The following is a 111,788-nucleotide window of genomic DNA, read 5'->3' on the forward strand; positions in this document are numbered from 1 at the left end:
TTCAGGTATCCACACGACTGCCCGACGGGGCGAGGCGTCGGGAGATAAACGCCGCAATCGCCGGACCCGCCAGCAACACGACGGCAAAGCGGGCCATCTGCATGGTCATGACAAAGGGCATGTCGACCTGGCTGGAGGCGGCGATGATCGCGACGGAATCGGCGCCGCCGGGGCTGGTGGCCAGGTAGGCGGTGAGAGGATCGATACCGGCGGCAAAGACAAACACCGCAGCCAGGGCGGCACAGGCGGCGATCAATGCCAGGGTGCTGGCGAGAATCGCCGGAAAGGCCTTCAGGGCATATTTCACCAGGGGCCGGGTGAAGGGCATGCCGATCCGCCAGCCTATCACGGCGTAACCGAGTGCCAGCAGCCAGTGCGGCATCTCGAGGGTGATCAAACCGAAGTGGGTGAGGGCAATTGCGCCCAGCAGCGGCACCAGCAGCGAGGCGACCGGGATCTTGCTCAGGCGCGCCACCAGCGGGCCGGCGGCTACCAGTCCCAGAGTCTGGGCCAGCGCCAGCCAGTCGATGGCCGGGAACCAGATGAGGGTGTGCACCGCATGCACCACGCCGGCACCGGTGAAATGGGTAATCAGCGTGGCGATCACCGCGACCAGGATCACCCGTGTGTACTGCATGCAGGCGACCAGTTGCGCGTCGGCGCCGGCATTCTCGGCCATCAGGATCATCACCGTGGCGGCCCCCGGGCTCAGGCCCCAGACGGCGGTGGTCCCCGGCAGCACCCGCAGTCGGGTCAGCAGCCAGCCCAGCGCGGCGCTGATGGCGATCACCGCCAGTACACCGACGATAAACAACGGCCAGTTGCCGATGGCCGCGCCGGACAGCGACTGCACCAGGGTTTTCCCGATCATGCAACCCAGGATGCCTTGGGCGAAGGCCGAGGCTGACCGGGCAATCCGTACCCGGTTCTCGACAAAGGTGATCGCCACGATGATTGCGCCAAGCATCGGTCCCAGCAGCAGCGCCGCCGGAATACCGCTCCAGGTCAGGAACATGGCCAGCAACGCCGACAATCCGAGCAATACCGCCCACTGCCAGACCGAGACGTACTTGCCGGCTCCGGCACTGGCGGCATGATTATCCGCGTTGGACATGAAAGGCCCCTTGAGTGAGCCGGCGTGGTTGCCGGGCGTTGCTTCGGGTTGGGGGAGTGCTAATATGAGAGGATATCCTCTATTAAGATAGTGAAGGGCATCCTCTCATATGTCAACAAAACCACCCGCCAGGGGGCAGGAGCCACAGCGTGCCCGGGGGCACTTGCGCGTGGCGGCGATCCTCGAGGCCGGCGTCGAACTGTTCACGCAGAAGGGTTTCGACGCGACGACCATGACCGAGATCGCTGCCCGCTCGGGAACGGCGATTGCCTCGCTGTACCGGTTCTTTCCGACCAAGCAAGCCGTTGCCGAAGCGCTGTTGCTGAACTATGTCGAGCACGCCCTGACGTCCCTTGAAGCGCTGGCCATGCAGGCGCGCGCAATGACCCCGGACGAACTGGCGACGGCGTTTATCGATTTCAGCCTCGGCTTGCAGTCCCAGCGTCGCTTCGCCATCAACCTGGCCGATATCGGCGGGGCCAGTGACAGCGAGCGCCAGCGTTTTCGCAAGGCCATGCTGGAAGGGATCGAGGCGGTGGTACGCGAGGTGATCCCGGCCCTGTCCGCCGCCAGGTTGAAGGCCGTGGCCGGGACGCTGCTGATCCAGTTCAAGGGGGTGGGTCTGATCAGTCAGGAAGCGCCGGCCCGGCAGCGGGTGTTATTGGCGGAAGCCAGGGAGATGCTGCGGCTCTATCTGCTGTCGCTGGTTGGATAAGGGCCTGCGCTATATCGGTTTGTCGTCGGCGTCGACCTGGTTGATGCGGTTGTACAGGTTTTGCAGATAGGCAAAGTCGGCGGAAAATAGCTCTTCGATCACCCTGGTATTGATCATCTCGAGACTGCCCAGCCGCACGATCACCCGCGACAGCACGATGATCGGCAGGTAGGCCGGGTTGGCCTGGACCCGGTGGTCTTTCAGCGGCAGGATTTCATCGCCTGCCGTGGCCAGGCGCATGACACCGTTCTTGTGCAGATTGCCGTCCCCGTCGCGGTAGCCAATGGGCAGGGTGAATTCCACTTCGGTGGTGATGATGCTCATGCGGGAAGCTCCTGTCGGGATATGCGGGTCATGTATAGCCAAGGTTGTTCAGGGCGTCGAGTGCGGCGATTGATTCAGTGCGTTGGCTGGAGTCGAATCGATACGCGCCAGAAGTTACTGACCTTACCCGTTTGCGCCCTGATCCGTTGGAATGCAGATGGACTACCCGGCAGTGACAGTCATGCCGCCGTCAACCATGACCACTGAGCCGACCATGAAGCTGGCGCGATCCGATGCGATAAAGGCGACCACCTCGGCGATTTCCCCGGGTTGTGCCGCGCGGCCGATTGGCGCGGCTTCGCCGTGTTTGGCAAGGAAGGCCGGGCCGTCATCGACGACATCGTTGAGGATGTTGGTCACCACGTCACCGACGCCGATGGCGTTGACCCGAATGCCATGTTCGATGACTTCCAGGGCCAGGGTTCGGGTCAATTGGGCGAGTGCGCCCTTGGAGGCCGTATAGGCCGCGATGGTCGGGAAGGCGAAATAGGACGCATAAGACGCGATGTTGACGATCGCCCCGGATTGGTTGGGCATCATCGCCTTGATCGCTTCGCGGCTGTGCAGGAACGCCGCCGTGACATTGACCGCCTGAATGCGCTCCCAGTCTTCACGGGTCATGTCGATGACGAGTTTGTTGAGGATGATGCCGGCGTTGTTGACCAGAATGTCCAGCCGGCCGAACTGCTCGACGGCCAGGGCGACGGTACGCTCGGCGGCGCCGTCCCGGGTGATGTCGGCAACCAGTGGCACCAGGCCCGGGAGGGCGAGTTCCTCGACCGCGGGGTTCAGGTCCTCGGCAATCACTTTCGCGCCGCGGGCGTGCAGCAACAGTGCGATGGCCCTGCCAATCCCGCTGGCGGCACCGGTCACCAGGGCGACTTTGCCTTCCACTTCCCGAGGCATGTTGTGCTTGATATCGATCATGCTGTTCTCCAGCGTTGTGATCCGGCGAGATATTCACCCGATCGGCACCTGCAAGGTGCTGTCGTCAGCGACAGGCCTACTGTCTCGCAACGCTGGAGAGGGGGCTTTCGCCGACTTGCCGAGACTGTCGGGGTTTTGCGCCGGATGTCGTTGGGGGGACGCTTGTCCCTCGCTTGTCGATTGGCGAAAGCCCCATACTGTTCGTCCAATCACATGGATCGGCATGTGCAACGAGGGCAGGCTCTGATGGTGCAAGCCAGGCGACAAGGCACGACACAGACTGCGACTCCCTGTGCGGATCAACGCATTACCGGGGAGTCGATGCGCGACTATCTGCCGGGAGAATCCAGGGATCAGCCGTCGCGACCACAGATCCAGGACGTAGTGATACAGCTGTTCAGCCATCACAGCATCGTCGAGCCCATTCTGGTGCCCGCCGTGGTTGAGCCGTTGCTGGTGCTTGTTCTTGCCGGGGCGGCGAGGGTGGAGGAGCGCGCCCTCGGCGGGGACTGGGACGTGGCTGAAGTCAGTGCCGGCGACTTTTTCCTCACCAGTTCGGCTGAGCCTTATGAGATGCGCTGGCAGACCCTGGGCGGCGATACATTCGAAGTCATGCACCTGTACCTGGGATTGCCGCTGATCGACCATGCCGCGCGCGAGTTGTTGGGAGAACGGGCTGCTCCCGTGGCCTTTCGCGATCTATCGGGTGCACGAGACGCTCGCGTGGCGTTTGTCATGGAACAGCTGCGTACCGAACTGGTAGATGAGCGCTCGCCGAGCCCACTGTTCGCCCAGAGCCTGGCACAGGCATTGGCTGTCCATCTGGTGCGTACTTATCTCGCTGCGCGCCGTCCGGGGCGGCGGGTGAACGCGTTGCAGGCTTACAAGTTGCGCCGGGTCATCGACGCGATGAACGCGCAGTTGGCTGACGACTTCAACCTGGCCCGACTGGCCGGGCTTGCCGAACTCAGCGCGTACCACTTCAGTCGAATGTTCAAACGTGCGACGGGGCTGTCGCCTTCGCAGTACTTCATCCGCTTGCGCATGGCCCGTGCAAGGCATCTGTTGCTCGAGACCCACCGCAGCGTCATCGATGTAGGGCTGGAGGTCGGCTATTCCAGCCCCAGTCATTTTTCGCAGGTGTTTCGCCGCGAAGCAGGCGTCACGCCCAGCGAGTTTCGCCAGGCTTGAAGCCGATTGGCCGAGAGCTGTCGTGATTCTGCCATCGCTGTCGCGGGGGCAGAGCTCAATGGTCGTCCGCATCCGGCTTGTAGCCGTTCACGACGATCTCCGCGATTTCTGGCTGTGCCAGGTATCCCGTATGGGCTACCAGTGGGTTCTCCAGAAGCCCAAACCAGGTCCGGGCATTGGCCCGCTCTCCGCCACACAGGCAGCATTCTTGCGTGAGCTGCCTGTACGGCAGTGAACTTCGGGTAACACTCCTGCATATAGAGCTTGCTTTACTAAGCTGCCTATACGGCAGTGCACGTCCTTGTGAAGCTCGATCAGGTTCCGCTCCATTTCTGAACTGCCTGCACGGCAGTGAACTCGTTTCTGGCCTTTTTCTGCGCGCTATCAGCTTTCTGAGCTGCCTACACGGCAGTGAACGGGCAACGCGGTTGCGGGTGCGACGGTGAACTTTTCTGAGCTGCCTACACGACAGTGAACGGTGGATTCTCCGGGCATTGCACAGTCAAGTGTTTCTGAGCTGCCTACACGGCAGTGAACGTATCAACGCCTTCTATGACCGCGATGTCACCTTTCTGAGCTGCCTACACGGCAGTGAACGCTGAATACGCCAGAGGTCTGCAGTTTGCTCTTTTCTGAGCTGCCTACACGGCAGTGAACTAGGTGCTTTTCCTGGCAAGGCCTTGTCCGTAAAGGCAAATACACTACCTTCGCCAGCTTAACCCTCTTTTTTCACCTGCTTATAAGTTATTGATTTTACAAGGCACAAACTTTCCCCAAAAAAAGAGGGTCAAGGCAGGGAGATCGATGAGGCCACCCTGGACATGGTGCGGGTGTCGCTGAAATGAAGGAAGCATCCTCACTCCACAAGTCTCGGAGGCATGCTCTACCTTTTGGCGGCCAGCTATCTCCGGGACAGTGGCCACTCGTACAGGTACGCTTGCCAGAAATGACGCCGTGTTGCTTCTTGCCAGGGCGTCCGCCCGTGCACTGCCGTATAGGCAGCTCAGAAAAGTTGGGCATTCAGAGAACCGGGCATAAGTGAGCTCGCTGCCGTGTAGGCAGCTCAGAAAATAGAGAGCACCACAGCCTCATGCGGATCGAGGTTCACTGCCGTATAGGCAGTTCAGAAACTTTGGTCAACATCTCGCCTGGTGCCAAAGGGCACACATTCGGTAGTCGCCTGCCTGCTGCACGATGACTCAACCTGAGTTCTCCGGCATCGCCTCAAGAAATCTTTGTTTGTTGCATCATGGCATTTGGCTATTGATCTACGCTCTCGGAAGGCATCGACCAGGAGGAGGTGTTCCTGCCTTGCCTCATACCGGTTTGTCGTGCTGATGAGCAGGCTGGGTTCATTCGAACATCTGTCAGTCAGTGGCGCTGGCGCTAATGAAGCAGGTCAAATCTCAAGGAGCGATTCGATGCCTCAAAGAATATCCATCGATAAAAATGTCATGGCTCTGATAATGGATGGCGTTGATTTTGACACGGTGTCCATTTTTTATATTGTCGGGCATGGGACAAAAATTGATAAAAGATTCATTGCCGATATGAGTGTGTATTTTCCGTGGGGAATAGACAACTATGGATGGTATGAGTCGGATACTGGTTTTCCACTACTCGAGATTTACAACTGCTACCGCCGACGCGGCCAAATGGGGCGTACGCCTAGCACTAGCTACGATATCCAGAAAGTGGCGACTCCATCCAAAGGAGCTTCAAATGAAACGCCATTGCTCTCCACGCGAAAGAGTGTAATCCCTGATATCAGCCTGACGCCAAAGGACCTCAACGTGGCGTTCTGCGAAAGAATGCTGGCCAAGTATTACCTCGATGGCGGCGGTTTGGACGATGTGGGGATTGTGTGCCTGACTGGAGATAAAAAATTAAGCGAGGTATTGAGTAGCCTGAACAAGGCTCCACATGGGGGGCAGTATTCTGATTTATTGGTGATTTGCCTGTGTTGCAGTGTCGCGCGTGGAGACGAGCACAACGCCGACAATCGAGCGCAAGGGTATTCCCAATTGCTGTGAGGTGTAAGTGTCTGGTTGCGTCGTGAATGTAGACAGCCCTCCCAGGCTTGTTCTGGCCTCTCCATCAGAAATGGGAGCGGGCAGAACCGGGAACAGTGCGCTTGAAGGGTCAGCGCACTGAGGGGAAACCTCTATCCAGGCAGGCAAAGAGGTTACTCGGCAAAGCTGAACTCAATCTGCTGGAGGGTTATTGCCGAGCTTCTGCTCCGTGGTTGAGGGCGACGCTGTGGCATTGCTGGTTCCTCGTTGAACGGGATCTGCAGTTTCTTGAGTACGCCCGACTCTGCCAACTCGGCGGCTTCCCGTTCCATGCGACTGGCCAACATCTTGATGGACTGTCCGGTCTCTGCCCCCAGTGTGATAGCGACCAATGTCAGCGGGCTCACGTTGAGGGGGACACTCAGGGCGCTGATCATCTCCATCGTCGGACAGCACTGGCCACGTTCCAACTTCGAGATGTAGGTCCGACTGCTGACCTCGGCGAGACTCTTCTGTGAAAGACCTCGAGCGGCGCGCATGGCTTTGAGCACGGTGGCAAAGGCTGTTTTGAGCGACATAAAACGTTCCTGACAGTGGTGCACTTCTGTACCCATCGGGCGACTTGTCCAGATGTAAATCGACGTTCCAGAGCCGTGAGGCTACCACAGCACCGGGCGTCGTTGCCTGATGGTTTCAGGACATCATGATTTTCCTCCAGGGTGCGAGGGACATGCCTGAGACTGATCGCTACCTGCCAACTGGCAGAGGTCATGAAGGTGATGGCTATGCTGGAGCAGATCAAGCAGTGATGGGGCAGGGGGCGCTACGGGCGGCCAGTTGCCCGCTGAACCCCGAGTGGGGCATGTTTTGGGAGATGATGAGCCGCCGCACAGTCCCTTCTGCCTTGACCCTCTTTTTTTGGTGAAAGTTTGTGCCTTGTAAAATCAAGTACTTACGAATAGGTGAAAAAAGAGGGTTAAGCTAGCAAACGCAGGGCATTTGTCTTTACGGACAAGGCCTTACCAGGAAAAGCGTCTAGTGCACTGCCGTATAGGCAGCTCAGAAAAGTTCACGGTTGCGCCGGCAACGGCGTTACCCGTGCACTGCCGTATAGGCAGCTCAGAAAAGCAGTCGCGGCGGCTTTCACCGTCACACTACGTGCACTGCCGTATAGGCAGCTCAGAAATACCGGATCGTTGTCAGTCGCATCGAGTACCAGTGCACTGCCGTATAGGCAGCTCAGAAAACGGCAGGATCTGCAACTGCTCAATTGACTTTGTGCACTGCCGTATAGGCAGCTCAGAAAAGCTGCTGCCGGATGTACTGGTGTTACCACTGGTGCACTGCCGTATAGGCAGCTCAGAAAACAGAGAAATCTTCACGGTGTGGCCGATCTCAGTGCACTGCCGTATAGGCAGCTCAGAAATGGCGCCCGACTCTTTTTCGCGATAAATGCCGGTGCACTGCCGTATAGGCAGCTCAGAAAGGCAGACAGAGGCCCATAAGCGGGCTCGGGGGGTGCACTGCCGTATAGGCAGCTCAGAAACCGACGTGTCAGACCGTTGAATGGCTCTACCTGTGCACTGCCGTATAGGCAGCTCAGAAAATCGATTTCCTGGTACGACAGGTAGTCTCCGGGTGCACTGCCGTATAGGCAGCTCAGAAAGCGATCGACAACGAAATCGAGCGTCTGGCCGAGTGCACTGCCGTATAGGCAGCTCAGAAAATGCAAGGCGCCCAATCGCTGCAAGAGCTGAAGTGCACTGCCGTATAGGCAGCTCAGAAAGTTAGGGTTCACCAGACCGACCACCTTCGACGGTGCACTGCCGTATAGGCAGCTCAGAAAGAGCCAGGACTTGTGGGTAAATGCCAGGGTCATGTGCACTGCCGTATAGGCAGCTCAGAAAACGATGCAACGCAGAGAGACACACAACGTTGTGTGCACTGCCGTATAGGCAGCTCAGAAAGAACGGGTGAGGATGCCGGCGCAGCGCACCCTGTGCACTGCCGTATAGGCAGCTCAGAAAAGGTTCACGGTGGTCGTTGCAGATCCAGCAGTGTGCACTGCCGTGTAGGCAGCTCAGAAATATAGAGAATTCTCTATAGCCCGCTCTCCGCTACACAGGCAGCATTCTTGCGTGGCTTGGCTCAAAGCTCTCTATCCATCGCACAGCAAAACGAACAATTGCCTGGAGAGCCAAGCTTGGAGGCATAGGTTGTGCCTGAGGTGTTGGCACATTGCCATCTTTTCCGTTATAACCTTTGCTCGATGATTGAATGGACATGATCGGTCGCAGGTTTATGGAAGAAATCCGCTCCTCGGATCTCAAGACGATCCTTCACTCCAAACGCGCCAATATCTATTACCTGCAGCACTGCCGGGTCTTGGTCAATGGCGGTCGGGTCGAATATGTGACCGACGCCGGCAAGCAGTCGCTGTACTGGAACATCCCCATTGCCAACACCACCACCGTATTGCTGGGCACCGGCACTTCGGTCACTCAGGCGGCGATGCGGGAGTTGGCCCGGGCCGGGGTTCTGGTCGGCTTTTGCGGAGGCGGGGGAACGCCGTTATTCAGCGCCAACGAGATCGATATCGAGATGGCCTGGTTCTCGCCGCAGAGTGAATACCGCCCCACCGAATACCTGCAACGCTGGGTCTCGTTCTGGTTCGATGAGGTGCGGCGACTTGAGGCGGCAAAAGCTTTTCAGCGGCTGCGCCTGGAGTTCATCCAACAGCATTGGTGTAATCACCCTTCGTTCGGCAAGGCCGGTTTTCAGGTCGATCCTGAAGCGCTTTCCAGTGCCCTGGCGCAGTCCCTGGCGACCTTGAACGCAGCCCCTGACCACGCCTTTCTGCTCACCGAAGAAGCCCGCCTGACCAAACGCCTGTTCAAGCTGGCGGCCACCGCCACCCGCTATGGTGATTTCACCCGGGCCAAGCGCGGCAGTGGCGGGGATCCTGCCAACAGTTTTCTTGATCATGGCAACTACCTCGCCTATGGCCTGGGTGCGACGGCGACCTGGGTGTTGGGGCTGCCCCATGGATTGGCGGTGCTGCACGGCAAGACCCGGCGCGGCGGTCTGGTGTTCGATGTGGCAGACCTGGTGAAAGACGCACTGATTCTGCCACAGGCCTTCATCAGTGCCATGCAAGGGGAGGATGAGCAAACCTTCCGCCAGGCCTGCATCGAAAACCTGACCCGCAGTGAAGCCCTGGATTTCATGATCGACAGCCTCAAGGGTATTGCCGAACAGCTGGGGACGCCGCTGGTTTGAATATCCTGTTGATTTGCCAGTGTGACAAACGAGCCCTGGTCGAAAGCCGACGTATCCTGGATCAGTTCGCCGAGCGCCGCGGCGAGCGCACCTGGCAAACCCCCATTACCCAAGCCGGTCTGGATACCCTGCGCCAGTTGTTGAAGAAGACGGCCCGGCGCAACACCGCCGTGGCCTGCCATTTGATTCGGGGGCTCGATCACAGCGAGCTGCTGTGGATCGTCGGCGACGCCAGCCGCTTCAACGAGCAGGGCGCCGTTCCCACCAATACCACCCAACGCAACGTGCTGCGCAAGGACGATGAAAACGATTGGCACACCGCCGAAGACATCCGTCTGCTCGCCCAGATGGCTGCCTTGCTGCATGACCTGGGCAAGGCCAGCGTGGCGTTCCAGACGCGCCTGACAAAGCCTGTTCGGGAGAAGAACCTCTACCGCCATGAGTGGGTATCCCTACGCCTGTTTCTCGCTTTTGTCGGCCAGGATCCTGACGCAGTATGGCTACAGCGCCTGATTCAGCCCAGCGAGCAGGACGATGCGACCTGGCTGGCCGCTGATCGTTATCGACGTGACGGGCTCGATGAAGAGGCGTTACCCCCCTTTCGCGATTTACCGCCCCTGGCCGCCGCCATTGCCTGGCTGGTGGTCACGCACCATCGCTTGCCGGTGTTGCCGGTGTACCACCCCGTCGAGGGGCATCAGTTGTCGCTGGGTAGTCGCTCCAGAAGCTTCAGCCCACAGAGGCTCGATAACCTGCTGGAGGGCGTGACCCACGATTGGAACGAAATAAAACGCCCGGCCACGGAGGCCGAGATAGGGCCTTATTGGCAGATCAAAGGCACCTTGCCCGTCGTGCTGCCCAAGTGGCGCGCCCAGGCCGCCAAGGTCGCGACACACCTGTTGGCGTTGTGCGGCAAGGCGGGCAAGGGCGACTGGTTGGCCAACCCCTATGTCATGCACCTGGCACGCATGAGCCTGATGTTGGCCGACCACCATTATTCGGCGCTGCCTGCCCACTCTGCGCAACGCGTGCAAGGTGACCGCGGCTATCCGGTATTTGCCAACACCGACAAGGACGGCAGCCTCAAGCAGGCACTGGACGAACACCTGCTCGGCGTCGCTCGCTTCACGGCGACGGTCGTCCACGGCCTACCGGGTTTCGAGCGTTACCTGCCACGCCTTGCCAATCATCGCGGCCTGCGCAAGCGCAGCAAGGTCGAGCGTTTCCGTTGGCAGGACAAGGCCGCTGACGCCGCTGCCGGATTGCGCACGCAGGCCCGCGAGCAGGGGGCCTTTATCGTCAACATGGCCTCGACCGGCTGCGGCAAGACCCTGGCCAATGCGCGCATCATGTACGCCCTGGCCGATCCGCAGCAGGGGATGCGCTGCACCTTTGCCCTGGGCTTGCGTACCCTGACTCAGCAGACCGGTGCCAGCTATCGCCAGGACCTGCACCTCAAGGACGATGAACTGGCCATACGCGTCGGTGGAGCCGCGAGCCGCAAGCTCTTCGAGTTCTATCAGTCCCAGGCGGAAACCACAGGCTCGGCGTCCACACAAGCGCTGATCGATGAAGACAGTCATGTGCTCTACGAGGGGCAGATCGCTGATCATGGCCTGCTTGCCAAGGCCATGGACAACGCCGATATCCGCTCATTGTTGAGCGCGCCGATGCTGGTCTGCACCATCGATCACCTGATGCCCGCCACGGAAGCCCAGCGCGCCGGCCGACAGATCGCACCCATGTTGCGCCTGCTCAGCAGCGACCTGGTGCTGGATGAGCTGGACGATTTCGATCTGGATGATCTGCCCGCACTGACGCGACTGGTGCATTGGGCGGGGCTGCTCGGTACACGGGTTCTGTTGTCATCGGCGACCTTGCCGCCGGCGCTGCTGGAGGGCATGTTTCAAGCCTACAGGGCGGGGCGCGCCCACTATCAACGCAATCGCGGCGTCCCTGGCGTGCAGGAAGCCATGCCGGATATCTCTTGCCTGTGGGTCGATGAGTTCACGACTCAGGTGGGGACCTGTCAGGGGGTGCAAGAATTTACCGGGCAGCACGGCCAGTTCGTCGAGGCGCGGGTAGCGGCCCTGGCCAAGGAGCCGGCTCGCCGCTGGGGAGAACTGTTGCCCCTGGACATCACGGTCAAGGGCAGCGAGGCCATTCGCCGGGAGTTTGCGGTTCAGGTACGAACGGCGATGCTGACCGCTCACTCACGCCACGCTGAAACCTGCCCCAGGAGCGGCAAGCGCGTCAGTTTCGGCCTGGTGCGCATGGCCAATATCGAGCCGCTGTTCGAGGTGGCTCAGGCGCTGTTTCAGATGGGTGCTGACAGTGATCATCGCATCCACCTGTGCGTGTATCACTCGCGTTTCCCGCTGCTGATCCGTTCGGCCATCGAGGCTCAACTGGACGGCGCTTTGAATCGCCGTGACCGTGATGCCGTGTACGACCGGCCGCAGATTCGCCGAGCCATCGACGAGTATCCGGAGGCCAATCATCTGTTCGTCGTGCTTGGCTCTCCCGTGACTGAGGTAGGCCGTGACCACGATTATGATTGGGCCATTGTCGAACCCTCATCCATGCGCTCGCTGATCCAGTTGGCCGGGCGGGTGCAGCGTCACCGCCAGTCGGTCTGTCAGTCGCCGAACATCTTCATCTTCGACACCAATCTGCGGCACCTGGAAAAACCATTGGACAGTCAGGGTCAGAAGGCCGCGGCCTTTATCAAGCCCGGCTTTGAAAATGCCGCTGGCAAGCCGGGCGACCCTTTCCGACTGAGCGACTATCGTCTCGGCGCATTGCTCAACCAGGACGAGTACCAGCCCCTGACGGCCCGCCCACGCATCCAGCCTCGACCCCAACAGCAATGGCAGCCGAAGCAGAGCCTGGTGGACCTGGAACACGCTCGACTCGCCGTGCAGATGTTGCCTAAGGATCGCGTCAACCGACAGCCAGCAGCCCGTGGAGTCAAGCCCACGGAACAGCGACTGGACGCGGCCTGCGCCTGGCAGTTTCCGCAGGCAGCGCTGACCTGGGCTCTACCCCAGCAGCAACCGTTCCGCGATAACAGCGCCGATGAGGTCGAACTGGTCTTTCTACCTGATGACGATGAGGAAGGGCTGGTGCTGCACCGTATTCATGAAGAAGCCAGGAAGGGCGTGCCGGCGATCTACACCACTGCGCAGGGTTCGCTCACCGAGATCGATCTGGACAGTCAGCTTGGTCCACGGATCCAACCCTGGGGGCGGCACGACTTGATGACGCTGCTCAACGAACAGGTCGACGCACAGCACCTTTCGCTGAGGACCTGCGCCGAGAAGTTCACCGTGGTCAGCGTGTACGAGAGCACTTTTGGGTGGCGGTATCACCCGGTGCTGGGATTTGACCGTTACAAAGGACCCTGAAAGAGGAGGGCTGTCGGATCAGAGGATGAAGTGCAGTTCAAGGACCTGGCATTCGCCACGCCGATTCAATTATGGGTATGCACATGGATGAAACATCAGATCAGATACCACGCATCACACGTTTTCGTAGTGCTATCGCTGCCTTTATCGACGAGCGCAAAGAGGCCAAGCTCAAGGACGCCGAGGGTGATGCGGCGCAAGCCGCCAAATATGACTACAGCACCTGGCTGGCCGATGCAGCGCGGCGGGTGACGCAGATTCAGGCCGTTACCCACGTGCTCAAGGCGACTCACCCCGATGCCCGTGGCAGCAGCCTGCACATTCCCCCCGAGTCATTGCCGCCGCACGCGGAGATTGGCACCCATGTGCTGGGTGATCAGTATGCCGACGACATCGTGGGCAATGCCGCCGCGCTGGACGTCTACAAGTTCCTCAAGCGAGAGGTCGACGGCAAACGGCTGCTCGACTGGTTCCTGCTGAACGATGCGGATCTGCTCGCCGCGCTGGACAACGACGAGGCCACGGCCTTGGAGTGGGCCACGGCGTTCAAGAGCCTGATCCGTCCGGCAGCCAGCCTGGCCTCCCATGGCTTGGCCAAACAGGTGTACTGGTGCCTGAAGGGGGATCCCACTGACGATACCGACTTTCAGCTGCTGCAACCGCTGTTCGCCAGCAGCCTGGCGCATGCTGTGCACCAGGAAATTCAGTCGGCGCGTTTTGGCGAAATCAACAAACTCGCCCGTCAGGCCAGGCGCAAGCAGGAGCCTCACGACGGGGTCTATCGGGACTATCGCAACCTGGTCATGCGCAAGCTGGGCGGCACCAAGCCGCAAAACATCAGTCAGCTCAACAGTGACCGAGGCGGAACGAATTATCTGCTGGCGTCACTCCCGCCGATCTGGGATCAGGACCGACCGCGCAACTTCCTGAAGATCGAATCTGTCCTGGAGCGATTCCGTCACTATCCTGGTGTGAGAGAACAGCTTCATGCTCTTTGCTCATTACTTGAAAGCGACTCTACGTCGATCAAGGAAATCCGCGGTCAGCGCAAGCAAATTGAGCAGGAGATCATTCAATCTCTGGCGGCCTTCGGCCTCGCCAGCCGTGAGCTGTTCAAACCCGGCTGGAGTCGTGACCCAGACTGCAAGCTGCCGTTATGCGAACAACTGTGGCTGGATCCGGACCGCATCTCGCTGCCCCCGCGCGAAGAGCACCTCGAAGAGGATCAGGCCTTTGTCGCAGCCTTCCATTGGAAAGACTGGCCTGATCAAGTTGCCCAACGCTTCGGCAGCTGGCTCAACGCTATTTTGCGGGAGCGGAAATTGCCAGTTGGAGACGCGGAACAAAAGAACTGGGCCAAGCAGGCGATTATCGAAGCGGAGTCCCCCATGCCCTTCAAACCTTCCGTGATCCCGGCGGACAGCGAGCAGGAGGTCACCCATGGCTGATGCATGTCCGCACTTTGACTACCTGCTAGTGATTCCCCATCTCCAGGTGCAAAACGCCAACGCACTGTCCAGTCCATTGACCCATGGCTTTCCCTCGATCACGGCCTTTCTGGGTGTGATGTGGGCGCTGGAGCGCAAGGTGCGCGACGCTGGCCTGGCCCTGCAGTTCAATGCCACGGCTGTGATCGCCCACCGCCATGAGGAGCAGATCACTTCGGGTGGCTTCGTCCACACCCTGCGGCTGACCCGCAACCCGGTCAACCGCGATGGCAGTACGGCGGCGATCGTGGAGGAGGGGCGTATTCATCTGCAAATCAGCCTGGTCTTTGGCGTGCAGAGCGCTGCCTTGGGCGACGCCAGCCAGGACGAGTCGGAAAAAATCGCCCACCAGGTCCGCGATATCCTTTCGCAGATGCGCATTGCCGGCGGCAGCGTGATTCCTTCTCCCGCTCCACCGCGCAAGCAGCGTCCCTACATCGTGTCCATGGTCGATGAAGATCAGCGCGAAGGGCTGTTTAACCAGATCAAGCTTCGCCTGCTACCCGGTTTCGCCCTGGTGGACCGTACTGACCTGCTGGAGAAGCGGTATCAGGAGCAGCAGGCACTCGATCCTCAGTCTTCGAAATTGGAAGCCTGGCTGTCGTTGTCGCGGATCAACTGGACCTGCACCCCGGGTGAGTCGCAAGACAAAGCCCAGTGGGCGAACGACCGCAAGAGCCTGGGCTGGATCGTGCCCATTCCTGTCGGCTACGGCGCATTGGGTGAAGAGCAGGCCCCTGGCTCCGTGACTCACGCTCGCGACGGACAAACCCCGTTCCGCTTCGTTGAAAGCCTCTACAGCGTCGGTGAGTGGGTCAGCCCGCATCGCTTGCACAGCGCTGAACAACTGCTGTGGTACGCCGACTCAGCAGCCGATGAGGGGCGCTACCGCTGCCGCAATGACTACCGCGCGACCCCAATCGAAGACTTCAGCTAACGCTCAGCCCATTGTCCTAAAAGGTATTTGATCATGGCCAAAGAAACTAAAGACGCTCTCAAGACCGCTTCGGTTCTCGCTTTCGAACGCAAGCTGGATCCTTCTGATGCCCTGTTCCACGCAGGCGACTGGCAGTCACGCGAGCGTTGGGAGCCCGTGGCGGTTCGTGAGAAATCCGTCCGTGGCACCATCTCCAACCGCATGAAGACCAAGGACCTGGATCCGGCGAAGCTGGATGCGCAGATGCAGAACCCCAACCTGCAGACCGTGGACGTGGCGACCTTGCCGCACGATGCCGACACCCTGCGTGTGAGCTTCACCCTGCGCGTACTGGCCGGTACCGGGCAGCCTTCGGCCTGCAACGACAGCGACTATCGCCAGAAGCTGCTCGACACCGTGAAAGGCTACGTCGACAGCCATGGCTTCACCGAGCTGGCGCGGCGTTACGCCCACAACCTGGCCAACGGCCGTTTCCTTTGGCGCAACCGTATCGGCGCCGAACAGGTGCAAGTGGAAGTCGCGCATCTGGTCGATGGCAAGGCCGCGACCCAGTGGAGTTTCGACGGACTGGCCCTGTCCCTGCGCAACTTCGACACCAACGCTGAAAACGCTGGCGCCCTGGGTGAGTTGACGCAACTGATCGCCAGCGGCCTGACAGGCAGCCAGCATGTGCTGCTGCGCGTGACGGCTTATGTGCGCATGGGCGCCGGGCAGGAAGTCTTTCCGTCCCAGGAACTGATCCTGGAGCGGGGCGACAAGAGCAAGACGCTCTACCACGTCAACGATGTGGCGGGCCTGCACTCGCAGAAAATCGGCAATGCCATTCGTAGCATCGATACCTGGTACCAGGAAGCCGATGTCAATGGCCCGATTGCCGTTGAACCCTACGGCTCAGTCACCACCCAGGGCAAAGCCTACCGTCAGCCACGCGGTACCAAGGACGATTTCTACACCTTGCTCGATGGCTGGGTGCTCAAGGACAACGCGCCCGCGCTGGAGCAACAGCACTTCGTGATTGCGACACTGATCCGCGGCGGTGTCTTCGGTGAGGCGGGCTAAGTCATGGACCACTACATCGACCTGAAGCTGCTACCCGATCCGGAGTTCGCGGCCACGCAGTTGATGAGCGCGCTGGTGTCCAAACTGCACCGGGGTCTGCATGACCTGAGGCGCGATGACGTGGGGATCAGCTTTCCCGACGTCGAGACTGCACGGCATCACCTGGGCAGCCGCTTGCGCTTGCACGGTAATCGGGAGGCGTTGAGCCAGTTACTGGCGCTGAACTGGCTGACGGGTATGCGGGACCATGTGCAACTGAGCGAACTGGCTGCTGTACCGGCGCAGGTGCGTTACCGGCAGGTCAGTCGCGTGCAGGTGGACAGCAACCCGGAACGCTTGCGCCGGCGCCTGATCAAGCGCCATGGCATCAGCGAGCAAGAGGCCCGCGAGCGCATTCCGGACAGCGCGGCCAAGCGCTGCAACTTGCCCTTCGTCAACCTGCGCAGCAACGGCACCGGACAGGCATTTGCGCTGTTCATTCGCCACGGCGCCATTGTGGAAACCGCCAAGGCGGGCACCTTCAACGGCTACGGCCTGAGCAGTACCGCCACCATCCCCTGGTTCTGACCCTCTGGACCCTCTTTTTTGAGCAAGGCAGGCCCCTTCGTAAAATCAAGGACTTACGAAGGGGTCAAAAAAGAGGGGTAAGGACCCATTTCTCGGGTATTTGTCTTTGCAGACAGGACCTTACCGGGAAAAGCGTCTAGTTCACTGCCGTGTAGGCAGCTTAGAAAATTCCTTACGAGAGAGCGTCAGTTTGTTGGTCGTTCACTGCCGTGTAGGCAGCTTAGAAAAGGCGCTGCGCGCGAAGGACCCGGACGGTTACGTTCACTGCCGTGTAGGCAGCTTAGAAATGGCCGAAGTCGCAAAGGCCGGGGTGCGGCTGGTTCACTGCCGTGTAGGCAGCTTAGAAATGTCGAGGTAAGCAATGGCCACTTGGCGCGAGGTTCACTGCCGTGTAGGCAGCTTAGAAAATAATCACTTCGAACCCCCCTGGGCATGAAAAGTTCACTGCCGTGTAGGCAGCTTAGAAACCGAGCACCTTGCCAAGCGCACCCAGGCCCGCGTTCACTGCCGTGTAGGCAGCTTAGAAAAAGTCGGCAGCCAATCGGGAAAGTTGATCCTGGTTCACTGCCGTGTAGGCAGCTTAGAAAGATCAAAAACACCACCTGCGCACCGCGGCTATGTTCACTGCCGTGTAGGCAGCTTAGAAAATGACGTAGATCAGCAAGTCCCAAGCCTCGTTGTTCACTGCCGTGTAGGCAGCTTAGAAATCGTTGTCGATGTCACCGGCACGGGCGTAGGTGTTCACTGCCGTGTAGGCAGCTTAGAAAAGAACAGCAAGTGCGCGGAGTGTGGCGGGAACGTTCACTGCCGTGTAGGCAGCTTAGAAAAGTCGCTGATGCGGCAGATCAACCCGCCGGCGGTTCACTGCCGTGTAGGCAGCTTAGAAATCAAGGGGCGAAAGCTGAGAGCGATGCCGATTGTTCACTGCCGTGTAGGCAGCTTAGAAATGCGGGTCATTCTGACCGTCGTCGCGGGCGGGGTTCACTGCCGTGTAGGCAGCTTAGAAATTCCGCACCGAACAGCAGGCACGCGCCGTAGCGTTCACTGCCGTGTAGGCAGCTTAGAAAATGAATCCCTGTTCGAGCCCTGAATCTGTGATGTTCACTGCCGTGTAGGCAGCTTAGAAAGTGCTGCAGCGTTGCGACCTTCTCGAAGCCGGGTTCACTGCCGTGTAGGCAGCTCAGAAAATGCGCCGCAAGGTGTAAGGGAGCGCTTTGCCGTTCACTGCCGCGTAGGCAGCTCAGAAAATTACGGCCACATTCCAACATTTGCTACCCGAGTTCACTGCCGTATAGGCAGCTCAGAAAACTCAGCAAGCCCACCAATGTGGCGGGCATGCGTTCACTGCCGTGTAGGTAGCTCAGAAATTGGCACCCATCCCGGCGCGCTTCTTGAGTCGGTTCACTGCCGTATAGGCAGCTAAGAAAACGAATCCCACCGCCTGTACAGGGATCCCTTGGTTTACTGCCGCACAGGCAGCTCAGAAAAACATGCCCGACAAACCCGATATTCCCGACTCTACGTTACCGGCTGTGTGAGCAGTCGGAACTGACCTTCAATGCTATCGAACGCATTGATCAACTCTCTGGCATAAATGCTTCTAGCTGGTCACTGCCAATCTCGATGAGGCGGCCTTGCTCCAGGCTCATCAGTCCTGCGGAGATGGCACGGTGCAAAGCTTCGACCTTGGCTAACTCTTCGCCCGGGCTGAGCAAGGTGTCCAGCAGATTGAGGCCCGACTCACCGCCGCCAGGCGCATCAGTTATTGCGAGCAGCAGCCCGGTGCCGGTGTTGGCGGCCGTGATGTTCCAGTGGTTGTCGATGACGATCGCTGGCGCCGGGTTGTGTGCCAGCAGGATATGACCGATTGCGTCGTGCACCATGTCCAGCGCTGGCGCATCGAGCGCGGAGGCCTCGTAGCGGGGCGCATATCCGGCGGCGAGAAAGACTTCGTTGCCCAGGTCCGCCCAGATCCTATGATTAATACGTTTTTTATGAGTAATTCAAGATCAGTCATCCGAGGCCGGCTTGATGCCTATGTGTTGTTAGTCCACAAACACTCGAACCTTGACCTAAGCCTGTATCTGAAGCACGGGCTCAATATCCGCCAGTACCCATGATCGTTCGAAATAAGGTTCGAGTGGGCCGAAGAGGCGAAAGTAGGTGTACCAGGACTTGGCCGGTGTCGTCGGAATCCAGTTTCTTTCATAGCCGGCCGGCGCAGTAGGGCCAAGGATGATGTCTATGGACCCATCGGGGTTCTTGAGCAGGTCCTGGCGTGAAGAACGATCGGCGATCTCCCGGGTGTTTCCAATCAGGCCGCGCGTCCGAGTGTCGTACAGCGTGACGGACCAGAACAGTTTTGCCGGGACGTGCGCCGGTACCCGCAGGCGATAGGTTCTGCCGCCGTCGAACGCTGCTCCTGATTTGTCCTGATAAGCGGCGAGGTACGCGGAGCCCACCCCTGGCGTTTGGGTGAGGACTGCGGCCGATGTCCCGGTGACTTCGTAAAAGAATGCCGTCCGTTCCTCCAGCAGCGCTCCTGTGGGCCCGTCTTGCTCATTGTCGTAATGGGGGGCGATGAGGTACTCCCAGCGAGTGTCCTCTCGATAGTGGATACCGGCCAGGCGCTTGCTGAAAGCTGTCACCTTGGCCATGGCCTCGCCCATCGATGCGGCTTTTTCCAGGATAAGCCGCTGGCGTTCGTCCGGCGCAAAGACGCGGTTCATTTCGATACCCAGAGGTCTGAGCATGGCCGCGAAGAAGCGGTCGCGTTCCTCCACGGGCTCGTCCCGCAGCGCGTTCGTCAGTCTGGACCAGTAAGCAATGCCGCCAGGATGGGCCATGCTGGTGAGTTCGCCTTCAGGCTTGAAACGCAGCAGGCGTGCGGACTGCGGCACCTGGCCGCTGTTGCAGAAGGCCACTTTCGTGGTTGAGAACACCGTCGCCACCTTGTCGGGGTCGGTATCCAGACCACGGCAGAACATCATTACCTTGCAGGTGCGTGAGTGCAGGATATGTGCGTCGGCAGGAACGGCAGCGGGAGCAACATGGCCCGGCCCGACCAGGACATACACCGCGCCGTTGCCAGCATCCGGGCCGGTCATGCCGACATCGGTCAGTGGGCGATCCCACCAGTCAATCAGCGAGCCCGCCGTGGCGCCGGGCGGGTAATGAAGCATCATCGGCCCGTGGGACAGATCGAAGTAGGCGAAGACATAGGGGGTTGTGACGTTCGAGCCCAGCATCACGCTGACCTCACGATAACCATGGACGAGCACAAGATCACCGCTCTGGGCGTCTGCATTGTCGACGAGCATTTGACGCGCGCTCTCCATGCCGACGATGGGCACGCTCCACAGGTAGCACTGGGTGGCCCGTTGGAAATCCATCTCGTCGTACAGGTGCTCAACGGCATCGGGTGTCGGCATGTCGAGGTTGAATGTCATAAACTCATCTCGAGTCTTCAGATGGTCTTCGATGTGGGTTGCATGCTCGGCGCCCATCGTGGTTCTGATGGCGCTCAGGACAGCCAAGCCAGCCGTCATTTTTAACGCGTCTCTTCTGTTGATCGACATTACCCAATCTCTATTTTTCAAACTGGATAAAATCCTAGCATTGGCCTGTTGCCACCCTTGTGGCAACAGTGTCGATAACCCGTGTCATCGCGGGTTCATGTTCAGCGCAGTCATCGCGTATAAGGAGTGTCATGCGTCGAGCAGATCGTTTATTTCAGGTCATCCAGATATTGCGCAGGCGAGGAACGGTAACGGCTGCGGGCATCGCCGAAGAGCTTGAGGTGTCGCGCCGAACCGTCTATCGGGATATCCAGGACATGATGGCCAATGGTGTGCCTATCGTGGGCGAAGCCGGCATCGGTTTCGCGTTGCGCGCTGGGTATGATTTGCCGCCGTTGATGTTCAACGAGCAGGAGCTGGAAGCGTTGGTGCTGGGCGCTCGAATTCTCCAATCCTGTGCGGACCCGCAATTGGGAAGGGCTGCGGACGACGTGATCGCCAAGATACGCGCAGTATTGCCACAGAAGTTGCGGCCGCATATCGACGCGCTGTCGTTGTGGGCGCCTGGCGATCCTCAACAGGAATCGATTTCCATCGACCGTGCGGCGCTGAGAGCGGCCATTCGATACCAGCGCAAGATCAACTTCGCTTACATCGATCTGCAAGACGTCGCTTCTGTTCGCACCGTTCGCCCGCTCATCATGGCCTTCTATGGTCCCGTTTGGCTGTTGGCGGCCTGGTGTGAAATGAGGGACGCATTCAGGGTGTTCCGCCTGGATCGCATGACCGAGATGTCAGTGCTCGATGAGCCATTCCGACAAGAGCGCGGAAAAACGGCGGCCGACTTCCTCAAGCAAGACGCCGGGTACAAGCATCAGTGAGGCCACAGGGAGGCACCGTCATGTCCAGTTCTCGCCAATATCTGAATTTTGTCCTGGAACAACTGGAGCCTCTGGGCTCGGTGGCCAGCAAGCGCATGTTTGGATGCATGGGCATTTACCTGAACGGCCTGATGTTCGCACTCATTGATGGCGACGACGGTGTGTATGTCAAATCCGACGCCGACAGCGTAGGCTTTTTCGAGGCCGCGCAGTGTTATCCCTTTACCTATCGGTCACGCGGTCGCGAGGTGGCTTTGTCGTATTGGTCCATTCCCCATAGTGCGCTGGATGACCGCGATGAGCTGCTGCTGTGGGCGCGGCGTGGCGTGGAGGCTGCGGTCCGTGCCTCACAGAAAGGTCGCCTTTCAGGCAACTGATACGCCTGCCGTCAACTACGCTCCACTCGACAGGACGCCCCGGGGCGTCACCATGGACGTTGTTGGGGAGGGAGTTCAATGTGCAGTTGGGGGCTTAACGAAGTCAGGGTCGCGGTGCTGGACGTCATTGATACCTACGCCAATGACCTTTGCACGTGTGCTCCGGCGCAGGGTGGCACTCTCCTGTACCCGGGCTCGGGCGCTGACATCGCCAACGCATTGTTGTCCTCAGCCAGCCGGATCGACACTTTTGTCTTTGTGGACAATTGGCAAGGTGGCGGTGGTGTCGAGGTCGCGTTTGAGAAAATTGCTGAAGCCTTGCGCAAAGCCATCCCTGATGATGCTACTCCCGAACCGCTTGCCGCTGAGGATGTGCGGGCGTTCGCAACCCAGATCAATATCGCCTCTGCCTGTCCGATGCTGGCCTTCCAGTTCATGTTCAAGGGCAGGGCCAGGCGGCTGCTGTTCTTGCGCACCTCGTTGGAACGCTTCTTTACCGACAATGGCGGCTTTCGATGCCATGTGGTTTTCGTCAAGGACCTGGGCGGAACCACCTCCACGGTCTCCTGCGAGATGGCGCTACCGTGCCTGCATCTGCACGGACTGTTCGTGACCAACGAAACCATTCTGCACATTCAACTGTATGGTCTCAGACGACTGGTCAGTCTGGTCGGGGTCGGGTATGGGGATACGGTCGTGGCGCATAAAGTGCGCGATTTGGATGTGGGTATTCTTCAGGGCGTGAGTGAATTCGCTGATCAACTCAAGCGCGCCGCCGATGCGTTTTTTGCGGAGTATGAGGACACCTATGACTTTCTTTCCCTGAATTATGGGGCGGTTCAGCCTCATGAGGTCAAGATCCTTGCCGACGGTATGGCACGAATAAGACCCCTGCTGACACCCTACGGGTTGACACCTGACGAGCAGTTCGAGATCTGCAAGAGCGTGCTCCAGGCCGGCACCTGGGTGCCTCAATGGGATCATGACATTCCCGCCTACCTGGCTGCGTGGCAGTTACAGCATATGCAGGCGCACACGGCCATGCTCCTGAACCGACCACGCCCACCTGGACGCCCTCGTACGATCAAGCCGAGTTTTCACTAGGTCGTCTCCCATTGTAGAACGCGGTGAGACAGTTTCCTTGCTCACGGATAGACCGGGGGAGGGGCGCGATTACCGGCTGCTCGGCGCCAGGGCGCGCCCAGCGTTGGGCGATAAGCAAAACGGGAAGCCAGGCCTCCCGTTCGTGTGCAGTATTTTGTCAGCCGTTGGCGCTGACGCTCAACTCATTGAGCATCGCATCCATTCTCAGCTGTGCCAGCTCAATCAGGTGCACCACACCCATCGCCACCTTGCGATTTGGACCGGTCTGGTTGTCGGTGTTTTCATAGGCCGTGGCCGCTGCCGATTGCAGAATCGAGTAGACGTCGAGCAGGGTGGTTTCTCGGTTCCTGGGCAGAGGCAAATCCTCAAGCAGCACGGTGACAGGGGCGGGGTTCGAACCTGTCCGGGGGCCGAGGACGTAGTGAGACAAGATGGGCCGTATAGTGGCACGATGTTGTAGCGGGCGATGGGCTCATTGTCCTAGCTGCTGATGACGTCCTGTTCAAGCTGACGCAGGTAACTATGCACTGGCACAACGTAAGCCGTCGCACATCCTTACCGCCTTTGTCTGTCTCAGGCCCCTTCAATCCAATTCGTTTGATGTATTGCTGATGCTGCTAGGGTTTGGTGAGCAGGTAATAGGAGTGGAACTCGTCGTTGGGGTTTGATCATCTGAGAGTAGGCGTTTGGAAAGCTTGACTGCTGTAAGCTGCCAAAATATGAATAGTACGCATAGGCCGAAGCATATAAGTCCTGCCAACCCCATCAGCGCTCCAATTTTCTTCTGTGAGTCTATGGCTTCGGTTAAGTACTCATCAGCGAATCCTAAAACCAAGCCACATATTACGTCTTTGTCCCAGCTATTTTCAATTGGTGTAGAATCTTGGAGATACCGACAGTCGCCCTGCTGGATTTTCCAGGGATTCCCTCGCAGCAGAGCCGGGAAATCGTATCGCGGGCTAAAAGCCTCATTCTTGCCGACCCAGAATTCTGTCCCGGTTGCGGTGACGGTCAGCAAGGCGTAACCAGGCTTTTGAATAAATACACTCATCGAAATAAGATATAATCCAATCAATATGAAGCAGCTTCGAGAAAGCCAGAGTTGTGCTCTGCCTGGAAGGTCGAATTTCAGTTGATTGGCTTTGAAGTACCAGCCTGCGTGACGTAGCTCTGCAAACTCAAAATCGTTGTCGTGTAGCCACTCATGTAATCTTGATTTGGCTTTCACTGAGTTCAGTCGAAAACCCGTTTTTAGGTTAAATTTGTTGAGGTTTAGATAATCATCTGCGACTTTCTGATCTTTCGGGTTTGTATATTTTCCTTCCAGCCCGAGCCATTTCAGTATCTGATGAAAAATGAAAAAAATGATCTCGTTCGATAGTAAACGATAGATACGACCACTAGGCCGCAGACTATGGGCCATAGCTTATAAAGCACATCGAGCAAATGCATGGCAGCGGTGAAAGTTTGGTCGGTCAAGGTGGAGTAGCTCTGAGAGGAAGAAGGCTAGCATCCTACAGTCCCTGATTAACTACGTCATTTAGAGCAATAACCTTGTTCTCTGCCTTGTATGTCCCGCGAGTTCAGGTCATCGCCAAACGCTACGAGCGTGGCAGCGTGGTGTTGACCAGCAACTTGCCGTTCAGCCAGCGGACAACGACGTTTGCCGATGACTCGACCCTGACCGCAGCGCGGCTGGATCGGTTTCTGCACCAGGGGGTGCGAACAAAAAACGGAGACTGCCGATTGATGTTGCACCTAGAGGGCTTGAGCCAAGCCGAATGCTCTCGTAGGGTTGGGTCGAGATGCTTCCAGCCAATGAAAACCCCGCGTGTGGGCGGGGTAGGGTGAGCAACGATCGAGATGTCTAGTTGACGGCCAGCGGGACGTTGAGCAGGTCAGTTGTATGGGCCGGTTGCAGCATGTCACCGCTGGCTGGCGGGTTGAACGCCGCCATGCTGTTGACCAATAGCTGCGTTTGCTGCTCCAGAGCCGGGTCGACCGTACTGGTAGTCGGCTTTTCAGAAACCGCCGAAGCTGGTTTGCTGTAGCGGAAATAGACATCCGCGATCTCCTGGGTTTCACCTGATTCCAAGGTGTATTCGGAGATCCACTTGATGGTGTTGCCGCTCTTGTCAGGTCGATAGACGCTCTCAACCTTATCGAGTGAGATTGACTTGATACCTGCCTCCTGCAAGCTCATCAATTCGTCTGCGTCGGACACGGTGTTCTGGTTCTTGTCTTGCCAGACCAGCAATTTGTCATATAACGCATCGGCTGAATCGATGCGTCCGTCACCGTTGGAGTCGAGTCGGCGCAGCGCAGTGAAACCATCTTCCATCGGCCCGCCGAACAGCTCACTTCCATCGTCAATGATACCGTTGCCATTGCGGTCAAGGGCCAGGAACCCGCTATTGCGGTCCAGCCAACCATGGTAAGCGCCTTTTTCTCCCGGGATAAACTCGAAGCCTTTGATGCCATCGAATATCGAGCGGGTTTCGATGCCTTTGCCACTGAGGTCAAACGCCAGCGGCGTCAATTCGGCAAAAGCCTCGTCAGCAGTCTGCGCCGCTTCCACGGCCTTGTTGGAGATCGCGGAGGCTTGACCGCCCAGCGCCTCGTTGGCCCGGCCGAAATTGCTGTTGATGAAAGCCTCCATGCTGTTGGCCGAGTCGATCAGGCGGGTCATTTTTTCATTAAAAGCGCTTTGCCAACTGGCGCCCGAAAGATCAAGGCCACCGCTGTTAAAGGCATAGTCCTGAAGTGCGCCGTAGCCTCCGTCCCAGCCGAGCATGCCGTTGCCGTCGCGATAGAGGAAACCATTGCCGGGCTTGACCAGGCTGGACAACGAGAAGTTGAATTCGTTGATTTCCTTTTGCATTTGCTCGAGGAAGCCGCGCTCCAGGCCTCGCTCATAGTTGTTGAGGAACTGCTGCGTGTCAGCCTCGAGCGGATAGCCGTCATACACACCGTTAACGTAAGTAGGGTCAAGTACCAGTGCGTCTGGATATTGGCCGGCGACGAAGGTTTCTGGCAACTCAATCACGCCAGAAGGGAGCTGAGAGGACAACGTTTGTGCCGCGTCCTTGGCCCAACCATAAGCGCCTTCAAGCAACGTACCGCCGACATAGGCCGCTCCCAAGAAAGCAGCCCCCAGCGCCAGTGTCCCCATGATAGGGAAGGCGGAGGCCAGTGCACCGACTGCCAGAGCACGAGTCACACTGCCGATAATGAAGCTGTCCAGCGCGGCGATACCACCAGCACCGCCTAGCATGCCCGCGGCAACTTCAGCGGCGCTGTCGAGCATTTTCAGGAAGTCATCTGAAGTGGCTTCAAGCTTCGCCATATCGGATAACACAGAGCTGATGTCACCCGAATGAGAGAGTGCTTCACCCAGTAGTTTCGCTTTCGCGTTCGGGCTGTTTTCCAGGGCTTTCCCCAGCGCGCCCATGAGGTCCGAGATTGACTTGGCTTGTTCGATTTGGTCGGGTGTGAAGCTCACGGTGTACTCCTTGTACTCATCCATGCGCAGGATGGTGCGCGCTCGTGATACGAAATTCGTCACGACGTCTCAGATGCCAAGCCAGATCCTCTGCAGATGCAGTCAGCGTCGGAAGGAACAGCGGCGAAAAGCGTGCATATATGCCAAGATGATGGCATATTGTCAATAATGATTATCGTTACGGAGGCGCGAGAGGGTTTTGTTGGCGTGGTCTAATACGGCGCAATTACTGTGGGCCAGGAGCTACGCTGGTGATTGAAAATTACAGCACAAGGGATTCAGGGATGGCAGTGAAAGCATTGGTGTACGGTTGGGGCACCTACCTGGTTGTGTCGTGGTTGACCAGCCTTGGCATTTTTTACAGTGATATTGCACTCAGCAGCGATCTACATCGCTGGCTGCCTGTGATCGCGCGGGCCGAAGACTATTTCATCGCGCAGGGTCAACTCGATTTCCTGAAGAAAACCGCCTGGATTTATGAAAAGGATCTCGTGCTGCTGGCACTTATGCTGATCTGGGGAGGGCTGTTTTGTCGGTTCTCGCTACGCATGAGCTTTCTTGGTTTCTTCAGGGTGGACAACTACAAGAAAAGCTACCTTGGGCTGCTCATGGTACTGGGGGCTGCCTATGTGATCAGCGCCGCTATCCTGGGGCCGGATATCGAGCAATCCACTCGAGGTGTTTTCAGCAACAAGCTGTACCGCTTCAGTGTCCTGTTTGGGGCGTTCCACCACACGCTGCTGCTGCCCACGCTGTTGCCATTGGTGGCTGTGAGCATCTCCGGCTTCCTTGAGCCCCTCAAGGCACCTACGGCTGCGTTGCGTCACTGAAGCATTCTGCGCACCCACCAAACAGCTCCAGGGCGCACCCGAAACAGCCCAGTCATAACGCCGGGCTGCGAGTGAGGATTTGTAGAGCGTTCAGCAAAACGGGAAGCGAGGCTTCCCGTTTGTGCTTCTGGCGCATCAACCTCTGACGCGGGCTTCCTGCATATCCAGCACTGAATCTATCTTCTGCTGCGCCAACTCGATCAGGTGCACCACACCCATCGCGACCTTGCGATTCGTGCCGGTCTGGTTGTCGGCGTTTTCATAGGCCGTGGCTGCCGCGGACTGCAGAATCGAGTAGACGTCGAGCAGGATGGTTTCCCGATCCCTGGGCAGAGGCAAGTCCTCCAGCAGCACGGTGACAGGGAGGGACTTCGAACCTGCCTTGGGTCCAAGGTCATAGTTGGACAACGCCAGCTCTCTGCTGAAGAATCCGTCTCTTATCGAGAAAAGTCCTATGGATGCTTTTACTGGCCGCCTGCAAAGCTGAATCGTGCGTCGGCTGACTGGGCCGTGCCGAGCGCGAAAACTCAACTGCGAGGTCATAAGCATGGTTGCTGAAGCAAGGAAGAAAGGACTCATCTACCGTTTGGGCTATGGGGTTGGTTGGCTTTCTCGTCGTTATTTCAGGTACGAGAAAGCGCTTCTGGGATGGATGACGAGGAAAGGCATGCCCGCTGTTTTTGCGGGCATGCTGGGGTGGTGTGTGAGGCTGGGATTGATAGGTGGTTTTTTGTATCTGGTGTTCTGGGTGGCGGTTATTGCGATGGGGCTGTTTTTTTTGACGATTCTTCCATCAGGCAATTCAGACTCTGAAGAAGAGATGGCTTTTCCTGATAGCAGGAAACTGAATCCTGATCCTTATTCGCCGGAGAATATGAATAATCCAGCTTTCTATCATGATCTCTGAGGGGGGGCATTTACTTTTTGAGCTGGCCCTTCAGCTTACTAGTTACTAAGTTTGCCCCTTTGCCTCCATGTTGCTGAGCGCTGTTGGTTCCTTCAGTTAGTCCTTGGATAATTGCTGCAGTGCGAATCCCAGCCCAGGTCAATGCTGTCATCCAAAACGTTGGCAGAATGATGAACAGCGCCCCCATCACAAAATTCAACAACATATCAGCCTGTGTGTTGTTCATCCCGAGCAACAGGTTCAGGTTCGAGTGCGGCGAGTCCCATCCATAAAGCGCATCGAGAATGGTGGTGTCGAGCCAGCGGGCAAGCTGAAACCAGAAGTCCACAAAGATGATCGCGAACTGCACCACTGAAACGGTGATGGTTGCCTTCAAGTCGTAGGTGCTGAACATCAGCACCAGGGGAATGCAGATCACCAGCGCCATCTTCAGCGCCGCTGTCACCATCGGCAACGCCTGGCGCATGACATCCATGGCTGGAAAGTAGGCCGCTGTACCCACGGTGAGGCCGACAGCCCCCGTCACGCGGCTCACGTCGTTGAACATCGAGCCGCCGACCTGTCCGCCATAATCGCTGTAGGCCCGGCCCTGTGTCATGGTCTGGCTGCTCGGCGAGACGATCTGCCGAACGATCGCGTCGTTCACTTCCTCCTGGCTGACAAAGTTTGCCCATCGCGCGAAGCGCTCGATCAGGCTGCTTTCCACCTCGGCCAGCAAGCGCGAGCGCAGCCCTTTGTCCCCATCGTTCCACCACTGATTGCAGGTCGGGTACCCACCACCGTTTGCCACCTGGGCCAGGCCCATGTCCCGATCAGGATCGTAGGGCCATTCGCTCCGCGGCGACCTGGAGTGATAGGTGTCGTAGTACCCGGACTGCTCCCTGAAGTACCTGGAGCCGATCCAGTTGATGTCGTGGGTTTGCTCCAGGCTCAGGGTCGGGCGATTCATGAACAGTTTCGCCCGCGAGTAGCCGTAGCAATCGTTGGTGAAATCCGCGACTTCCTGACCCAGCAAGGGATCGTGCAGGCGGGTGTTGTACACCTGCATGCGCATCTGCCGTAGATCGGTCCCACAGGGGATGGCGGCCACGGCGGCGCCGGTCACGGCCTTGGACATCGAGTGCACGAAGAACCACCAGACCGGCACCAGCGCCGTTTGACCATTCAGTGTGGTGAAGGATCGTCCCCAGCCAGTGTCCTGGGGAATAGGCTGAAGAACCTGGCATTGTTCCGAGCGACTTTGATCGAACTGCAGGGTGCCGAGATCCAGGTGGATGAAGGGAATCCCGGCGAACATGATCACCGCCGTCGCCAGCCATAGACGGGTTTCGATGCTGGCGCTGGCCGCCAGCACACTGTTGCCATCGGGTCCTTTCTCACGTCCCTTGAACCACTCCTGAAGCACGATGACCATAAACGGCAGTGCGAACAGGCCGGAGTCCGTGAGCACCTCCCAGATTCCGTTGCCGACCAGCCAACCCACCAGCGTCAGGTAATACTCCAGGTAATCATTGGCGTAGAGCGTCATGTCAGGCTCCCCAGCGCGCATACGCCCGCAGCAGTTCCATGAGCAGCAACAGCAGGGCCAGGCCCTTGGCGGATCGTACAACCCCCTGGGTAAGTGCCGGTCGGTCGACCGGCAGCCGTTTTCTGAAGCGCAGGCAGCCCCAGATCAGCAGGCTGTACAACAGGGCTCTCCAGGTCACGAAATACCAGTAGGTGTCCTCTCTCCAGGCCTGCCAGGCGGGTAGTCCCTGCATGATGTGGATACCGCCGATGTTGAACGCAGCAGCAATGAAGATGACCAGCGAGGTGACCGCAATCGGCCCCGTAGGCAGTCGTTTGGAGCCTCGTGGGGCGGTGCTTTCATCGGGATAATGATTGAGGCGGGGGGGATCATGGCGAGAGAAGTGCATGGTGAGGCTCCTGAGAGAGAAGCCTCGAATCCTCCTCAAGACGTCGCGGGATCACAGCCGGAAAACTGATATGCAAAGGGAGCTTTTGCTTATGGTGATTGCGCAATAGTTGGTTCAGCTTCTGCGCTGACCCAGCCTGCCGGCCGAGCGCCGATCCGCCCGGCCTCTGGAGAAAACCCTGAGGGCGCCGATAGCCTCTCGTCCAGATCGACCGAGCCACTGATTCATGAACCTCACCGACGCTGTCCTCATCCTGCTACTGGCCGCTCGTATCCACGGTACGGACGAAGCCGTGCGGGCCTCCGCCAAGAGCTGCGTGAAGAAACTGCCCCGGGCCAAGCGCGATCTGATCTATAACGTGATCAACAGTCGCAGTCCCATGGAGCTGGTAGCCTTTCTGGCTGAAAATCTCAGTGACTGAACTGTTCTACGGTACAGAGGAAAGTCCAACCAACGGAATAAAAAGAGAGGGACCATGACCATTTTTAACGTGAACTTCGCTGTCGACGACATGGAAGGCCGGACTGTATTGGTCTTCCTCAAGCCGCAACAACCGCAGCGCGACTACCAGATTCATGCTTGGCAGGTACTGGAGGGCGCGCCGGGCGCTACCGAATCGTTCAACTACGAGGCGATCATCGAAACCGATGTGACTACATTCGGCGGAAGGGATGACAAGAGGATTGTCTCGGAGCGCCGGGTTATGACTCCTGGCGCGCTGTTGCAAGCGATCAGTCCGAACGGACTGTCGCCGCTTTTGCAACCGGCCCCGACCTCGCTGGCGATGGAGAAATTGACCCCCCAGCAGTGCGGGGTAATCAACAAGACCAACCCCTACTTCCAGTTTGACTGCAACTGGTACGTCAACGGAAGCCCGGTGGTGACCATGCCCAAGGTGGATGTGATGATGACAGTGAGCTTCGAATACTTGCCGAACTTCTACTTCATGGTGGCGACACCACCGAGGGTTGGGCAGACCTATATCATGCAGAACTTCTCTGATACGACCCAGTACGTCCTACCCATCACCGCCACGGAGGTGGATGTCATCCTGACCCGGGAGAATGGCCTGTGGCGTTTTGACTTCCTGGCCAAATGATCCTGGCGCACGGCGGCGCTTGGTTGCTGCCGTGCGTTTCTTCGAGGGCACGGGAAAAAGAGGCTGCGTCAGCATTTTCTGCGAGATGCCGGGCAGGTCCCGCTTCCACTGCAAGGTGCGCAGGGAGGGATCGGCATAGAGCCTGGTCGTGCAGGGCGGCCTTGCGTACCCCCTGCGGTAATAGCCTCAACCGGCAGTCGTGTGGGGACGATGCAGGCGCTGGTCCTTTCGGTCGAGCGACACCAGCCAGGCCAATGGCAACTGGGCAATGATCACTGTCACGACGCCCGCCCAAGGGGTATGGGCGATTTGCCCGTGATCGACCAGGGCACTACCGCTGGTTTCTCCCAGGGCAATGCCCAGGTTGAAGGCCGAAATGTTCAGTGCCGAGGCGAAGGCCACCGCCTGCGGGGTGTAGCGTTCGGCGGTCGCCAGCATGCCGGCCTGGGCCGCAGGGGAGAGGCCGAACGCCAACGCCCCCCAAAAAAAGAGCATGACCACCGTTGGCAACTGATAGGGCAGGAGCAGCGCAAGCGCGGCCAGCACCAGTGTCAGCAGCATGAAGATCGTTCGCAGCGCCGCTTGCCAACCCATCGAACTGGCGAGTCGCCCCCCGGCGAGATTGCCCGCCAGGGTCGCCAGGCCGAAGACGATCAACAGGAGGCTGGCGCTCGCGCTGGAGAAGCCACTGATGCCTGTGAGGAGGGGCGTAATGAAGGTGAAGGCGGCAAAGCTTGAGCCGAAACCCAGTACTGTCACGGCCATCATTGCCAGAATCGCCGGATGCCTGAGTGCCGCCCATTGAGCGCTCGCTTTGCCCGACGATGGCGTCGGTGCAGGGGGGAGCCACCGGGCGGTCGCCATCCAGGCCAATGCGGCCAACAGCGCCACCGCATAAAACGGCAACCGCCAGCCCAGCGCATTGCCCAGGAAGCTGCCAATCGGTACACCGATGACCATCGCCAGTGTCAGGCCGGCGAACATCACCGCGATGGCTTTGCTGGCCTGCCCCTTCGGTGCCAGGCTGGCGGCAACGGTGGCGCCGATGGCGAAAAAACTGCCATGGGCGAGCGCGGTGATGAGGCGTCCAGCCAGTAACGAGGGGTAATCGGTGGAGAGCGCAGCCATCAGGTTCCCGCCCAGAAACACGGCCACCAGGGTCAGCAGTACCGGCTTGCGCGGCAGGCGGGCCAGAGCCAGGACGGTGAGGGGTGTACCGAGCGCCAGCGCCAAGGCATACAGCCCCACCAGGCTTCCAGCGCGCGCCAGGGGAATGTCCAGGTCAGAGGCGATCGCCGGGAGAATGCCGACGACAATGAACTCGGCCATGCCAATGGCGAAGGCCGTCACCGCCAGCGCCAGCACGCCTGGATGAATACGTGGCGTGGTTCGGTTCATGGACGACCTGCCGCCTGCAGGGCGATCCACTGATCGGCCTCAACGGTGGCTCCCGCAACGCCCACGGCACCGATGACCTTGCCGTGCTCATCGCACAGCACCACGCCGCCACCGAAGCTGATCAGCCCGCCATTCGTGGCCTCCAGCGAGTAAATGGCGCCACCGGGTTGTGCTTCGGCACCGAGTTGGGCGCTGTCGGTACGAAACAATGCCGCGGTGCGCGCTTTCTTGAGCGAGACATCGATGGCGCCGGGCAACGCCTCATCCATGCGGATAAAGTGACGTAGAAGCCCGGCATCGTCCACGACGCTGATGCAGACGGCGAAACCTTGATCGCTCGCCAATGATTTTGCACGATTGATGACTTGCTGGGACAGTTGCTCAAACATTCGCAAATTCCTTTGAATCAAACGACAGAATCCAGATGATCCCGGCGATTGCTTTTCAAGGGAACACGGCCACACCCACTGGCGGCTAAAGTTTGAGCATGTCGAACATTTTCCTCATGGCGAGGGTCGCCAGCTTGCGCAGCTCTGCTTCGGGCAAGCGTGGCGCAGGGGCGGCGACACCCAGTGCCGCGACTACGCGACCTTGCAAGCGCAAGGGCAGCGCCACGCAGTTCAAGCCTGGCTCGGCCTCTTCGAGATCGAGCGCGTAACCCTCGCGGACGATGCCGCCCAACTCGGTCTCCAGTTCCGCGGGCAGCAGATCCGATCGGCGCAGGCTGCGGCGCAGGTCCTCGTCGAACGCCAGGAATACCTTGCCGATGGCCGAAGTGGTGAGTCCCGCGCGACGCCCTCGTGGACTGGCGACGCGCAAGGTACCGCTGCCCTCCAGGGCATCCATATACAGGTACTCGCGCGTACCGCAGGGCACCGCCAGAAAACACGTTTCGCCACTGAGTTCGGCCAGCGCACGCAATGCGGGGGCAAAGGTTTCACGCAGCATCGCATCCGTGTCGTTCAACGGCTGGGCGATCTCACGCAAGCGCAACCCCAGGGCGTAGTGGGTGCCGCGGCGGGAAATGTAGCCCATGGCGGCCAGGGTATTGAGCAAACCGTGCAAGGTGCTCTTGTGCAAACCGGATTGCATCGCAAGGTCCACCAACCGGATTTCGCCCCCTGCCGCCGCGAGGGTTTCAAGGATCATCATCGCGCGCTCGACGGACTGTATGCCTTTGTTCTCGTTAATCATGTGAGGAAGGTTCGTTGAAATAAGGCCGTAGCGAAGGCCAGCAAACCGCCGAAGCGTTTGGTGGCTTTGGTTTTTTACGGGTGAAATGATTGCATCGTTTAGTTTTGTTAATCGATCGTCAGCGATTTTATATCAATTGATTGATGTGTGGGGTCGCTGAATAATCGGAGGGGCAATGCAGTCAGTACGTTGAAACGTTGTGCCAGTGAAGTTGATAAAACATTCTATTGAACAATGTCAATTGTTCAAGGGGGTTATTTGTCTTCAAGTCAAGAGAGTACTTTATGAGCAGGTACTTGAATGTATGGCGGACGCGACAAACAGACTTACTGCGTGATTAGAATAATGATAAGGGTAAGTTGGATGATAGCCACTCAATCAGGTTTCATGAACGCGCTGAATACGACTCGCTTGGAAAGCCTGCTATCTGCCTTTGGCGGTTGGCTCAGGGCGATTGTTTTTGTCGTTGTGCTTGCGATTTTCTCAGTGTCTGTATCTGCTACGGAAAGGGTCGTGCGGGTGTACGGGTGGGCGGAATACATCGGTCTGAAGACCCTGAAGGATTTTGAAGCGCAAACCGGGATCCGGGTCCAGTACGACGTCTTCGACAGTGCCGATATTCTAGAGGCAAAGCTGCTGGCCGGACGCAGTGGCTATGATGTCGTGGTTCCCGGCATCGCCATGCTGGACCGCTTGTTGAAAGCAAACGCACTTCAGCCCAGCGGCCTGCAACAGATGGATCGATTGAGTGAACTTGATCCTGTGCTGCTGTCACAACTGGCGGCGCTGGACAAAGGCAATGTCTACGCGGTCCCCTATACCTGGGGCACCACAGGCCTGGCGATCAACCGCAAGGAAATCGAGAAGCGTATTGCCGATGCCCCCCTGGACAGTTTTGATCTGCTGTTCAAGCCACAGTTCGCGAGCAAACTGAAGGACTGCGGCATTTCGATCCTCGACGCTCCCCAGGAAGTGATCAGTATCGCCTTGAACTATCTGGGAAAACCGCCACATAGCCAGGCCCCGGCAGACCTGAAGGCTGTCCAGCTACTACTGGATCAGCTACGACCATCGGTCCGCTACATTGGCTCGGGTACCCAACCCAGTGATCTGGCCAACGGCGATCTGTGTGTGGCGCTTACCTACAGCGGTGATGCCGTCCTGGCCGAGGCCATGGCTGAAGGCGCAAAGTCATCCGCCAGGGTGGAGTACGTCTCTCCCAAAGAAGGTACGCTCACCTGGATTGATACATTGGCCATCCCGGTCGATGCACCGCATCCCGAAGAGGCCAAACTCTTTATCGAGTTCATTACGCGCGCGCAATCACTTGCAGAACTCACGAACAACTTCTTCTTTGCCAACGCCAACACTGCCGCGACCCGGTATGTCGACAAGAACATCGCTGAAAACCTGGCCATCTATCCCTTGGCCGCCGTGCGCGACAAGCTCTTTGCGGAGGAGCCGATGACGTTACGACTCATGCGTGAGCGCACTCGGATCTGGTCCTCGTTCCGGACCCAGCGTTGACGGGAAAGAGAAAAGGCGCTGTTGATCGACATCAGAGTGTGCCGTCTGGACCCAGGGTCAACCGGCCGGGGGCTGGGTCCGACTGGCTGTCCGTGCTTTCAGCGGTTGGGATTTGCCGCGTACAGGCACACCATCTCCATCGCGATCGCCGCCCCGGCCAGCGCGGTGATCTCGGCGTGATCGTAGGGAGGCGCTACCTCGACGATATCCATGCCGATCAGGTTGATGCCTTGCAACCCACGCAGAATTTCGAAGGCCTGGTGCGTGGAAAGACCGCCACAGACCGGAGTACCTGTTCCCGGTGCAAACGCCGGGTCCAGGCAATCGATATCGAAGGTCAGGTAGACGGGGTGATTTCCAACGCGCGCGCAGATGGCGGTGGCAATCTCAGAGGGCGACAGCGTGTGTACCTGGCGCGCATTGATGACTTGGAACCCCATCGGTTCATCGTTGCTGACACGAAGTCCGATCTGCGTGGAACGGGAGGGATCAACCAGCCCTTCGCGCACCGCGTGGTAGAACATCGAGCCGTGATCGATACGCTTGTTGACGCCGTCTGACTCGGTGTCGTGATGCGCATCAAAATGGATCAGGGACAACGGCCCGTGCCTGGCCGCATGGGCTTGCAAAAGCGGGTAGGTGATGAAGTGGTCTCCACCCAACGTCAGCATGCCCGCACCCGCGGCGAGGATATGCTCCGCGTGGGCCCTGATGTCTTCCGGTGTGTCTTGCGGGGTGCCGTAGTCAAAATCGCAATCGCCATAGTCGATACAGGCCAGGACATCGAAAGGATCGACTTTCCAGGGCCAATGGCGCGCCCATGCAGACTGGACCGAGGCCTGGCGAATTGCACGGGGGCCAAACCGACTGCCTGGCCGATTACTCGTGGCGGTATCGAAGGGAACGCCGGAGACGACGAGGTCGACGCCGGACAAGTCTTTGCTGTAACGGCGCCGCATGAAGCTGGTGATACCGCCGAATGTACTTTCCGCGTGGGTTCCATAGAGGTCTGCGCGGGTGATGGCCTGATCAATGACGGGGTGTTCCATGGACGTACCTTCCTGAGGGGTGGGGTCATTCAGGACTACGATTGTTGAACGCCGCATGATTGATAGTAAATTGATATAAAGTGTTGGAAAAATCGATAAAAAAACTAAACGGTAAGCTCATGAACCTTCCTCCACTCAAGGCGCTGCGCGTATTTGAATGTGTGGCCAGACTGGGTCATGTCGGCGCCGCCGCCGCTGAACTGCATGTCACCCCCGGCGCTGTCAGCCAGCAGTTACGCGCACTGACCGATGCGCTGGGAACAAAGCTGCTGGTCAAGCAAGGTCGGTCATTGGTACTGACTCCAAGGGGGTTGGCACTTCAGCAGGCGGTGGCCCGCGGACTGACCGAGTTCGCCGAGGGTGTTCGCCTGGCCAGTGACCCTGCGCATTCCCTGCCTGCGCCTGCCGTCTTGACGGTATCGACCGAGCCGATCTTCGGTGCTTCCTGGCTGATGTCCAAACTGTTTGCCTTCAGGGCGGAACACCCGCAGATCCGCCTGAGGCTTCTCGCCGCCGATGGCCTGACAAACGTGGATTGGAAGAGGGCAGACGTCGCCATTCTTTACGGCACGCCCCCTTGGGAAGGGTTCTGGTGGAGGCCCCTGATCAACCTCCACATGTTCCCGGTCTGCTGCCCACAACTGCTGCATGGACGCAATGGGCTGAAGCATCCCGCAGACCTCATGCACCACCGTCTCTTGCACGAGGACGATGGTTCCCAGTGGCGCCGCTGGCTGGTTGAGGCGCGTATACCGTACCCGGGTGATGCGGATGTGCACCTGGAGGACTTCGGCATGGCGTTGCAGGCGGCCAGGGACGGTTTCGGCGTTGCCCTGAGCGATGAAATCTGCTCGTCGCGGGATCTGCGCGACGGCACGCTCGTGCAGCCTTTTGCGCTCAAGGTGCCGACCGCAATGGACTACTTTTGCGTCTGCAACGAAGAGCGCAGCGCTGAGCCCGAAGTCATGCTGTTCATCGACTGGATCGTCAATCAGGCTCGAAACGTTTGAGTGTTTCATAGCGCTGCTCCACCGCGCATGGCTGCTTCCTTTTCCCTGACAGGCCTACCAGCCAGGCCGCGACCGCACCGCTGGCCGTCGAGATGATGTCGCGCGGCATCCGTGCGGATTTGCGCAAGTCAGCTTTCGTCTTTGGTAATTGTTGCTGCGCAGCCGACTCCCTATCTTGAATCGATGTAAATGCCCGGCATGCATCGGGTATTGCTCAAGAGCTCCGTCCTACAAGAAGCGTTTTCGCTACCTGCCAATAAAAAACGAGCCTGGGATGAATCATGAAACTCTACGAACTTTTCGGTTATGACCGCCACGGTGTTGTCAGCGAACTCGACACCGCGCTCAGTAAAGGAAAACTCAATACCAAGGACGTCAGCTTTTCTGCTTTGGGCTTCAACGCGCCGGCCTGGGTGGCCGCATCCTCGATGTCGATCCTCTATTCGATCTCCGGCCATCAAGCGCCCCTGGCGATCCTGATCGCCTTCTTCTTCCCCATGCTGGTACTGGCCGTGTGCATGGTGTCGCTGACACGCCAGGCACCGTCGGCGGGGGGCATCTTCACCTTCTGCTCGCGCTTTTTGCACCCGGACGTCGGCTGTATCCTGGGCTGGACCTACGCTGTCGCCTGCATTGCCGTCACGCCGATGTGCGCGCTGATCGGCTCCGAATACATCCAGGCGCTGATTCCCTCCCTGGCCGGCGAGCTCAACGCGAAGATCATCGGTACGTTGCTGATCGCGACCTTCTTCGCGGTGTCGGTGCGCGGGGTCGGAGTGACCGCGAAGCTCGCCAGTACCTTTCTGGTTTTCGAGATAGCCGTGGTCGCCGGCCTCGGCTTCATGGGGTTGATCCATCCCCAGGTCGAGAACCTGTCCTTTGCCTCGATGTATTCGCTGCAAGGCGCCGGCGGCCTGGCGGCGATCGGCCCGGGCGTGCTGTTTGGCGTGTGGATGCTGGCGAACTTCGATTCGGCCATCAACTACATCGAAGAGGCGCGTGTGCCGGTGCGTACCGTGCAGCGCTCACTGCTGATCGTCCTGACCTCGGCGTTCGTGATCTACAGCCTGGCGGCCATCGGCTGGCAGTACGCGGTTCCGGTGGAGCAATTGGCCGCGATTGTTGAAAACGGCAACGGCGGGCCCATCGCCGCGGTCGCCAATGTCTACCTGCCACCGGCCATGGCCTGGCTGGCGCTGTTCGTGGTGATTACCTCGGCCTGTGCCGGCCTGCAGATTTCGTCCAATTCATCGGCGCGCACGCTGTATCGGATGAGTGAAGAGGGTCATCTTCCCGGTACGTTTCGCGCGGTCAACCGTTTCAAGGCGCCGTGGTTCACCCTGGGCCTGGTGTCGCTTGCCGGTATCGCCCTGGTCTGGTGGAAGCCGCTGGACAAGATCGTCTGGTATTACGACGTAGTCACCATCACCCTCGTGATGTCCTACATCTCGGCGCTGGCGGCCTTCATGGTCATGACCTGGAAACAGCACAAGGCGCCCACCGCAATCCTGCTTTCGATCCCCGCGTTGCTGGCGCTGTTTGTGCTCGCCTATATCGGCTACACCGCCGGGGCCAATCCCGTGTCCCCGGAAGATCTCCATACCGCCTGGTACCTGGGTGCGCTGTCACTGGTGACCGGCGTGCTGATCGTGGTCTCGGGCAAGCGCCGCCGCAAAGTGGCCGGAGCGATACCGGCGAAGGCGTGAAGCCGTTCCCTGAGCTTTCCCTTTCTTATCGCCCATTCATCTGCTGACAACCAGGAGCAATATTGATGGCCAATGATTTTCCGCAACCTCTGGACGCTGCCGTCATCCCCCGTTTTGCCGGTATGCCGAGCTTTATGCGCTTGCCGATATTCACCGACCCGGCCGACGTGCAGATCGCCTTGCTGGGCATCCCCTGGGATGGCGGCACCACCAACCGCGCAGGCGCCCGGCATGGTCCGCGGGAGGTGCGCAACCAGTCGAGCATGATGCGCAAGGTGCACCACGTCAGTCATATTGCCCCCTATGACCTGGTGCGGGTTGGCGACCTGGGGGATGCGCCGGTCAATCCCATTGATCTGCTCGACTCGCTCAAGCGTATCGAAGCGTTCTATCGGCAGGTCCATGAGGTCGGCACCGTGCCGCTGTCCGTCGGTGGCGATCATCTGGTGACGTTGCCGATCTTCCGCGCCATCGCCCGGGACCGGCCGATCGGCATGGTCCATTTTGACGCTCACTCCGACACCAATGACCGTTATTTCGGCGACAACCTCTACACTCACGGCACGCCGTTTCGCCGTGCGATCGAGGAAGGGCTGCTGGACCCCAAGCGCACGGTGCAGATTGGTATCCGCGGTTCGATCTATTCCGCAGAAGACGAAGATTTCGCCAGGGACTGCGGCATCCGGGTGATCCACATGGAGGAGTTCGCCGACATCGGCGTTGCCGCAACCATTGCCGAGGCGCGGCGCATCGTGGGTGACGAGCCCACCTATGTCACCTTCGATGTCGATGTGCTGGACCCGGCCTTTGCCCCGGGGACGGGCACCCCCGAGATCGGTGGCGTCACCACCTTGCAGGCGCAGCAACTGATTCGAGGCCTGCAAGGCCTGAACCTGGTCGGTGCCGATGTCGTGGAAGTGTCGCCGCCCTTTGACGTGGGCGGGGCCACGGCGCTGGTGGGGGCAACCATGATGTTCGAGTTGCTGTGCATTCTCGCCGACTCGATCAAGCGTCGCTCGTAGAAGGAATCGCATCGATGATCGCCTGGCCTGAGAACAAACGCTTCGCCGTGACCTTGAGTTTCGACCTGGATGCAGAAAGCGCCTGGGAACCATCCAGCCTGTCCGGGCGCCGGCTCTCCCTGCTGTCGATGGGGGCCTATGGCCGCCGTGTCGGAGTGCCGCGCCTATTGGAGCTGCTTGCCCGCTACGGTATCCGCGCGCAGTTTTATATTCCCGCCCGAGTGGCCGAGATCGACCCCGAGGGGGTGCGCAGCATTGCCGCTGCCGGGCACGGGATTGGCTGCCATGGCTACTTCCATGAGCGTGTCGACGAGCAGACGCCCGAGCAGAACCTGCAGATTCTCAAAGACTCCAAGGCCCTCCTGGAAGCCACCATCGACCGTCCGGTCACCCATTACCGCGCCCCCTTGTGGGAGCTGACTCCGGACGTCGTCGATTCACTTCTCGCCCTGGGTTTCCACAGTGACAGCAGCCTGATGGGCGATGACCGGCCGTATCGTGTCGGCAGTCCTGAAAAGAGCCTGCTGGAGCTGCCCGTCAGTTGGCTGCTGGACGATTGGGAGCAGTTCGCCTACTCGGCGGAGCCGGCGGTGGGCAGTGTGATCGAAGACCCGGACAAGGTCTTGCGACTCTGGTCGGCGGAGCTGGAAGGCATGCGTCACTACGCCAGCCATTTCATTCTGACCATGCACCCGCAACTGATCGGTCGCGCCTCGCGCATCGCGATGCTGGAGCGTCTGATCCAGCAGATTCAGCGTTATGACGATGCCTGGATCTGTACGCCTGATGATGTCTACGCTCGCTGGCAGGCGGGCGACTTGGTGCTGCCGCTGTACCCTTACTGAGGACGGATCATGAACATACTGGTAACCGGGGCCAACGGGTTTCTTGGTCAGGAAGTGGTGCGTCAGTTACTGGCCCGGGGAGACGAGGTGGTGGGCTACGACCGCAGCCTGGTGTGCGCCATCGAGCACGCGGCGTATCGCTACGTGCAAGGTGACCTGGCCGACCTGGCGAGTTTGCTGGAGAGCTGCCGCAGCCGCCCGGTCGACGTGATCATTCATACCGCGGCGATCTCGCACCCGGTGGACTCGCGGCGCATTCCGCTGCAAACGGTGCTGACCAATGCCCTGGGCACCACCCATGTCTTCGAATGCGCCCGGCTCAGCGGTATTGCCCGGGTGGTCAATCTCAGTTCCGAATGCGCCTACGGACCCAATCGGGAAATGGACGTGATCGACGAGCGCGCGCCCCTTGAGCCGACCACGCCGTATGGCTGTACCAAGGTGTTCACCGAAAAGCTCGGCCAGGTCTACAGCGACCTGTATCAGGTCAGCGTGGTGTCGCTGCGTCCGGGCTGGATCTACGGTCCCGGGCAGTTCATGCAGTGCTACCTCAAGAGCATGCTCAGAAGCGCGATCGACAACGAGCCGTGGCATGAGGAGGAAGGTGGCGATTACCGCTTTCAGTACGTGCACGTGGTGGACGTCGCCCACGCCTGTGTCCTGGCGGCCAATGTTCAGGAAGAGCGCTTGCAGCAACGGGTGTTCAATGTGACGGCCGGCGAGCAGGACAGTTACCGGGCCGTCGCGGCACGGATTCGCAAGGTCTACCCCCAGGCCCAACTCAGCATCGGCCCCGGTAGCTTGAGCGTGCTCGATGACAATGCGCGCTTCGATATTTCGGCGGCGGGTGGGCAACTGGGCTACCGCCCCCGGTTCTCCCTGGAGGAAGGCATTGCCATGTATGCGCAGTGGCTGGAACAGCATCCCTACTAATGGCCTGAAAGCCGAGGTGATTGATGAAAACCTATCTGGTAACCGGTGCTGCACAAGGCATCGGCCGCGCGGTCGCGCTTGCGCTCGGTGAACAGGGCAGTCTTGCCGTGCTTAACGACCTGCAGGAAAGTCCGGCGCTGCTGGCCCTGGCTGATGAGCTGAAGGCGCGAGGGGTGGAGGTGCGTCTTGCCCTGGGCGATGTGTCGGATCCGGCAACGGCGGAACATGCATTTTCCGGTCTGCAACGCCTGGATGTGCTGGTCAACAACGCGGGGTTCTTGCAGGAAGCGCCGCTGAGCGAGCTCAGCTTCGAGGCCTGGGACCGGATGATCCGCGTGCATCTGTATGGGGCGTTCCTGTTCTGCAAACCGGCGGCGGTCCTGATGATCCACCAGGGCAGCGGCGCTATCGTCAATATCGCCTCCGATCTCGGGCAACTCGGGTGCGCCAATCTCTGCCATTACTCGGCTGCGAAAGGTGGAATCATTGCCCTGACCAAATCGTTGGCGCGAGAGTTGGCGGCCCATGGTATACGGGTAAACGGGGTTGCCCCCGGCGGCACGTTGACACCGATGGTCGAACGCCTGGGCGAGGCTTATATTCGCGAGGAAGCGTTGCGTTACCCGATGCTGCGACTGGGCACGGCACAGGAAATCGCCGCCGCGGTGATCTTCCTGGCCTCGGCGCAGGCCAGTTTCATGACCGGGCAGATTCTGGGGGTCAATGGCGGCGGTGTAATGAACGGCTGATTGTGCTCGTACGCAAAACACGAGGAGAGGGCGGCATGCTGGTGAACCTGACGGATGTGGATCTGCGCATGCTGCGGATTTTCTGCGCGATCGTGGATGCCGGTGGTTTTACGGCGGCGCAGGTCCCGTTGAACACCAGTCTGTCGCGTCTCAGCGTGCTTGTTCGCGACCTTGAGGTCAGGCTTGGCTACTCGTTGTGCAAACGCGGGAAAAGCGGTTTCCAGTTGACCGAAGAAGGTGAAGAAACCTACGCGGCGGCACAGGAACTGTTCGCCAATATTGGCCATTTCCGCCAGCGCACGGCGGTGCTCAGCGGGCGCCATCGGGAGTTGTTGCGCATCGGCACGGTCGACAGCCTGATCACCCTCGAACACAGCCCGGTACCGGCGGCCATTGCCCAGTTGCGTGCGGGGCATCCCGGCGTTCATATCGATTTGCAAGTCATGCGGCCCGACGAGCTTGAACAGGCGGTCCTCGAAGAGCGCATCCAGGTGGCCGTCGGTGCCTTTCACCACCGCTTGTCCGGGCTTCACTACCAGGCGTTGTTTGAAGAGGAACAGCATCTGTATTGCGGCCGCGGCCATCCGTTTTTCCAGCGGCCCGATCAGGATCTGACGTATGAAGAGCTGAGCGCGGCGGATTATGTCGACCGAGGCTATGTCGCCGAGAACAAACGACCGTGCGAGCTCCGGTTCGCCAGCGCGGTCAGCGCTTTTTCGATGGAGGCCATCGCACTGCTGATTTTTTCCGATACCTACATCGGTTACTTGCCCACGCACTACGCAGCGAGCTGGGTCGAGCGAGGCCGGCTGCGATCGATCATGCCGCAGCGCCTGGCTTATCGCTCGGCCTTTCATTGCATCACCCGCCAAGGGGTTGAGCAGAAGAGTACGGTAAGCCGCTTTCTCGACAGGCTCACCGCCCATGCCAGGCTGCATCTGCCTTAGACTCCAGGCGCAGGGCAGGGTGGAAGTCGCGCAGCATCGTGAAAAAACCGGACTGATAACACTGGCTTAATGCAGGTTTGGCGATATGGCCTTCACTCAACACCCTTGATGGGGTGTGGGTGATGTCTGTCCATGACGTTGAACGGCCTTTTGCGAGATTGCCCGGCACTCCATGAAGCGTTATCTGCGGTTTTGTCTCCTGCTCGTGATCAGCCTGGCGCTTCCCCTCAGCGGGATGGCGGGCGTTCGCGTATCGGCAGAACCGTGCCCGATGGAGATGGCGGGCAAGACGACGATGGATGGCATGGGCCCGGACTGCTGTCAGGAGGCGAAGAACGGCGCCACCGAGCACGGCAAGTTGTGCAAGCCCGGCCAGGAGTGCAAGACCGCAAGCATGCTGCAAGTCTCGGTGATCAAGCCGCCGATCAGCTTATCCCTCCCTGCCGTCATTTCCTTCTCCAGCGATTTGCTGCCCCTGCAGACCCCGTCCGGGGTGTGGCGCCCGCCACGGGTTTGATTCCTGTCCCTCATTGAGCCTCATGCCGCGTTTGCGCAAGAGGACTGTTGCGCCTGTCTTTTGGCTCGCGCAATGGAAGAACACAGGAACAACAAATTGCTGAACCTACCTCTTTTGAAGGAAAAACCGATGAAACGTACTCTGATTACCGTTGTAACCGCCATGGCCGTGCTCTCTTTGAATGCCTATGCGGAAGAGATGAATATGGGCGGAGAGTCGATGCAAACCATGACCAGGAACCGGGCGCCCAATCAGGTGGCCGTGGCCAAGGCAGAAGGTGTGATCAAGGCGATAGATGCCGAAAAGCATACGGTGACCATTGCCCACGGCGCCATCGCGTCTATCCAATGGCCGGCCATGACCATGGCGTTTTCTGCGACACCGGCGCAACTGGTGGGACTTCGCAAAGACGACCCTGTCACCTTCAGCTTCGGTCTCTCGGGCACTGTGGCAAAGATCGAGTCCATTGAAAAAATGAAGTAACGCGGGGAGGGGCTACCGGCTCGATGAGTCGGGTCGGTAGCCCATGCTAAATCAAACCGCTATCGCCTTGCTCACGGGGCCGAATGCGCTTCAGACCTGAAACCTGGCACGGCTTGTCAGTGCAATGTCCTCAAATACCGACTAGTGTTCGCAAGTTCCCGGAGCACAGGATTCTGTCGGCTGGTGGCGTTAACGGACGGAGCCTTTCCTTACCTGGGAGCACACCCTTATTTGCGCAATTGGAGAGCGACAGACATGGCAAGGTCGTACAGCTTGAGCCTGAAAAATAACTCCAGCAGGGCATGGACCTTTTATGTTTACCAGGTGCAGCCCAACCCAGGGATCGATAATGTTTTTCCCCTGGCCTGGCTCGCCAGCCCCTACAGCATAGCGCCAGGTGCGCAGATCACTTTCAACTGGAACACGGACTACGGTTTCATATGGGATGAGGTCGGGGTGGTCATGCCGGGGGTGACGTTCTCGGCCTCCGAATGCGTTCCGGGCGGGCTGCTGGAAAACAACACCATCAAGTTCAGTTGCAGCAACAATACGCCCAGATTTGAGGCGGCACTCACGGGCAACCCTGCCGGCTCACTGGTCATCAGTACCGACCAGACGGTGCCCAACGCGGTATTTTCCGTCGGTATCAGCATGAGCGGCGCCGGGACCTTCGTCACGCAAGCCGGCCCGAATCTGACCTCTGTCTTCACGCCGCCGTCGACACCGCGCTACTGGGTTGCCGCCGGGACAGGTGTGCACGCCGGAACTGTCCTGGATGCCACAGACGTCAATCAGAGTTTCGAAGTGATCTTCCCGGTCAACGTCTATGAAGTGGCGTTGAGCCTGGGGATGGACAACGTCTGGCGGCAAGGTTGAACGGTGCGCCGAGGGGCACTTGCAAGAGCGCGGATCCCGCGGGTATCGGATTGGCGCCGGTCCCAAGCATCATCATGCCGCGAGTGATGTGAACCGTAAAAAGCACCAACGGGAAGCGAGGCTTCCCGTTGGTGCTCATGGCGCGTCCGCCGCAATCCCTCGCTCGACTTGAATATGTATTTTTAGAATATCAATAGATTTCGATATTCTTTTCCGGACTTACAAAACGCCGCTACGCTCGCTGCCAGTCCCCAACATCGCAGCATCCTCCACAGGTCGATCCCTCATGACAGCGTTTCGCTTTGCACCGACAGTACGCAAGCCTGGTCATGGACGTTCCTTGCGCATGGCTTTGGCGCTCACCACTCTTCTGACTCCCTTCCTGACGCAGGCGGCGACGCTGGACGAGGTCAAGCAACGCGGCTACCTGTCGGTGGCCACGGAAGATGAATTCCGTCCCTTCGAGTTTGTGGACAACGGCAAGCCCACAGGCTTCGATAACGAACTGGTGCAAAAGCTCAAGGCCGCCGGGCCGCTGGATGTACACCAGCAGATCATGCCGTTCACCGGGCTGCTGGCGGGTGTGGTCAGTGGCAAGTACGACGCCGCCATCACCGGTTTGCTGATCACCCGTGAACGCCAGCAGTCGCTGGATTTCACCACGCCGATTGCCGAAGCCACGGTGTTTTACCTCAAGCGCCAGGGCGATGACCGGATCAAAAGCGTCGCCGATCTCAATGGCCTGACCTTGGGCATCCAGGCGGGCAGTGCGATGTATCAGCGCTTGCCGGAGCTGGAAAAACTGCTGGCGGCCAGCGGTGGCAAACTGGGCAAGATCGTGCAGTACACCTCGTACCCCGAGGCGTACCAGGACCTCGCGTTGGGCCGTACCGACTACGTGGTCAACAACATCGTGGGCCTGAACGCCTTGCTCAAGGAAAAGCCTGGTGTGTTCGAACTGGGCCAGGCGGTGTCGAGCAAGACCTACGTGGCCTGGGGTGTGGCCAAGGGTAATCAGAGCGTGCTCGACTACCTCAACAACTTCCTCGACCAGGAACGCAAGAACGGCGATATCGCGCAACTCCAGCAGAAGTGGTTTGGCACGGTATTCCCTGAACCGCCAGCGCATTTCGTCTCCGAATACTGATTGAGTCCACATGAACTTCACTCAATGGGGCCTGGAGCCAGGCCCCTTGTTGATGGGGGCGCTGGTGACCCTGGGACTGACGGCGGTATCGATCGCCCTCGGCCAGGTGGTCGGCCTGGGACTGGCGCTGTTGCGGCGCCAGCAATGGCCGTTGCTCGGTGCGCTGCTGGCGGCGTATATCAGCGTGCTGCGCGCCACACCGTTGCTGACCCTGGCGCTGGCCGTGTTCTTCATCACCCCGGCGTTGGGGTATGACATCTCGGCACCGGCGGCAGCGGTCCTCGCCATGACCCTCAACACCTCGGTGTTCAACTGCGAAATCTGGCGCGGTGGCTTTGCGCAGTTTCCCCGCGATCAACTCGATGCCGCCAAGGCCGGCGGCATGGGCGCGGCATTGCGTCTTCGGCGCATCGTGCTGCCGCAGGTCGGACGCCAGGTGTTGCCGCTGCTGGTGAACGAGATGACGATCCTGATCAAGAACAGCCCCGCGGTGGCGGTGATCGGCATTGTCGAGCTGACCCGCACCGCGGTACGCATCGGTGCCAATACCTACCGGCCGTTGCCTCCCTTGATTGCGGCGCTGCTGCTGTACATCGTGATCATCTGGCTGGTGGTGGCGGCGCAGCGTTATCTTGAACGTCACTACAAGGCGCGCCTCGCATGATCGCCCATGAGTTTGCGGTGGTCTGGGAGCACCTGGGCGACTTGCTCGAAGGGGCCGGACTGACGGTGGTGTTGTCAGTCGCGGCGGGGGCCTTGTCGCTGCTGGCCGGCTGCGGCCTGACCTTGCTGCTGATGGGGCGTCAGCGTTGGCTGGCGTCGGTGTTGCGCGGCTTTATCGAGCTGATGCGCTGCACGCCGTTCCTGTTGCTGGCGTACCTGGTTTACTACGGCCTGCCATCCTTCGGGCTGCGCCTGGGCAATATCCAGTCCGGGTTGCTGGCGTTGTTGCTGTACCACAGCGCCTATATCGCCGAGATTCTGCGCGCCGGCTGGCTGGCGCGACCCCGTGAAGAGATCGAGGCCGGGTTGGCGTTCGGCTTTCGCGGTGTGTTGCTGGCGCGGCGGCTGATCCTGCCGAACCTGTGGACCAGCAGTGCGCCGGCCCTGGGCAACCAGATGATCCAGGTGGTCAAGGACACCTCGTTCCTGACCATCATCGCTGTGCCCGAGCTGACCTCGGCGGCCAACAGCCTGCAATCGAACTACTACATTCCCTTCGCCGCGTTGTTCTCGGCGGTGTTTTTCTACTGGTTGATCTGCGTTGTCATCGAGCTGGGCGTTTCGATGCTGCGGCGCAAGGCGGAGCGTTATCAATGACTTCCTTGAATAACCCCACTCCCGTTGCCTTGCAGGTGGCGGGGCTGAACAAAAGCTTCGCCGGGCGCCCGGTACTGCAGGGCATCGACCTGCACGTGGCGGTGGGCGAGACCGTGTGCCTGCTCGGTCCTTCCGGTGCCGGCAAATCGACCCTGCTGCGCTGCCTGAACTGGCTGGAGGTGCCCGATAACGGCAGCATCCATGTCGCCGGCCAGCGCATCGGCTTCAATGAAGACGGCAGCAAGATGTCGGAACGCAACATCGCCAGTATCCGCACCCGAACCGGCATGGTGTTCCAGAATTTTGCCCTGTGGCCGCACTTGACGGTGCTGCAGAACATCATGGAGGCACCGCTGCACGTACAGCGCCGTCCCAGGCTGGAAGTACAGGCCGAAGCCCTCGAACTGCTGGCCAGGGTCGGCCTGAGCGACAAGGCGGATGTCTACCCGGCCACCCTGTCCGGGGGGCAGAAACAGCGGGTGGGGATAGCCCGTGCATTGGCCAGTCGCCCGCAATTGCTGTTGTTCGACGAGCCCACCAGCGCCCTCGACCCCGAGCGCGTCAGCGAGGTGCTGGCGATCATGCAGTCCCTGGCCCAGGCGGGCATGACCATGATCGTGGTCACCCATGAAATGGAATTCGCCCGGCGCAGCGCCGATCGTATCGTGTTCATGGACCATGGACGGATTGTCGAGACCGCTACCCCGGACGCGTTTTTCAGTGCGCCGCAAACCCGTCGGGCGCAGGAGTTTCTGTCCCACCAGCATCGCCCGGAGGCGGTTGCCCAACATGTCTGAAGCTCACGCCAATGCGTTGGCCGTGCAACGTATTCTCGCCACCGAGCCGGTGCTGGTCGGGTCTGAACCGGCATCCTCGGCCCTGGGGCTCGAAGCCGGCCACCTGGGGCATGCCGGCCCGCCGTTTGCTCATGCCGGGGAGATTCCGGCGGTGGTGCTCAACGCCCTGGCCGGCGCGACCGTGCACGAGGGCTGGGCGGGTGACGTCGATAGCGCCAGGCGGCTGATTCTCGACGGCGAAATCACCCTGCATGCCAACCATGATCTCGGCACCGTTTCGCCCATGGCCGGCGTGGCGCGCCCCGGGCAGTTGCTGATGCGCATCGAGAACCGCGCGGGCAGCGACGTGGTGCATGCCACCCTCGCCGAGTCCGGGCGCCGGGCGTTGCGCTTTGGTTGCTACGATGGCGTGGTCGCCGAGCAACTCGATTACCTGGATCGGGTGATCGGTCCGAGTATCATCAAGGCGTTGCCCGCTGGAGGATTATCGCTGTTGCCGCTGATTGCCCAGGGCATCGCATTGGGGGATGACACCCATCAACGCAATGTCGGCGCGATGTACGCCTTCGCGGCTCAGTTGCCGGGCCTCGAAGCCGAAAGCCGACAATGGCTGCTGGGCAACCCGCAGCACTTTCTGAACTATGCCATGGCGGCCGCCAAGCTGGCCCTGGACCGGGCCAGCGGCATCGCGGGTTCGTCGATCATCACGGCGATTGCGCGAAATGGCGTGCACTGTGGCGTGCGCATCGCCGGGGCAGGGCAGTGCTGGTTCACCCACGCGGCCAGCGAGCCGCAGGGGTATTTTTTTCCACCGCACCGGCCCCGCGACGGCCAGCCCGACCTGGGCGACAGCGCCATCGTCGAAGCCTACGGACTGGGCGGTACCATCGCCCATGCCGCCCCCGAACTGGCTCGCTTGATGGGCCAGGACTGGGTACAGGCCCGGGACTGCGGGCGACGCATGCGCCAGCTGTTTGTCGGCCAGCACCCACTGCTAGCCCCGGCGCTGGCCGGTCCTGAGGGCGTGGGGACGGGGCTGGATGCCCGGGCGGTGGTCGCGGCGGCGGAGCCCATCCGGATCCATACCGGCATCGCCCACCGCGACGGCGTAACGGGCTGGATTGGCATCGGCGTGGCACTGGCGCCGGTGGAATGCTTTCAGGCCGCGCTAGAGGCGCTCTGACTTTTTTGCTTGAGGACCCTACGAATGACCCAGGACACGCTGCACCACTTTGTGCCCAATGCCAGCCCACCGCCGCCCTCGGCGATGTATTCCCATGCGGTCCAGGCCGACGGCTGGCTGTACGTCACCGGGCAATTGCCCACCGACCCTGACGACCCCACCGCCGAGCTGCGAGAGGGGATCGAGGCGCAGGCGCAACTGTGTTTCGAGAACCTGCGCCGCATCGTCGATCATGCCGGTTACAGCCTGGATGACACCCTGTTCGTGCGCATCTACCTGAGCGACTACGACAACGACTTCGCGGCGTTCAACCGGGTGTACGTGGAGCATTTCAATAACCCGCAAAAACTACCGTCACGCACCACCGTGGGTGTCACCCGGTTGGGACGCAAGGCGCTGGTAGAGATTGATCTGGTGTGTTTCAACCGCAAGCACAAGACGGTTTGATCTGGGCTGCAGTTCGCAAGCGCTGTCCGTTATGAGCGTTTGTACCTGAATCCCGGCAGCGCCGGCCCGCGTCGCTTCAAGTTGCCGGTCACACTGGCGTTGCTCGAGGTGCTTGAAACCGCCCTCGAGCTTCGCCTGATCCTGTTGGTCCCGTGACGGCGGCCCATCAGGACCGTCGCTCATGCGCCTCAGGCGGACTGTGGTGGATTGAAATAGGCCGCATCGGCCTGCGACAGGGTGGACTTGATGAACCGGGTGCCTGCGTCCACCAGAACTTCGAGCGAACCATTGTTCAGGCCGTCGAACACGACCTGCGCGACCACTTGCGGATCGGTTTTCGGTACGTCGAAGCCTTTTGTCAGATCCGTATCCACGAAGCCCACATGCACGGCGACGACCTGGGTATTTTGCACACTCAGCTCCAGACGCAATGCGTTGGTCACGCTCCACGCCGCCGACTTGGACGCCGCATAGGCCGCCAGCATCGGCGGGCTCACCCAGGTGACATCCGACAACACATTGATCATTGCACCGCCGCCATTGCTCGACAGAATCGGGGCGAAGGCTTGCGCGGTGCGAACGATGCCGAAGGTGTTGGTATCCATCAGGTGTCGGGATAGTTCGATCATGTTCGCCCCCAACGCACCGTCCTGAAGGGTGGCGATGCCGGCGTTGTTGATCAGTATGGTCGTGTCCTGGCATCGCTCGGCAGCGGCAAGGACCGACGCTTCATCAGTGACATCGATCTGCACTGGAACAATACCGGGGACATTGAATCCTTCGACGTTGCGAACGCCGGCATAGACTTTGGACGCACCTTGAGCCAACGCGACCTTGGCAAAGGCCAGGCCGAGTCCGCGGCTGGCGCCGGTCACAAAAACAACGGATCCTGCGATATTCATTGAATGCTCCTTTGTTTCAGAAAGGTCGTGGCATTTGCCCCGACCGGAAGGGCTAAATGCTCGCGACCCTTGGAAGGTAGGGAGCGATCTCGTTCGCGGATTTGACTGGAGGATCCAGGCGGGTATTGGTTGTCGAACCACCGATGTAGCGTTCCGTGATTTTCCAGCCGTCGTGAGTACGGCGCAGGCGGTCCATCATGGGCGAGTAGAGCCAGATGGCGGGCAGATCATCGGGACTGTTCATGACATGGCCGGCCTGAAGCGCGGCAGCGGACTCGGGGGAGGCGTAGCGCACCAGCAGGTTCTGATAGCGCACCGCCACGCCGTCCTCGTCCTGATCGACGATGTGGTTGGTGGCATGACGACTCACCCCAGGGATCAGGTAGGGGTAGTCATGGGCGAAGAAATGCCTCATTTCCTCACGCCCGCTGATCGTGCCATGAAAATGATAAGCCACTGCATCAGGCAGAAACGCATCGAGCATGGATTCCACGTCCCAAGTTTCGAACCACCAGTTCACCCGGTTCACAAAATCGATGGCGCTGATTCGATCGGCGGGGTCAACACCCGCACCCGTCCCAACTCTTGGAAAAGCCTTCATCTTCAGTCTCCTCAGTAACAGATGATCACGTGTGCAATTACACACATTGATTGAAAAAAACCTCAGGTGTCAGGTATGACCGCCAACAACGACGCTCGAATGGATATGGCCCGATCCGCTCCGACCTGCGCCTCAAGCTCTTGCTGAGCCAAATGCCAGTAGGGCTCCGCTTCCTTGAGCCTGGCTTGCCCCTCGGAAGAGAGCGATAACCGTAATGCCGAGCGTGGCCCCTCTGCGCGACTGTGTATGAAGCCGGCGGTCTGGAGTGGCTTGAGTGCCCTTACCAACGTGGTTCGCTCCATCACCATGATTTCGGTGAGCTCCGAGATTGAGATGTCCGGATGTTCGGCCAGCATCGCAAGCAGCGAAAATTGCGACACCGATAGATGCGCCGCCGCCATGTGTCGGTCGTAGAGACGAGTGAGGTATCTCGCATTGCGCCGTGCGGCAAGGCAATGGCAAAGATCTGGGCCGGTAATTTTATTCATGACGAACATAATATGTGTATATGCACATCAGTCAATCGATCTTTGATTTTTTTCTGCGTCCCGCAGCAGGATTCAGCACCTCGATAACCTGCAGATGCTGAACTTGCACATGGGTGAGGAGGGAAATGCGGTATCGCGTCGGCCCATGCCAGTCAGGTTGACCGGCATGGACCACCAGGTTCTTTACGTCCCCGTCTGGCGACGAGGTGCTGTTTCAGGCGCCTGGAACGCTTGCAGTCACTCCGGCCAGATCCTGGCCCGGGCCGGCTGGCGGTCGAGAGGGTATTTGTAGTCCTTGGTGTCCGAGGCCTCTATTTTGAAGTGGCTCAACGCACTGGCAACCCAGGCTGCGGAGAGGTCGTGATTGGCGAGTTTCTCTTTGCTGCAGAAGGTCATGCGGGTCGATTTCTGCAGAAACGATTGGTATCCCTTGGGCATTTCAATACTCCTTTCGGATAGGGGTCAGATCACACGGCTGACGTTAATGGGCGACCAGCGCATTTCCGTGTCCCTGGAACGGTACTCCGCCACTTTCACGCGCCGATCTTCAAAGGCGCGCAGGTCCCAGTTGGGGTTGTAAGACAGGCACAAAATGTAGGGGTAGCGCAGGTCCCACAGGTTGATGTCGAGATTGGGCGCGTAGGGCCGCAGCACAGCTTCCCTCTCCAGGGCCGAGCCGCCGCTGTCCCATTGCAGGACGCCGCAGGTCTGGGCGTTGATCAAATAGGAGGGGTGCATGTCGTATTTTGGCCCCGCCGGCTGCGCGTACCACAGCGCCTTGGCGGCATCGCCCGCGCTATCGTCCTCGAGTATCACGCGCTCCGGGACACGGGGATCGGCGGCCATCTGCCAGGTGTTCCAGTGATGGCTGCGGAACTTCAGGAAGGGGATGGCTTCCCCCTTGAAGATGTCATTGCAAGTGAACTTCGCCGTGCCGTCTTCAGTGGTGTAGATGTCAGCGAAAATCTCGAGCTCTGGCCGCAGCGTGCGCTGCGGATCGCCGAAGCCGATCACGTAGACATCCCCACCCTTGTCCTGTGAGGTGCCGCTGCCGTAGCCGATCAGCCCGTAGCTGACGCCGGCATAGGGGCACGGCACGCAGCGCAGGGAATCATCGCGCCAGCGATGCAGTGTCGCCTCCGAGCCGCCGCATTTGTTCTTCAGGAATGCGATGATGTGATCCGGCGGGCTGTAGCGGCTTTCCCGCGGCCAGAACTCCGTCGCCAGCAGTACGATGGCGCGTTCGAGTCCCATGGCCTCGACACCTGACTTGAACCCGTTCCAGAACTGGCTGATGTCGGCGGCGGCACTACCGATAGCGGGGGCCGGGAAATGCTCTTCGCGTCCTTCCAGCGTCTTGCGGTCAATCACGCGCACCTTGATACCGGGCCCGCCGGCGGCATCGCTTTTCAGCTCTCGCCGTGCCGTGTTGCCAACGACGAGGCTGCTGTGGACCCAGGTCGAATGGACGTTCAGATAGCGGCCCATATAATGATCGAGGGCCGTCTGCGCGGCGATGCGTCGTTTGTCGTCGGCAATGAAGGCGTGGACAGGCTTGAATTCGCGCCCCACGACGACCGGCTTTTTCCCGACGGAGGTGATCCACTGGTTGGTCTTGTCGTCATATTTCTTCGGCTTTGTGAAGATGACGCCGGAGAAGATGTTGTTGTCGCCGCCCTCGGTGGTGACCGAGGCGTCGCGGCTCTCCATGTACTGCTTGCGCTCGACCGTATCATCGATCGAACCGTCAGCCGTGAAGAAAGTGCCGTACTCGGCCTCCAGTTCGATCTTGATCTTTTCGAGCTCCGTCACCTTGGATTTCTGCACCAGGGTCTGGAAGTACAGATTGCCGCCCAGGGTGATCGAGGTCACCACATCGGTGCCGAACAGGTCGAAGAACCGATAGAACTTATGCGCCTCCTCGTGGCTGAACGTCGTGGGCAGGCGTTCGGCTTCTGCGTTGAACTTGGGCGAGAGCACCGCGGCCGAAACCGCATCGAGCTTCGCGCCGCCGAAGACCAGACGCAGGGTCCGTACGGCGGCCGTGTTGTCTTGATGGGAGGTGTATTTCTTTTCGAAGTTGAGGTGAAATTCGGCGGAGAACTCACCATAGCTGGCCGTGGTATTGAATTCGGCCTTTGTGGTGTGGCGATAATCCAGAATCGATCTGAAGAACGATGAGTAATCTTCGCGTCGTGTATCCGCGTGCCGCTGGATGCCTGTGCCGGAGGCAGGGTCAAAAACGCGCTCATCCGGTGCCCGGGCTGCGCTGAGGCGGTTTCGACCGTAGCCGAGATCGCCGTTGTGGTCCGCGGATTTGATGACGTGGGTTATGTCCATTTCGCCATTCATGGTTTGCTCCTGCCCAGTAGTGGGTGGGTAGATAATTGCGTTATTGAGTGTGTTCTTGGCCTTATCGGGGCGAGCCAATATGGGGCTGCGTCGCTGATGGCGACAGGCCACAGGGGTATCAGTTCGGGATCAGTTCGGTATCAGAGGTTTCGCGCCGATCTGCTGGCCCGGGGAGGCGCTGTGACAATCCCGGCCCGCGCCTGGAGAAAACCATCGAGGTGCCGATACACTCTCGTCCAGATCGACCGAGCCACTGATTCATGAACCTCACCGACGCTGTCCTCATCCTGCTGCTGGCCGCCCGTATCCACGGTACGGACGAAGCCGTGCGGGCCTCCGCCAAGAGCTGTGTGAAGAAACTGCCGCGGGGCAAGCGCGACCTGATCTACAACGTGATCAACAGCCGCAGCCCCATGGAACTGGTGGCCTTCCTGGCTGAAAACCTCCAGGACTGAAAGCGCTCGCTGCTTGACCCGGGGATATTCCTGGATGAGTGACAGCTGCAGTCGTCCGAGGAAAAGACGGGCAGCCGAAAACAGATGGGCGTTTCTGTTCCGCGCATCGAGCCAGGGTAAATGGCTCCATGAAATGCATCGGAAGTGGATCTTCTTGTCGATCCATTCAACTCATATAGTCGCTCTGTGTCCTGAGCAGTGAGTGGCGGTTGTGATTGCCACTCAAGGTGCCGGGAGTTCCTACTTCACGGAAAGCCGATATATGAATTATAAAAAGTGCTCTATTGGCGTTGGGGCGTCCGCACTTTTGGTGTTGTCAGTCCTGCGTTTATCCGGCTACCAACCGCCTACTCGGGAAGACTTCATAAAGTACCCGTCCCTGCGACAAAAATGGTCGACGGTATGTGACCGGCGCAGCAACCTCGCAGAAGTCAATGCTGAAGGTTGCAAGCATTTGCATGAATGGCAGGCCGCCAACGAATTCCCTGTCCTGGATAATCTGATGAATCAAAATCTGGGTAAGTAGCCTACAGCACAAAGCTCGATATTTTTCTGGTGCGCCATCAGGGTCATGCACGCCATCCGTGGCGTTGCCGCATCCACAGGACCGCGAGACTGCATGCAGTCTCGCTGGCCACTGACAGGCGCTGTTCTGGATCAGCTGTATTGGCCGGTCGAACCGCCAGCGAGTTCGGGCATCCTGGCGCGGGTGATCTGGAAGGCAATTGCCAGCCAGATGAACCACCCCGGCATGACCATCAAGGCAATACGGGTGTCAGGTCTCAACGCCAGCAGGCACAGGACAAAACCCAGGAATGCCAGGGAGAACCAGGCCATCGGCACGCCACCCGGCATCTTGTAGGTCGATTGCGCATGCAGGTCGGGCCGGCGTTTGCGATAGGCGATGTACGACGCGAGGATGGTCGACCACGTGAAGATCACCAGGATCGCCGACACGGTAGAGACGATGGTGAACGCGGTCATGACTTCCGGAACGATGAACAGCAACAGCACGCCCACCAGCATCAACAACGTAGTGAACCCCAGGCTCAGCAGAGGCACGCTATTTCCCGACAGTCGCCGAAAAGCCCCCGGCGCATTGTTGTGGCTGGCCAGTCCGAACAGCATGCGGCTGGAGGAAAAGACGCCGCTGTTGGCCGATGAGGCGGCAGATGTCAGCACCACAAAGTTGACGATACCGGCAGCCGCGGGAAACCCGGCAACCAGGAACAGTTCGACGAAGGGGCTCTTGCTGGGCGACACCTGTTGCCAGGACGTCACGGCAATGATGCAGGCCAGTGCCAGTACATAAAACAGGATGATTCTCAGCGGAATCGAGTTGATGGCTTTGGGCAGGGTCTTCTCGGGGGCGCGGGTCTCGGCGGCTGCGGTGCCGATCAGTTCAGTGCCGGCAAAGGAGAAGATGGCCATCTGGAAACCGGCAAAGAAACCGAACAGACCGTTGGGGAAGGCTGCCTGTTTATCCAGCAGGTGGTTCAGGGATGCAGTGACGCCGCTGGGGGAGACGAAGGAACTGGCAATCAGCACCATGCTGACGCCGATCAGGGTGACGACCGCGATGATCTTGATGATCGCGAACCAGAATTCCACTTCACCGAAAAGCCTGACGGTCAGTACGTTCAAGGCGAACAGCGTCAGGAGCATCGCGATGGCCGGGATCCAGGCGGGTACATCGGGGAACCAGTACTGGAAGAATCCACCGACCACCACCGCATCGCCCACCACGGCGACGCTCCAGCTCAGCCAGTACGACCAACCGAGGAAAAATGCCGCTCTTGGGCCGAGGTAGGCACCGGCAAAATCCGCGAAGCTTTTGAAGTTCAAGTTGGAGAGCAACAGTTCGCCCATGGCCCGCATGACGAAGTAGACGAATAGACCGATGATCATGTAGATGAGGATGATCGACGTGCCGGAGAGGGCGATGATCTTCCCGGAACCCATGAACAGACCGGTGCCGATGGCGCCTCCGATGGCCATCAACTGAATGTGACGATTGCTGAGCGTGCGCTGCAGCGCGGGCTGTTCAACCCGCCCGGAAGAAGTCGATTTCATTGCAAACCCTCTTGATTTTATGTTTTCGAGTTTTGGCAGAAAAGTGGATGTCCAGCGTTCTTGTCAGAGATGCAACGGCTACTGACGGTGATGGTTGCTGCACGGCGAGCCGCCCCCTGGCGCTGGGCTCGGGAGCTCTCACCGGTGGCGATCAACTGACGGTGCGCAGGCGTGAAGGAACCTCGGGTTGCTGGTCGAGCAACTGGTAGAGGTTTTTGATGTTGGCCGGTGTCGGCACCAGATGGATGCGCTCACCGATGGCATGCTCGCGCGCCAGGTCGTGTACGTAGCGCAGTGACGAAAAGTCTTCCAGGGCAAACCCCACCGAATCGAAAACGGTGACCTGAGCGTCGTTTTCGCGGCCCGGGACTTCGCCCTGAACAATCCGGAAGAACTCGACGACGGGAGAGTCGGGCTCCAGTTGTTGAATCTCGCCTTCAATCCGGGTTTGAGGTTCGAACTCGACGATGACCCGGGCCTTGCGCAGGATGTCGGCATGCAGTTCGGTTTTCCCCGGGCAGTCACCGCCGACGGCGTTGATGTGCATGCCGGGCTCGATCATCTCGGGCGTCAGAATCGTCGCATAGGCCTTGTCCGCCGTGACCGTGGTGACGATGTGCGCGCCCTTGACCGCTTCCTGTACTGAGTCGGCCAGGATCACCTTGATGGCCGGGAATGCCGACAGGTTGTGCTTGAGCTTGAGTGAAGCGTCACGATCGATATCGAAAATGCGGATCTCCCTGATGGAGAGCATTTCATGGAAGGCGAGGGCCTGGAATTCGCTCTGGGCACCATTGCCGATGATTGCCATGGTGCTGGACCCCGGCCGCGCCAGGGACTGCGCGACCAGGGCGGAGGTCGCCGCGGTGCGTAAGGCCGTGGTCAGGGTCAGTTCGCTGAGCAGGGTGGGATAGCCACTGTGGACATCGGCCAGGACACCGAAGGCCATGACCGTCAGCAGGTCGCTTTGACCGTTGTCCGGGTGACCGTTCACGTACTTGAACGAGTATTGCCGACCATCGTCGGTCGGCATCAACTCAATCACGCCGTTGACCGAATGATTGGCGGTGCGAGGCGACTTATCAAACTGCGCCCAGCGTGAGTAGTCGGCGTGGATATAGGTGGCCATCTCGCGGATGGCCCGGCGGATTCCGACGCTGGTGAACAGGCGCGCGGCATGATCGACATCGATAAAAAGAGTCATGTTCTTATTCTCCGGTTCAGGGGGTGAAACGCTGCGACTCAGGGGATGGCTCAGGCGCGCTTGCTTTCGTAGCCATGCAGCACGTTGACCGCGTTGATCCCGATCTCATCGACCATGTAGCCGCCTTCCATCACGAACAGGGTGGGGCAGCCCACACCCGCTATCAGCTCGCCGATACCGATGAAGTCGTCGCTTTCCAGCAGGAAATGGCTGATGGGATCATCCTTGAACGTGTCGACGCCCAGTGAAATGACCAGCACTTCAGGGGCGAATTGCTGGAGTTTCTTGCAGGCGTGGAGCAAGGCGTCGCGGTAGCTTTCCCAGGTGGTGTTCCTGGGCAGCGGATAGTTCAGGTTGTAGCCTTCGCCGTGGCCTGTGCCGACTTCGTGGCTGTAGCCCGAGTAGTACGGATAGGACACTGAGGGTTCACCGTGCAGCGAGACAAACATGACGTCGCTGCGTCCGTAGAAAATGTTTTGCGTGCCGTTGCCATGATGAAAGTCGACGTCCAGTACCGCGACACGCCGGGCGCCTCGGGTAATGGCCTGCTGTGCGGCAATGGCGGCGTTGTTCAGGTAGCAGTAGCCGCCCATGTATTCACGCGCGGCGTGATGACCGGGCGGGCGGCACAGGGCGAAGGCGCTGTCGTGGCCTTCATCGATCAAGGCCAGGCCGGTGAGAGCGATATCGGCACTGGTTTTTACCGCTTGCCACGTCGTGGCGGTAATGGGCGAGCCGGCGTCCATGGCATAGAAACCGAGCTTGCCGTCGATGAATGTCGGCACCTGCTCGTTGGCCAGATCCCGCACTGGCCAAACCAGTGGCAGGGCGTCATGAGTCCGGCCGGTGGCACACCATTCTGTCCAGGCGCTTTCCAGAAAGCTGACGTAGCGCTCGCTGTGCGCGTTGACATAACACGCTCGGTCGAACGCACGCGGCTCGACGATCTGACCAAGGCCTACCTGCTTGACTCGGTCATGGACAGTGTCGGCGCGGCTGGGCTGTTCGAACGACGGCTTGAGCACGCCGTCCTTCAATTCGGTGCCGTGATGCAAGCGGTGTGAATCACTGAAAACTGTAAACATTCTGCGCATCCGTTAATGTAGGCCGGTGCAAATATTTTGTTCCGGTCAGGGTGCGATTTCTTTGCTTTATGTTCGTGGTTTTCCAGGTTGTTCGGGCGTTTTTACCCAGGAGTGGTGTAATGCAGAAAAAAATATCCAGGCGCATCAGTCTCGACGAGACCGACCTGGCGATACTCACGTTGCTGCAGGAAGATGCGAGCATTTCCAATGCCGAGCTCAGCGAGCGCTTGTCGTTGAGCCTGACGCCTTGCTGGCGGCGGCGTAAGAGAATGGAAGAGGCGGGCGTCATCAAGGGCTACCAGGCCAACCTCGATCGACGCATGCTGGGGTTGGATATCATGGCGTTCGTGCACATCCGCTTCTCCACCCACGCCGACCATGCTCCGGACGCCTTCGAGGCGGTGATCGCGCAGTTGCCCGAAGTGTTGTCCTGCCACAAGATCACCGGGGATGCCGATTATGTGCTGCAGGTGTTGGCAGAGGATCTTGATAGTTACAGTGACTTTATCGAGCAGGTGCTCAGGCGCCAGATGGGCATTGCATCCATCCAGTCCAGCCTGGCCCTGCGCGAGGTCAAGGCCAGCAGCCGTATTGCGATACCCAAGCCGGGCAAGGACTGAAGGGCAGGGCGTGGTGATGAACCGCCAGAGAGGTATCATGGTTGGAGGGGGCCACTGCCTGCACACGGGTGCCAGACAGTGATGGGTCCTTTCAGCGCCTCACTCACCATGGATCATACAAGGCATGCCTGACACGAGTCTGTTGAACGATTTCGCAACTTTGTTTGCCTACAACTGGTACCGCGATTTTCCCATGGATGGCTATAGCCGCGACATGGGCTCGACTTCTGATTGGAATATCCATACCGGCTATACCGTGCGGCGAGTCGCTGATCTGATGGGGTATTTCGCTCACTTCGAGTCCAGCAACCGCACCGACGCAGTGATACGCGACACACTGCGAGCCGCTGTGGTTTTTGCCGAGTGGGAGTGGTTGAGCCCCTGTGAAAATAGAATCAATGAGCCGAAAAAACTCTCCGACGCCGCCATGACAGAAAACCCCCGGTTCTGTTTCCTGTTCAGCTATGCGCCGACGGGGACTATCGAAAGACAGTTGGACTACATTTCAGGACACTGGCAAGCAGACGTGCCGTTGCTGGTATCGCTGGTTGAGTTCGAGGGCACTAGCAAGCGATTCTTCAAGGGCATGTCCATGCATCGCCTGCACGACGGTACCTGGCAGTTGCTGCGCGAACAGCGAGCCCTGGCGTGGGATGTGCCAGGTACGCGCTGGGCCTAGGCCGAGGCTACATCGATCCTATTACCACCAGGCACGAACTTCTTCATCGTACAGGGATTTCTTGATGGTCCATTCCAGCGGCGCTCAGTTCGAAGATCTTGTCGATCTATTTCGCCAAGCTATCAGTAAGGATAGCCAAAGCTTGAAGCGGGTACTCGCTGACACCGCAGTTGGGAGTGAACCTGTCGTTACCAACAAATATAAAGTGCAAGGCGCGAGCTTCAAAAAAGGCAAGGCTGTGGGTGCACCGACCGAGAAGAAAAAACCTCGCGGGTTTGCCCGTTTCGATGAACTGCCTCATGAGCGAGTGTTGCAGCAGATCATAGAAGATGACCCTGTATTGCTGCACACTCCGAAGCTTTATCTGGGTGCGGTATTTCTTGACTCCATCATCAGCCAGCGACCATTGCCCAACGGCCTTATTCCAGACTTTATGTACCTGACCTGCTCAGGTAACACCCTGAAATTGACACTGGTTGAGATAGAACGGTCTTCACACAGTGTGTTTGGCAATAGTTTTTCTCAGCGCTCCAGACTGAAGGCCGGCGCGCAGAAAGCCCTCGATCAAGTGCTGGAATGGAAAACCTATCTGGCGAGCGTCCATGCGCGCAAGGCTCTATTGGCGCTGCTCAGTCCGCTATTTGAAAAATACCCCCTGCAGGTATTTGATGATAACGGTGATGTGCGTGACTGCATTGTTTTTGATGTCGACTATTTGCTGGTGGTTGGCAACGAGATGCCCTTGCACGAACAGCATTGGCAATTGATTGATAGGATCTACGCTGAGCATGGAATTATTTTATTGACCTATCCAATGATGATCGAGCAGGTGGAGGGTAATCCTAGACAAAAAATACTCTCAAGATCACCCTTCGAAAGGTCGAGGCTTTAAGTTTGCATGCGCCTGCTATGTTGCAGGCCAAGCTGCCGGCGCTGGTGGATGTTTTTGATCCGATGCAAGCGCAGGCTTTTGATCCTCATGGGATAAAACTGGGTGGTTTGGGTCATAAATTCGTTAACCAGGACTGCACGCAATTCATCGTCCATCCGTTGCGTCGACTTGGTGTGTTTCAGCGAGCACGAGCCCGTTGCGAGTACCCGGGTTGTGATGAAAGATATGATCCGAAGGATAATAATTCTCTAGTGATGCGCAGCTTCTACAATGCACACTGTGGTAAAGACCTGGCTTTGCTGTTCACCGAGAATAATACCGGCCTGCTCTGCAGGACACATGCTGAATTTATTGCCAAATCACCTCTGACAAGCCCAAAAACACCTCATGGCTACGAGGCTTGCATCAATTTGGCGCCACGTTACGATCATGCTGTAGACCAGCTATGGAACCAGTTTGAGCTTAATGAGACGTTGGGCTGCACTCAGGAAATATCGCAAGCAATGGGTTTGGTCGGGCATCCTGATACTCATATGCGGCGTGATATCGAAACGTTGATATGCTTATTGCCTTCGCTAGAGTATCGGGCGCGGAATACACTGCTGAATATTATTAATGATTGGCTACCCTATGTGCTTCGTAGCCATGATATCTATATTTCCAATTTTCGTGGGAGCCGTTATCTACACGCTCAACATGAAACCCTTCCCGATTATCAGCAACTTCTGCGGATGAAGCAGATCAGGCTTTTGCAGGATGTCAAAGGGAATTCATGGTGGTTTCCCAGTCTGTTTGGTGATGCGGCAATGCGCCATCTTTATGATCGCTATCCAGATCATTATAGCTTTGCACTGACTGCGCTATTTGAAATGGATGCGGAAAACTTGCAGCGTTATGCTGATAAAGCAAAGACGTCTTGCTGAGGTGCCGGATCGCCGTACCGGCAGGTTGAGCCTTACCGGCCCGACCTTTTGTCGCTTCCGGGCCTGACAAGTGATGTATCGCTGTCCCGAGTGCAAAAGTGGGGCTTCACTGATAGAGACAGCGCCCGGCTTTCCCCCTCACGATCAGACGCTGCCCTCACGGCGAGCAGACGACGATGAACAATGAGCAGGCGATACCCGCGACGCGCGGCGTCACGGTGGAGTTACTGACAATGGTTGACCTGGGGCCCGAGATCGAAGGCATGGACGGGCGCCAGTTGCGCATGCGCAAGGTGACCATCGAGCCGGGAGGAGTCTTCGGGCCCGTCCATGATCACAAGGACCGGCCCGGCACCGTCTACATCCTGCAAGGCACGCTCACCGATCATCGCGATGGCATCGCCACGGACTACGGCCCGGGCGTGGGTTGGCCCGAGGACAGGCACACCACGCACTGGCTCGAAAACCGCGGAACCGTCACTGCGGTGGAGATCTCGGTAGATATCGTCAGGCTGGGGTAAGTCCTGCTGCCGCTGCTCAAGCCTGTGCAGCGGCCCCCAGCATCTTGCGCAGCCAGCAGTGGGCAGCGTCCTTGTCGAAGCGTGAGTGCCAGGTGGCATACAGGTTGTAGCGCCGCACCTGCACGGGCAGGGGGAATGACTCCAGGGTTTCGGCATAGCGTGCCAGGAACTGTGCTGGCAAGGTGCAGACCAGGTCGGTCGCCTGCAACATCACCGGCACCAGGCTGTAGTACTGCACGGAAACGCCCACACGCCGGCTGAGGCCTTGTTCCGACAGCGCGTCATCCACGAATCCGTGAAAGCCGCCACCGTCGCCCGACACGATCACGTGTTCGAGCTGCGTGTATTCCGCCAGCGACGGCGGGTGGGTGCCACGGGAGTGACCGATGCGTTGCGCCATCCGGAATTCCTCTTCCAGCAACGATTGCTGAGAGGCTTTGGCGACGGCGTCCCTGGAGGTCAGGGCCACGTCGATTTCTCCGTTTTCCAGTTGTTCGGCCAGCTTGCTCTTGTCGAGGCCGCGAAACGCAAAACGAATGTCCGCACAACCCGCCTCACGGGTCAACTGGATCAAGCGCGGACCGATGATGGCGCCGGCATTGTCGTTGGCGGCAATCGAAAATGTCCGCTGCGCGGTGTGGGGATCGAACTCGGGCGTATGGTTGATCACGTCTTCCAGCGCTTGTAACGCCAGGCGCAAAGGCTCCTGCAAGCGGGCGCCATGAGGGGTGAGGATCATGCCTTTGCCCGAGAGCGCCGGGGTGAGCAGGGGGTCGCCAAACAGGTCGCGCAGTCGCGACAGTTGGGCCGAGAGCGCCGGTTGGCTGATGGCCAGGCGAGCCGCCGCGCGAGTGACATTGCGTTCGTCCAGCAGGGTACTGAGGGAGGCCAGCAACGCCAGGTTATGACCGGTGATATTCATCGTGCTTATGCCTCGTATCCTGAGAGTCGATTTCACCAACAAGGGGCGGCTATATAACATTTTCCCCAATCGACCGGTAACGGCTTGGAGAATCAACCGCATGCATACCTACCCATTTGGCAACGTTTCGGTGACTCGGGTGACCGAGCAGCGTGGCCCCGGATTTACGCCACAGGTGTTGTACCCCGACTGGGACTCCCTGGAGCTGGAACGGCACCGAACCTTGATGGTGCCGGACTGCTTCGATCCCGTGTTGAACCGCTTTATCGCCAGTATTCACACCTGGGTGGTCAAGACACCACACCACACGATCCTGATCGACAGCTGTGCCGGCAACCACAAGGAGCGGCCCGGCATGCCGCGCTTTCATCAGCAGGAACTGCCGTTCCTGGAGCGACTGGCCGAAGCCGGCGTGACGCCCGAGTCGGTGGATTACGTGATGTGCACCCACCTGCACGCCGACCACTGCGGCTGGAATACCCGGCTGGTGGACGGACGCTGGGTGCCGACCTTCCCCAATGCGAAGTACGTTTTTTCCAGGGCCGAACATGAATACTGGCTCAACCAGATAGGCCAGGAGGGCTTCAACGCGAATGTGTTCGAAGACAGCGTGCTACCCGTGATAGGCAAGGGCCAGGCGCTGATCGTCGATAACGAAGGCCTGATCAGCGACACGTTGCTGATTCACCCGACGCCGGGACACAGCGTCGGCCACCTGGCCATCGAGTTGTTGCATCACACCCAGGGCGGGCTGTTCAGCGGCGACATCATGCACCAGCCCCTGCAGGTGTTTCGGCCCGAGTGGAACAGCTGCTTTTGCAGCCACCCGGAACAGGCCCGGGCCTCACGCCGCTGGCTGCTGGAACAGGCGGCAGAACGTGGCTTGACGGTGTTCACCAGCCACTTCGCCCACACCTCCGCCGGTCTTGTGAGCGAGGCGGGCGGTCAGTTTGACTGGCGGTTTATCTGAATCCACGGGAGAGCTTTTGAATGTCCACCATCATCTGCAGCGAATTCAGGATTCCCAGCGATACGCCCGGGATCGAGCTGTATGTACGCAATAAACATCGAGCGGACAGGGAGACCTGGACGGGTGAGAAAACCGTGCTGTTCGTGGCCGGCTCGACTTACCCGGCCTCCAGCACCTTTGACCTGCCGCTTGACGGCCTGTCATGGATGGACCAACTGGCCCAACAGGGTTATGACACCTATCTGGTCGATGTCCGCGGGTATGGCCGCTCAAGCAAACCGCCGGAAATGTTGCAGCCGGCAGAGCACAATCCGCCGGTGGTGCGTGCTCCCGTCGCCACCCGCGATGTGGCCACTGCCGCGGCATTCGTGCGCCAGCGTCGCGGCGTCAGTCGCATCAACCTGATCGGCTGGTCGTGGGGCACATCGCTGATGGCGAGGTACACCGCCGAGCACAATGAGGCCGTGGTCAAGTTGGTATTGGTCGCGCCACAGTGGACTCGTGATACGCCGAGCCTGGCAGACAGCGGCGGCACGCTGGGCGCCTACCGCGTAGTGAAACGCACCGATGCCAAGGCCCGCTGGCTCAATGGCGTACCGGCCGAACGACAGACAGCGGTGCTGCCCGAGGCCTGGTTCGAAGCCTGGGCCGACGCGACATTCGGGCCAGGTGAAAGCCAACTAGATGCACCCAATGGCACCGTGCAGGACACGCGGGAATTCTGGGCGGCCGGCCGGTCCCTTTATGATCCTTCACTGATCCGTGTACCGGTGCTTATCGTGCACGCAGACGGCGATCGTGACTGTCCGCTGGAGTTGTCTCGTGCGGTGTTTTCGAAGCTGACCAATGCCGCCTACCGACGCTGGGTGGAGATCGGCGAGGGCACGCACAGCGTGTTCATGGAACGCAACCGCTGGCAAGTGATCGGGGCCGTGCAGGCGTTCCTTGACGAGCGTGCCCCGTATTGAGTCAGGGGCCGTTCATTGCCCAGGTGGTGTTTCTGGGCAGCGGGACAGGCCAATATATAGCCTTTCAGTATTAATCAGCAAAAAAACATAAAATTGATTCTATTAAAAACTTGAAAACCCTAAAGTTGCCAACTAGATTTTCGCCTTGGCAATGTAAATGTCTGATTTTTCCTACGTCGTCTGGTCAGCAGTAACCAAGTAGCGAAGACACAACGGATGGAGTCTTCATTATGGCAGGGTTACTTGTTCGGGGCCCAATACGCCCGCAAAAAAGCTGCGCCGCCTCCTCAAAAAAACAGTGCCCCACCAAAAGGCCAGTCGCATCGAGCGTTTTCGAACTGCATTCTCGAAGGCGCAGGTCGTTTGTTTCTGCAACAACGCTCCTTTGGCAAATACCCTTCTCAAGGTTTGTGGATCAACGCCTGTTGCGGCCGCCTGCGTCCCCGGCGCCGTGGCGGGTAACGCTTCAGTCCGGACACGAACCTGAGCAGAATACCCATGAGGAAATAATCCAGTGAACAAACAGACTGCAAGAACACTCGTCGATGAGTTTCACCCGCCTTATAGAGTCATACAGGGGGCGAACATCAATCCCTACCAGGAAAGAGTTGTATGTGCCTATAGCGATAGTCCTGAAAGTTGGCGAAAAGCAATTGGCAACGCCTTATGGTTCCAGTTCGGTGTCTATGATGACCCACGCTCTGCGCAGCCGGTCACACTTGATGAATCTGGTATTCGTTACTTCGAAAGGCAACTGAAACTGGCTGGCCTTGAACAAGGCGGCAACCAAGAAATCAAGCGTATTCTCGATGTCGGCTGTGGCTGGGGTTCGGTCCTGAAGTATCTGGCCGAATATTTTCCTGATTGCCCACATCTGGATGGCATCAATATCAGCGGGCGTCAGCTGGAGCACGCAGCAAAACTCCATATGGAGCACGGCCTGTCAGATCGTATTAACTTGTACCAGTGCAATGCCCAAGATATTGACTTGTTGCCCGCGGCAGATGAGCCCTATGATTTGGTAGTCATACGCGGGGTGATATCACACTTTCCTGATGATTTGTATAAAACAGTAATGGAAAAACTATGGCGACGCGTCGCCACAGGTGGCACGATTGTTATTTCTGAAAATCTCTACAGTGGAGAGCTTGAAAGGTATACATCCGACATCCCTGATACCATTGACAGACTGGCCTGTAAATACCGGAAAACTCCTGAATATTTTTTAAGTGTAATAAAGCAAAGCGGATTTTCCACCCAGGACATGCGTGTCTTGCCGAGCAATGCCGACGCAATACGTTGGTTGCTTGCCATAAGGTCGAATATAGAAAGAAATTTTCCGAGCGGTGTCACCGGTGCGCTGGAAGAGTTGCGTGTAATGTGCGAAAGCTTGGCGGTCGCGATAGTCAAGAATAAATTTTCTGTTTACAGCGCAATATTGAAGCGTTGCTGAGTTGTTGTATCAGTCATCCAGGAAAGTGTGATTGTCGTGAGGGATAAGTCTATGAGTGATTCATCTAATTTTGTGCATGCTCTAACCAATCTGCCAAAGCCTGGAGATAAAATATATCACCCTGATTTCAATTTGACGCTACAGCCTATGTGGCATCCGGATCACGAGGAGACGAACAGGCAGGTCGCGCTCACTGACAGCCCCTATATCCTGGCTCACTATGGTAGCCAGAAGGCAGTTGACCATTATTTATCCATGGAGATGACTGCCTATGGCGGCCTCGCCTATCCACACACTAAAAAGGACAGGATCTATAACTTGGAAAGAATGATGAGCATCACGACGCTCATTGATGACACCACTACAAATCCCGGAATACTCGCAGATCAACAGCGGCAGGCCGAGCTTCGCCAGCACTATTGCGATGCGATAGCAGGTATCAGGCCTCCTGAAGCGTTCCCAATTGCCCAGCTATTGTATGAGGGTTTGCTTCCCATCAAGCAGCAACTGTCTTCGACGCCACGAGTATGGAGGCGATTGGAAGAGTCATTGAACACCTTGATCGCCAGGCAAACCAACTCCCTGGCTTTGGAAATGGACACGCTGACCTTTGAGCGCTACCTGGAGCTACGGCGCGTGGATAATTATGGAGAGTGGGCTGCCATGATGACTGAATATGCGATTGATGTGGATATGACTGACACCTTGGCTGCCGATGAGTCGCTCGTTGCCGTAAGAACAGCTGCTATCGACTCGATCACGTTGGTGAACGATCCTTATTCGTTTCGAAAAGAAATACACATCGCCGACTCTGTCAACTCCGTCTGGCTGTTTATGCGCTTGGAAGGGATCACTCTCCAGCAAGCACTCGATAAATTAGCCGGCATCGTACTGGAAAATGAGAAGAAACTTATTGCCTCTCGCGACAAGGTCCTTGCCGGACCGCTCGGAGAGCGCAACGACGTACGTGAATACCTTACGGAACTGGAACATCTCTGCTCGGGAAATGCGGAGTTCCATGCGGTCAGCACGCGTTACCACGGAAGTGATTTCAAAGGTAAACGATTTATCTGCGGGGAAGTGACCATCAAACCATTGCCCTCTACCGATGAGATCGCCGCTGCGGATATTGCAGAAAAGCAGGCCGGCCGCATGAAGTGATTGTCACCAGGACTGCTATCAACCTCGAGGGTAGATGTCATGTACGCTCCGGATCACACCAACGAAACCGATCTCTCATCATTTCCTTATCCAGACGGCTGGTTTGTGATTGCCACCACTGATGAGCTCAAGCCTGGTGCAGTCATTACCAAACCTTTCATGGGGCGGGATGTTGTGCTCTATAGAACAAATTCTGGTGTCTTGTGCGCTGTTGGCCCCTATTGCCCTCATCTGGGTGCGCATCTCGGCGATGGCAAGGTAGAAGGCGAGGATATTGTTTGCCCTTATCATAAATTCGCCTTTGCGCCCGATGGTCGCTGCGTGCGTACTGGCTGCGGCGACAAGCCCCCACAAGCCCGGTTGGAGAACAGACACGTAAGGGATTGGAATGGCTTCATTGCTGTTTGGCAAAGTGCACACGGGCTGCCTCCGGAGTGGGAACTACCAGAGTTCGACTGGACGGGTTACGGCCCGGCGATAAAAGGCCTGCGTACCCACCCCGGCAGTCTTCAGAATGCGACCGAAAATGCCTTTGACACTGCTCACCAGCACACGCTGCATCGCTGGGAGAGCAACACCGTGTCGCAACAGCCGACAGCCAATGGCCATCGCATGGATATGCTTACTCGCTTAACCGCAAGAGGGCTTCCGGTCATCCTGGATTTCAAGTTGTACGGCCTCGGCTTGATGCGTGTGGAAATGAGCCTGAAGCGTGCCGACGTGCGCGCTACATTCCTGGTGGTGCCCGCCCAGATTGGTCCTTTGAAATGGACATATCGGGAAAGCATGAGGCTGCGTATCGCTTGGCTTGTGAAATGGCCGGCGTTTTTACAGAAACTTGTATACGGAGTGTTCTCTGTTGCTCTTTTCCATCTTTGGTATCTCCCACAGCTGAAACAAGACATGGATATCTGGGAAAAACGAAATTACCCCCTATACCCGAAGCCATCAGCTACCGATGCGCCGCTACTCACATATCGTCGTTGGGCGGCACAATTCTATCCGGTGGAAAAAAGTAAACGTTCCGCCAGCCCTGAAGCCGGAAGATTCGGAGCGGATATCTCTGATGCGAATATCCATTGCGGTAACCAACGCATCGGTAATTGAACCCTATGGCAGGTGATCGGGGCCGTGCAGGCGCTCCTTGATGAGCGCGCCCCGTATTGAGTCAGGGGCCGTTCATTGCTCCAGCCAATCGGCATAAAGACTCGGGAATTTCCGGCTGACCCAGTCGATAAACGCCTGCACTTGGGGGGCAAGATGCGAGCGGCTTGGATACAGCAGCGACACGGGACGTGGCCGTGGCCTGAATGACTTGAGCACTTCGACCAGTGACCCATCGGCCAGACAGCTGTCCAGCGTGATGCCGGGCGCCTGCAGGATACCGAATCCCGCGACACCGGATTGGACGTAGGCGTTGGACTCGTTGACGATGATGCCGCGTCGATTGACGTAGCTCCTTTCGGTTCCCTCCTGCAGGAAATGCCACGGCAGCGGTCGATGGTTTTGTCCGGAGAGAAAACTGACACCGCGGTGAGCGCTCAAGTCATCCGGTGTCTGTGGGCTGCCAAACGCCTGCAGGTAGGAAGGTGCGGCACACGTCACCATGGTGGCCAAGCCTATGCGCCGAGCGATCAGGCTTGAATCCGGAAGTTCGCCGATACGCAGCACACAGTCCACGCCTTCGGCCACCAGGTCCACGGTTCTGTCGGTGACACCCAGGGTCATTTCGATATCCGGATGGCGGTGGGTGAACTCCTGCAAGCTGGCGATGAAGGCGGGCCGGGAAAAGGCGCTGGGAATGTCGACGCGCAACTTGCCGCGCATGGAGGCGCCGGTCAGATCGAACATGGAGGTGGCGGCGGCGACATTGCCAAGGATGTCTTTCACCCGCTCGTAGAACTGTTCCCCCTCGGTGGTCAACCTCACTCGCCGCGTCGTGCGCTGGAAAAGCCTGACGCCCAGCGAGGCCTCCAGTTCCTGAATGGCCCTGGTGACCTGGGGCCGCCCCAACTGAATGGAATCCGCCGCTTTGGTGAAACTGCCCAGCTCGGCTACCCGGGCAAACACCTGCATTGACTGGAACAGTTCCATGGCGCCTCGGACGGGTTGTTTGTTGCCAATCATCATCTCTACCCGAAGATGATTGTTGCTCAATAGCATAACAGTCTTGTCATGGCCGACGCATTTATCGAGTCCGGCAGTGGGTAAACAATGGCGGCATTCCACCAGATCCCTGGTGTCCTTCGGAGAAACACAATGAAAGCCTGGCTTCTCAACGATTTCGGACTCGACAACCTGATCCTCGGCGAAACCCCTGCACCAGTACCCCAGGCCGGGGAGTTGCTGGTGAAGGTCGGTGCGGTTTCGCTGAACTTCCGTGACAAGGCAATCGTCGATGGCATCTACGAGCCGCACAAGGTGCCGAAACCGCTGATACCCGTGAGCGACGTAGCGGGCAGCGTCGTGGCGGTAGGCGAAGGCGTCGACCGATTCAAGATCGGCGACCGCGTCAACTCGCATCTCTATTCGCGGTGGCTGGACGGTGCGCCAGGCCCCGACGAACCCGACTATTGCTTCGGCTCGCCGCTGCCCGGTGGCCTTGCCGAGTACATGATCATCCATCAGGAAAGCGCCGTGCGCGCGCCTGACAACCTGTCCGACGAAGAGGCTTCGACACTGCCTATCGCGGCACTGACGGCCTGGTACTCGCTGGTGGATTTCGGGCAGATCAAGCCGGGTGAAAGCGTGCTCGTGCAGGGCACCGGGGGCGTCTCGATCTTCGCCGTGCAACTCGCCACGGCGCTGGGTGCCAAGGTCATCGTCACGTCGAGTCGCGATGAAAACCTGGAGGCCGTGAAGAAGCTCGGTGCGGTCGCGGGTGTGAACTATCGAACCCACGAAAAATGGGCGGAAGAAGTTCTGAAACTCACGGACGGCAAGGGCGTGGATCTGCTTCTGGATGTCGCCGGCGGCAATGGTCTCAACCAGTCGATCGCGGCAACGAAAGCCGCTGGCAAGATCGCCCAGATCGGTTTTCTGACCGGACAAACGACAGCGTTGAGCCTGATGCCCCTGATCTTCCGTCAGACGACTCTGCGGGGTATCGCCGTGGCTCCGCGCTCATCCTTTGATCGCATGAATGCCTTCCTCGAGAAAAACCGGATTCGTCCTGTCATTGACCATATCTATTCATTCGAAGAGGCACGCCAGGCCTATGAGCACCTGGGCAAGGGCGCATTCGGCAAGGTGGTCATCAAGGTTTCGTAACGAAAGGCCGCCGCCGGGGGCTGGTGATGTCCGCAGGGGTTGTTTTTTATTCAGCCCCGGCGTGGTGCCCGATGGCCATGAGCGCTCGCCGGAACATCGCCACCAGTGGCTTGGGGTCGTCCTTGCGCCAGATGGCATGGACTTTGACCTGTGACGGGTACCAGGGCAGTTCGCGAAAGATGACGCTGTCGACCAGGCAATCCCTGAGACTCGCCTGGACAAAGGTAATGCCCAACCCCGAGGCCACCAGCCGCAAGGCGGCCAGCAGGTCATCGGCTTCGACCTGGATGTCGGGCAAGAAACCGCACGCCGAGCAGTTCTCGAGAAAACGCTGGCGGGCCGCCGGGTTTTTCGCGCCGGCCAAGGCCACCCAGCGCTGGCCGTTCAAGTCCAGGGGTTCGAGGTTCGCTTGCGCGGCCAACGGGTGTTGTTTGCCCAGGGCCAGCAACAAGGCTTCGGTCGAGATCGCCATCGACGCTATGTCCGCGCGCTCAGGCACTGAATACACCAATCCGAAATCGAGGGGTCGGCCCAGCAGGGCCTCGGCCTGCTCCGCGGAGCTCAGGGGATGGAGTTCGAAGGTGGCGCCAGGGTGGCCTGATTGCAGGCCGGCCAGGGCCCGCGGCAATACACTGGAGTGCATGGCGGCCTCGACATAGCCCACGGCGATATGGCCGCTCTGGCCAAGGGCAATTCTGCGTGCCGTCGCTTCGACTTCAGAGGCATGGGCGACCAGGCTGTACGCCTCTTGCAGGAAAAGCCGTCCTTCGTCGGTCAGGCGCATTCGCTGGCGCGTGCGTTCGAACAATTTCAGGCCCAATTGCGCTTCTAACTGCATGATTTGCCGACTCAACGGCGACTGCGAGATATGCAGGTGACTGGCGGCCTGTCCGACATTTTCGGTTTCCGCGACGGCGATAAAGGCAGTCAGTAAACGAATATCCAGGGTCATGTAAATCTTGTCTCAAGTCATGCAGAACGCGTCTTGGACCAGAGTAATGTTTTTTGCAACTATCGGTGAGCGATTTAAACCACCGACATCTTGAAGGAAACAGACATGCAGTTCATCACGCTGTCACGCCGTGTCTCGGAACGTTTTTCCGATGCGGACTTCGCCCCCCATCTCGAGGCCGAAGCACAGCAGGCCCGGGCGCTGTATCTGGAGGGTTTCATCCGCACCATCTGGCACCGTGGCGATATGGGCGGCGCTTGCCTGTTGGTGGAAGCCGAGAACGAAGCCGCCGTTCGGGAAAAGCTGGCAACCCTGCCGCTGGTCAATTCCGGGATGCTGGAAGTCATGTCGGTCGTACCGTTGAAGCCCTACGCGGGATTTGGCCCGAGAACCCGGTAACCGCTCTTCGCCCGATATTAGTTCGTACCAAGCCCGAGGAGGCACTCGATGCAATTCGTCAAACTAGGTAAGACAGGACTGGATGTATCGCGCATTTGTCTTGGTTGCATGACCTTCGGCGATGCCGGGTCCGGCACCCATTCCTGGACACTGGACGAAGGGGCGAGCCGGCCCATCTTCAAACATGCCGTGGATCGAGGCATCAACTTCTTCGATACGGCAAACAGCTATTCGGCGGGAACCTCGGAAGTCATCGTCGGCAAGCTGCTCAAGGCCTTCACCCGCCGCGATGAAACCGTTGTCGCGACCAAGGTATTCTACCCGCCCAACATGGGCCAGGGCTCGGACAGACCCAACGACAAGGGCCTTTCCCGCAAGGCGATCCTGTCGAGTATTGACGCGAGCTTGACCCGCCTGGGGTTGGACTACGTGGATCTCTATCAGATCCATCGCTGGGATTACACCACGCCGATCGAAGAGATCATGGAGGCGCTGCACGATGTGGTGAAAGCCGGCAAGGCCCGCTACATCGGCGCCTCGTCCATGTTTGCCTGGCAGTTCGCCAAGGCCCAGGAGGTTGCCAGGCGCAACAACTGGAGCCGGTTCGTCTCCATGCAGAACTATCTCAACCTGATTTATCGAGAAGAGGAGCGGGAGATGATCCCGCTTTGCATGGATCAGGGGATTGCCCTGATGCCCTGGAGCCCGCTGGCACGAGGGCGACTGACCCGGCCTCATGGGCAAGAGACCGAACGGAGCAGAACCGACGTCTTTGGCAAGTCAGTGCTGGACAAGACCGACCTGGTCGACAGCAAAGTCATCGGCGTCGTGCAGGAGATTGCCCGGGAGCGCGGGGTGTCGATGGCCCAGATCGCCATGGCCTGGGTACTGGGCCATCGCGGGGCACCCACCCCCATCGTGGGCGCGTCGAAGGCCGCCCAGATCGACGATGCGGTGGCGGCGCTCGATATCGTGCTGTCGCAAGAGGAGAGGGCGCGAATGGAGCACTTCTACGTTCCTCATGCGGTGACCGGGTTCGTTTGAGAAAACGATAGCGTCCTTGCACGGCACTCCGGCGCTCATGCCCCCTGATGGCAGATGACTTTCGTTACGTCATCGGGGCAACGAACGGCTCATGCAACGTCGGAGTGCTGCCGGTCGCCGCCGCTTGCAACCACTCTCGCAGTGCACGAATCTTCGGCAACTGCGCCCGGTGCGCCGGGTAAATCAAGAAGTAGGAAATACCCTGGTTGAGCTCGATATCGAACGGCGCGACCAGTACGCCATCGTTCAGGCTTTCGCGCACCAGATTCAGATCCCCCAGTGCCACGCCGTGTCCCCGCGTCGCGGCCGACAGCGCAAGATCCAGGGTGTCGAACGATTGCCCCCGATGGGCCGCCACGCCCTCCACGCCAGCCGCTTCCAGCCAGCGACTCCACCCCTGGACGGGAAAGCAATGCAGCAGCGGCAAGTGCTTCAGGTCGGCGGGCACGGCCAGGCGTTTGGCCAGTTCCGCCGAGCAGACCGGCGTCAGGCGCTCCGGCATCAAGGGGATGGCCTCGACATCCTGCCAATCCCCGCGACCCTGAATGATCGCGGCATCCACGTCGCTGTCCTCGAACCGTGGTTCCCACGCATCGTAGGTCGTCACCCGCACATCCATGTCCGGCATCACCGCGCGCAGCCCCGGCAAGAGGGGAAGGAACCAGCGCGTCGCCAGGGTGGGCGGCATTCGCAGGGTCAGTACCTGGCCGGCGTTGCGCAGGCTGTTGCACAGGGTGGTCAGGCGCGCGAAGGCGTCTTCGACCACGGGCAGCAGCGCTTCGGCTTCAGGCGTCAGCCGCAGGCCGGTCTTGTGACGGATGAACAGCACGACGCCCAGGTGTTCCTCGAGCTGTTGCACCTGGCGGCTGATCGCACTCTGGGTGACGAACAGCGCCTTGGCGGCGCGACTGAAGGTGCCGCAACGAGCTGCCGCGGCAAACACTTCCAGAGCGTGCATGGGCGGCAGGCGACGGTTGAAGACGGGACTGTCCAATACATGATCTGAAAGCATGGATCGCATGAGAATTTACCGCGTTTACTCTTGTATCTGCGCAGCTTAGCTTAGTTGGGTCGACTCACATAACGCTGTTTATCGCATGGATAGCCTGGTGAGTCCGCTTCTCTTTTCATTCCCTGGAGCCGCTACGCGATGAAGATCAAAAGCATCAAGGCCACGCCCATCAACCTGCCCCTGGACGCACCCTATGTCTGGGTTTTCGGTGAGCTGCCAGGCTTTTCCACGACCATTGTCGAAGTCGAAACCGAAGACGGCCTGGTCGGTCTGGGCGAGGCACCTTCCTGGCAGGCCGCGGCGATCATTCGCGATCAGATCGCACCGAAACTGATGGGTCATGATGCCTTTGATATCGCCGGTGCCGAGTTCCTCTGCCTGCCTTACTTCGCGGGTGTCCAGAGCATCAACGACAACGCCCGGATCACTGCCTTCGGTGCCGTGGAAATGGCCCTGTGGGACCTGCGCGGCAAGGCCTGGAAGCAGCCGCTGTACCAGTTGCTGGGCGGTGCGGTGCGCAAGGACATTCCCTTCACCGACTACTTCTCCCTGCGCAACGATGGCCCGTTGCAAAGGGATGGAAGCCGGGTGCGCGGCGAGCAGACCCCGGAGGCGGTGGCCGACTACTGCGTGATGCTCAACGAGACCTACGGCACGACGTTTTTCGAGGGCAAGTTCTCCACCCATGACCCGAAAGTCTCCCTGCGCATGCTGGAGCTGATTCGTCAGCGCCTGGGGGATGACGTGATGCTGCGCATCGATTCGAACCAGGCCTACTCGCTGGCCACGGCGCGCCGGCTGATCCGTCCCCTGGAAGAACTGGGCGTGCGCAACTGGGAGGACCCGGTCTCGACCCTCGACGAAATGATCGAGCTGCGCCGCCATTGCTCGATTCCGTTTTCCACCCATAACACCGACATCGCCCGGGCGATGGTGCACAAGGTGCCCGATGCGATTGTCGGCAACCCGGCGGTCCTTGGTGGTATCGGCCGACTGCTGCGCTTCATCGGCGCCTGCGAGCACGCCGGCATCGACTTCTGGTGCTACAGCGGCGATTCGGGGGTGGGCAGCGCGGTGTACCTGCATCTGTGCGCCGCATTGGGCTGGATTCGCGAGCCGAATCAGTCGCTGTTCCGCATGCAGGTGACCGACGTGATCGAAGAGGGGCCGTTCGTGCCACGCAACAACACCGTACGCGTGCCAGAAGGCCATGGGCTGGGTGTGACGCTGTCCCAGGAGCGCCTGGCGCACGGCCATAAACACTTCCTCGAACACGGTCCGATGAACAAATACCACGACCCGGAAAAGCCCGGCACCTTCCGCCGCCTGCCGCTCGTTTGATCTTTTTTGCGAGGTATCGCCATGCATCAGAATGTGATTGATCGTGCTTATGCGCTGCTGTCCGAGCGTCGCCCTGACTGGGGGCTGGAGCAGCCTTTCTATGTGGACCGGGATTTCTTCGAACTGGAAATGCAGGTGTTTTTCCGTCGCCAGTGGCTGTTCGCGGCCATGACCTGCGAGATCCCCAGGCCGGGTGACTGGCTGCGGGTGGAAGTGGGGCGTGACTCGGTGATTGTCATTCGGGGCAAGGACGGCGAGGTGAAGGCATTTCATAACACCTGCCGCCATCGTGGTTCACGGATATGCCTGGAGGAGCGCGGCAGTACCAAGCGACTGGTCTGCCCCTATCACCAATGGTCCTACGACCTGGACGGGCAACTGATCGGCACGCGCCTGATGGGCGATGATTTCGACCGTGGCGACTTCCAGCTGGCGCCGGTGGCGGTGGGCGTTGCCGGTGGCTACATCTTCATCAATTTCGCGGATGAGCCGAGCGACTTCGAGCCGTTTCGCCAGGACGTCGAACCCTACCTGCTGCCGCACGGCCTGGACGATGCCAAGGTGGCCTGCACCCAGACACTGGTGGAAAAGGCCAACTGGAAGCTGGTGATCGAGAACAACCGCGAGTGCTACCACTGTGTCGGTTCACACCCGGAGCTGATGCACATCATCACCGAGTTCGACGATCCGAACGACCCGCGCATGAGGCCCGAATACAAGGCGTTGGTCGAGCGCAAGGCGGCGGACTGGGACCGCCTGGGTATTGCTCATGCCCATACCCAGGGTAACGACCGCTACCGCGCCGTGCGCCTGCCTTTCACCGATGGTCGTGTGTCGATGACGGCCGACGGCAAACCGGGATGCTCGCGCCTGCTGGGCGACCTGACCGACCCTGACCTGGGCTCGGTGCGCCTGATGAGCCTGCCCAACACCTGGAACCATATCCAGGCAGACCACGCCGTGACCTTCCGCGTGCTGCCGATCGGCCCGGAAGAAACCTTGGTGACCACTCACTGGCTGGTGCACAAGGATGCCCGCGAGGGCGTGGATTATCAGGTCGATCGGCTCAGGGAAATCTGGGCCGTGACCAATGACCAGGACCGTCTTCTGGCCGAAAACAACCACCTGGGGATTCGTGGCAGTGCCTATCGCCCCGGTCCGTACTCCGAGTTGATCGAAGGCGGTACACGCGACTTCATCCGCTGGTACGCCGAGCAGTTCCTGGCCGAGCTGGCACCGCTGGCTCAAACGCAACTTATTCATCGGGAGAGTGCAGCATGACCCCTACGTTGATTGTCAGCCTGGCTGATATCGAAAACCGTGCCACCGCCGCGCTGGTTGCCAGCCATGTCAGCCCCGGCAATGCGCGGGCGGTGGCGCGCTCGATTGCCTTTGCCGAGCGTGACGGGCAGCAGATAGTCGGCTTGTCCTACCTGCCTACCTATTGCGACCACGCCGCGTGCGGCAAGGTTGATGGCAGTGCGCTACCGAGTGTCGAGGCGCTGACGCCCTCGCTGATTCGCGTCGATGCCCGCACCGGTTTCGCCCACCCGGCGTTGGCGGCGGGTATGCCCTTGCTAGTCGAGTCCGCACGGCGCCAGGGTATCGCGGCGCTGGCGGTAGGGCAGTCCTACGCCTGCGGTTCGCTGGGTTATTTTGTCGAAGCATTGGCCGAGCAGGGGCTGGTCGCCCTGATGGTTGCCAACGCCTCGCCGTCGATTGCCCCCCATGGCGGCAAGCGCGCATTTTTCGGGACCAACCCGTTGGCCTTTGCGACCCCGCGGGAAGGGCGCCCGCCACTGGTGATCGATCAATCCTCAAGTGTGGTGGCCAAGGTGGCGGTGATTGATGCGCACCGCCGGGGTGTCGCGTTGCCGGCTGGCTGGGCATTGGATGCCGAGGGGCGACCGACCACCGATGCGGCGGCGGCAATAGCCGGTAGCCTGAGCCCGATCGGCGGGTACAAAGGCGCCAGCCTGGCCTTGCTGATCGACATCCTGGCCGGTGGATTGAGCGGTTCCAACTTTTCCTTCGAGGCGTCTTCTTTCGGTGATTGCGACGGTGGGCCGCCACGCACCGGGCAACTGGTGATCGCTTTTGATCCCGCGGTCTTCGGTGGGGCGGCTTTCGTGGCGCGTACCGAAGCCCTGTTCAGTGCGCTGCAGGCCGAACCCCAGGTACGCCTGCCCGGTGAGCGTCGACTGCAAGCTCGCCAACACAACGAAAATGGCATCGAAGTGCCTGTTGAACTCTGGGAATTGATCGGCCGGTATGCCGACCAGGGATCGCCCGTTGCGCGTGCAGGAGGTGCCCGATGAGCCTGGTTCTGCTTGACCAGCCCTTGAGCGTCGCGCAGGTGGCCGAGATTGCCACCCGGCAAGCGGTACTGGAGTTGTCGAATGCCGCCAGAACGCGTATCGACAACGCCCATGCCATCGTGCGCAGCGTGGTGAACAACAACCTGCGGGCCTACGGGGTCAATACCGGCGTCGGTGCACTGTCCGATACGGTGGTGCCGCCCGCGCAGCAGAAGGCCTTGTCGCGCAATATCCTGATGAGTCACGCCGTGGGGGTTGGCAGGCCACTGGGTGTCAGCGAAACACGGGCGATCATGGTCGCCGCCATCAACAACTATGCGCACGGATATTCCGGCTTGCGGCTGGCGGTGGTCGAACGTCTGGTCCTGCTGCTCAACGCCGGTTGCACCCCGCAAGTACCGCGTCACGGCTCGGTCGGCTACATCAGTCACATGGCGCATATCGGCTTGCTGTTGATCGGTCAGGGCCAATGCGTGCTGGATGGTGCGCGGATGTCCGCCGCGGTCGCGCTCGATCGACTGGGGGTCAAGCCCCTGGTACTGGAAGCGAAGGAGGGCTTGTGTCTGGTGAACGGTTCGCCCTGTGTCACGGGATTGGGCAGTTTGCTGCTGGAGCGCACGCGTCGACTGTTGACCTGGGCGGATACCGTGGCCGCGCTCAGCTTCGAGACCCAGCGTTGCCAGATCCGCGCCTTGCACCCTGTATCCATGGCCTTGCGCCAATCGCCGGGACTGATGCAGGTCAGCCAGCGGCTGACCACCTTGCTCGCCGGTTCGGGCATTCTGCTGGCCGCCACCGGACGCAAGACGCAGGACCCCTTGAGCCTGCGCAGCATTCCGCACGTCCATGGCGCGGTGCATGACGTGTGGGCCCAGGCGCTGACGGTGGTCGAGCGTGAATTGGCCAGCGTCACCGACAATCCGGTGGTTTGCGGCAGCCCCGAAGCACCCGAGATCTACTCCCAGGCCCATGCCGTGGGGGCGGGCATTGGCCTGGCCATGGACCAGATCGCCGTTGCGGCGGCGCAACTGGGGGCCATCTGCGAGCGGCGGATCGATCGCATGGTGAATCCGCTGGTGAGCGGCCTGTCGCCTTTCCTGGCGGGCAGCAGCGGGGAGGAATCGGGGTTCATGATCGCGCAATACACCGCCGCGTCGCTGGTGGCCCAGAATCGCCGCCTTGCCGCCCCGGCCAGTCTCGATGGGGGTGTCACTTCCGGATTGCAGGAAGACATCCTTTGCCACCCGACACCGGCCGCGCTGAAAGCCCACAAGATCCTCGACAACCTCGAAAGCCTGTTGGCCATTGAACTGCTGGCGGCCTGCCAAAGCTATGACCTCCTGGAGCCAGACCTGAAACCGGCGCCCGCGACGCTGGCCATTTATCAGGCGGTGCGCACACGCGTGACGCGCTACGCCGATGACCGTCCGCTGGGCGAAGACGTTGCCACGATCAGTCGACTCATTGCCCGCTACAGCCCCGACGACACGCTGTTTCTTTGCCGGGTGCAATGAACACGGGTCAGAGAACCCCGCAGAAGGCCAAGCCGATAGGAGAGTGCATTGATGTTTGAAGTCATCGTCGTAGAAAAACGCCAGGAGGCCGAAGGTGTTTGCAGTTTCGAGTTGCGTCGTGAAGACGGGCAGCCCTTGCCAGACTTCACGGCGGGCGCGCACATTGATGTGTGCGTGAGTGCCGGGATCACCCGCCAGTACTCCCTGTGCAACAGCCCGTTGGAGCGTGATCGCTATTTGATCGGTGTGTTGCATGAACCGATGTCACGAGGCGGATCGCGTGGCATGCACGAGGGGATTGGCGTGGGGGATCGGCTGTCGATCAGTGCGCCGAGAAACCACTTCCCGCTCACCGCGGGCGCGCGTAAATCAGTGCTGCTGGGCGGTGGTATCGGCATCACGCCGATGCTGGCGATGGCATTTCAGCTTGCCCACCTGGAGGCTGAGTTCGAACTGCATTACTGCGTACGTGAGCCTCGACGCGCGGCATTCCTGCAGCAGATTGCCGCGTCCGCTTTTGCCAGAAGCGTGCATCTGCACTTCGACAGTGGTGAGCGGGATCAATGGCTGGACGTCAACCAAGTGCTGGCTGCGCCCCGGGCTGATACGCACCTGTACGTCTGCGGACCGAAGGGTTTCATGGACCATGTGATAAACACCGCGTACCGCCTGGGTTGGCCGACCGGGCAGATTCACCGCGAGTATTTTGCGGTGCCGGCCGTGGCGCACGCTGTCGATCAGGCCTTCGACGTCGAACTGGCGGAATCGGGGTTGGTGCTCCAGGTGCCAGCGGACAAGAGCGTGCTTGAAGTGCTGTGTGCCTCTGGCATCGAATTGCCTGCTTCGTGCCGACAAGGGGTCTGCGGTGCCTGCATGACAGCGGTCATTGACGGTGTTCCGGATCACCGGGATGTCTTCATGAGCGATAAGGAGCATGCGTTGAACGACCAGTTCACGCCGTGTTGTTCGCGCTCGAAAACCCCACGACTGGTGCTGGCGCTTTAGCAGGTCGACGTTCTGCGGCCTAGCGTCCGGCCAGCCGGTGGAGTAACGGCAACAAGACCGCCCATATCAAGGCCAGCAACACCGCACTGGGCCACGCCCCGAACGGCAGGCCGATGCCTGCCAGTTTGGCGCCAGCCAGATAGGACAGCGGCCCGGCACAGGCGCCCAAGAGGCTGCCCAGCCACCAGGGGCGCGCGGTCCACCTCAGGCTGTGACGCAAGGTACTGGCAAACAGCAGCCAAAGGATGGCCAACCAGAGGGGTAGCACTACCTGGGAACCGGGGAAATCAAACAGCCCAAGGTGCAGCAGGGCGCTGTCCAGGACCCAGCCACACGCCGCCACTTGCAACAACAGGCGCCACTCGTTGCGGTCGTCGGCAATCCACAGCAGATGGGCAGCCAGGCAGGCCATGGCAATCAACAGCAGCCACGGCCGCTGCGCGCCCAGCACGCAGGCAAACCAGCCGAGCTGGAACAATCCGGCGTTCAGCAACAGCCGCCCCTGCTTGCTCACATCGAAAGACCGCTGGCTACAAAGCCGATGCCGCAGTGATCGCAGTAAAAGCCCTCCACCAGTTGTTGCAATGGGGGCTCTTTCAGCAGCTCTGGTTTGCACTCGTCAACAGCCAACTGATCCACACGCCGAAAGCCTGCCTTCTCCTCACCATTGAAACGCTTCCTGGGGCTGGCCGCGCCGATCAGCATTTTCTTCTCCCGGACGTGTTGGGCAGATCCACAGCGTGGGCATTTTTCAAGATTGTGCGGCATAAGATGACTCGACTCGAGGCGGTAGTGGTTTTATGCCGGAGCAGGCGATGCTTTGCCATACCCATCATCCGTGGGTGTTGGCGGTGCTTTCGGCCGCGATGCTCGAAAGCGGCTCGGGTTGGCCCCAAACACCCTCAGCATCAACCGACGCAAGGCGGTCGCGTCTTCATAACCCACGTGCGCCGCGACCTGCTCGATGGTCATCCGGCTACTCTCGATCAATTGCCGGGCGCGGTTGAGTCGTACGCTCTGCAGGAGCGCCAGGGTGCTCTTGCCCGTGGCGGCCTGGACGTGGCGGGAGAGGGTGCGCGTGGACATCGCCAGTTCATCCGCCAGCTCCACCACGCTGGGCAGGTCCGGCAGGGCCGATTCGATGCGTTGTGTCAGGCGGGTCACCAGGTCGTTGCCGTTGGACAGCATCATCGGGACGATAAATGGCGACTGGGCCTGGCGCCCGTCGATCAGCAGCAGCCGACTCACCTCGTCGGCCAGCGGCGCGCCAAACCGCGAGCGCAGCAGGTGGAGCATCAGGTCTGTCTGTGCAAAGGCCGCGCCCGCCGTGGTCACCGGACCGTCGGTGCACACCATGCGGTCGGCGTCGACCACACAACGCGACTCCAGTCGGCGTAACTCGCCGGCCAGCCACCAGGAGGTTGTCGCCCGACGCCCGGCCAGCAACTGGGCCGCTTGCAGCAGGAACACCCCGGTGCACGATGCCGCGAACGAACCCCCGTGCGCGCCGTGGGCCCGAATGGCCTGGATCGCCTGTTGCGCATCGGCGCTCGCCATTCTTGCGTCGATGTCCTCGGAGCTCTCAAGCCCCAGGCCCGGAATGATCCAGGTGGACTGATCGTCGGCGGCGCTGTCGGGCAGCGTTGTGGTTTCGAGGCTCAGGCCGCCACTCAAGGCCACCGACTTCCCGTCGGGGGAAACGATGCGCCAGGTGGGACGCGCCGCCTTCAGGCGCGGCGCCACTGCAACCGCGGCACCGAGGATATCCAGGGTGGCCGCCACGCTGCTGGCGTAGCTGCCGGGCAGGACCAGGAGAGTGAAATCATGCATTGTCATAAACCGCCGTAAAGGTGTCATAACGGACACTGGCAGCCTACAGGTTTGCGCCGCCTAATGCATGGCCTCTCATCCACTGGAGCCGTCCATGCCTAACATCCTGTTGAAAATCCCCAAGGGCGCTTTTCCCGGCGCAGCCCGTACCAACCTGGTGCGTGGCCTCAACGAGGCCGCCGCCATTGCCGAACGGATTCCGGCGGATCCCGCCACGCGCTTCTTGTGCTGGGTCGTTATCGAGGAGATCGAGCCGGGCAACTGGACCTGCGGCTCGGTCGACATGACCGCGCAGCTGGTACCGTGCATCGCCAGGGTTCATGTGCCGGCCGGTGTCCTCGACGAGACATCGAGGGGCCGTTATGTCGAGTTGATACAGCAGGCTTTCGTCGCGGCACAGCCCGCCGATGATCCGCGACGACTGATGACGTCGGTGATGCTGAACGAGGTGGCAGACGGAGCCTGGGGCGCCAACGGCGCGATCTGGAACCTGCCGGCCTTCGCCAGGGCGGCAGGTTTCGAGCACCTGCAGCACCTGGTGACGGGGCAGGACTGACGACCCGGGAAAAGCCGGGCGTTACAGCGAAAAGCGCGCCAGCATCCCATCCAGCTCCGCCGCCAGACGCCCCAGCTCTTGGCTGGCGGTGCTGGTCTGGGCGGCGCCGCTGGCCGTCTGCATGGACAGATCACGAATCAGCACCAGGTTGCGGTCCACTTCACGGGCCACCTGGGCCTGCTGCTCGGCAGCGGTGGCGATCACCTGGTTGCGCTCGTCAATGCCGGCCACCGAGCGGGAAATGCTCCCCAGCACATCCTTCGCCACCTGCGCCCGCTCACGCGTGCGGCCCGCCTGGGCGGCGCTTTCGGCCAGGGCCTGGACGGTCTGGCCGGTGCCCAGGTGAATACCGTCCATCATCTGCTCGATCTCCCGCGTCGAGGCATCGGTACGGTGCGCCAGGCCGCGCACTTCATCGGCCACCACGGCAAAACCGCGCCCCGCGTCACCGGCCCGGGCTGCTTCGATGGCGGCATTGAGGGCCAGCAGGTTGGTCTGCGCGGCCACGCTGCGGATCACCTCCAGCACCTTGCTGATGCCCTGGGTCTCCGTCGCCAGGGCCTGGGCACGCAGGCTGGCCTGTTCGACCTGATCGGCCAGGGCGCCGATGTCGGTCATGGTTTCGTCCAGTTGTTGCTGGCCCTCGCGCACGGCGGTGCTTGAATCGCGTGATTCGGTGGAGGTTTCCAGGGCGTTGCGGGCCACTTCCTCGACCACCTGGCTCATCTGCGTGACCGCCGTGGCGGCCTGTTCGATCTCGCCGCATTGCTGCTGCAAGTCCTGGGCGCTGTCATGCATGATCGCGCCCATCTCCTGGGTTGCCGCATTCAGGCGGCCAACGGCGCCACCGATCTGCTGGATCACCGCGTGCAACTGGTCGCGCATATGCCCGAGCATCTGCAGCAGTTGCGCCACTTCGTCCTGGCCATGGGCGACCACCACCTGACTGAGATCGCCGGCGGCGACGGTCTTGGCTACCTGCAAGGCCTGGCGCAGCGGCCGGGTGATGCTCACGCTCAGTCGCCAGGCCTGCAACAGCATCAGGGCCAGCGCCACGCCAATGACGATGGGCAGCAACAACTGCACCTGATGGAAGGTGCTGGCGGTGCTTTCCAGGGCCTGGGCGGTGGTCTGCTTGTTCAGTTCACGGAGCAACTGCACCTGCATGTCCATCAGCGAGCCCTGGTTGGACAGGTCGTTGTTGGAGAGGGTGGTGGCCTCGCTGATCTTCTTCTGTTCGACCAGATCGACGGCCTGCCTGAACAGCGTGACAAACTGCTGCGCGGCGTCCTGCAGCAACTTGATCGAGTCCCGCTCCGTGCCTTCCGGGACCTTGGCCAGGTACTCGGTGAACCCCTGGTCCACCTCGGCGCTGAGCTGTTGCAGGTTGATCTTGCGGTTGACCAGTTCGGCGGGGTCGTTGGCATACACCAGCAACAGCGCGGCCTCGGTGCGCATCTTGGCCAGGTCGATGGCGATGGCGTCGGCCTGGGCGATACTCGACAGCGGTCCTTGCTCGATCAACTCGCCCTCATGGCGAATATGCTGCATCGCCACCAGGCACAATCCGCCGATGGCGGCCAGCAACAGGGCGCACAGGCCGAAACTGGCCAGCAGGCGCTTGCCGATGCTCAGGCGACGCAGCAGGGCGGGGCGGTGGGACGGCTTGCGGAGAAAGGCAAAACGAAGGTTCACGGGCGCGGGCTCTTATGAGAACTACGCCAGCGGTTGTAGCAGGGCTGCGTGATGGCTTTATGTCATTAATGTGGATGTAGAAAATTTAATGTTGGGTGGCTGGTCGTGGCGCAGGTGGTGGCGTTGAATTGCGATGGCGCAGCGTGAACGCCGAGGGTGAGTAGGGGCTGGGGCGATCGCCTGCTCTTCCGGAGAACGACTATTTGGCTGGTGAAAGGAGCTCCGCCGCCTAGGGACACGCTGCTGCAAGTTGGCGGAAAGCTTTGCAGTGATGGTCGTACTTGCTTGCTGGCGACGGTGCTTACGACATTACTCTTCCTACCGCGCCTAGGAGTAACCCTGACGCTTAGAAGCACCACAAGAGCAGGGGAGTGAGTCCGTCCAGTCAGTGTCTGGCTAAACGGGCACGTATGACGAGCTCTTGGCCGAGCAGTTCGTCCCAAAGCATTGTGCTAAGGCATTTATAGGTAGGTCACAACAGAGTGGTAAAGAGATGTTAGAGGGCGAAGGTGATTTAGTCCGAAGTAACTGTACGAAGCATCCATTGAATTCATCTACATGTCTTTTTCTGTTGTGTGCAGAGGCTATTTTGTTACATTTTATTTCTATGTGGGTGGCTGAAGTAGGACGGATTCGTTGGGTTTTTCCCCAGGTACACCGCGTTGCTGTGACCTTTTCTGCCATCTGCTCTTTCATTTAGACGATTTTTTCTATTGATCCTTTAGGTTGCAAATTGCCATCATTGGGGGGCAAGTGAAAACCGTGAGGATGTGATGCGAGTCTTGACCAATGATGTAGCTATAGGGAAATACACTCAAGGTTCGATATTTAATTGCCTTCGAGTTTCCGATGGAAGCGAAAGATTCGGGATAGTTGTAACCGCCCGATGCGATATTGCGCATCAGAAAGCTCGAAATCTTGTCTGCTTACCTATATATCACTTATCTGAATGGATGGATGTTCGCGGGAATCATGAAGTTGCAGGGCAGTCGGCGGCAGCTATAAATAATATAGTATCAGAAATTCTCGGAAAGTATCAGGTTTCGAGTAGAGCTATCGATATATATGGGCTGGGCAAAACATTAGAAATACTAGGCGGGAAAGGAATTAGTGCTGCAGATAGGCTAAAGCTTGAAGTGCTCGAAGCGTTTATAGTTAAAAAGGATATCTCAGTTAATAATAAAATTTTAAAAGAGAATCGAAAAAAATACATGGATGGCTTAATTAGAAATCAACGTAGCGATACTTTTTTTGTAGAGCGTTTGATTTGTGGTGAGTGTCCGACTGGTTACGTAGTTGATTTGTCAGAGCCTATTTGCCTTTCGAAAAAGGCGTTGATTGAAGTATCAAAAGGGCTTGAGTATGTAAAATATTGTCGCGAGAAAGATACAGAATATAAGAATATAATTATTCAGGAGGGAGGGCATGCATGCTTTGTCTCAACTCTACTTTCTCCTTATGTGGAACTTTTGCTTCAAAGATTTTCAGGTTTTTATAGTCGAGTTGGAACTCAGGATATCTCAAAGAAAGACATGGAAGCAGTGAGGAGGCTACATGAAATTGATTGATTTTATTGGTATAACAGAAGAGTCTGCAAAAGCAATAATAAGTAATAGAGAGCTGCAAAGCGTTGATTTTGAAACCTCGCGCTCATTAATAAATATTTTGTGCAGGTGTGGCGGGGTGCAAGATGCAAGTGCTATTGGGTTAAAGCTAATTTCATATAAAAATGGGCAAATATTAACATTTCCTGGAGAGCAATATCGCTCTGAAAAAAATACCATAACTATAGACTTTGAAACCCTAAATTTTTCCAATGTGCAACCTGCGATGATCCTGACTGCAATACAAAAGCTTTTAAGGTTTGCCATAAAATTTTGGAATAATTTGAATTTAAATAATAATGAGTATCTTCCTCCAGGTTCGACAAAAGCTATTATTTTCCCATTTCCAATAACGACGGGAACATCTTATCGATTAACAGTTGAGCGTAATGCGGGGGAACGTAGGCTCTCAAGGCGTTTTTTAGGAAAGCATTTACTAACATATAAGTTTGGTACTACAGAAGGCAATGGGGCTAAGGAGGAATTTTCCACAACGAATTTTAATAAAGCAATTGAAGCTATTTTTGATCGTACTCTTTATAAGTTTGATCCTGAGCCTTCCGTTCAAAGTGATTTGGTTTTCAATAGTACAGACTTGAATTATGAGCCGCTTTCAACATCACTTTTGCTCGGGGCAGAGGACCCCTATAAAAAACTATCTTCTAGGCAAATCGAGTTTATAAGAAAACCATTCAGCCTACCATCTAGGATTGAGGGGCCAGCTGGTAGCGGAAAGACAATTTGTCTAGTGCTGAAATGTCTGCACTGGCTTAGAGATGCAAATGCATCAGGTAACGCAATAAAATTTCTATTCATTGTTCCAAGCCAAGAAATGGCACAGAATGTTCGATATTTTTTGAGATATTAGACCGTGATGCGACTTTTGATGTTGGAAATGATTATCAGAAAATAGAGATTAAAACACTTCAAGATGTTTGCAATGATTTTCTTAAAAATGATATCCATGAGTCTGAGCTGTTGGATGAGGATACGTTTGAGTCAAAAAATATTCAGCTACTCCATTTGGTTGAGGTGCTGCAGGAATACAAGTTGGATTTGGCTGGGCATAAAGGTTTTATATCAAAAGAGCTTTATGAGTTTTTTGAATATGATGATCTTTTTAAGATAGCAGAGCTTATGCGGCACGAGATAAGTGTCGTCATAAAAGGTCGCTGCGACGAAACTTTTGATAACTATCGTGATATATCTAGGCCTGCCTATGGCCTTCCTATTAATACAGAGGAGGATCGCCGTTTTATTTTCAATATATTTAATAGGTACTCAGAAATTTTAAATGCGCTATCCCAGTTTGATGTGGATGATATAGCGATTTCAGCGATATCTAAACTTGACTCGCCAATATGGCGCAGGAGAAGAAGTCAGGAAGGCTACGATGCATTGTTTATAGATGAGGTTCACTTGTTTAATATGAATGAGCTCTCTCTTGTTCATTTTTTGACAAAGAACTCAAAGACCACCCCTATTGCATACGCAATTGATCTCTCACAAGCGCTGGGGGATATAGCGTGGAATGATGCTGAGTTCTATGAGTCTATTGGGATTACTTCTCTTGAAGAAAAAACAACTTTAAGTGCTGTGTTTAGATGTTCGCCTGCAATAACTGATCTTGCATTTTCCATAACTTCTCATGGGGCAAATATTTTTACAAATTTTGATAACCCTATATCTCAAAGCCCCTATATTTATGGCGGTGTTTCTGATGAGGAGCCACCACAGTATTTTATGTTGAGTAGTCAGAAGGAGTTGCTAGAGCAAACATTTAAAGCGGCTGAAAAATTACGAACTTCTAAGGGTTTAAAGCGGCATCAAATTGCGATTATATTTTTTGATCGAATTTTATTTTCAGAGGCAATAAGATACGCATCGGATAACAAAAAGCCAGTCGCACAGCTTGTAAGGCGTGGGGATATAGAAGCAATTAAGAATGCGGAAAAAAGCTCGGCTAATATTGTTGCTGTTGCAGATTATGTCGGCGGATTGGAGTTTGAGGTAGTTATATTGGTTGGTGTGGACAAAGGTAGGGTTCCAAATCTTTCTAATATTACATCAATTGCTAGTAAGATGTATCAAAGTTATATATCGCATAACAGGTTGTATGTGTCCGTGACCCGTGCGAGAAGTACGGTGTGGATTATAGGGGAGGAAATACGAGGCGGGTCGGAGGTTCTAGAGGCTGCAGTTCATAATCAGAAATTAATCACACAGAAAAATTATAGTTTCTAGTGTTTGATTTTTTTGTAGCGGTCGGAGTGGAAAAGCCCTCCGTCATGCGCGATGACGGAAGGCTGTTAGTTTACAGCTAGTCTCCAGGCTTGTGCTTGTGGATAGGCAAAGTCGGGTGTTTTTTATCGTTAGGTGGATCCACATGCCGTCTGCGGTCGTCCTTACCATCTTCGCGTTTAGGTTTCGGACCTGGTTTGATATCAGTAAACATACGTACTCCCGTAAAGATCGCTAGGTGAGAAGCTTTGAAAACGTAGCACATAGCCAGCTATCTCGCTCATATCGCTGAAATAGCCGGAGCTGCCAAACCAGCCCTCGGGCCGGGCACGACAGCAGATAGGTGTGCTTCTTGCCTACGCTAAAGGTAGAGCATTTCGTTATTACAGGAATGTAGATACCACTTATTGAATCATTACCAATTTTGTCGGCCATGACTGAACGATTTTGGCCGATTCTGTTGAAAAAGTCGGCAATGCTTTGCGTATAAGAAAAGCACGCGTCCGAGATTGAAATCTTTTGTTTTTTCATAGACTTACAGACTCGGATTTCATGTGGCAGCGTGTAAAAAAGGTGTTTTCACCAGTCAATGATCAGGTCGTTTGAGCAGATAGTCTTTTCAACAGAATTGGCCGACTGCTGCTGTTGGAAATGTCTTATGTGGGCCAGCAATTGCGACCGACCCGTAGCCACCTAGCCTAGACCTTCCGACCAGACAGCATTCTCTGGTTCAGATCATCAACCACCGCCTTACCCATTTCGCAAAGGTAGTGAGACGCCCAGGCATAGCGCTCTCCATCTTTCTCCATGGCCGCGTCCAGGGCCAGATGCTTGGCGCAGTAAAACAGGTTGGATGCGTGCTCCATGGCGTCCTTGATCGGGATATCGGCGTTGACCCGAAACAACTGCTGATCACCCCCGCCGCAGGAGGCAAAGGTAATGACGCCGAGGGTCTTGATGGGAGGATGGTCGGTCATTGGACGCCTCCAGAGGTGGTGGAGGCAGAACGAGCATTGGTGCGAAACAACGAGAAAATACAAACTTCCATGGCATGACTCCTGATTTCAAGGAGCTGCAACAGTTCGTTTCCAGGCGAAGGGTGGCAGCTGTACGCGGGCTGGAAACCGGGAAATCAGGACCCCGGCAGACCCGAAGGCCTCCCGCGCACAGCCGCCATGACAGATTAGCGGGCACAAAAAAACGCCTGCAATCGTAATCTATGGAGGCGTCGAGCGCCTGATTTCTTGCCGGGTTTCCAGGCCCGGTCGCTGAATGAGCAGCGACATCCGAAGCCTAGTGCCCAGGTTGAACAGCGACAAGGCCAGGATTATTACCGATTGTGGCGGCAGAATTTCATTGGCGTAAAGCATCCTGGCGCTATGAGTCAGATGGCTTTTTTTCCGCCATTTCCTCCGCGGACGAAGGGGAAACCGGATTAGGGAGCAGCGTCTGATCCGCCTCTTCACCGGAGCCGATTTCGCTGTACTCCTTGCGCAACTCACGCAGCTCGCGGTTCTCCAGTTTGTCGAGGCACAAGGCGGCGTTTTGCGCGTCCTTGGTCACTCGCAGCAGCTCGTCTATCTTGATATGCAGAATGTCATTGTCACGGTTCTGGGTGTTCTGGATCAGGAAAACCATCAGAAAGGTGATGATGGTGGTCGAGGTGTTGATGATCAGCTGCCACGTATCGTTGTAGTGGAAATAGGGGCCCGTGGCGGCCCAGATGATGATCAGCACCACGGCGATCATGAAGGTCTTCGAGTTACCCGCCCATTTTGAAAGCTGTTGGCAAAACTTGGCGAATTTCATGATGGGATTCCTTGTTGTGTGTCCAGATATGGACATCAACTCATTCGTGAAATTCTTTGTTACATCCCGCTGCATGCGGTCATTTTCTGGCGCTTGTCCGATGGGCACCGAGAGCTCGGCACGCGGCCGGGCTCTCGGTGAGTGGTACGCATCAGGCGGCTATCTGTGCGGCATTCAGCTCTTTCTTGTGCTGCGCCTTCATGGCTTCCATCTGCTCGCCCAGGGCATCCAGGGTTTTCTTGCCCAGCAGTTTTTTCGCTTGAGGAAACATCTCGGTTTCCTCTTCTTCAATATGGTGCTCCAGCAGTTCCTTGACCACCTTGGCCCGGCCGGCAAACTCGGGGCTGCTGGGATCGGTGGTCTTGAGGTCGGGCAGTACCAGCGAGTCAACGGTGCGATGCTCTTCCTTGGCTTCGTAATACATTTCATCCTGCTCTTTTCCACCGGCTTTCTTGAACGCCGGATACAGGATTTCTTCTTCCAGCCGGGTATGGATGGAGATTTCCATTTCGAGCTTTGCCACCAGGTCCATGCGCTTTTTCAAGGCACGGTCGGTGGACTCGCTCAATTGGGTCAGGATGGCTTTTACACGTTCGTGGTCGGATTTCAGAAGGTCGATGGCGTTCATTGTTGTTGCCTCTGCTGTCACGGAAGGGCACGGGCAGCTCGATGGCCGCGCCGCTGTGTTCTCCCGTTGAAAGCAGCACTACTTGTGCCAGGCCCTGTGATTTGAATTCGTATTGTTTATCAATGAGTTGAAAAGCCCGTTGGGTGAAGGCGTCATGCAGTCTGCACGGACTGCGTCGCCAGGCATTGCAAATCAGCAAGTCGATATGCGTCTGCGGCCCTGTCCGGCGAGGAGGGCGCTTCAAGCAGGAATCCGCAGCGCCCCAGGACTTTTTTCGACCCCATGTTTTCCTTGTACACCGTGGCCACCAACTGCGTCAGTTGCCAGTGGGTCTGTGCCACATGGATCAGATGCCTTAGCGCCAGGGTTGCCAGGCCTTGTCCGCAAACGTCTTGATCGATCCGATAGCCGACTTCCGCCGAGCCTTTGGGTGAGTTGATGCTTTTCAGGTTGGCCCGACCGACGATTCTCGCGCTGGCATCTTCGATGACAAACGGATGCCAGGTCCCGGCGGCGAAACCGGACAGGTAGGATTCGATATGGTCGGCTGCACCTTGCGGCGAATAAAAAGAAGGCGCGCGGGCCTCGATCTGCGATTCGAACCACTCGCGGTTACGTGATTCGAATGCCAGCAAGGCTTCAACATCCGTGCTCTCCAGTTTGCGAACGCTGAACGGTTTCACTGGGTGACGCTCCTGTCTGCCAAATATCCTGGTTTTGTATCCCTCCTGATGGGGTGTCTGCAAGCGTTGAGTGCTTAGTGAGGTTTGCTTCGCTGCCCACTTGCTGTCCCAACAGCGCCCCCATCCCCCCCCACCGTACAAGACCGCGCCTATCGAACCCCGATAGGGGCATGTGTTGACGAAATTCGTACAGATTTACATCACAATATTGATTGATTAGTCTCAATCTTGTTTCTGTTTGTATATGTTGATTTATAAATCAATGTATTGCTGCGAACCGGAACGACCTCCGCATTCTGCTTGTAAAAACACAATAATAAGGTGGACGGGACGTGAGACTTATCACAATAAAAAAAGGCGGCCCAGGCCGCGGTCGTGGTTGGCTCGGGGCACTGGCGCTGGTCTGTCTGTCGCCGGCCAATGCTGTGAGTTTCAACCTCGGTGAGATCGAGGGGAAACTGGACTCTTCACTGACCTTCGGCACCAGTTGGGCTCTGCGTAATCCGGACAAGGACTTTGTCGGCATCGGTAATGGCGGGCGTGGCGACTCACGCACGGCCGATGACGGACGCCTCAACTTTCGCAAGGGAGAAGTCTTTTCGCAGGTCTTCAAAGGCGTGCACGACCTGGAGTTGAAGAGCGGCGATACCGGTGCCTTCCTGCGCGGCAAGTACTGGTACGACTTCGAGCTCAAGGATGGCCACCAGCATTTGTATGACATCCAGGATGATCATCGCGATGCCGGCGCCCAGTCTTCGGGTGTGCAACTGCTGGATGCCTTCGTTTATCACAACTATGAACTGGCGGATCAGACGGGTTCGGTGCGCGTCGGCAAGCAGGTGGTCAGTTGGGGCGGCAGCACGTTTATCAGCGGCGGCATCAACAGTATCAACCCCCTGGATGCCAGTGCGTTGCGCCGGCCCGGGTCCGAGCTCAAGGAGGGGTTGATTCCGGTCAACATGATCTATGTCCAGCAGTCGCTGAATGATGTCGTCAGCGTCGAAGGCTTCTACCAGTTGCAGTGGCAGAAGACCGTGATTGATAACTGTGGAACGTTCTTCGCCAGTTCCGACATTCTCGCCAGGGGCTGTAATGATCGCTATGTGGTGGCGGGCGCCGACATGAAACCGGGGGCCTCCGATAACAGCGGTCTGAATGGCAATACCATTTATCTGCCGCGTGGGCCTGACCATGACGCGCGTGACAGCGGCCAGTTCGGGATCGCCTTGCGTTGGCTGATGCCCGAGCTCAATGACACGGAATTCAGTCTGTACGGCATGAATTATCACAGTCGAACGCCGGTCGGCAGCTCGACGATGACCACCGTCAACCCCTTTACCAGCCCGGCGTTTGGAGCCGCGCATGCTTCCTACTTCCTGGATTATCCCGAGGATATCCGGTTGTACGGCTTGAGCTTCAATACGACGGTGGCGGGCGCTTCCGTGGAAGGGGAAATCAGCCATCGGCCGAACATGCCGCTGGCTTATGACGACCTGACCTACGCCACTTTGCGCCTGTCGCCGCTGGTGCCTTCGGTCATTCCGAACTCTGGCATCCCGGGCGATACGATCAAGGGCTACACACGCAAACCCTTTACCCAGGCCACCCTTAGCGTGACCCAGACGGTGGACCAGATCCTCGGTGCCAGTCGCCTGACGATGCTGGGGGAGGTGGGCTACAGCCACATCTCGGGTATCTCCGAAGGCCAGGACGGCAAGCCAAGGTTCGGTCGTGCCAGCGTTTTCGGCCCGGGGGAATACACCGGGGCCGGCGGTGTCGATCTGTGTCGGACCGTGCTGAGCGGGCGGCCGGAGTACTGCAATGACAAAGGCTTCTATACCCGCGACTCATGGGGTTACCGGCTGCGCGCCGGCCTTACCTATAACGGCGTGATCGGCGGTCTGGACTTGAGTCCGAACATCGCCTTTTCCCATGACGTGGACGGCTACGGGCCGACTTTCACCGAAGGCAGCAAGGCCATCAGTATCGGCATCAATGCCACCTATCTCTCCAACTACAACGCCAGCATCAGTTACACCGATTTCTTCGGGGGTGATTACACCACCAATACCGATCGGGATTTCGTGAGTGCCAGCGTTGGTGTGACGTTCTGAGGAATTGGATATGAGCAGAACAATAAGAACCCTGGGCCCATTGCTGGTCTGGGCATCACTGGCTTCGACTCCGTTGCAGGCCGCCGTGGACGCGGGCGAAGCCGCGAAACTGGGGACGACCCTCACTCCCGTGGGCGCCGAGAAAGCCGGTAATGCGGCGGGCAGCATTCCGGCCTGGACCGGTGGCTTGCCCAAGGATGCCGGCAAGGTCGTTGACGGCTTTCGCCAGGACCCGTTTACCGCGGAGAAGCCGCTGTTCATTATCGACAGCAAGAACGCCGCCCGTTACCAGGCCAACCTCACGCCCGGTCAACTGGCGATGTTCAAGCGCTATCCGGACACCTACAAACTCCCGGTATACACAACTCATCGCAGTGCCAATTGGCCGGAGTCGACCTATGCACAGATCAGGAAAAATGCGACGCAAACCGTGATGATCGGCGGCGGCAACGGGTTGGAAAACTACTCGAGCCCATTGGCGTTTCCCCTTCCCAGGAACGGCCTGGAAGTGATCTGGAACCATATCACGCGCTATCGCGGCGACAGTTATGTGCGCGTCACTTCAACCTACATGACGACACCCTCCGGGGATTATTCGTGGAAGACCGAGCGGGACACGCTGGCCTTCAGTGAACAGTTGAGCGACTACGATGCGGACAAGCAGAAAAACATCCTCTACTACTTCACTTCGGAAAATATCGCCCCCGCGCGCGACGTGGGGGGCGTACTGCTGGTGCACGAGACACTCGACCAGGTGAAAGAGCCCCGCATGGCCTGGCAGTACAACTCGGGCCAGCGCCGGGTTCGCCGGGCGCCGCAGGTGGCCTACGACAGCCCGGGACCGGGCAACCTGCGCACCAATGATCAGATGGATATGTTCAACGGTTCGCCGGATCGCTACGAATGGACGTTGGTGGGCAAGAAGGAACTCTACATTCCCTACAACAGCTACCGGCTGGCAGACCCGGCCAATACCGTTGATGAGCTGATCCGGCCCGGTCATCTCAATCAGGACAAAACCCGTTATGAGTTGCATCGGGTCTGGGAGGTGATTGCCACCCTCAAGCCCAGTGAGCGCCACGTCTATTCCAAGCGGCACCTGTTCATCGACGAGGACACCTGGAGCATTGTCGAGGCGGATCATTACGACAGCCGTGGCGATCTGTGGCGCGTGTCGGAAAACCACCTCATGGCGCTGTATGACGCTCGGTTGACGATCTCGGCGGCGGAAATGACCTATGACCTGACATCCGGTCGCTACCTGGCCAACTACCTGATCAACTCGATCAAGAATGCCTACCAGTTCGGAGTGAAAACCAAGAGTTCGGATTTCACACCGGCTGCCTTGCGTAATATCGGCATTCGCTGAGCTGATGCCATTCACTTGAAAGCATCACGTAGTCTGTAGGAGCCTGGCTTGCGAGCGAAGAGGCCCGTGAAATCGCTAAAAGCTTCGCGGGCAAGCCCGGCTCCTACAGGGGGGGCCATGTTCTCCCGCGAAGCCTGATCAATCGGGCAGCAGCCCGACATATTTGGCCCTGGGGCGTAGCAGGGGTTGTTGCTGATACTGCTCGTTGGCGTGAGCCAGCCAGCCGATGACGCGACCAATGCCGCCGAGGGCTACTTCCTGGCTGTTGAGGTTGAGCTTGCGGCCGATGAAGCTCAACAGCAGCAGAAACGCCGGTGGCTGTTGAGTGAGCTCCCGGGCGACTTCTATCGCCTTGAGCAGCTTGATGAATTCGGCATCGCTAGCGAATACCTCCGACATGGCGTCGAGCAGGCATTGCGCACGGGGATCGGTCAGCGCGTGCTGATTGGTATCAAATCCCGGTATCGACTCGCCCTGGCGAAAGCGCTGCAGGATCGGCGCGGTAGCGTCTCTGGCCATGCAGATTTCTTCCAGTAGCCGCGTGACGGTTTCGCTGCGTCCGGTGCTCAACCGCCGGCCACGGCTGGCCGCGAGCCCGACGATGGCGGCGTAGTAGGGCGTTACGCCCACGTTGGCGGCGACCCGTACCGTGTAGGTCGTCGGGTCCAGTTCATGGTCGATGCAGAGAATCAGGGCGCGACGTATCAGGTCCGCGAAGGCGGCGTCGACTCCCAGTGATTCGGCGATGAATTGATGCAAGGGCCGCGCATCCGGGCCGTTTGCGCCGACGGCCAGGGCTGCCAGCCAGCGCACGACATCGACGCCGGTACGGGCGTAGCCCTCGGGCGACAGATCATGGGCCCGAGGATTCTCATGCTCGATCAGCGGAAACAGGGCAATGGCTTTTTGCGCGGTGGTCATGTTCTCCAGCGATTTGAGCAAGGCGCCGATGCCCTTGGGGCGCTTGGGCAGGGGCGTGCTGTCGAACACACCGGGGGTCTGCCAGATCCATTGCGCCACTTCCTCGACGCTCGAGTGCTGTGCCAGCTCCACCACGTCCCGCCCGCGGTAGTACAGGCCCTTGTCGGTCAACAGGGTGATCGCACTGCTGGCCGCGATGCGCTGCAGCTCCGGCATCCCGCCGGCATCTTCCTTGCCCTTGCCCAAGCGATCTATATCCGCCGCCCAATACCGTCGGCTGCGCGAACCCTCGACCTTCAGCGAGCGCAGGTTCTTGCGGCTGACATAGGCATATAGCGTCGGCAGGCTGATGCCCAGTCGGCTCGCCGCTTCATCGGCGGACAGGTACAGATCTTCTTCTTGCGCATCCATCGGCAGGGCTCTCAGGTTGATGAATCTTGTCCAGATTTACACTTGATATATGGCTGTATATCGTACTGTCAACAATCATAACAATACATATATTGATCAATATATGGCAGTGCTTGGAGGCATATCGTGGAAGTAAGAGTATTGGCGCCCACCGGCGTGATCGGAGCTGGCTTCAAGGCCAGCTCTCTGGAGCGGGGCGTATCCCTGAGGCCGCATGTCATTGCTTGTGACGCAGGTTCCACCGATTCCGGTCCGGCCGCGTTGGGCAGCGGCAAGGCCAAGCTTTCCCGGGATGCCTGCAAACGTGACCTGCGGCTGTTGCTGCTGGCCCGGCAGACACTGGACGTGCCGCTCATCATCGGTTCCTGCGGCACCAGTGGCCGGGATATCGGGGTGGACTGGATGGCCGATCTCGCCCTGGAAATCGCCGATGAAGAGGGGCTGCATTTCAAGCTCGCGCTGATTTATGCCGACCAGTCGCCACAAGTCCTCAAGGAACGCCTGGCACAAGGCAAGATCCAGCCCCTGGTGCCTGCGCCACACCTGGATGACCAGGTGATCGACAGCAGCCACATCGTGGCGATGATGGGGGTCGAGCCGTTGTCGGCCGCGCTGGATACCGGTGCCAACGTGATCCTGGCCGGCCGTGCCAGTGACTCGGCGTTGTATGCCGTGGTGCCGGAGCGCATGGGGGCCGATCGCGGGTTGACCTGGCACGCGGCAAAAACCATCGAGTGCGGCGCGGCCTGCTGCGTCACGCCGGCGGCTGACGGGTTGATGGCCTACATCCGTGACGATCACTTTGAAATCGAGCCGCTGGATCTGGAGGCGCAGGTCACGCCTCTGTCGGTCGCAGCGCATACGCTCTATGAAAACAGCAACCCGTTCCTGTTGACCGAGCCCTCCGGCGTGGTCGATACCGAGCACGCCGTGTACTACGCGACCAGTGCACGTACGGTGCGGGTCAGCGGATCGGATTTTCATCATGCGCCGACCTACAGCCTGAAGCTTGAAGGCTCGCAATTGGTCGGCTACCAGACCGTGGTGATCGGCGGGATTCGCGATCCCAAGATCTTCATGGCCCTTGAAGCCTTGCTGCCCAAGGCCCAGGTGTATTTTCGGGCACGCATCGCCGAGCTGTATGGCAGTCAACTGAGTCCGGAAGACTACGACATCGATTTTCGCATCTACGGCCGCGGCGCGGTGATGGGCCCGCTGGAGGTCGAGACCGCTGTCGTACCGACCGAGGTGGGTATCCTTATCACCATTACCGCCCCCTCCCAGGAACTGGCGAGCAAGATCGCCAAGTTTGTCAGTCATGTCAGCGCGCACTTGCCGGTGCCCGGGTACGAAGGGTTGATCAGCACCATCGCCTACCCCTTTTCGCCACCGGAACTGGAGCGCGGCGCCACTTACCGCTTCAGCGTCAATCATGTGCTGCTGCCGGAGAATCCGCTGGAAATGTTCCGAACCAAGTTGCTGGAGGTATGACCATGACGACCATTGCCGAATTGTGCAGCCTGGTGCGCTCCAAGAATGCCGGGCCCTTCGTGCTGACCTTTGACCTGATGTTCACCAACCAGGCCAACTACGAACGCGTCAACAGGACCCGACCGATCACCAAGGCGCTGCTGGCGCAGATCTACCGGCAGAAGGAGGAAGACATCACTCTGGTCTACCACGACCAGGCGCGGGCGATAAAAGCCTCTTTTCCCCGACCGGTCTTCCAGGGCGAACTGCGTGACAGTGACTGCTATGGCGGTCAGCAATATGTGCCGCTGATGTCCATCAGCGTCCCGGCGTAATCTGCCTTGGCACGACGCTGTGTGTTTGCTCGCGTCGTGCCGGCTTGGCTCCCACAACAATAAGGAATACAGGCATGGCGCTGGTAGGTTTTGGCATGGTCATCACATTCATGTACCTGATCATGAGCAAGCGGCTTTCCGCGATTGTCGCTCTGATCCTGGTCCCGGTGCTGTTCGCCGTGGCCAGTGGCTTCGGCTCCACGGCCGGGACCATGGTGCTCGACGGCATCAGGCAATTGGCACCGACGGCGATGATGCTGATGTTCGCCATTTTGTTCTTCGCGATCATGTACGACGCCGGATTGTTCGAGCCGCTGATCAGACGGGTAGTGGCCTCGGTAGGCAACGATCCCCTGCGGGTCACGGTGGGGACGGCGCTGCTGTCCTCGGCGATATCCCTGGATGGCGATGGCTCGACCACAGTCCTGGTGGTCGTGACGGCACTGTTGCCGATTTATCTGCGCCTGGGCATGAACCCCCTGATCATCGCGGTCCTGCTGTTACTGACCAACAGTCCGATCAACCTGGTGCCTTGGGGCGGTCCCACTGCCCGCGCCGCGAGCGCATTGCACCTGGATGCGATGGTGCTTTTCGTTGGCTTGATTCCAGTCATCCTGGGGTGCCTGGTCTTTGCCTTTGTTGTCGCCTGCTGGCTCGGTATGCGTGAGCGCAAGCGCTTGAACTGGCAGGGAAGCGCCGTCCCCTCATCGGTAGATAACACGTCGGACAGTGCTGTCGATAGCCACCGTCCCGGTCTGATCTGGGTCAACCTGGCGCTGACACTGGCGTTGGTGGCGGCGATGGGGTTGCGGCTGGGGCCGCTGCCTGTGCTGATGATGGTGGCGTTCGCGCTGGCACTGCTGATCAATTATCCGAAGCTGGAGGACCAGAAGCGGCGTATCGCGGCTCACGCAGACAGCGTGCTGAGTGTGCTGGCGCTGATCTTCGCGGCCGGTGCCTTTACCGGCATTCTCACCGGCACCGGAATGGTCGATGCCATGTCGAACCGGTTTATTGCGGTGCTGCCCGACAGTGCCGGCCCGCACCTGGCGATCATCACGGCGTTTGCCAGTCTGCCGTTTACATTTTTCATGTCCAACGATGCCTTTTTCTTTGGCATCGTTCCCTTGCTGGCCAAGGCCGCGGCCCAGTACGGCATCGACCCGATGCACGTGGCCAGGGCCGCCGTACTGGGCCAGCCCGTGCACGCACTCAGTCCCTTGCTGGCCGCCGGCTACCTGATGAGCGGCCTGCTGAATCGCGAGGTCGGTGAATTGCAGCGCTTCTGTTTGAAGTGGTCGGTACTCAGCGCCCTGGTTGCCATTGGCGTGGCTTTGCTCTGCGGGGCGATTATCTGACCGGCTGACGGCAGCACCGCCTTGGACATCCCTGTCCAGGATCACTGCCGAAGACTACGACCGGGGAGTCAACAATCCAGCTGTCTCCCCACCGTCCACGGTGAGTGTCGTGCCGTTCACGTAGCTGGAAGCGGGTGACAGCAGCCAGTAGATGGCCTCGGCCACCTCTTGCGGACTGGCGAGGCGCCCCTCGGGGATTCGGGCTGTCAGGGCGGCCAGCCGCGAAGCGTCGTTGACCACCTTGTCCATCATGCGGGTGGCGATCTGGCCCGGGCAGACGGCGTTGAAGCGTACCTGCCCGCCATATTCCAGGGCCAGGGCCTGGGTCAGCCCGAGGAGGGCAGCCTTGCTCGCACAGTAGGTGGCCAGCCCTTGCTCGCCGGTCTTGCCGGCGATCGAGGAGACGTTCACTACCGCGCCTTTGCCTGCTATCAGCCCGGGCAGGGCATGCTTGGTGTAGAAGAATACCGAACGGGTATTGACCGCGAACAGCGTGTCCCACTCCTGCTGCGTGGTCTCGACGAAGGCCTTGCGCCCGGACATGCCGGCATTGTTGACCAGCCCGGAGAGCTTTCCGTCACTCAGTTGCAGGGCGGTGGCGACGACGTTCCGGCAATCGCTTTCGCTCAGCACATCCCCGGCCACGAAGGTACAGCCGGGCAGGCTTGCGGCAAGTTGCTCGCCGGATGCCTGGTCGCGCCCGCTGAAGACCACCGGATGGCCGAGGCCGGCGAGTTTGGCCACGGTCGCGGCGCCGATGCCTTGGGTCCCGCCTGTGACGATATACATAGGGGTTGCTCCTGTTCTGGATGGGGCTGGGTTACGCCGCCGGTTGTTTGAGGGTTCTGCTCGAACGCAGGGAAAGCCAGGTGGTGGTCAGCAAACCTGCGAGGCCGACCACCAGCAGGAACGATGACATCGCGACAATCGACGGATCGATGGTGTCACGAATGCCGTCGAACATCTGCCGTGGCAAGGTGCGTTGGCCGGGGCCGCCGATAAACAGCACGACGACGATTTCATCGAACGAGGTCATGAAGGCGAAGAGGGCGCCGGAGACCACGCCGGGGGCAATGATCGGCAAGGCGATGGTGACGAACGCCCGAACCGGCGCCGCCCCCGACATGGCCGCCGCGCGCAGCAGGCTCATGTCCAGGCCCTGCAGGCTGGCGGCGACGTTGATCAGGACAAAGGGCGTGGCGAGCACGGTATGGGCGAGGATCATTCCGCTGAGGGTGCCGGTCAGGCCCAGTTGGCCGAACAGGAAGTACATGCCCAGGCCGGAAATCACCGGCGGAATGATCATGGGGGAAATCAGCAGCGCCAGCAGGTTGGTCGCGCCCGGCAGGTTGCGACGGGCGAAAGCGAGCGCGGCCAAGGTCCCCAGCAGGGTCGCCAGCGCGGTCGCGGCGACTCCGACGACCAGGCTGTTGCGCAGCGCCTGCATCCACGGTCCGGCACTGAAGACTTTTTCGTACCAGCGCAGGGACAGGCCCGGCAGCGGATAAGACAGGAACGTGCCGCTGCTGAAGGAAATGGGCACCACCGCCAGCAAGGGCATGATCATGAACACGATCATGGCGATGCCGAACAGGCGCAGCAGGTTGCGGCTGATGAAACAGAGGGTGAAATGATTCATGGACGTTCCCCGATTACCTGATCCCGGCGATCTGGCGGATACCCACCAGTCGGGCCGCGAGCAGATAGATAGCCATTACACAGAGTATCAACACCAGGCCCAGCGCCGAGGCCATCCCCCAGTTCACGGTGGTGTTGGTATAGAAGGCGATGAAGTAGCCCAGCATCTGTTCGCGCGCGCTGCCGACCAGGGTCGGCGTGACGTAGTAGCCCGCCGCGACGATAAAGGTCAGCAGGGTGCCGGAGCCGATTCCGGTCAGCGTCATGGGCAGGTAGACGTGGAAGAAACCCCGCACCGGATGAGCCCCCAGGGAGCCCGAGGCGCGCATGTAGTGCGCCGGAATGCCTTTCATCACGCTGTACAGCGGCAGTACGGTGAAGGGCTGCAGGATATGCACCATCACGATGTAGACCCCCAGCGCATCGAAGATCATCGGTAGTGGATGATCGATCAGGCCCAGGTTCATCAGGAAGGTATTGACGATGCCTTTCTCTTGCAGCACCACAATCCAGGCGGTGGTCCTGGCCAGCAGGGACGTCCAGAACGGCAGCATGACCGCCAGGATCAACACCATCTGGAAGGGCCGCGATGCCTTGACCAGCAGCACGGCAAATGGAAACCCCAGCACCAGGCACAACAGCGAGACCACGAAGGCGATCTTCAGTGTCTTGAAGGTGAGGTCCAGGTACACCCGCTTGTCCGGCTCGACCCGCTGGATACCGTGGGCGGTGCGCTCCAGATCCAGGGCGCTGAGCAAGTAGTAGGCGGTATAGGCCGGGGAGGCCCGTTCGAAGGCATCCCACAGTTCGGGCGTGGCCCAGCGCGGGTCGATGGCGGTCAGGCGGGCACGTGCGGAGTCACCGGCGACGGGCTGTTGATTGGCCTGCCACTGGTAGCGGCGGGCGGTGGTGGTGATGAGAAAACGATAACCGCTGTTTTCGTAGTTCATGCGCCGGGCGGCTTCGCCGACCGCGCCCAGGTTCTCGACATGGACAAGATCCTGTTCCAGGGCCGCAAACACGGCGTCACCGGGTACGCTCAGAGGGGCGCTGCGTTTTTCCTGGTCCAGCGCCTGTACGGTCCGGGGAAAGGCCTGGACCATCTCGGGATTGCTGACCGCGCGATAGAGCATCATCCCGATGGGCAGGACAAAGAACACCGCGGTGTAGATCAGTAGGGGTAAAAGCAGCATCACGGAAACCAGTCGTTTTTGCCGACTCGACTTCTGATGCGCGCTTGCAAGTGAATCCAGCGCCATGGCGGACATATCGACAGACCTCGAAATTCTCTGTCGGCGGCTTCGTCACGCACGAAGCCGCCGTTCAAGCAGGGGGTGACTTACTTCGCCGCCCAGTTGGTGAAGCGGGCCATCAGGTCTTCTTCGTAATTGACCCAGAACGGGGTATTGAGCAACAACGCGTATTCCAGGTTGGCCGGGGCGGTGGGCAGGCTGCCCAGGGTCTGCTTGTCCAGTGCCGTCTGGGCCTTGTCGTTGACGATGCCGTAGGGAATGGCCTGGGCAAAGGCGCCCTGCGCCTTGGGACTGAGCATGTAGTCGAGTATCGAGTAGCTCTCCTTGAGGTTGGGCGTGCCCTTGATGATCGTCCAGTAATCCATGCTGTAGAGCTGCTGGTTCCAGATCAGCGGGAAGTGCGCGCCCTGCTGGTTGGCGATGGCGATCCGGCCGTTGTAGGCGGCGGTCACCGCGACACTGCCGGACGACAGCCATTCAAGCGGCTGGGCGCCGGTTTCCCACCACTGGATGTAGGGCTTGATCTCATCCAGCTTGGCGAATGCGCGATCCTGCCCGGCCTTGGTGGCCAGTACGCTGTAGACCTCGGCAGGCTTGACGCCATCGGCCATCAGGGCGATTTCCAGGGTCATCCGCGCCTGTTTGCGCAGGCCACGCTTGCCCGGCCATTTCTTCACGTTCCAGAAATCCGCCCAGGTTTGCGGACCGTCGCTGGCGAATTTCCGGTTGTCATAGGTCATGACTTCCGACCAGACGATAGCGCCCACGCCGCAGGGAGCGAACTTGTCCGGCGGGATATCCGCCGCGCTGCTCAGCTTGCTCTGGTCGAGGGGCTCCAGCAGGCCTTGCTCACAGGCCAGGGCCATCTCGTTTTCGTCCATCTGCACCACGTCCCACGTCGGGTTGCCGGCCTGGACCATGGCTTTCTGTTTGGCGATGCCGCCGTCGTAGGTGTCCTGCACCACAGGCTTGCCGCTTTGCGCGGCATAGGGCTTGAAATAGGCCTTGTCGAAAGCTTCCTGGGTGGCACCGCCGAATCCCACCACCGTCAGGTCGCGGGCCAGGGTGGCCTCGCTGGTGAGAAAGGTCGCGGCGCAAATCGAACATACAAGGACGGTACGGCTGAATATCGAGGACATGTCTGTCCCTCCTGCTGTTTGAGGATGTAAGGGATTAGCCAGGTTCAAACGGGGCAGTAGCGAACTAAACGGTGTCGGAAGTGGTTTGCATGGTTGCCTCTCGGGTCATTGTTATTTTCGAGACTTTGGGTTTGGGGGCGTGCGCGGGATCAGGTCAGTTCGAATAGATGGGCGTCTTCGGTACTCCAGTCAAAGCCAGTGATCTGGCCGGGTTGCAGTTGTTTGGAAGCGAGATTGTTGGCGACTTTCACAATCAGCGGTTGCTGGTTGTCCAGGCGCAGATGCACCCGCAGGTGATCGCCCAGATAGACGCTGTCGGTCACGGTGGCTTGCCAGGGCATGGCCGCGGCGGGCCCCAGGCGGATGTTCTCGGGGCGGATGACCAATTCCACGCGCTCCGGCCGGCGACCGTTCAGGGCCTTCGCCGAGCCGCTGACCTGCAGGCCGTTCTCCAGGGTCACCTGGCAGACCTGGTTGTCGAGGCTGCGGGCGGTTCCAACCAGGACGTTGTTTTCGCCGATGAAGTTGGCGACATAGGCGTTTTCCGGATGTTCGTACAGGGCGGTCGGCGAGCCGATCTGCGCGATATCGCCCTGGTGGAAGACGGCCACCCGATCCGACATGGTCAGCGCTTCGCTCTGGTCGTGGGTCACGTAGACGATGGTGACGCCCAGGGACTTGTGCAGTTGCTTGATCTCGTACTGCATGTGCTCGCGCAGGTTCTTGTCCAGGGCGCCGAGGGGTTCGTCCATCAGGATGATTTCCGGTTCGAAGACCATGGCCCTGGCCAGCGCCACGCGTTGTTGCTGGCCGCCGGAGAGTTCGGTGATGCGCCGCTGCTGCATGCCATGCAGTTGCACCATGTCGATGGCGCGCTTGACCTTGGCTTGCAGGTCGCTGCGGTTCAGGCCGCGCATCCTCAGCGGGTAGGCCAGGTTTTCTTCGACGCTCATATGGGGGAACAGGGCGTAGTTCTGGAACACCATGCCCATGCCGCGTTGATGGGCCGGCTTTTTCTGGATCGGCGTGCCGCCCATGCGGATTTCGCCACGGGTCGGGGTTTCGAAACCGGCGAGCATCATCAGCGTCGTGGTCTTGCCGGAGCCCGAGGCGCCCAGCAAGGTCAGGAACTCGCCACGACTGATGCCCAGGTTGAGGTCCTTGATGACCAGGGACTTGCCGTCATAGCTTTTCTGCACGCCCTTGAATTCGATCAGCGGTTCGGTGGTATGAGGTACATCGGCCTTGGCGTTCATCACAGCGACAACCCATTGGCGACAGCGACGATATCCAGCGCGCGGGTCAGGCGTGCCACCAGTTCGACAATTTCCTCGGCTTCGATGATGAAGGGCGGGGCCAGGGCAATCGAGTCGCCCATGTTGCGCACGATCAGTCCCTGTTCGCGGGTGGCCCGTTCGACCTGGGCGCCTATGTTGACGGAGGCGGCGAAGGAGGCGCGGGTGTGTTGGTCGGCGACCAGTTCCAGCCCGGCCACCAGGCCGATTCCGCGGATTTCACCGATCAGCGGGTGCTGTAGCAGCGGTGCCAGTTGCCGGTGCAGGACGCGCCCCATCTCCCGGGTGTGCTGCGGCAGGTCCATTTCCTGATAGATCGTCAGGGTTTCCAGGGCTACTGCCGCTGCCACCGGGTGCCCGGAATAGGTGAAACCATGGCCGAAGCCGCCCAGTTGCTGGCTCTGCTCCTCGACGGCCTGGTAGACGTGGCCCGCGACGACGACGCAGGAGATGGGCTGATAACCGGACGACAGGCTTTTGGCACAGGCCATCATGTCGGGGGCGAAACCCAGGGTCTGATGGCCGAACCACTGCCCCGTGCGCCCGAAGCCGCAGATGATTTCGTCGGCCAGGAACAGGATGTCGTGCTTTTTCAGCAGTACCTGCACGCCGGCGAAATAACCGGGTGGCGGCACGATCACTCCGCCGGCGCCCATGACCGGCTCGGAAATGAAGGCGGCAATGTTTTCCGGGCCAGCGGCTTCGATGCGCTGTTCCAGTTCCAGCAGCAAGCGTTGGGTGAACTGCGCTTCGCTTTCACCCTCGACCCCGTGGCGATAGAAATGCGGGCACTGCACGTGCAGCACGCTGTTTTCCAGGGGCAGGCCGAAGGCTGCGTGCATGTTGGGCAGCCCGGACAGGCTGGCCCCCATGACCGTCGATCCGTGGAAACCCTTCTGATGGGCAATGATCAGGCGCTTGCGGCTATTGCCCCGTGCGCGGTGGTAGGCCCAGGCCAGCTTGATCATCGAGTCGTTGGCTTCCGAGCCCGAACAGGCAAAGAACACCTTGGGCTGTTCGAAGGGAACCAGGCCGGCGATACGTTCGGCCAGCTGCGCGACCACGTTCGGCACCCGGTGGTTGAAGGTGTGGTAGTAGGGCAGGACTTCCATCTGTCGCTGTGCCGCCCGCACCAGCCGCGCATTGGAGAATCCAAGCCCGGCACACCAGAGTCCCGACATCCCTTCGATGTAGTCGCGGCCGTGTTCATCGATCACATGAATCCCTGATCCACGCTCGATAACCAGCGGGCCTTGCTGCTGATGCGCCCGCAGATTGGTCTGCGAATGCAGGTGGAAGCGCACGTCCGTGCGGGCCAGTTCGGTTAGGGGGAGGGTGGTTTCCTGCATCATGACAAGCCTCGTTTGGCGTTACTGATCACTTATAACTTATATGATTGGCATTGAAATGGATGTCGCGCAAGCCCTCGGCGATAAAAAATAAAAACGCCAGGCGGTGGTTGATTCTACAAAATATAACTTATAAGTTGTAAGAAGAAGGCCATTTCAGGCCTCGATCAACCCACTCAGGAGTGCCCTCATGCCCGCTGCAAATCTTGCGGTTCGTGATCCCGTAACGCCGTTGACGCCCGAGCAGATTGCTCACTTGAAGGAGCGCGCACTGTTCGTGCGCCTGGAAACGGTGCGGCTGATTTCCATCGCCAAGGTCGGCCACTACACCTCGGTGTTTTCCTGTGCCGAGATTTTTTCCGCGCTGTACTACGACGCCATGCGCCTCAAGCGCGGCGAGCCGAAATGGCCTGAGCGGGACCGCTTCCTGATGGGCAAGGGCCACGCTGCCGTGGGGCTCTACCCGTTGCTGGCCGACTGGGATTTCTTCGACAAGTCCTGGCTCGATGACTACACCCGGCTGGGCAGTCCGCTGGGAGATCACCCGGACATGCGCAAGGTGCCGGGCGTGGATTTCAGCTCCGGCTCCATCGGTCACGCCTTGTCTGGCGGTCTGGGCATGGCCCTGGGTGGACGGCTGCGGGGCAAGGCATTCGATGTCTATGTGTTGCTGGGCGACGGCGAGATGCAGGAGGGGCAGGTCTGGGAGGCCGCCCTGGCCGCCGCGCACCACAAGACCGGCAACCTGATCGCCATTGTAGACCGCAACGGCTATCAGCTCGATGGCAAGGTCGATGACGTGGTCGGCATCGAACCGCTCGCCGACAAATGGCGGGCGTTTGGCTGGGACGTGCGCGAGGTGGACGGCCATGACGTCGCCGCCGTTGCCCTGCTGTTGCGCGAACTGAAGGCCGAGCCTGAACGCGAGCGTCCCGTCTGCGTGATCGCGCTGACATCCAAGGGCAAAGGCGTGGAGTACATGGAAACCGAACCCGGATGGCACCTGGGCTGGCTCGCGCCAGAAGATGAAGCGCTTGCCATCGAAGAAATCAAAGCCAAAGGAGGTGTCCAATGAGTGCGCCCATCAACCCCGATAGCTGGCAATACCGCCAGCTGAACGCAATCAATCCGGGGCTCAACTACCTTTCCGAAGGCCTGATCGATCTGGTTGCCCAAGGGCATGCGATTGCCGTCGGCACGGCGGATCTCCAGTACTCCAACGGTCTCAACCGGTTTGTCGAGAAGCACCCGGAACTGTTCATCCAGTTCGGTATCGCCGAGCAGAACATGGTGTCCGCCGCGGCGGGGATCGCCACCACCGACACCATGCCGTTCGTGGCCACCTTCGCGTCGTTCCTGGCGTTGTTGTGCTGCGAGCAGATCCGCATGGACGTCGCCTATTCGGCCCTGCCGGTGCGCCTGATCGGTCACCACGCCGGCATCAGCCTCGGTTTCTACGGCACCTCGCACCACGCGACGGAAGACATCGCGATCATGCGCAGCATCGCCGACCTGACGGTGGTCGCGCCGGCCGATGGCCCGCAGTTGGCCGCGGCGATCCGTGCCTCGATTGACCATCCGCAGCCGATCTATTTCCGCATAGGCCGTGGTCAGGAACCCAACGTCTATCCGGACGATGTTACTTTCGAGTTCGGCAAAGCCATCGTTCATTCCACCGGTCGCGATGTGACCCTGATTGCCACCGGCTCCATGCTTCACCCCACGCTGCAGGCCGCCAAGGCGCTGACGGCGAGTGGCGTGTCCGTCGGGGTCATCGACATGCACACGCTCAAGCCGATCGACCGGGACGCCATCTTGAGCGCTGCCGAAGGCTCGAACCTGCTGATCACAGTCGAGGAACACAATGTGCTCGGCGGATTGGGTGGTGCTGTCGCGGAAGTGCTGACGGAGGAAGGGGCCGGGGTCCGTCTGGTGCGCCACGGTATTTATGACGAATACAGTTTGATCGCACCGCCGACGCACCTTTATCGGCACTACCGTCTGGACGCCACCGGCATCGAGGGCGTCGCGCGTGAAGCGCTGGCGAAAGTGAAGAGCGCAGGGGGCCATCATGTCGGTTAATCAATCGTTGTATGCCCGTGCGGAAAAAGTGCTGCCCGGAGGGCATCTGAGTCCAAGCCGCAAGCTGGGCCAGCCCTATGCGTTTGTGCGGGCCGAAGGCGCCTATCTGTTTGACGCCGACGGCCAGCGCCATACCGATTTCCACTGCGGGTTCGGTGCCCACGTTCTCGGGCATGGGCACCCGGCGATTCGCGAGCGTGTGTATGAGGTCACGCAGCGTATCGACCTGATCGGCGCGGGGATCACCGACCTTGAAGTCGAGGTGGCCGAGGCCCTGGTCCATTACATCCCCTGTGCCGAACAGATTGCCTTCTGCAACAGCGGTTCCGAGGCGACCTACCATGCCTTGCGGCTTGCGCGAGCGGCCACGGGCAGAAAGCGCATCATCAAGTTCCAGGGCGGTTATCACGGCTGGCACGACTACGTGGCGATGAACGGCCAGACCGCCAGGGAACGGATCGGCCAGTTCGATCCCATGTCCGACGGGATCCTGCGGGCCGCCGCCGACTTCACCACGGTCCTGCCGTACAACGACGCCGAGGCGGTCGAGCGGTTTCTCAAGGCCCACCCCGGGGAGGTGGCCGCCATCATCGTCGAGCCTATCGCTCACAACATGGGCTCGGTGGCGGCCACGGACGCCTTCCTCAAGGATCTGCGCAGGCTGACCACGGATCATGGCGTGGTCCTCGTTTTCGACGAGGTCATCACCGGTTTTCGTCATGCGCTGGGCGGTTATCAGTCGATCGTCGGCGTCACGCCCGACCTGGCGACCTTTGGCAAAGCCGCCTCGTCGGGGTATCCGGTCGGCTTTATCGCCGGCAAGCGCGAACTGATGCACCTGATCGGCGAGAGCGGCGCCAGGGGCGTGTTCATGGGCGGCACCTGCAACGGCACGCCATCGACGCTGGCCGCGGTCCAGGCGACCCTCGAGGAGTTGGCGCGTCCGGGAACCTATGAAAAGCTGTTTGCCCTGGGCGACTACATGCGCGCGCAGTTGAACGCCATCGTGCAACGGCTGGGCATTCCCGCGCAGAGCGCCGGTTATGGTTCGGCCTGGCTGCTGTATTTTTTCGAAGGGCCCTACAGTCAGTACACCGACCTGCTGCGCAACGACGACAGGCGCGACATGGCGTTTCGTCGACGCCTGATCGAGCGGCATCACATCTTTCAGCCGCTGCAACTCAAGCGTCTGTATCTCTCGACGGCACACACCCGCGAGATCCTCGATGAGTCGCTGGATGTGATCGAGAGTGTCCTGGCCTCGTTGGCCTGACCGTTGCTTCGGCGAGGCGGCACGTGCGCGAAACACGGCGCATTTGTTGCCTCGTCTCTGGCAGGACTGCATGGCTTATATGTTATAAGTGGTGTCTTATCGCGACCCAAGACCGCAGCTATCAGGAGTCAAGTGTGCAGATTCAACCCTTGGAGCAAGGCAATCTTTCAGCCCGGGCCTACTACTCGCTACGTGAAGGCTTGATCGCCGGAAATTTCCAACCGGGGGAACGGTTGGTCATGCAGGACCTGGCCGAGCGACTGGGTACCAGTGTCACGCCCGTCAGGGAAGCCTGCCTGCGCCTGGTCAGCGAACGTGGCCTGGAACTGCGCTCCGGCCGGTTCGCGACAGTGCCGGCGCTGACTCGCGAGCGCTACCTGGAAGTGCGTACCATCCGTATCGCCCTGGAAGGGCTGGCGGCGGAAATGGCCACCCAGCATGTCACCGAGGCCGACCTGCAGAAGCTCGCGCAACTGCACAGTCTGTTCGAAGAAGCCGACCGCAAGAACGACGGTCTCGCGGCGATGCATCACAACCGCGAGTTCCACTTCACCCTGTATCGCCTGTCCGGAATGGACATGCTCACCGCCCAGATCGAAGGGCTGTGGGTTTCCATGGGGCCGATACTGAATCTGTTCTACACCTTCGGCCACAACTCCTACATCGGTGCCGACGAGCACCTGGTGCTGATGGAAGCGCTGCGGGACAAGAAACCGGCCAAGGCCCGCAAGGCCATTGCCGATGACATCTTGCGGGGCGGGGTCAGCATCTTGAAGTTCATTGATGAAAAGGAAAAAAGACCGGCCTGACCTTACAAGGCATTGGTTTGCGCCTTTGCACAGGCGACGGCTTTCGGCTTGCGCATCAGCAGCGGGCCGAATGTCGCCAGCAGGCCGAGCATGATCAACGGGAAGAACATCAACCGACCCAGGCCAAGATGGCTGACGATCAGGGTGATCACCGCAGGCCCCACCAGCATCCCGGAAAAGCCGATGCAGTTGACGATGCCGATGTTGCGCCCGGCATGCTGGGGATCCCTGCGCCCGGCGGCGGAGATCATCAGCGGGGCAATGCAGGAAAGACCCAGGCCAAACAGGGCGAAGCCGATAATGCCGGTCGTGGCGCTGCCGCCGACGAGGGTGATGATCATGCCGAGGACGCACAGCGTTCCGCAGGCGAAAACCACTTGCGCATTGCCGAACGCCGCCGCCAGCCGGTCACCGAAAAGACGCCCGACAAAGGCGGCGCCGACGAAGATGGAGACAGCCATGCCCGCCGTGGAAGTGGTCGTCGAGAACTCGCGGCGAA

109 protein-coding genes, 4 pseudogenes and 2 CRISPR repeat arrays (1 of these 115 cut by a window edge) are annotated in these 111,788 nt (G+C 59.0%); of the genes and pseudogenes, 69 read left to right on the forward strand and 44 right to left on the reverse strand.

The window, feature by feature from the left end:
• Window position 1 precedes the first annotated feature (1 nt).
• Window positions 2–1,114 (reverse strand): AbrB family transcriptional regulator, encoded by a 1,113-nt coding sequence (locus tag ACL9RJ_RS00795; RefSeq protein ID WP_422764733.1) that lies wholly within the window; start codon window positions 1,112–1,114, stop codon window positions 2–4.
• Window positions 1,115–1,223: 109 nt separating this feature from the next.
• Here ACL9RJ_RS00795 and ACL9RJ_RS00800 point away from each other — a divergent pair, with 109 nt between their 5' ends.
• Entirely contained in the window at window positions 1,224–1,829 is a 606-nt protein-coding gene (locus ACL9RJ_RS00800; protein ID WP_422764734.1) for a TetR/AcrR family transcriptional regulator, read from the forward strand.
• 9 nt (window positions 1,830–1,838) lie between these two features.
• Here the strand turns inward: ACL9RJ_RS00800 and ACL9RJ_RS00805 are convergent, their stop codons facing one another.
• Together ACL9RJ_RS00805 and ACL9RJ_RS00810 are read right to left on the reverse strand one after the other, a co-directional pair.
• A complete protein-coding gene (locus ACL9RJ_RS00805; protein ID WP_177064010.1) occupies window positions 1,839–2,153 on the reverse strand; it encodes a hypothetical protein in 315 nt (104 codons plus the stop codon).
• Between the two features lie 162 nt (window positions 2,154–2,315).
• A complete protein-coding gene (locus tag ACL9RJ_RS00810) occupies window positions 2,316–3,080 on the reverse strand; it encodes an SDR family NAD(P)-dependent oxidoreductase (RefSeq protein ID WP_422764735.1) in 765 nt (254 codons plus the stop codon).
• Window positions 3,081–3,401: 321 nt separating this feature from the next.
• Between ACL9RJ_RS00810 and ACL9RJ_RS00815 the strand changes: the two genes are divergently transcribed.
• Both ACL9RJ_RS00815 and ACL9RJ_RS00820 read left to right on the forward strand, forming a co-directional pair.
• On the forward strand, window positions 3,402–4,271 hold the full coding sequence (locus ACL9RJ_RS00815; RefSeq protein WP_167331633.1) for a helix-turn-helix domain-containing protein: 870 nt from the start codon (window positions 3,402–3,404) through the stop codon (window positions 4,269–4,271).
• Between the two features lie 1,421 nt (window positions 4,272–5,692).
• The gene (locus ACL9RJ_RS00820; RefSeq protein WP_422764736.1) at window positions 5,693–6,304 is read left to right on the forward strand and encodes a hypothetical protein; all 612 of its coding nucleotides are present in this window, start codon (window positions 5,693–5,695) and stop codon (window positions 6,302–6,304) included.
• Between the two features lie 152 nt (window positions 6,305–6,456).
• Here the strand turns inward: ACL9RJ_RS00820 and ACL9RJ_RS00825 are convergent, their stop codons facing one another.
• Window positions 6,457–6,861: a helix-turn-helix domain-containing protein gene (locus ACL9RJ_RS00825; protein ID WP_017125938.1), complete on the reverse strand. Its 405-nt coding sequence runs from the start codon at window positions 6,859–6,861 to the stop codon at window positions 6,457–6,459.
• A gap of 460 nt (window positions 6,862–7,321) precedes the next feature.
• A CRISPR array of direct repeats spans window positions 7,322–8,370; the repeat unit is 28 nt; unit sequence GTGCACTGCCGTATAGGCAGCTCAGAAA.
• Between the two features lie 190 nt (window positions 8,371–8,560).
• On the opposite strand from ACL9RJ_RS00825, the gene cas1f reads away from it, so the two are divergent.
• From cas1f to cas6f, 6 genes are all read left to right on the forward strand, one after another.
• The gene (cas1f, locus tag ACL9RJ_RS00830; RefSeq protein ID WP_422764737.1) at window positions 8,561–9,562 is read left to right on the forward strand and encodes a type I-F CRISPR-associated endonuclease Cas1f; all 1,002 of its coding nucleotides are present in this window, start codon (window positions 8,561–8,563) and stop codon (window positions 9,560–9,562) included.
• Window positions 9,559–12,969, forward strand: coding sequence for a type I-F CRISPR-associated helicase Cas3f (gene cas3f, locus ACL9RJ_RS00835; protein WP_422764738.1), 3,411 nt, complete (start codon window positions 9,559–9,561; stop codon window positions 12,967–12,969). The genes cas1f and cas3f overlap by 4 nt, the downstream gene beginning before the upstream one ends.
• Window positions 12,970–13,052: 83 nt before the next feature.
• Window positions 13,053–14,417 carry a type I-F CRISPR-associated protein Csy1 gene (gene csy1, locus ACL9RJ_RS00840; protein ID WP_422764739.1) on the forward strand — a complete coding sequence of 455 codons (1,365 nt, stop codon included), beginning with the start codon at window positions 13,053–13,055 and terminating at the stop codon, window positions 14,415–14,417.
• Window positions 14,410–15,393 carry a type I-F CRISPR-associated protein Csy2 gene (csy2, locus tag ACL9RJ_RS00845; protein WP_422764740.1) on the forward strand — a complete coding sequence of 328 codons (984 nt, stop codon included), beginning with the start codon at window positions 14,410–14,412 and terminating at the stop codon, window positions 15,391–15,393. The genes csy1 and csy2 overlap by 8 nt, the downstream gene beginning before the upstream one ends.
• A 33-nt stretch (window positions 15,394–15,426) precedes the next feature.
• A complete protein-coding gene (gene csy3 / locus ACL9RJ_RS00850; RefSeq protein ID WP_422764741.1) occupies window positions 15,427–16,452 on the forward strand; it encodes a type I-F CRISPR-associated protein Csy3 in 1,026 nt (341 codons plus the stop codon).
• Between the two features lie 3 nt (window positions 16,453–16,455).
• Window positions 16,456–17,019 carry a type I-F CRISPR-associated endoribonuclease Cas6/Csy4 gene (gene cas6f, locus ACL9RJ_RS00855; protein ID WP_422764742.1) on the forward strand — a complete coding sequence of 188 codons (564 nt, stop codon included), beginning with the start codon at window positions 16,456–16,458 and terminating at the stop codon, window positions 17,017–17,019.
• Between the two features lie 139 nt (window positions 17,020–17,158).
• Window positions 17,159–18,506: direct repeats of the CRISPR family, unit length 28 nt; unit sequence GTTCACTGCCGTGTAGGCAGCTTAGAAA.
• A 213-nt stretch (window positions 18,507–18,719) separates the two neighbouring features.
• On the opposite strand, the pseudogene ACL9RJ_RS00860 reads toward cas6f, so the two are convergent.
• Both ACL9RJ_RS00860 and ACL9RJ_RS00865 read right to left on the reverse strand, forming a co-directional pair.
• Window positions 18,720–18,974, reverse strand: a pseudogene (locus ACL9RJ_RS00860) (transcriptional regulator); the annotation flags it as partial.
• Between the two features lie 117 nt (window positions 18,975–19,091).
• Complete coding sequence (locus tag ACL9RJ_RS00865; RefSeq protein WP_212809527.1) at window positions 19,092–20,597, reverse strand: DUF1214 domain-containing protein; 1,506 nt, start codon at window positions 20,595–20,597, stop codon at window positions 19,092–19,094.
• Between the two features lie 131 nt (window positions 20,598–20,728).
• Between ACL9RJ_RS00865 and ACL9RJ_RS00870 the strand changes: the two genes are divergently transcribed.
• The 3 genes from ACL9RJ_RS00870 to ACL9RJ_RS00880 all read left to right on the forward strand — a co-directional run bounded on the left by ACL9RJ_RS00870 (window position 20,729) and on the right by ACL9RJ_RS00880 (window position 22,899).
• Window positions 20,729–21,418 (forward strand): helix-turn-helix transcriptional regulator, encoded by a 690-nt coding sequence (locus ACL9RJ_RS00870; protein ID WP_212809525.1) that lies wholly within the window; start codon window positions 20,729–20,731, stop codon window positions 21,416–21,418.
• 20 nt (window positions 21,419–21,438) lie between these two features.
• A complete protein-coding gene (locus ACL9RJ_RS00875; RefSeq protein ID WP_422764743.1) occupies window positions 21,439–21,795 on the forward strand; it encodes a TfoX/Sxy family protein in 357 nt (118 codons plus the stop codon).
• Window positions 21,796–21,909: 114 nt separating this feature from the next.
• On the forward strand, window positions 21,910–22,899 hold the full coding sequence (locus ACL9RJ_RS00880) for a hypothetical protein (RefSeq protein ID WP_422764744.1): 990 nt from the start codon (window positions 21,910–21,912) through the stop codon (window positions 22,897–22,899).
• Window positions 22,900–23,056: 157 nt separating this feature from the next.
• Here the strand turns inward: ACL9RJ_RS00880 and ACL9RJ_RS00885 are convergent, their stop codons facing one another.
• Complete coding sequence (locus ACL9RJ_RS00885; protein WP_422764745.1) at window positions 23,057–23,329, reverse strand: DUF6124 family protein; 273 nt, start codon at window positions 23,327–23,329, stop codon at window positions 23,057–23,059.
• A gap of 153 nt (window positions 23,330–23,482) precedes the next feature.
• Entirely contained in the window at window positions 23,483–24,322 is an 840-nt protein-coding gene (locus ACL9RJ_RS00890) for a DUF6216 family protein (RefSeq protein WP_422764746.1), read from the reverse strand.
• 164 nt (window positions 24,323–24,486) lie between these two features.
• On the opposite strand from ACL9RJ_RS00890, the pseudogene ACL9RJ_RS00895 reads away from it, so the two are divergent.
• A pseudogene (locus ACL9RJ_RS00895) lies at window positions 24,487–24,750 on the forward strand (ATP-binding protein); the annotation flags it as partial.
• A 16-nt stretch (window positions 24,751–24,766) separates the two neighbouring features.
• Here the strand turns inward: ACL9RJ_RS00895 and ACL9RJ_RS00900 are convergent.
• Window positions 24,767–26,401: a hypothetical protein gene (locus ACL9RJ_RS00900; RefSeq protein WP_212809519.1), complete on the reverse strand. Its 1,635-nt coding sequence runs from the start codon at window positions 26,399–26,401 to the stop codon at window positions 24,767–24,769.
• Window positions 26,402–26,652: 251 nt separating this feature from the next.
• On the opposite strand from ACL9RJ_RS00900, the gene ACL9RJ_RS00905 reads away from it, so the two are divergent.
• Window positions 26,653–27,231 carry a hypothetical protein gene (locus tag ACL9RJ_RS00905; RefSeq protein WP_212809517.1) on the forward strand — a complete coding sequence of 193 codons (579 nt, stop codon included), beginning with the start codon at window positions 26,653–26,655 and terminating at the stop codon, window positions 27,229–27,231.
• 135 nt (window positions 27,232–27,366) lie between these two features.
• On the opposite strand, the gene ACL9RJ_RS00910 is transcribed toward ACL9RJ_RS00905, so the two are convergent.
• A complete protein-coding gene (locus tag ACL9RJ_RS00910; RefSeq protein WP_244861732.1) occupies window positions 27,367–27,639 on the reverse strand; it encodes a DUF6124 family protein in 273 nt (90 codons plus the stop codon).
• Between the two features lie 139 nt (window positions 27,640–27,778).
• On the opposite strand from ACL9RJ_RS00910, the gene ACL9RJ_RS00915 reads away from it, so the two are divergent.
• Window positions 27,779–28,138, forward strand: coding sequence for a DUF3742 family protein (locus ACL9RJ_RS00915; RefSeq protein WP_083875455.1), 360 nt, complete (start codon window positions 27,779–27,781; stop codon window positions 28,136–28,138).
• 10 nt (window positions 28,139–28,148) lie between these two features.
• Here ACL9RJ_RS00915 and ACL9RJ_RS00920 read toward each other — a convergent pair whose 3' ends face one another.
• The gene (locus ACL9RJ_RS00920) at window positions 28,149–29,666 is read right to left on the reverse strand and encodes a conjugal transfer protein TraG N-terminal domain-containing protein (RefSeq protein ID WP_017128650.1); all 1,518 of its coding nucleotides are present in this window, start codon (window positions 29,664–29,666) and stop codon (window positions 28,149–28,151) included.
• Between the two features lies 1 nt (window position 29,667).
• Window positions 29,668–30,054 (reverse strand): hypothetical protein, encoded by a 387-nt coding sequence (locus tag ACL9RJ_RS00925; RefSeq protein ID WP_422764747.1) that lies wholly within the window; start codon window positions 30,052–30,054, stop codon window positions 29,668–29,670.
• A 226-nt stretch (window positions 30,055–30,280) separates the two neighbouring features.
• On the opposite strand from ACL9RJ_RS00925, the gene ACL9RJ_RS00930 reads away from it, so the two are divergent.
• Window positions 30,281–30,475: a hypothetical protein gene (locus ACL9RJ_RS00930; RefSeq protein WP_422764748.1), complete on the forward strand. Its 195-nt coding sequence runs from the start codon at window positions 30,281–30,283 to the stop codon at window positions 30,473–30,475.
• 54 nt (window positions 30,476–30,529) lie between these two features.
• Window positions 30,530–31,153 (forward strand): hypothetical protein, encoded by a 624-nt coding sequence (locus ACL9RJ_RS00935; RefSeq protein ID WP_212809509.1) that lies wholly within the window; start codon window positions 30,530–30,532, stop codon window positions 31,151–31,153.
• A 186-nt stretch (window positions 31,154–31,339) separates the two neighbouring features.
• Here ACL9RJ_RS00935 and ACL9RJ_RS00940 read toward each other — a convergent pair whose 3' ends face one another.
• From ACL9RJ_RS00940 to ACL9RJ_RS00950, 3 genes are all read right to left on the reverse strand, one after another.
• Window positions 31,340–32,551, reverse strand: coding sequence for an MFS transporter (locus tag ACL9RJ_RS00940; protein WP_422764749.1), 1,212 nt, complete (start codon window positions 32,549–32,551; stop codon window positions 31,340–31,342).
• A complete protein-coding gene (locus tag ACL9RJ_RS00945) occupies window positions 32,548–32,940 on the reverse strand; it encodes a GlcG/HbpS family heme-binding protein (protein ID WP_422764750.1) in 393 nt (130 codons plus the stop codon). Before ACL9RJ_RS00945 ends, ACL9RJ_RS00940 begins: the two co-directional genes overlap by 4 nt.
• Before the next feature lie 85 nt (window positions 32,941–33,025).
• On the reverse strand, window positions 33,026–33,745 hold the full coding sequence (locus tag ACL9RJ_RS00950; RefSeq protein ID WP_422764751.1) for an IclR family transcriptional regulator: 720 nt from the start codon (window positions 33,743–33,745) through the stop codon (window positions 33,026–33,028).
• Between the two features lie 387 nt (window positions 33,746–34,132).
• Between ACL9RJ_RS00950 and ACL9RJ_RS00955 the strand changes: the two genes are divergently transcribed.
• Window positions 34,133–35,272, forward strand: a complete 1,140-nt coding sequence (locus ACL9RJ_RS00955; protein ID WP_422764752.1) for an extracellular solute-binding protein — start codon at window positions 34,133–34,135, stop codon at window positions 35,270–35,272.
• A 98-nt stretch (window positions 35,273–35,370) separates the two neighbouring features.
• On the opposite strand, the gene speB (ACL9RJ_RS00960) is transcribed toward ACL9RJ_RS00955, so the two are convergent.
• Complete coding sequence (gene speB, locus ACL9RJ_RS00960; protein WP_177118000.1) at window positions 35,371–36,321, reverse strand: agmatinase; 951 nt, start codon at window positions 36,319–36,321, stop codon at window positions 35,371–35,373.
• 119 nt (window positions 36,322–36,440) lie between these two features.
• Here speB (ACL9RJ_RS00960) and ACL9RJ_RS00965 point away from each other — a divergent pair, with 119 nt between their 5' ends.
• From ACL9RJ_RS00965 to ACL9RJ_RS01045, 17 genes and pseudogenes are all read left to right on the forward strand, one after another.
• On the forward strand, window positions 36,441–37,331 hold the full coding sequence (locus ACL9RJ_RS00965) for a LysR substrate-binding domain-containing protein (RefSeq protein ID WP_422764753.1): 891 nt from the start codon (window positions 36,441–36,443) through the stop codon (window positions 37,329–37,331).
• A gap of 281 nt (window positions 37,332–37,612) precedes the next feature.
• Window positions 37,613–39,037, forward strand: coding sequence for an APC family permease (locus ACL9RJ_RS00970; protein ID WP_017128644.1), 1,425 nt, complete (start codon window positions 37,613–37,615; stop codon window positions 39,035–39,037).
• Window positions 39,038–39,102: 65 nt separating this feature from the next.
• Window positions 39,103–40,059 carry an agmatinase gene (gene speB / locus ACL9RJ_RS00975; RefSeq protein ID WP_017128643.1) on the forward strand — a complete coding sequence of 319 codons (957 nt, stop codon included), beginning with the start codon at window positions 39,103–39,105 and terminating at the stop codon, window positions 40,057–40,059.
• Window positions 40,060–40,073: 14 nt separating this feature from the next.
• Complete coding sequence (locus ACL9RJ_RS00980) at window positions 40,074–40,904, forward strand: polysaccharide deacetylase family protein (protein ID WP_017128642.1); 831 nt, start codon at window positions 40,074–40,076, stop codon at window positions 40,902–40,904.
• A gap of 9 nt (window positions 40,905–40,913) precedes the next feature.
• A complete protein-coding gene (locus tag ACL9RJ_RS00985) occupies window positions 40,914–41,837 on the forward strand; it encodes an NAD-dependent epimerase/dehydratase family protein (RefSeq protein ID WP_017128641.1) in 924 nt (307 codons plus the stop codon).
• A 23-nt stretch (window positions 41,838–41,860) separates the two neighbouring features.
• Window positions 41,861–42,586, forward strand: a complete 726-nt coding sequence (locus ACL9RJ_RS00990) for an SDR family NAD(P)-dependent oxidoreductase (RefSeq protein WP_177117997.1) — start codon at window positions 41,861–41,863, stop codon at window positions 42,584–42,586.
• A 35-nt stretch (window positions 42,587–42,621) separates the two neighbouring features.
• Complete coding sequence (locus ACL9RJ_RS00995; protein WP_177063994.1) at window positions 42,622–43,533, forward strand: LysR family transcriptional regulator; 912 nt, start codon at window positions 42,622–42,624, stop codon at window positions 43,531–43,533.
• 172 nt (window positions 43,534–43,705) lie between these two features.
• Window positions 43,706–44,050 (forward strand): hypothetical protein, encoded by a 345-nt coding sequence (locus ACL9RJ_RS01000; RefSeq protein ID WP_177107253.1) that lies wholly within the window; start codon window positions 43,706–43,708, stop codon window positions 44,048–44,050.
• A 129-nt stretch (window positions 44,051–44,179) separates the two neighbouring features.
• A complete protein-coding gene (locus tag ACL9RJ_RS01005) occupies window positions 44,180–44,533 on the forward strand; it encodes a copper-binding protein (RefSeq protein WP_177063992.1) in 354 nt (117 codons plus the stop codon).
• Between the two features lie 273 nt (window positions 44,534–44,806).
• Window positions 44,807–45,409, forward strand: a complete 603-nt coding sequence (locus tag ACL9RJ_RS01010; protein ID WP_422764754.1) for a hypothetical protein — start codon at window positions 44,807–44,809, stop codon at window positions 45,407–45,409.
• Between the two features lie 346 nt (window positions 45,410–45,755).
• Window positions 45,756–46,556 (forward strand): transporter substrate-binding domain-containing protein, encoded by an 801-nt coding sequence (locus ACL9RJ_RS01015; protein ID WP_177107259.1) that lies wholly within the window; start codon window positions 45,756–45,758, stop codon window positions 46,554–46,556.
• Window positions 46,557–46,566: 10 nt separating this feature from the next.
• Window positions 46,567–47,220 carry an amino acid ABC transporter permease gene (locus ACL9RJ_RS01020; RefSeq protein ID WP_422764755.1) on the forward strand — a complete coding sequence of 218 codons (654 nt, stop codon included), beginning with the start codon at window positions 46,567–46,569 and terminating at the stop codon, window positions 47,218–47,220.
• Window positions 47,217–47,876, forward strand: a complete 660-nt coding sequence (locus ACL9RJ_RS01025; protein WP_017128633.1) for an amino acid ABC transporter permease — start codon at window positions 47,217–47,219, stop codon at window positions 47,874–47,876. Before ACL9RJ_RS01020 ends, ACL9RJ_RS01025 begins: the two co-directional genes overlap by 4 nt.
• The gene (locus ACL9RJ_RS01030) at window positions 47,873–48,673 is read left to right on the forward strand and encodes an amino acid ABC transporter ATP-binding protein (RefSeq protein WP_042936517.1); all 801 of its coding nucleotides are present in this window, start codon (window positions 47,873–47,875) and stop codon (window positions 48,671–48,673) included. The genes ACL9RJ_RS01025 and ACL9RJ_RS01030 overlap by 4 nt, the downstream gene beginning before the upstream one ends.
• Window positions 48,666–49,856, forward strand: a complete 1,191-nt coding sequence (locus ACL9RJ_RS01035) for a DUF1116 domain-containing protein (protein WP_422764756.1) — start codon at window positions 48,666–48,668, stop codon at window positions 49,854–49,856. The genes ACL9RJ_RS01030 and ACL9RJ_RS01035 overlap by 8 nt, the downstream gene beginning before the upstream one ends.
• 24 nt (window positions 49,857–49,880) lie before the next feature.
• A complete protein-coding gene (locus ACL9RJ_RS01040) occupies window positions 49,881–50,303 on the forward strand; it encodes a RidA family protein (RefSeq protein ID WP_017128630.1) in 423 nt (140 codons plus the stop codon).
• Between the two features lie 27 nt (window positions 50,304–50,330).
• A pseudogene (locus tag ACL9RJ_RS01045) lies at window positions 50,331–50,459 on the forward strand (metallophosphoesterase); the annotation flags it as partial.
• A 32-nt stretch (window positions 50,460–50,491) separates the two neighbouring features.
• On the opposite strand, the gene ACL9RJ_RS01050 reads toward ACL9RJ_RS01045, so the two are convergent.
• The 5 genes from ACL9RJ_RS01050 to ACL9RJ_RS01070 form a co-directional block, all read right to left on the reverse strand.
• The gene (locus ACL9RJ_RS01050) at window positions 50,492–51,205 is read right to left on the reverse strand and encodes an SDR family oxidoreductase (RefSeq protein WP_017128628.1); all 714 of its coding nucleotides are present in this window, start codon (window positions 51,203–51,205) and stop codon (window positions 50,492–50,494) included.
• Between the two features lie 52 nt (window positions 51,206–51,257).
• Window positions 51,258–51,806: a nuclear transport factor 2 family protein gene (locus ACL9RJ_RS01055; RefSeq protein WP_017128627.1), complete on the reverse strand. Its 549-nt coding sequence runs from the start codon at window positions 51,804–51,806 to the stop codon at window positions 51,258–51,260.
• Between the two features lie 62 nt (window positions 51,807–51,868).
• The gene (locus tag ACL9RJ_RS01060; protein ID WP_042936608.1) at window positions 51,869–52,294 is read right to left on the reverse strand and encodes a MarR family winged helix-turn-helix transcriptional regulator; all 426 of its coding nucleotides are present in this window, start codon (window positions 52,292–52,294) and stop codon (window positions 51,869–51,871) included.
• A gap of 237 nt (window positions 52,295–52,531) precedes the next feature.
• Window positions 52,532–52,732 carry a hypothetical protein gene (locus ACL9RJ_RS01065; protein WP_017128625.1) on the reverse strand — a complete coding sequence of 67 codons (201 nt, stop codon included), beginning with the start codon at window positions 52,730–52,732 and terminating at the stop codon, window positions 52,532–52,534.
• Window positions 52,733–52,756: 24 nt separating this feature from the next.
• Window positions 52,757–54,646 (reverse strand): MAC/perforin domain-containing protein, encoded by a 1,890-nt coding sequence (locus tag ACL9RJ_RS01070; protein WP_422764757.1) that lies wholly within the window; start codon window positions 54,644–54,646, stop codon window positions 52,757–52,759.
• Between the two features lie 260 nt (window positions 54,647–54,906).
• Here ACL9RJ_RS01070 and ACL9RJ_RS01075 point away from each other — a divergent pair, with 260 nt between their 5' ends.
• Together ACL9RJ_RS01075 and ACL9RJ_RS01080 are read left to right on the forward strand one after the other, a co-directional pair.
• Entirely contained in the window at window positions 54,907–55,101 is a 195-nt protein-coding gene (locus ACL9RJ_RS01075) for a hypothetical protein (RefSeq protein WP_017128623.1), read from the forward strand.
• A 262-nt stretch (window positions 55,102–55,363) separates the two neighbouring features.
• Entirely contained in the window at window positions 55,364–55,627 is a 264-nt protein-coding gene (locus tag ACL9RJ_RS01080) for a hypothetical protein (protein ID WP_177107682.1), read from the forward strand.
• 131 nt (window positions 55,628–55,758) lie between these two features.
• Here ACL9RJ_RS01080 and ACL9RJ_RS01085 read toward each other — a convergent pair whose 3' ends face one another.
• The 3 genes from ACL9RJ_RS01085 to ACL9RJ_RS01095 form a co-directional block, all read right to left on the reverse strand.
• A complete protein-coding gene (locus ACL9RJ_RS01085) occupies window positions 55,759–57,174 on the reverse strand; it encodes an amino acid permease (RefSeq protein WP_017128622.1) in 1,416 nt (471 codons plus the stop codon).
• 151 nt (window positions 57,175–57,325) lie between these two features.
• Window positions 57,326–58,378: an ornithine cyclodeaminase gene (locus ACL9RJ_RS01090; RefSeq protein WP_422764758.1), complete on the reverse strand. Its 1,053-nt coding sequence runs from the start codon at window positions 58,376–58,378 to the stop codon at window positions 57,326–57,328.
• Window positions 58,379–58,428: 50 nt separating this feature from the next.
• Window positions 58,429–59,463, reverse strand: coding sequence for a histone deacetylase family protein (locus tag ACL9RJ_RS01095; protein WP_017128620.1), 1,035 nt, complete (start codon window positions 59,461–59,463; stop codon window positions 58,429–58,431).
• Window positions 59,464–59,582: 119 nt separating this feature from the next.
• Here ACL9RJ_RS01095 and ACL9RJ_RS01100 point away from each other — a divergent pair, with 119 nt between their 5' ends.
• The 5 genes from ACL9RJ_RS01100 (at window position 59,583) to ACL9RJ_RS01120 (ending at window position 63,098) form a co-directional block, all read left to right on the forward strand.
• Complete coding sequence (locus tag ACL9RJ_RS01100) at window positions 59,583–60,083, forward strand: Lrp/AsnC family transcriptional regulator (protein ID WP_177082834.1); 501 nt, start codon at window positions 59,583–59,585, stop codon at window positions 60,081–60,083.
• 124 nt (window positions 60,084–60,207) lie between these two features.
• The gene (locus ACL9RJ_RS01105; RefSeq protein WP_422764759.1) at window positions 60,208–60,762 is read left to right on the forward strand and encodes a hypothetical protein; all 555 of its coding nucleotides are present in this window, start codon (window positions 60,208–60,210) and stop codon (window positions 60,760–60,762) included.
• A gap of 64 nt (window positions 60,763–60,826) precedes the next feature.
• The gene (locus tag ACL9RJ_RS01110; RefSeq protein ID WP_422764760.1) at window positions 60,827–61,654 is read left to right on the forward strand and encodes a Shedu anti-phage system protein SduA domain-containing protein; all 828 of its coding nucleotides are present in this window, start codon (window positions 60,827–60,829) and stop codon (window positions 61,652–61,654) included.
• Between the two features lie 17 nt (window positions 61,655–61,671).
• The gene (locus ACL9RJ_RS01115; RefSeq protein ID WP_422764761.1) at window positions 61,672–62,577 is read left to right on the forward strand and encodes a hypothetical protein; all 906 of its coding nucleotides are present in this window, start codon (window positions 61,672–61,674) and stop codon (window positions 62,575–62,577) included.
• A 176-nt stretch (window positions 62,578–62,753) separates the two neighbouring features.
• The gene (locus tag ACL9RJ_RS01120; RefSeq protein ID WP_017128616.1) at window positions 62,754–63,098 is read left to right on the forward strand and encodes a cupin domain-containing protein; all 345 of its coding nucleotides are present in this window, start codon (window positions 62,754–62,756) and stop codon (window positions 63,096–63,098) included.
• 16 nt (window positions 63,099–63,114) lie between these two features.
• On the opposite strand, the gene ACL9RJ_RS01125 is transcribed toward ACL9RJ_RS01120, so the two are convergent.
• Entirely contained in the window at window positions 63,115–64,020 is a 906-nt protein-coding gene (locus ACL9RJ_RS01125) for a LysR family transcriptional regulator (protein ID WP_177082827.1), read from the reverse strand.
• 100 nt (window positions 64,021–64,120) lie between these two features.
• Between ACL9RJ_RS01125 and ACL9RJ_RS01130 the strand changes: the two genes are divergently transcribed.
• The 5 genes from ACL9RJ_RS01130 to ACL9RJ_RS01150 all read left to right on the forward strand — a co-directional run bounded on the left by ACL9RJ_RS01130 (window position 64,121) and on the right by ACL9RJ_RS01150 (window position 69,679).
• Entirely contained in the window at window positions 64,121–64,990 is an 870-nt protein-coding gene (locus tag ACL9RJ_RS01130; RefSeq protein ID WP_017128614.1) for an MBL fold metallo-hydrolase, read from the forward strand.
• 20 nt (window positions 64,991–65,010) lie between these two features.
• A complete protein-coding gene (locus ACL9RJ_RS01135) occupies window positions 65,011–65,958 on the forward strand; it encodes an alpha/beta hydrolase (RefSeq protein ID WP_017128613.1) in 948 nt (315 codons plus the stop codon).
• A 514-nt stretch (window positions 65,959–66,472) separates the two neighbouring features.
• Window positions 66,473–67,411 carry an SAM-dependent methyltransferase gene (locus ACL9RJ_RS01140; RefSeq protein WP_103032971.1) on the forward strand — a complete coding sequence of 313 codons (939 nt, stop codon included), beginning with the start codon at window positions 66,473–66,475 and terminating at the stop codon, window positions 67,409–67,411.
• Window positions 67,412–67,462: 51 nt separating this feature from the next.
• Window positions 67,463–68,572 (forward strand): terpene synthase family protein, encoded by a 1,110-nt coding sequence (locus tag ACL9RJ_RS01145; protein WP_177082823.1) that lies wholly within the window; start codon window positions 67,463–67,465, stop codon window positions 68,570–68,572.
• A gap of 39 nt (window positions 68,573–68,611) precedes the next feature.
• The gene (locus tag ACL9RJ_RS01150; RefSeq protein ID WP_177082821.1) at window positions 68,612–69,679 is read left to right on the forward strand and encodes a Rieske 2Fe-2S domain-containing protein; all 1,068 of its coding nucleotides are present in this window, start codon (window positions 68,612–68,614) and stop codon (window positions 69,677–69,679) included.
• Between the two features lie 72 nt (window positions 69,680–69,751).
• Here the strand turns inward: ACL9RJ_RS01150 and ACL9RJ_RS01155 are convergent, their stop codons facing one another.
• Window positions 69,752–70,666: a LysR family transcriptional regulator gene (locus tag ACL9RJ_RS01155; RefSeq protein WP_177116391.1), complete on the reverse strand. Its 915-nt coding sequence runs from the start codon at window positions 70,664–70,666 to the stop codon at window positions 69,752–69,754.
• Window positions 70,667–70,831: 165 nt separating this feature from the next.
• Here ACL9RJ_RS01155 and ACL9RJ_RS01160 point away from each other — a divergent pair, with 165 nt between their 5' ends.
• Window positions 70,832–71,842 carry a zinc-dependent alcohol dehydrogenase family protein gene (locus tag ACL9RJ_RS01160; RefSeq protein ID WP_422764762.1) on the forward strand — a complete coding sequence of 337 codons (1,011 nt, stop codon included), beginning with the start codon at window positions 70,832–70,834 and terminating at the stop codon, window positions 71,840–71,842.
• 46 nt (window positions 71,843–71,888) lie between these two features.
• Here the strand turns inward: ACL9RJ_RS01160 and ACL9RJ_RS01165 are convergent, their stop codons facing one another.
• Window positions 71,889–72,794: a LysR family transcriptional regulator gene (locus tag ACL9RJ_RS01165; protein ID WP_422764763.1), complete on the reverse strand. Its 906-nt coding sequence runs from the start codon at window positions 72,792–72,794 to the stop codon at window positions 71,889–71,891.
• Between the two features lie 105 nt (window positions 72,795–72,899).
• Here ACL9RJ_RS01165 and ACL9RJ_RS01170 point away from each other — a divergent pair, with 105 nt between their 5' ends.
• Window positions 72,900–73,193 (forward strand): hypothetical protein, encoded by a 294-nt coding sequence (locus ACL9RJ_RS01170; protein WP_177082808.1) that lies wholly within the window; start codon window positions 72,900–72,902, stop codon window positions 73,191–73,193.
• A gap of 48 nt (window positions 73,194–73,241) precedes the next feature.
• On the forward strand, window positions 73,242–74,237 hold the full coding sequence (locus ACL9RJ_RS01175) for an aldo/keto reductase (RefSeq protein WP_422764764.1): 996 nt from the start codon (window positions 73,242–73,244) through the stop codon (window positions 74,235–74,237).
• 64 nt (window positions 74,238–74,301) lie between these two features.
• Here ACL9RJ_RS01175 and ACL9RJ_RS01180 read toward each other — a convergent pair whose 3' ends face one another.
• Window positions 74,302–75,231 (reverse strand): LysR substrate-binding domain-containing protein, encoded by a 930-nt coding sequence (locus ACL9RJ_RS01180; protein WP_422764765.1) that lies wholly within the window; start codon window positions 75,229–75,231, stop codon window positions 74,302–74,304.
• Window positions 75,232–75,387: 156 nt separating this feature from the next.
• On the opposite strand from ACL9RJ_RS01180, the gene ACL9RJ_RS01185 reads away from it, so the two are divergent.
• From ACL9RJ_RS01185 to ACL9RJ_RS01205, 5 genes are read left to right on the forward strand one after another with little or no spacing between them, the layout of a single operon-like run.
• Window positions 75,388–76,590 carry a mandelate racemase/muconate lactonizing enzyme family protein gene (locus tag ACL9RJ_RS01185; protein ID WP_017128603.1) on the forward strand — a complete coding sequence of 401 codons (1,203 nt, stop codon included), beginning with the start codon at window positions 75,388–75,390 and terminating at the stop codon, window positions 76,588–76,590.
• Between the two features lie 21 nt (window positions 76,591–76,611).
• Entirely contained in the window at window positions 76,612–77,871 is a 1,260-nt protein-coding gene (locus ACL9RJ_RS01190) for an aromatic ring-hydroxylating oxygenase subunit alpha (protein ID WP_177082800.1), read from the forward strand.
• Window positions 77,868–78,908: an Ldh family oxidoreductase gene (locus ACL9RJ_RS01195; RefSeq protein WP_177082798.1), complete on the forward strand. Its 1,041-nt coding sequence runs from the start codon at window positions 77,868–77,870 to the stop codon at window positions 78,906–78,908. Before ACL9RJ_RS01190 ends, ACL9RJ_RS01195 begins: the two co-directional genes overlap by 4 nt.
• Window positions 78,905–80,422: an HAL/PAL/TAL family ammonia-lyase gene (locus ACL9RJ_RS01200; protein ID WP_017128600.1), complete on the forward strand. Its 1,518-nt coding sequence runs from the start codon at window positions 78,905–78,907 to the stop codon at window positions 80,420–80,422. Before ACL9RJ_RS01195 ends, ACL9RJ_RS01200 begins: the two co-directional genes overlap by 4 nt.
• 51 nt (window positions 80,423–80,473) lie before the next feature.
• Window positions 80,474–81,427, forward strand: coding sequence for a PDR/VanB family oxidoreductase (locus ACL9RJ_RS01205; protein ID WP_017128599.1), 954 nt, complete (start codon window positions 80,474–80,476; stop codon window positions 81,425–81,427).
• Window positions 81,428–81,446: 19 nt separating this feature from the next.
• Here the strand turns inward: ACL9RJ_RS01205 and ACL9RJ_RS01210 are convergent, their stop codons facing one another.
• The 3 genes from ACL9RJ_RS01210 to ACL9RJ_RS01220 all read right to left on the reverse strand — a co-directional run bounded on the left by ACL9RJ_RS01210 (window position 81,447) and on the right by ACL9RJ_RS01220 (window position 83,257).
• A complete protein-coding gene (locus ACL9RJ_RS01210) occupies window positions 81,447–81,941 on the reverse strand; it encodes a DUF2878 domain-containing protein (RefSeq protein ID WP_017128598.1) in 495 nt (164 codons plus the stop codon).
• Complete coding sequence (locus ACL9RJ_RS01215) at window positions 81,938–82,132, reverse strand: hypothetical protein (protein ID WP_017128597.1); 195 nt, start codon at window positions 82,130–82,132, stop codon at window positions 81,938–81,940. Before ACL9RJ_RS01215 ends, ACL9RJ_RS01210 begins: the two co-directional genes overlap by 4 nt.
• Before the next feature lie 93 nt (window positions 82,133–82,225).
• Complete coding sequence (locus ACL9RJ_RS01220; RefSeq protein WP_422764766.1) at window positions 82,226–83,257, reverse strand: GlxA family transcriptional regulator; 1,032 nt, start codon at window positions 83,255–83,257, stop codon at window positions 82,226–82,228.
• A 94-nt stretch (window positions 83,258–83,351) separates the two neighbouring features.
• Here ACL9RJ_RS01220 and ACL9RJ_RS01225 point away from each other — a divergent pair, with 94 nt between their 5' ends.
• Entirely contained in the window at window positions 83,352–83,813 is a 462-nt protein-coding gene (locus ACL9RJ_RS01225; protein WP_422764767.1) for a tautomerase, read from the forward strand.
• A gap of 21 nt (window positions 83,814–83,834) precedes the next feature.
• Here the strand turns inward: ACL9RJ_RS01225 and ACL9RJ_RS01230 are convergent, their stop codons facing one another.
• Window positions 83,835–85,508 carry a methyl-accepting chemotaxis protein gene (locus ACL9RJ_RS01230; RefSeq protein WP_017128594.1) on the reverse strand — a complete coding sequence of 558 codons (1,674 nt, stop codon included), beginning with the start codon at window positions 85,506–85,508 and terminating at the stop codon, window positions 83,835–83,837.
• Between the two features lie 193 nt (window positions 85,509–85,701).
• On the opposite strand from ACL9RJ_RS01230, the pseudogene ACL9RJ_RS01235 reads away from it, so the two are divergent.
• The 4 genes and pseudogenes from ACL9RJ_RS01235 to ACL9RJ_RS01250 form a co-directional block, all read left to right on the forward strand.
• Window positions 85,702–85,839: pseudogene (locus ACL9RJ_RS01235) on the forward strand (IS5/IS1182 family transposase); the annotation flags it as partial.
• Between the two features lie 442 nt (window positions 85,840–86,281).
• The gene (locus ACL9RJ_RS01240) at window positions 86,282–87,076 is read left to right on the forward strand and encodes a hypothetical protein (protein ID WP_422764768.1); all 795 of its coding nucleotides are present in this window, start codon (window positions 86,282–86,284) and stop codon (window positions 87,074–87,076) included.
• Window positions 87,063–87,980, forward strand: a complete 918-nt coding sequence (locus ACL9RJ_RS01245) for a hypothetical protein (protein ID WP_422764769.1) — start codon at window positions 87,063–87,065, stop codon at window positions 87,978–87,980. Before ACL9RJ_RS01240 ends, ACL9RJ_RS01245 begins: the two co-directional genes overlap by 14 nt.
• A gap of 41 nt (window positions 87,981–88,021) precedes the next feature.
• On the forward strand, window positions 88,022–89,356 hold the full coding sequence (locus ACL9RJ_RS01250) for a 3'-5' exonuclease (protein ID WP_422764933.1): 1,335 nt from the start codon (window positions 88,022–88,024) through the stop codon (window positions 89,354–89,356).
• Between the two features lie 695 nt (window positions 89,357–90,051).
• Here ACL9RJ_RS01250 and ACL9RJ_RS01255 read toward each other — a convergent pair.
• From ACL9RJ_RS01255 to ACL9RJ_RS01270, 4 genes are all read right to left on the reverse strand, one after another.
• The gene (locus ACL9RJ_RS01255) at window positions 90,052–90,330 is read right to left on the reverse strand and encodes a DUF3077 domain-containing protein (protein WP_422764770.1); all 279 of its coding nucleotides are present in this window, start codon (window positions 90,328–90,330) and stop codon (window positions 90,052–90,054) included.
• A gap of 400 nt (window positions 90,331–90,730) precedes the next feature.
• Window positions 90,731–91,162, reverse strand: a complete 432-nt coding sequence (locus tag ACL9RJ_RS01260; RefSeq protein ID WP_177108011.1) for a low affinity iron permease family protein — start codon at window positions 91,160–91,162, stop codon at window positions 90,731–90,733.
• Window positions 91,163–91,313: 151 nt separating this feature from the next.
• On the reverse strand, window positions 91,314–91,790 hold the full coding sequence (locus tag ACL9RJ_RS01265; protein WP_177108010.1) for a hemerythrin domain-containing protein: 477 nt from the start codon (window positions 91,788–91,790) through the stop codon (window positions 91,314–91,316).
• A gap of 152 nt (window positions 91,791–91,942) precedes the next feature.
• Window positions 91,943–92,473 carry a GNAT family N-acetyltransferase gene (locus ACL9RJ_RS01270; RefSeq protein ID WP_422764771.1) on the reverse strand — a complete coding sequence of 177 codons (531 nt, stop codon included), beginning with the start codon at window positions 92,471–92,473 and terminating at the stop codon, window positions 91,943–91,945.
• A gap of 332 nt (window positions 92,474–92,805) precedes the next feature.
• On the opposite strand from ACL9RJ_RS01270, the gene ACL9RJ_RS01275 reads away from it, so the two are divergent.
• On the forward strand, window positions 92,806–94,587 hold the full coding sequence (locus tag ACL9RJ_RS01275; RefSeq protein WP_258014205.1) for a DUF1302 domain-containing protein: 1,782 nt from the start codon (window positions 92,806–92,808) through the stop codon (window positions 94,585–94,587).
• Window positions 94,588–94,597: 10 nt separating this feature from the next.
• Window positions 94,598–95,956, forward strand: a complete 1,359-nt coding sequence (locus ACL9RJ_RS01280; RefSeq protein ID WP_422764772.1) for a DUF1329 domain-containing protein — start codon at window positions 94,598–94,600, stop codon at window positions 95,954–95,956.
• Window positions 95,957–96,094: 138 nt separating this feature from the next.
• On the opposite strand, the gene ACL9RJ_RS01285 is transcribed toward ACL9RJ_RS01280, so the two are convergent.
• Complete coding sequence (locus ACL9RJ_RS01285; protein WP_422764773.1) at window positions 96,095–97,288, reverse strand: citrate/2-methylcitrate synthase; 1,194 nt, start codon at window positions 97,286–97,288, stop codon at window positions 96,095–96,097.
• Window positions 97,289–97,414: 126 nt separating this feature from the next.
• Between ACL9RJ_RS01285 and ACL9RJ_RS01290 the strand changes: the two genes are divergently transcribed.
• From ACL9RJ_RS01290 to ACL9RJ_RS01300, 3 genes are all read left to right on the forward strand, one after another.
• Window positions 97,415–98,779, forward strand: a complete 1,365-nt coding sequence (locus ACL9RJ_RS01290) for an acyclic terpene utilization AtuA family protein (protein WP_177117972.1) — start codon at window positions 97,415–97,417, stop codon at window positions 98,777–98,779.
• Between the two features lie 2 nt (window positions 98,780–98,781).
• Window positions 98,782–99,093 carry a DUF4387 domain-containing protein gene (locus ACL9RJ_RS01295; protein ID WP_177082771.1) on the forward strand — a complete coding sequence of 104 codons (312 nt, stop codon included), beginning with the start codon at window positions 98,782–98,784 and terminating at the stop codon, window positions 99,091–99,093.
• Between the two features lie 74 nt (window positions 99,094–99,167).
• Window positions 99,168–100,451 (forward strand): CitMHS family transporter, encoded by a 1,284-nt coding sequence (locus ACL9RJ_RS01300; protein ID WP_422764774.1) that lies wholly within the window; start codon window positions 99,168–99,170, stop codon window positions 100,449–100,451.
• A 54-nt stretch (window positions 100,452–100,505) separates the two neighbouring features.
• Here the strand turns inward: ACL9RJ_RS01300 and ACL9RJ_RS01305 are convergent, their stop codons facing one another.
• The 6 genes from ACL9RJ_RS01305 to ACL9RJ_RS01330 form a co-directional block, all read right to left on the reverse strand.
• Entirely contained in the window at window positions 100,506–101,240 is a 735-nt protein-coding gene (locus ACL9RJ_RS01305; RefSeq protein ID WP_017128582.1) for an SDR family NAD(P)-dependent oxidoreductase, read from the reverse strand.
• A 31-nt stretch (window positions 101,241–101,271) separates the two neighbouring features.
• Window positions 101,272–102,090: an ABC transporter permease gene (locus ACL9RJ_RS01310; RefSeq protein ID WP_017128581.1), complete on the reverse strand. Its 819-nt coding sequence runs from the start codon at window positions 102,088–102,090 to the stop codon at window positions 101,272–101,274.
• Between the two features lie 13 nt (window positions 102,091–102,103).
• A complete protein-coding gene (locus ACL9RJ_RS01315; protein ID WP_422764775.1) occupies window positions 102,104–103,282 on the reverse strand; it encodes an ABC transporter permease in 1,179 nt (392 codons plus the stop codon).
• Between the two features lie 146 nt (window positions 103,283–103,428).
• Window positions 103,429–104,481, reverse strand: coding sequence for an ABC transporter substrate-binding protein (locus tag ACL9RJ_RS01320; protein ID WP_422764776.1), 1,053 nt, complete (start codon window positions 104,479–104,481; stop codon window positions 103,429–103,431).
• Between the two features lie 149 nt (window positions 104,482–104,630).
• Entirely contained in the window at window positions 104,631–105,737 is a 1,107-nt protein-coding gene (locus ACL9RJ_RS01325; protein WP_017128578.1) for an ABC transporter ATP-binding protein, read from the reverse strand.
• A complete protein-coding gene (locus ACL9RJ_RS01330) occupies window positions 105,737–107,128 on the reverse strand; it encodes an aminotransferase (RefSeq protein ID WP_422764777.1) in 1,392 nt (463 codons plus the stop codon). Before ACL9RJ_RS01330 ends, ACL9RJ_RS01325 begins: the two co-directional genes overlap by 1 nt.
• Window positions 107,129–107,315: 187 nt before the next feature.
• Here ACL9RJ_RS01330 and ACL9RJ_RS01335 point away from each other — a divergent pair, with 187 nt between their 5' ends.
• The 4 genes from ACL9RJ_RS01335 to ACL9RJ_RS01350 all read left to right on the forward strand — a co-directional run bounded on the left by ACL9RJ_RS01335 (window position 107,316) and on the right by ACL9RJ_RS01350 (window position 111,289).
• Window positions 107,316–108,200, forward strand: coding sequence for a transketolase (locus tag ACL9RJ_RS01335; RefSeq protein WP_177108000.1), 885 nt, complete (start codon window positions 107,316–107,318; stop codon window positions 108,198–108,200).
• Window positions 108,197–109,207 carry a transketolase family protein gene (locus tag ACL9RJ_RS01340; protein WP_422764778.1) on the forward strand — a complete coding sequence of 337 codons (1,011 nt, stop codon included), beginning with the start codon at window positions 108,197–108,199 and terminating at the stop codon, window positions 109,205–109,207. Before ACL9RJ_RS01335 ends, ACL9RJ_RS01340 begins: the two co-directional genes overlap by 4 nt.
• Window positions 109,197–110,480: an aspartate aminotransferase family protein gene (locus tag ACL9RJ_RS01345; RefSeq protein WP_422764779.1), complete on the forward strand. Its 1,284-nt coding sequence runs from the start codon at window positions 109,197–109,199 to the stop codon at window positions 110,478–110,480. Before ACL9RJ_RS01340 ends, ACL9RJ_RS01345 begins: the two co-directional genes overlap by 11 nt.
• 134 nt (window positions 110,481–110,614) lie before the next feature.
• Entirely contained in the window at window positions 110,615–111,289 is a 675-nt protein-coding gene (locus ACL9RJ_RS01350; protein ID WP_177082753.1) for an FCD domain-containing protein, read from the forward strand.
• Between the two features lie 2 nt (window positions 111,290–111,291).
• On the opposite strand, the gene ACL9RJ_RS01355 is transcribed toward ACL9RJ_RS01350, so the two are convergent.
• Window positions 111,292–111,788 carry the 3' portion of an MFS transporter gene (locus tag ACL9RJ_RS01355; RefSeq protein ID WP_422764934.1) on the reverse strand. Its footprint extends 763 nt past the window's final position, so only the last 497 of its 1,260 coding nucleotides appear in the window; its start codon lies beyond the right edge, outside the window; the stop codon is at window positions 111,292–111,294.

Origin of the sequence: Pseudomonas sp. Mn2068, from assembly GCF_049319725.1 — a bacterium.
GTDB classification, from domain to species: Bacteria; Pseudomonadota; Gammaproteobacteria; order Pseudomonadales; family Pseudomonadaceae; genus Aquipseudomonas; species Aquipseudomonas gingeri.

Excerpts from the sequence above, each read along its gene's own strand:
- ACL9RJ_RS00795 (WP_422764733.1), bottom strand. The coding sequence starts at position 1,114 with ATGTCCAACGCGGATAATCATGCCGCCAGTGCCGGAGCCGGCAAGTAC.
- ACL9RJ_RS00800 (WP_422764734.1), top strand. The coding sequence starts at position 1,224 with ATGTCAACAAAACCACCCGCCAGGGGGCAGGAGCCACAGCGTGCCCGG.
- ACL9RJ_RS00805 (WP_177064010.1), bottom strand. The coding sequence starts at position 2,153 with ATGAGCATCATCACCACCGAAGTGGAATTCACCCTGCCCATTGGCTAC.
- ACL9RJ_RS00810 (WP_422764735.1), bottom strand. The coding sequence starts at position 3,080 with ATGATCGATATCAAGCACAACATGCCTCGGGAAGTGGAAGGCAAAGTC.
- ACL9RJ_RS00815 (WP_167331633.1), top strand. The coding sequence starts at position 3,402 with ATGCGCGACTATCTGCCGGGAGAATCCAGGGATCAGCCGTCGCGACCA.
- ACL9RJ_RS00820 (WP_422764736.1), top strand. The coding sequence starts at position 5,693 with ATGCCTCAAAGAATATCCATCGATAAAAATGTCATGGCTCTGATAATG.
- ACL9RJ_RS00825 (WP_017125938.1), bottom strand. The coding sequence starts at position 6,861 with ATGTCGCTCAAAACAGCCTTTGCCACCGTGCTCAAAGCCATGCGCGCC.
- cas1f (WP_422764737.1), top strand. The coding sequence starts at position 8,561 with ATGGACATGATCGGTCGCAGGTTTATGGAAGAAATCCGCTCCTCGGAT.
- csy1 (WP_422764739.1), top strand. The coding sequence starts at position 13,053 with ATGGATGAAACATCAGATCAGATACCACGCATCACACGTTTTCGTAGT.
- csy2 (WP_422764740.1), top strand. The coding sequence starts at position 14,410 with ATGGCTGATGCATGTCCGCACTTTGACTACCTGCTAGTGATTCCCCAT.
- csy3 (WP_422764741.1), top strand. The coding sequence starts at position 15,427 with ATGGCCAAAGAAACTAAAGACGCTCTCAAGACCGCTTCGGTTCTCGCT.
- cas6f (WP_422764742.1), top strand. The coding sequence starts at position 16,456 with ATGGACCACTACATCGACCTGAAGCTGCTACCCGATCCGGAGTTCGCG.
- ACL9RJ_RS00865 (WP_212809527.1), bottom strand. The coding sequence starts at position 20,597 with ATGTCGATCAACAGAAGAGACGCGTTAAAAATGACGGCTGGCTTGGCT.
- ACL9RJ_RS00870 (WP_212809525.1), top strand. The coding sequence starts at position 20,729 with ATGCGTCGAGCAGATCGTTTATTTCAGGTCATCCAGATATTGCGCAGG.
- ACL9RJ_RS00875 (WP_422764743.1), top strand. The coding sequence starts at position 21,439 with ATGTCCAGTTCTCGCCAATATCTGAATTTTGTCCTGGAACAACTGGAG.
- ACL9RJ_RS00890 (WP_422764746.1), bottom strand. The coding sequence starts at position 24,322 with ATGGCCCATAGTCTGCGGCCTAGTGGTCGTATCTATCGTTTACTATCG.
- ACL9RJ_RS00915 (WP_083875455.1), top strand. The coding sequence starts at position 27,779 with ATGGTTGCTGAAGCAAGGAAGAAAGGACTCATCTACCGTTTGGGCTAT.
- ACL9RJ_RS00920 (WP_017128650.1), bottom strand. The coding sequence starts at position 29,666 with ATGACGCTCTACGCCAATGATTACCTGGAGTATTACCTGACGCTGGTG.
- ACL9RJ_RS00925 (WP_422764747.1), bottom strand. The coding sequence starts at position 30,054 with ATGCACTTCTCTCGCCATGATCCCCCCCGCCTCAATCATTATCCCGAT.
- ACL9RJ_RS00930 (WP_422764748.1), top strand. The coding sequence starts at position 30,281 with ATGAACCTCACCGACGCTGTCCTCATCCTGCTACTGGCCGCTCGTATC.
- ACL9RJ_RS00935 (WP_212809509.1), top strand. The coding sequence starts at position 30,530 with ATGACCATTTTTAACGTGAACTTCGCTGTCGACGACATGGAAGGCCGG.
- ACL9RJ_RS00940 (WP_422764749.1), bottom strand. The coding sequence starts at position 32,551 with ATGAACCGAACCACGCCACGTATTCATCCAGGCGTGCTGGCGCTGGCG.
- ACL9RJ_RS00945 (WP_422764750.1), bottom strand. The coding sequence starts at position 32,940 with ATGTTTGAGCAACTGTCCCAGCAAGTCATCAATCGTGCAAAATCATTG.
- ACL9RJ_RS00950 (WP_422764751.1), bottom strand. The coding sequence starts at position 33,745 with ATGATTAACGAGAACAAAGGCATACAGTCCGTCGAGCGCGCGATGATG.
- ACL9RJ_RS00955 (WP_422764752.1), top strand. The coding sequence starts at position 34,133 with ATGAACGCGCTGAATACGACTCGCTTGGAAAGCCTGCTATCTGCCTTT.
- speB (WP_177118000.1), bottom strand. The coding sequence starts at position 36,321 with ATGGAACACCCCGTCATTGATCAGGCCATCACCCGCGCAGACCTCTAT.
- ACL9RJ_RS00965 (WP_422764753.1), top strand. The coding sequence starts at position 36,441 with ATGAACCTTCCTCCACTCAAGGCGCTGCGCGTATTTGAATGTGTGGCC.
- ACL9RJ_RS00970 (WP_017128644.1), top strand. The coding sequence starts at position 37,613 with ATGAAACTCTACGAACTTTTCGGTTATGACCGCCACGGTGTTGTCAGC.
- speB (WP_017128643.1), top strand. The coding sequence starts at position 39,103 with ATGGCCAATGATTTTCCGCAACCTCTGGACGCTGCCGTCATCCCCCGT.
- ACL9RJ_RS00980 (WP_017128642.1), top strand. The coding sequence starts at position 40,074 with ATGATCGCCTGGCCTGAGAACAAACGCTTCGCCGTGACCTTGAGTTTC.
- ACL9RJ_RS00985 (WP_017128641.1), top strand. The coding sequence starts at position 40,914 with ATGAACATACTGGTAACCGGGGCCAACGGGTTTCTTGGTCAGGAAGTG.
- ACL9RJ_RS00990 (WP_177117997.1), top strand. The coding sequence starts at position 41,861 with ATGAAAACCTATCTGGTAACCGGTGCTGCACAAGGCATCGGCCGCGCG.
- ACL9RJ_RS00995 (WP_177063994.1), top strand. The coding sequence starts at position 42,622 with ATGCTGGTGAACCTGACGGATGTGGATCTGCGCATGCTGCGGATTTTC.
- ACL9RJ_RS01000 (WP_177107253.1), top strand. The coding sequence starts at position 43,706 with ATGAAGCGTTATCTGCGGTTTTGTCTCCTGCTCGTGATCAGCCTGGCG.
- ACL9RJ_RS01005 (WP_177063992.1), top strand. The coding sequence starts at position 44,180 with ATGAAACGTACTCTGATTACCGTTGTAACCGCCATGGCCGTGCTCTCT.
- ACL9RJ_RS01015 (WP_177107259.1), top strand. The coding sequence starts at position 45,756 with ATGGCTTTGGCGCTCACCACTCTTCTGACTCCCTTCCTGACGCAGGCG.
- ACL9RJ_RS01020 (WP_422764755.1), top strand. The coding sequence starts at position 46,567 with ATGAACTTCACTCAATGGGGCCTGGAGCCAGGCCCCTTGTTGATGGGG.
- ACL9RJ_RS01025 (WP_017128633.1), top strand. The coding sequence starts at position 47,217 with ATGATCGCCCATGAGTTTGCGGTGGTCTGGGAGCACCTGGGCGACTTG.
- ACL9RJ_RS01030 (WP_042936517.1), top strand. The coding sequence starts at position 47,873 with ATGACTTCCTTGAATAACCCCACTCCCGTTGCCTTGCAGGTGGCGGGG.
- ACL9RJ_RS01035 (WP_422764756.1), top strand. The coding sequence starts at position 48,666 with ATGTCTGAAGCTCACGCCAATGCGTTGGCCGTGCAACGTATTCTCGCC.
- ACL9RJ_RS01040 (WP_017128630.1), top strand. The coding sequence starts at position 49,881 with ATGACCCAGGACACGCTGCACCACTTTGTGCCCAATGCCAGCCCACCG.
- ACL9RJ_RS01050 (WP_017128628.1), bottom strand. The coding sequence starts at position 51,205 with ATGAATATCGCAGGATCCGTTGTTTTTGTGACCGGCGCCAGCCGCGGA.
- ACL9RJ_RS01055 (WP_017128627.1), bottom strand. The coding sequence starts at position 51,806 with ATGAAGGCTTTTCCAAGAGTTGGGACGGGTGCGGGTGTTGACCCCGCC.
- ACL9RJ_RS01060 (WP_042936608.1), bottom strand. The coding sequence starts at position 52,294 with ATGAATAAAATTACCGGCCCAGATCTTTGCCATTGCCTTGCCGCACGG.
- ACL9RJ_RS01065 (WP_017128625.1), bottom strand. The coding sequence starts at position 52,732 with ATGCCCAAGGGATACCAATCGTTTCTGCAGAAATCGACCCGCATGACC.
- ACL9RJ_RS01070 (WP_422764757.1), bottom strand. The coding sequence starts at position 54,646 with ATGAATGGCGAAATGGACATAACCCACGTCATCAAATCCGCGGACCAC.
- ACL9RJ_RS01075 (WP_017128623.1), top strand. The coding sequence starts at position 54,907 with ATGAACCTCACCGACGCTGTCCTCATCCTGCTGCTGGCCGCCCGTATC.
- ACL9RJ_RS01080 (WP_177107682.1), top strand. The coding sequence starts at position 55,364 with ATGAATTATAAAAAGTGCTCTATTGGCGTTGGGGCGTCCGCACTTTTG.
- ACL9RJ_RS01085 (WP_017128622.1), bottom strand. The coding sequence starts at position 57,174 with ATGAAATCGACTTCTTCCGGGCGGGTTGAACAGCCCGCGCTGCAGCGC.
- ACL9RJ_RS01090 (WP_422764758.1), bottom strand. The coding sequence starts at position 58,378 with ATGACTCTTTTTATCGATGTCGATCATGCCGCGCGCCTGTTCACCAGC.
- ACL9RJ_RS01095 (WP_017128620.1), bottom strand. The coding sequence starts at position 59,463 with ATGTTTACAGTTTTCAGTGATTCACACCGCTTGCATCACGGCACCGAA.
- ACL9RJ_RS01100 (WP_177082834.1), top strand. The coding sequence starts at position 59,583 with ATGCAGAAAAAAATATCCAGGCGCATCAGTCTCGACGAGACCGACCTG.
- ACL9RJ_RS01105 (WP_422764759.1), top strand. The coding sequence starts at position 60,208 with ATGCCTGACACGAGTCTGTTGAACGATTTCGCAACTTTGTTTGCCTAC.
- ACL9RJ_RS01110 (WP_422764760.1), top strand. The coding sequence starts at position 60,827 with ATGGTCCATTCCAGCGGCGCTCAGTTCGAAGATCTTGTCGATCTATTT.
- ACL9RJ_RS01115 (WP_422764761.1), top strand. The coding sequence starts at position 61,672 with ATGTTGCAGGCCAAGCTGCCGGCGCTGGTGGATGTTTTTGATCCGATG.
- ACL9RJ_RS01120 (WP_017128616.1), top strand. The coding sequence starts at position 62,754 with ATGAACAATGAGCAGGCGATACCCGCGACGCGCGGCGTCACGGTGGAG.
- ACL9RJ_RS01125 (WP_177082827.1), bottom strand. The coding sequence starts at position 64,020 with ATGAATATCACCGGTCATAACCTGGCGTTGCTGGCCTCCCTCAGTACC.
- ACL9RJ_RS01130 (WP_017128614.1), top strand. The coding sequence starts at position 64,121 with ATGCATACCTACCCATTTGGCAACGTTTCGGTGACTCGGGTGACCGAG.
- ACL9RJ_RS01135 (WP_017128613.1), top strand. The coding sequence starts at position 65,011 with ATGTCCACCATCATCTGCAGCGAATTCAGGATTCCCAGCGATACGCCC.
- ACL9RJ_RS01145 (WP_177082823.1), top strand. The coding sequence starts at position 67,463 with ATGAGTGATTCATCTAATTTTGTGCATGCTCTAACCAATCTGCCAAAG.
- ACL9RJ_RS01150 (WP_177082821.1), top strand. The coding sequence starts at position 68,612 with ATGTACGCTCCGGATCACACCAACGAAACCGATCTCTCATCATTTCCT.
- ACL9RJ_RS01155 (WP_177116391.1), bottom strand. The coding sequence starts at position 70,666 with ATGGAACTGTTCCAGTCAATGCAGGTGTTTGCCCGGGTAGCCGAGCTG.
- ACL9RJ_RS01160 (WP_422764762.1), top strand. The coding sequence starts at position 70,832 with ATGAAAGCCTGGCTTCTCAACGATTTCGGACTCGACAACCTGATCCTC.
- ACL9RJ_RS01165 (WP_422764763.1), bottom strand. The coding sequence starts at position 72,794 with ATGACCCTGGATATTCGTTTACTGACTGCCTTTATCGCCGTCGCGGAA.
- ACL9RJ_RS01170 (WP_177082808.1), top strand. The coding sequence starts at position 72,900 with ATGCAGTTCATCACGCTGTCACGCCGTGTCTCGGAACGTTTTTCCGAT.
- ACL9RJ_RS01175 (WP_422764764.1), top strand. The coding sequence starts at position 73,242 with ATGCAATTCGTCAAACTAGGTAAGACAGGACTGGATGTATCGCGCATT.
- ACL9RJ_RS01185 (WP_017128603.1), top strand. The coding sequence starts at position 75,388 with ATGAAGATCAAAAGCATCAAGGCCACGCCCATCAACCTGCCCCTGGAC.
- ACL9RJ_RS01190 (WP_177082800.1), top strand. The coding sequence starts at position 76,612 with ATGCATCAGAATGTGATTGATCGTGCTTATGCGCTGCTGTCCGAGCGT.
- ACL9RJ_RS01195 (WP_177082798.1), top strand. The coding sequence starts at position 77,868 with ATGACCCCTACGTTGATTGTCAGCCTGGCTGATATCGAAAACCGTGCC.
- ACL9RJ_RS01200 (WP_017128600.1), top strand. The coding sequence starts at position 78,905 with ATGAGCCTGGTTCTGCTTGACCAGCCCTTGAGCGTCGCGCAGGTGGCC.
- ACL9RJ_RS01205 (WP_017128599.1), top strand. The coding sequence starts at position 80,474 with ATGTTTGAAGTCATCGTCGTAGAAAAACGCCAGGAGGCCGAAGGTGTT.
- ACL9RJ_RS01215 (WP_017128597.1), bottom strand. The coding sequence starts at position 82,132 with ATGCTGATCGGCGCGGCCAGCCCCAGGAAGCGTTTCAATGGTGAGGAG.
- ACL9RJ_RS01220 (WP_422764766.1), bottom strand. The coding sequence starts at position 83,257 with ATGCATGATTTCACTCTCCTGGTCCTGCCCGGCAGCTACGCCAGCAGC.
- ACL9RJ_RS01225 (WP_422764767.1), top strand. The coding sequence starts at position 83,352 with ATGCCTAACATCCTGTTGAAAATCCCCAAGGGCGCTTTTCCCGGCGCA.
- ACL9RJ_RS01240 (WP_422764768.1), top strand. The coding sequence starts at position 86,282 with ATGCGAGTCTTGACCAATGATGTAGCTATAGGGAAATACACTCAAGGT.
- ACL9RJ_RS01245 (WP_422764769.1), top strand. The coding sequence starts at position 87,063 with ATGAAATTGATTGATTTTATTGGTATAACAGAAGAGTCTGCAAAAGCA.
- ACL9RJ_RS01255 (WP_422764770.1), bottom strand. The coding sequence starts at position 90,330 with ATGACCGACCATCCTCCCATCAAGACCCTCGGCGTCATTACCTTTGCC.
- ACL9RJ_RS01260 (WP_177108011.1), bottom strand. The coding sequence starts at position 91,162 with ATGAAATTCGCCAAGTTTTGCCAACAGCTTTCAAAATGGGCGGGTAAC.
- ACL9RJ_RS01265 (WP_177108010.1), bottom strand. The coding sequence starts at position 91,790 with ATGAACGCCATCGACCTTCTGAAATCCGACCACGAACGTGTAAAAGCC.
- ACL9RJ_RS01280 (WP_422764772.1), top strand. The coding sequence starts at position 94,598 with ATGAGCAGAACAATAAGAACCCTGGGCCCATTGCTGGTCTGGGCATCA.
- ACL9RJ_RS01285 (WP_422764773.1), bottom strand. The coding sequence starts at position 97,288 with ATGGATGCGCAAGAAGAAGATCTGTACCTGTCCGCCGATGAAGCGGCG.
- ACL9RJ_RS01295 (WP_177082771.1), top strand. The coding sequence starts at position 98,782 with ATGACGACCATTGCCGAATTGTGCAGCCTGGTGCGCTCCAAGAATGCC.
- ACL9RJ_RS01300 (WP_422764774.1), top strand. The coding sequence starts at position 99,168 with ATGGCGCTGGTAGGTTTTGGCATGGTCATCACATTCATGTACCTGATC.
- ACL9RJ_RS01305 (WP_017128582.1), bottom strand. The coding sequence starts at position 101,240 with ATGTATATCGTCACAGGCGGGACCCAAGGCATCGGCGCCGCGACCGTG.
- ACL9RJ_RS01310 (WP_017128581.1), bottom strand. The coding sequence starts at position 102,090 with ATGAATCATTTCACCCTCTGTTTCATCAGCCGCAACCTGCTGCGCCTG.
- ACL9RJ_RS01315 (WP_422764775.1), bottom strand. The coding sequence starts at position 103,282 with ATGCTGCTTTTACCCCTACTGATCTACACCGCGGTGTTCTTTGTCCTG.
- ACL9RJ_RS01320 (WP_422764776.1), bottom strand. The coding sequence starts at position 104,481 with ATGTCCTCGATATTCAGCCGTACCGTCCTTGTATGTTCGATTTGCGCC.
- ACL9RJ_RS01325 (WP_017128578.1), bottom strand. The coding sequence starts at position 105,737 with ATGAACGCCAAGGCCGATGTACCTCATACCACCGAACCGCTGATCGAA.
- ACL9RJ_RS01330 (WP_422764777.1), bottom strand. The coding sequence starts at position 107,128 with ATGATGCAGGAAACCACCCTCCCCCTAACCGAACTGGCCCGCACGGAC.
- ACL9RJ_RS01335 (WP_177108000.1), top strand. The coding sequence starts at position 107,316 with ATGCCCGCTGCAAATCTTGCGGTTCGTGATCCCGTAACGCCGTTGACG.
- ACL9RJ_RS01340 (WP_422764778.1), top strand. The coding sequence starts at position 108,197 with ATGAGTGCGCCCATCAACCCCGATAGCTGGCAATACCGCCAGCTGAAC.
- ACL9RJ_RS01345 (WP_422764779.1), top strand. The coding sequence starts at position 109,197 with ATGTCGGTTAATCAATCGTTGTATGCCCGTGCGGAAAAAGTGCTGCCC.